Origin of the sequence: Burkholderia sp. RF7-non_BP4 (assembly GCF_001521935.1) — a bacterium.
Lineage (GTDB): Bacteria > Pseudomonadota > Gammaproteobacteria > Burkholderiales > Burkholderiaceae > Burkholderia > Burkholderia diffusa.
The window spans coordinates 115095-230437 of the sequence record NZ_LOTA01000089.1 but is presented as its reverse complement, the minus strand read 5'-3'; the positions used below and the strand labels follow the sequence as shown (position 1 = coordinate 230437).

The following is a 115343-nucleotide window of genomic DNA, read 5'->3' as shown; positions in this document are numbered from 1 at the left end:
AGCTTTTCCGCGCTGCTCGATCGCGCCGGCACCGACGTGCTGCTGATCGGCGACTCGCTCGGCAACGTGCTGCAGGGCCACACCACCACGCTCCCCGTGTCGATCGACGACATCGCGTACCACACCGCATGCGTCGCGCGTGCGCAGCCGCGCGCGCTCGTCGTTGCCGATCTGCCGTTCGGCACGTACGGCACGCCGGCAGAGGCGTTCGCAAACGCGGTCACGCTGATGCGCGCCGGCGCGCAGATGGTCAAGCTCGAAGGCGGCGAATGGCTCGCCGACACGATCCGCTTCCTCGTCGAACGCTCGGTGCCGGTGTGCGCGCACCTCGGCCTCACGCCGCAGTCGGTTCACGCGTTCGGCGGCTTCAAGGTGCAGGGCCGCACGGAAGCCGGCGCCGCGCAGCTGCTGCGCGATGCGCGCGCGGTCGAGGACGCGGGCGCGCAGCTCGTGGTGCTCGAAGCGGTGCCGACGCTCGTCGCGTCCGAAGTCACGCACATGCTGAAGATCCCGACGATCGGCATCGGCGCGGGCCTCGAATGCTCGGGCCAGGTGCTGGTGCTGCACGACATGCTCGGTATTTTCCCCGGCAAGCGCCCGCGTTTCGTGAAGGATTTCATGCAGGGCCAGCCGAACATCCAGGCGGCCGTCGAGGCGTACGTGAGCGCGGTGAAGGACGGCACGTTCCCGGGCCCGGAACACTCGTTCTGACGCGCGGCCGGCGCCCGTTCGATACGAAAAAAGCGCGGCACCCTTGGCGGGGCGCCGCGCTTTTTCTTTGGATGCCGTGTTGCCGAAGGTCAGTGGTGCCGGTTCTTCCGGCACGCGGCCCCGTCGTTCATCGCGTCATTTCAATACCGCATCGAGCGCGCCACGCAGTGCATTGGTCAGCAGCAGCGCCTCGGCGCGCGCCAGATCGTCGAGCGTGACGACGCGCTCCTCGGCGCCGAACGTGCGGTCGTCGAGCAGCACGCCGCGCATCACGCCCGGCAGCACGCCGCTCGACAGCGGCGGGGTCACCCACTGGCCGCCGAGCTTCACGAACAGGTTCGAGCGCCCGCCTTCCGTCACCTCGCCGCGCTCGTTGACGAACAGCATGTCGAAGCCGCCAAGCGCCTCCGCCGCCTGCCATGCGCGGTCGTATTCGGCGCGGCGCGTCGTCTTGTGCAGCAGCAGCGCGTCGTCCGTGCGGGTCGGTGCGAAGCCGTGCGCGCACGCGAGCATCACGCCGACCGGCCCGGCGGGCAGCGGTTTCAGCGTCGCGGTCGTGATGTCGACCGTGCCATCCTTCGCGAGCGCGAGCTTCATCCGGTACGGACCGTCGCCGTCGAGCGCCGCGCAGCGCGCGTCGATCTCGCGGCGCAACGCATCGGCGTCGAGGCGGAAGCCGAATGCGTCCGCGCTGCGCCGCAGCCGCGCGAGATGGCGCTCGAGATGCCGGATGCCGTCCGCACGCGTCGCGGCGGTGGTTTCGAACAACTGGAAGCCGGGATCGGCGTCGGTCAGGAATCGCGCTTTCAATTCGCACTCCGCATATTCGTCGGCGGCGACGCTGTCGAGCACGATGCCCGCGCCGACCCCCATCGTGCCGCGCCGCCGGCCGCCGCCGGCCGTTGCCGCGTCACGCGTGTCGATCGTTGCGGCGGCATCGACATCGACCGTCTCGAGCGTCAGCGTCCGGATCGCGACCGACAGGCAGAAATCGCCGCAGCCGGCCGCATCGTCGGGCGACGCATCGCCTGCCGATGCGCGTTCCGTCGGTGCGTCGAGCCAGCCGATCGCGCCCGTATAGAGCCCGCGCGGCGTCGACTCGATCGCGTCGATCAGTTCCATCGTCTTGTGCTTCGGCGCCCCGGTGATCGATCCGCACGGAAACAGCGCGCGCAGCATCTGCGCGAACGTGGTGCCGTCGCGCCAGCCGGCTTCGACCGTCGACGTCATCTGCCATACCGACGCGTACGGCTCGACCGAGAACAGCGCCGGCACCCTGACCGTGCCCGTGCGCGCGATCCGCGACACGTCGTTGCGCAGCAGGTCGACGATCATCACGTTTTCCGCGCGGTTCTTCGGATCGTTCGCGAGGAACGCGGCGGCCGCCGCGTCGTCGCGCGGATCGGCCGAGCGCGGCGCCGTGCCTTTCATCGGCCGCGCGCGCAGCACATCGCCGTGCCTCTCGACGAACAGCTCCGGCGAGCACGACACGACCCACGCACCGTCGGGCAGTGCGATCAGCGCGCCATAACGCACGGGCTGACGCGCGCGCAGCCGCCGGTACAGCGCGAGCGGCGTGCCGAACATGTCGAAATTCAGCCGGTACGTGTAGTTGATCTGGTACGAATCGCCCGCGCGCAGCGCGTCGTGCACCGCGGCGATCGCCGCGTCGAACGCGTCGCGCGACACGCTCTTCGCAACATGCGCGACGCCCGCGATCGACGGCGGGCCGCCGCCGTCCTGCTGCGCGAGCCACGCGTCGACTTCGTCGTGCGACAGGCGCTCGCAGCGCGCATACAGCAAAAAGCGCAGCGGGGCATGGCCCGGCTGCGCTCTTTCGAGGTTGCGTCCAAATTCGTAATCGCTGACGACGACCGCATGCAGCCCGTCGCGCAGATCCTGCGCCACTGCCGCATCGAGCTCGTCGAGCCGTGCCGGATCCGTGCACACGCGTTCGCGCACGAAACCGGAATACAAACGACTCGACCGCGCGGACGCGGTCGAGTCGCAATCGTCCAAGAGCGCGAACGACGCGCTCTCGTTGCCTTCAGTCATGCCGTTACTCGAAGAAGCTCTTCACCCGGTCGAACCAGCTCTTGCTCTGCGGGCTGTGACGCGCACCGCCCTCGGCCAGCGACTTCTCGAACTGCTTGAGCAGGTCGCGCTGCTGGTCGGTCAGCTTCACGGGCGTCTCGACCTGCACGTGTACGTACAGATCGCCCGCGATGCTCGAACGCAAACCCTTGATCCCCTTGCCGCGCAGGCGGAACGTCTTGCCCGACTGCGTGCCTTCCGGCACCGGGAACGTCGCACGGCCGGCCAGCGTCGGCACCTCGATCTCGCCGCCGAGTGCGGCGGTCGTGAACGGAATCGGCATCTGGCAGTGGAGATCGTCGCCGTCGCGCTCGAACACCGAGTGCGGCTTGATGTGGATCTCGACGTACAGGTCGCCCGGCGGCCCGCCGTTGATGCCCGGCTCGCCGTTGCCGGCCGAGCGGATCCGCATCCCGTCGTCGATGCCGGCCGGGATCTTCACTTCGAGCGTCTTGGTTTCCTTCACCTTGCCCGACCCGTGGCAGTGCGCGCACGGTTCGGGAATGTAGGTGCCGGTGCCGTGACACTTCGGGCAGGTCTGCTGGATGCTGAAGAAGCCCTGCGACATGCGCACCGTGCCCTGGCCGTGGCAAGTCGGGCAGGTTTCCGGCTTCGTGCCGGGCTTCGCGCCCGACCCGTGACAGACTTCGCACGACACCCAGCTCGGCACGCGGATCTGCGTGTCGTAGCCGTGCGCGGCCTGCTCGAGCGTGATTTCCATGCTGTAGCGCAGGTCGGCACCGCGATACACCTGCGGACCGCCGCGGCCGCCACGCGCGGCACCGCCCGCGGCCTGACCGAAGATGTCGCCGAAGATGTCGCCGAACGCATCCGCGAAGCCGCCGAAACCCTGTCCGCCCGCACCACCCATGTTCGGATCGACGCCCGCGTGGCCGTACTGGTCGTACGCCGCGCGCTTCTGGTCGTCCGACAGCATTTCATAGGCTTCCTTCGCTTCCTTGAAATGCTCTTCCGCATCCTTGCTGTCCGGATTGCGGTCAGGGTGATACTTCATCGCAAGCTTGCGATACGCCTTCTTGATTTCGTCGTCGCTCGCATTCTTCGCGACGCCCAGAACCTCGTAGTAATCCCGTTTCGCCATATCGATTCGCTGTGCCGTCGCGCGTCACGCACGCGGCGGCTCCTTTCGCCCGCAGTAAAGTCTCTCGACTCGTCTGGCGCTGCGCCGTCCGCGGACGGCTCGCGCAGCACCCGCCAAAAAACAAATGTGCCCGGAGGGCCGCGAAGCCCGCCAGGCGTGGAGTCGATCCGGCCATCCGGAAGGAAAGACAGACCGCTGTTCAGCCGCGCCGCGCGCGTGTCGCGCGCGGCGTGCGGTGCCATGGCAACCCGGCTTAGTCCTTCTTCACTTCCTTGAACTCGGCGTCGACGACGTCGTCCGCAGCCTGCTGCGCACCCCCCGCGTGGGCCGCGCCTTCCGCTGCACCCGCCGCGCCGGCCGCACCGGCCTGCTGCGCCTGCATGTCGGCGTACATCTTTTCGCCGAGCTTCTGCGAAGCCTGACCGAGTTCCTCGACCTTCGCGTCGATCGCCGCCTTGTCGGCCGACGTATCCTTCAGCACGTCCTCGAGCGACTTCAGCGCCGCTTCGATCTTTTCCTTCTCGCCCGCGTCCAGCTTGTCGCCGTACTCGGTGAGCGCCTTCTTCGTGCTGTGGACCAGCGCGTCGCCCTGGTTGCGCGAATCGGCCAGCTCGCGCAGCTTGTGGTCTTCCGCTGCGTTCGCTTCCGCGTCCTTGATCATCTGGTCGATTTCAGCGTCGGACAGGCCCGAGTTCGCCTTGATCGTGATCTTGTTTTCCTTGCCGGTCGCCTTGTCCTTCGCGCCGACGTGCAGGATGCCGTTCGCGTCGATGTCGAAGGTCACTTCGATCTGCGGCACGCCGCGCGGCGACGGCGGGATGCCTTCGAGGTTGAACTCGCCGAGCAGCTTGTTGCCTGCCGCCATCTCGCGTTCGCCCTGGAACACCTTGATCGTCACGGCCGACTGGTTGTCGTCCGCCGTCGAATACACCTGTGCGTGCTTCGTCGGGATCGTCGTGTTCTTGTTGATCATCTTCGTCATCACGCCGCCGAGCGTCTCGATGCCGAGCGACAGCGGGGTCACGTCGAGCAGCAGGACGTCCTTGCGGTCGCCCGACAGGACCTGGCCCTGGATCGCCGCGCCGACTGCGACGGCTTCGTCCGGGTTCACGTCGCGGCGCGGATCCTTGCCGAAGAACTCCTTCACCTTCTCCTGCACCTTCGGCATGCGGGTCTGGCCGCCGACCAGGATCACGTCGTCGATGTCCGACACCTTGACACCGGCGTCCTTGATCGCGATACGGCACGGTTCGATCGTGCGCTCGACCAGATCCTCGACCAGCGCTTCCAGCTTCGCGCGGGTGATCTTCAGGTTCAAGTGCTTCGGACCCGATGCGTCTGCCGTGATGTACGGCAGGTTGATTTCGGTCTGCTGGCTCGACGACAGCTCGATCTTCGCCTTTTCAGCGGCTTCCTTCAGGCGCTGCAGCGCGAGCACGTCCTTCGACAGGTCGACGCCCTGCTCCTTCTTGAACTCGCCGATGATGTAATCGATGATGCGCTGGTCGAAGTCCTCGCCGCCGAGGAACGTGTCGCCGTTGGTCGACAGCACTTCGAACTGCATTTCGCCGTCGACGTCCGCGATCTCGATGATCGACACGTCGAACGTGCCGCCGCCGAGGTCATACACGGCGATCTTGCGGTCGCCCTTCTCGGCCTTGTCGAGGCCGAACGCGAGCGCGGCCGCGGTCGGCTCGTTGATGATCCGCTTGACTTCGAGGCCTGCGATACGGCCGGCGTCCTTGGTTGCCTGACGCTGGCTGTCGTTGAAGTACGCCGGCACCGTGATCACGGCTTCGGTGACCGGCTCGCCGAGGTAGTCTTCGGCCGTCTTCTTCATCTTGCGCAGCACTTCCGCCGAAACCTGCGGCGGCGCCAGCTTCTCGCCGTGCGCTTCGACCCATGCGTCACCGTTGTCGGCCTTGATGATCGCGTACGGCATCAGGCCGATGTCCTTCTGGACTTCCTTCTCTTCGAAACGGCGGCCGATCAGGCGCTTCACCGCGAACAGCGTGTTCTTCGGGTTGGTCACGGACTGACGCTTAGCCGGTGCGCCGACGAGCACTTCGTTATCGTCCATGTAGGCGATGATCGACGGCGTCGTGCGCGTGCCTTCCGAGTTCTCGATGACCTTGACCTGGTTGCCTTCCATGATGGCGACGCACGAGTTCGTGGTGCCGAGGTCAATACCGATGATCTTTCCCATTTTTCCTAATCTCCAGAAATGCCTGTTTGCTGCGCGAAACCCCGCGTTTTTGGGCAGTTTCGCGCGCCAGAATTCAACTCTGTTCCCGAAATGCGTCCGGCCGATCCGTTTTCAAGACCCGCCGAGCGATGCGGATATTAAATTTTTTCAATCGACGCCGGTAGCTGGATCGTGCGGACCATCGTCGCGGTCCGACGGCGCGCCGGCCGCCGCGGCGATCTTCGCGCGCGCCGCCGACACCGCCGCCTGGAACTGCGCGAGGCCATGCCAGCCGGTCGCGCGGCCGAGCCGCTTGCCGCGGTGGAAAAAGACCCACGTCGGCACGCCGTGCAGGCCGAAGCGGCGCCCCAGCTCATGATGTTCGTACACGTTGCAATGGAACCACTTCAGGTCCAGCGCGCGGATCGCGTCCGGCTGGGCGAGCATCGCCTTCTTCGCGATCTCGCAGTTGAAGCAGTCGACGCCCCAGAAGAACATCACCGCGAGCGCATCGCCGGCGCCGGCGATCCCGGCGTCGAACGTGTCGGCCGCCAGCGCCTGCATGTCGAACGCTTCGAACGCGGCCGGATCGACGCCGGCGGGAACCATCGCGGCAGCCTTACTTCGGCTGGGCGACCGTGACGAGCGCCGGGCGCAGCACGCGGTCCGCGATCGTGTAGCCCTTTTGGAGGACGGTCACGACGGTATTCGGCTCCTGATCGGCCGGCACCATCGAAATCGCCTGGTGCTGGTGCGGATCGAACTTCTCGCCGACCGGGTTGATCGCGACGACGCGGCCCTTCTCGAGCGCGCTCGTCAACTGGCGCAGCGTCAGCTCGACGCCTTCGCGCACCTTCGTGATGTCGCCGGACGTGTCGCTGACGGCGGCCTCGAGGCTGTCCAGCACGGGCAGCAGATGCTCCGCGAAGCCTTCGATCGCAAACTTGTGCGCCTTCGAGACATCTTCCTGCGCACGGCGGCGGACGTTCTCGGTCTCGGCCTTCGCCCGGAGGAAGCTCTCCTGCAGCTCGGCGACCTTGGCTTGAGCCTCCGCGAGCGCCGCGTCGGCTGCTTCGGCGGCGGGAGCAGCGCCTTGCGCCGCCTGCTTCTCGCTGCCGATGTCTTCGGCCGATTGGGTAGCCGGGTTCTCTTGCGTGTTTTCCATGTCGCTGAAAGTCGATTAGAGGTTGAAGCCAAATCGGCAACCGCCGGACCGTATGCCGGCGGCACCGCACATTGTTGGTGCAAATAAGGGCGAAAACTGCGATTTCAAGAGGGTTATTCGCCGGCATTCGCCAATACCGCGAAACAACCGCGCTGCGCGTCGCCCGATTGCGCGCATTTGTCGCCAGATTGGACGAAACGGCCTGTAACAACGCTTACCAGGCAAGTACTAGCCCGGCACAGGGGGCTGCACTACACTCCACTCAAGCGTCGAGAAAGCGCGTTTACCCTAGCTTACCGCCGCCTGACATCCACCTGGCGCTGCATTCACCGTCCCATCGAGGCGAGTACCGTGAAACTGACCTTTGCCATATCGGTGGTCGCGCTGGTACTGATTGCCGGCACCACCACCATCTGCCTGTCCGGAGCCGTGACCGACCGCACGACCGAATACGGAAGCGCGCGGGCGACGTTCGACCAGATGTTCAGCTCCCACCAGAAAATCTGTCGATGATGCGCCGGTCGCGCTTGGTCGGCCGGCCGTGCAGTTCCGCCGCCGGCTCGCGATACGTGCGGCGCCGCTCCAGTTCGGCGAGCCGCGCGACGCGCCCCGCTTCCGTTTCCTCGTAAAGCGTCTGCGCGATGCTCGCGGGCCCGCGCACGTCGCAAATGCCCAGCACGGCAATGTGCCAGACGACACCGTCGATCGCAATCTCGACCTCGTCGCCGACGCGCACGTCCTTCGCCGGCTTGACCGCCGCGCCGCCGATCTTCACGTGGCCCTTGTCGACCGCGTCGGACGCGAGCGAGCGCGTCTTGAAGAAGCGCGCTGCCCATAGCCATTTGTCGATGCGCAGCTTCGCGCCGGGTTCCGTCGAAATCTTGTAGTTCATCGCGCTCAACTCACCGTTTCGGGCTGTGCGGCCTTCACCGGCCAGCCCTGCAGATTCTCGGCTACGATTTCGCCCACCGCGCCGATCCACGCGGGCGCGCCGTTCAGGCACGGAATCCGGTGGAAGGCCTGGCCGCCGCCTGCGATGAATTCGTCGCGCACCTCCATCCCGATCTCCTCGATCGTCTCCAGACAATCGGCCGTAAAACCGGGACAGAACACGTCCGCTCGCCGCACGCCGGCCTCACCGAGTTCGCGCAGCGTCGGCGCCGTGTACGGCTGCAGCCACTCGGCCTTGCCGAAGCGCGACTGGAACGTCACGCGGCACTCGAGCGTCGACAGCCCGAGCGCGGCCATCAGCAGCGCGCCCGTCTGCTGGCACTGTTCATGATAGGGGTCGCCCAGGTCGAGCGTGCGTTTCGGCACCCCGTGAAAGCTCAGCACGAGCTTGTCGCCGGCCGCGAAGTCGGGCCGGCCGTGCTGCGCCCAGTACTGGCGCACCTGCTCGGCGAGCGCATGGATGTAGGCGGGATGGTCGGCATATTGCCGCACCGTGCGCACTTCCGGCTGGTTGCGCATCCGCGCGAGCGCGGCGAATGCGGCATCGAACGCGGTCGCGGTGGTGGACGCCGAATATTGCGGATACATCGGCATCAGCAGCACGCGCTCGACGCCCGCGCGCTTGAACTGCGCGAGTGCCTGCGCAATGCCCGGGCTGCCGTAGCGCATCGCGTAGTCGACCGTCACCTGGTAGTCGTTCGATGCGAGCAGGTGGCGCACGCCTTCGGTCTGGCGCTCGGTGTACACGCGCAGCGGCGAGCCCTCGGGCATCCAGACGGCCGCATATTTCTTCGCGGACGCGCGGCCGCGCAGCGGCAGGATCAGCGTGCGCAGCAGCACCTGCCAGACGACCTGCGGGATTTCGACGACGCGGGGATCCGACAGGAATTCGGCCAGATAGCGCCGCACCGCGCGCGGCGTCGGAGCGTCGGGCGTGCCGAGATTGATCAGCAGCACGCCGATGCGATGGGCGGCCGCAACGCTCGAAGGCGGTTCAAGATCGAAACGCATGGGCAGGAACGTGCTCGGGGCACGCAGTCGGACGGCCCTCAATTATAGCGGGCCGCCTCGCTGGGGTCGGCTGGCCGTTCGGCCGACTGGCGGCGCACGCGGCGTCGCGGCACGATGGCGGAACGGTATCGGTTCGGGTTATTGCTGGCTCAGCGTGAGCGACAGCAGCCGCGCCGTGATGTCGACGATCGGGATCACGCGGTTGTACGCCATGCGGGTCGGGCCGATCACGCCGAGCGTGCCGACGATCTGGCCGTTCACCTCGTAGGGCGCGGTCACGACGCTCATTTCCTCGATCGGCACCAGCGTCGATTCGCCGCCGATGAAGATCTGCACGCCCTGGGCGTGGCTCGACACGTCGAGCAATTGCAGGAGGCCCGTCTTTTGGTCAAACACGTCGAACAGCTTGCGCAGCCGCGCCATGTCGGACGACAGATCCGCCACTTCGAGCAGGTTGCGCTCGCCGGAAATGAGCACGGTGTCCTCGGTGTCGGGCACCTCGGTGCTGGCCGTCACGGCCGCATGCATCAGCGTGGTCATGTCGCCGCGCAGCTGGTCGATCTCGTCACGCAGGCGGCGGCGCACCTCGTCGAACGACAGCCCGGCGAAATGCGCATTGATGTAGTTGGACGCCTCGGTGAGCTGCGACGGCGAATAGTCGCGCGGCGTCGCGAGCATCCGGTTCTGCACGTCGCCCTCGGGCGTGACGATGATCAGCAGGATGCGCTTGTCCGACAGCCGCATGAACTCGATCTGCTTGAACACGTGGCTGCGGCGCGGCGTCAGCACGACACCCGCGAACTGCGACAGGTTAGACAGCACGCTCGCCGCGGCTGCCACCACCCGCTGCTGCGGTTCGCCGGCCTGCAGCGTGTTCTGCACCTGGCGCGCGACGGCCTCGGCATCGATCGGCGCCTCGACCGTCAGCATCGTGTCGACGAACAGGCGATAGCCGCGCGGCGTCGGCACGCGGCCGGCCGACGTGTGTGGGCTCGACACGAGGCCGAGCTCCTCCAGGTCGGACATCACGTTGCGGATCGTTGCCGGGCTCAGCTCGAGCCCCGAGTAACGGGACAACGTGCGCGAGCCGACCGGCTGACCGTCGGCGATATACCGTTCGATCAGGGTTTTCAGGAGGGTTCGTGCGCGAGGATCTAGCATGGTGGAAAATTTTAGCGCAACCGCGCGAGCACGGCGAGTGGCCGCGGCCACTGTCGCGCGGGCTGACCGATCCGGCCCCGTCTTCACACAGCCGGTTCTTTTCGTCAACGAGCTATGGTGTAATGCCGGCATGAAAACCGGTAATCAGTTCAATACTGTCGCGCTCGTGGGCCGGAGCAACACGCCCGGCATCGCCGAGCCGCTCGCCACGCTGGCTGGCTGCATCGCGAAGCTCGGCTTCGAGGTCGTGTTCGAAGCCGAAACCGCGCGCGAGATCGGCATCTCCGGCTATCCGGCGCTCACTCCGGCGGAAATCGGCGCGCGCGCGGACGTGGCGGTCGTGCTCGGCGGCGACGGCACGATGCTCGGCATCGGCCGCCAGCTCGCGCCGTACAAGACACCGCTGATCGGGATCAACCACGGGCGGCTCGGCTTCATTACGGACATCGCGGCGGCCGACATGCAGGCGCGCGTCCCGGTGATCCTGTCGGGCAAGTTCGAGCGCGAGGAGCGCTCGCTGCTCGAGGCCCGGATCGTGCGCGACGGCGAACCGATCTACCACGCACTCGCGTTCAACGACGTCGTCGTGAACCGCAGCGGCTTTTCCGGGATGGTCGAATTGCGTGCGTCGGTCGACGGCCGGTACATGTACAACCAGCGTTCGGACGGCCTGATCGTCGCCACGCCGACCGGCTCGACCGCGTACGCGCTGTCGTCCGCCGGGCCGATCCTGCACCCGCAACTCCAGGGCATCGTGCTCGTGCCGATCGCGCCGCATGCGCTGTCGAACCGGCCGATCGTGCTGCCCGACGATTCGAAGATCGCAATCCAGATCGTCGGCGGCCGCGACGTCAACGTGAACTTCGACATGCAGTCGTTTACCGCACTGGAGCTGAACGACACGATCGAGGTGCGCCGCTCGAAGCACACGGTGCCGTTCCTGCATCCGGTGGGCTACAGCTATTACGCGACGCTGCGCAAGAAGCTGCACTGGAACGAACACGCATCGAACGAAGACGACAAGGCGTCCTGACGCACCCGAGCCCGACACCATGCTTCGCCACCTCTCGATTCGCGACTTCGTCATCGTCGCCGCGCTCGATCTCGAATTCGACAGCGGCTTCACCGTCTTTTCCGGCGAAACCGGCGCCGGCAAATCGATCCTGATCGACGCCCTCGCCCTCGCGCTCGGCGAACGCGCCGACGCGAGCGTCGTGCGCGCCGGCTGCGGCCGCGCCGACATCACCGCCGAATTCACGCCGCACGACCGCGTCGCGCGCTGGCTGGACGAACACGCGTTCGACGCCGAGGACACCGTGATGCTGCGCCGCGTGATCGACGCGAACGGCCGCTCGCGCGCATTCATCAACGGCACCAGCGCGACGCTCGCGCAGCTGCGCGAGCTCGGCGAGATGCTGGTCGACATCCACGGCCAGCACGCGCACCAGCTGCTGATGCGCCCCGATGCGCAGCGCGAGCTGTTCGACACGCACGCGGGGCTCGTCGCCGATGCCGCGAACGTCGCACGCGCGTGGCGCGTCTGGCGCGACGCGACGCAGGCGATCGACGCCGCGAAGGCGCACGAGCGCGAACTGCAGCTCGAACGCGAGAAGCTCGCCTGGCAGCTCGCCGAGCTCGACAAGCTCGCACCGCAACCGGGCGAATGGGACGAAGTCGGCAGCGAGCACAAGCGCCTGTCGCATTCGGCGAACCTGATCGCCGGCGTGCAGGGTGCGCTCAACGCGCTGTCCGAGGCCGACGACGCGATGCTCCCGCAGCTCGGCGCGATCGTGTCGAAACTACGCAGCCTGGCCGACTACGACTCGGGGCTCGGCGACGCGCTCGCATCGCTCGAACCGGCCGAGATCCAGCTGCAGGAAGCCGTCTATTCACTGTCGCACTACGCGCAGCGCCTCGATCTCGACCCGGCCCGGCTCGCGCAGGTCGAGACGCGCCTCGACGCGCTGCACTCGACCGCCCGCAAATTCCGGCTGCCGCCCGACACGCTGCACGAGGAACATGCGGCACGCCGCGCGCAGCTCGCCGCGCTCGACGCAGCCGCCGATCTCGGCGCGCTCGAAGCCGCGCAGGCCAAGGCATGGGAAGCCTATCTCACCGACGCGAAACACCTGTCGAAGGCGCGCGCGCAGGCCGCGAAGGCGCTCGGCACGGCCGTCACGGCGGGCATGCAGGAACTGTCGATGGCGGGCGGCAGCTTCGAAGTCGCGCTCGTGCCGCTCGCCGACGGCGGCCCGCACGGGCTCGAGCAGGTCGAATTCCGGGTCGCCGGACACCCCGGCGTGCCGCTGCGGCCGCTCGCGAAAGTCGCGTCGGGCGGCGAACTCGCACGGATCAGCCTTGCGCTCGCTGTGATCGCGAGCGCCGCCAGCCCGACGCCGACGCTGATTTTCGACGAAGTCGACACGGGCATCGGCGGCGGCGTCGCCGAGGTGGTCGGCCGCCTGCTGCATCAGCTCGGGCGTGACCGCCAGGTACTGTGCGTGACGCACCTGCCGCAGGTCGCCGCGCGCGGCGACCATCACTTCCAGGTCGCGAAGGGTGCCGACGACCGCGGCGGCACCGTCTCGTCGGTCGTCCCGCTCGACAAGGCGAGCCGGGTCGAGGAAGTCGCCCGCATGCTCGGTGGGCTCGAGATCACCGCGACGACGCGCAAGCACGCGAAGGAAATGCTGGCGGCCTGACGCGAGCACCCGGTTCGCGAATGAAACAAGACCGGCGCATGCGCCGGTCTTGTTTCATCGGCAGCAGCGGCCGCCCGATCGCGCCCGCCCTGCCCCAATAATCCGAACGCTCGATTCGAACGCCCGACTCAAACACCCGTTTCGACCGCGCCGAACACCCGCTCCCACAACGCCGTCACGGCCGCCCGCTCGTCGGCCACCAGCGCCGGATCGACCCGCGCCTTTTCCATCCCGTCGAGCCGCAGCTTGTGCTGCAGCTTCCGGTACTTGCGGTAGGCGGCGCCGACACGTTCGGCTTCGTCCTCGCCCATCAGCCCGAACCGGGCGACCTCGCGCAGCAGCGCGATGTTGCCGGTGTTGCGGATCAGCTCGGCATCGCTCGACGCATGCAGCAGCACCCAGTACTGGACGATGAATTCGATGTCGACCATCCCGCCGCGATCGTGCTTCAGGTCGAACAGGTCCGTCTGGTTCGGGTGGCCGGCGAACACCTTGCCGCGCATGTCGACGATCTCCTTCGCGAGCACCGCCCCGTCGCGCGGCGTCGTCAGCACCTGCTGGCGGATCGCCTCGAAGTCCGCGCCGATCTGCGTGTCGCCCGCGCTGTAGCGGGCACGCGTCAGCGCCTGGTGCTCCCACACCCACGCGGTGTTCGCGGCGTCGCCCTCGCGCAGCTGGTAGCGGCGGAACGCGTCGAGATCGGTCACGAGCAGTCCGGCCTCGCCGTTCGGCCGGAGCCGCAGGTCGATGTCGAACAGCGCGCCTGCGCCGGTCGCGGTCGTGAGCCACGTGATCAGCCGTCGCGTGAACGTCGTGTAGACGTCCGCCGAGCGCTCGTCGGGGTCGTCGTACAGGAAGATCAGGTCGAGATCCGACGCGTAGCCGAGCTCCTTGCCGCCGAGCTTGCCGTACGCGATCACCGCGAACTTCGGCACGTCGCGGTGGCGCTTCGCGAGCTGCGACCAGACCACCTCGATCGTCACGTCGAGCACCGCGTCGGCGAGCTCCGACAGACGATCGCTCACGTGCTCGACCGACAGCTGGCCCGCCAGATCGATCAGCAGGATGCGGAACACCTCCGCGTGCTGCGCATGCCGCAGCAGGTCCATCTGCTGCTCGGGGCCGTCGGCGGCCGCCAGGCGCGCACGCAATGCGTCCTTGAACGCCGGCCAGTCGAACGGGCTCGCGATCGCTTCGTCGTCGAGCAGTTCGTCGAGCAGTTGTGGATGGCGGATCAGGTAGCCGCCGCCCCAGCGCGTCGCGCCGAGCACCGACAGCACGCGATCGAGCGCGGCCGGATACTCGGTCAGCAGCGCGAGATAGACGCCGCGCCGGCTGACCGTCTCGAGCAGGTCGAACAGCCGCACGATGGTGTCGTCGCGGCGCGCGGCGTCGATCCGCGGCGCGGCCTCGAGCGCGCGCTGCGCGACGCTGTCGAAGCGTTGCCGGCTCTTTTCCGGCAGGCCCGCGTAGCGCGACGACTGCCAGATCGCGCGCAGCCGCGCGAGCACGGTCGCCGGATCGCTGAAGCCGAGGCCGTCGAGGCGCGCGCGCAGCGCGTCGTCTTCGCCGTCGTCGGCGAGCGCCCCGCTCCAGATCCACGATGCGGTGGTGTCCTCGCCCGCCGCGCAGGGGCCGCCGTTCGCCTTGTCGGCAAAGATCTGGTCGAACTGCGCCTCGACGAAGGTGCGGTAGCCGTCGAGCACCGTCATCAGCGCCGCGTAGTCGGCAAAGCCGAGCGACGCGGCCAACGCCGCGCGCTCGTTCGGATCGACCGGCATCGCGTGCGTCTGCGCGTCGTCGCGGTACTGCAGCCGATGCTCGAGCGTGCGCAGGAAGTTGTAGGCGTCGGTCAGGCGCTCGCGCACGTCCTCGCCGATCAGCCCGCGCGCCTGCGCATGGCGCAGCACCGCGAGCGTCGGCCGCACGCGGAATTCCGCATCCTGGCCGCCGCGGATCAGCTGGAACACCTGCGCGCTGAATTCGATCTCGCGGATCCCGCCGCGCCCGAGCTTGATGTCGTCGGCCTTGTCGGGCCGCATCGACGCGCGGCGCGCGGCTTCCTGGCGAATCTGCTGGTGCAGCGAACGGATCGCGCCGATCACGCCGAAGTCGAGATAGCGGCGGTACACGAACGGCTTGACGATCGATTCGAGCTGCGACTCGAGCCGCCGCGCCGCGTCGCTGTCGCCTTCCGACACGAGCCGCCCCTTGATCCACGCGTAGCGCTCCCATTCGCGCCCCTGCACGTAGAAATATTCCTCGAGCATCCCGAGGCTGCACACGAGCGGCCCCGAATCGCCGTTCGGGCGCAGCCGCATGTCGACGCGAAACACGTAGCCGTCGGCCGTGACTTCGGACAGCACGCCGATCAGGCGCCGGCCGAGCCGCGTGAAGTATTCCTGGGTGGACAGCGGCGAGCGCGTGCCGCCGGCCGTCTCGCCGTCGTCCTCGTAGACGAAGATCAGGTCGATGTCGGACGACACGTTCAGCTCGCGGCCGCCGAGCTTGCCCATCCCGACCACGCCCAGCACGACGCGCTGGCCGTCGGCGCCGCGCGGCTCGCCGTACATCGCCTCGAGTTCGGCCGACAGCAGCGCGAGCGAGCGCTGCACGGCCACCTCGGCGAGATCGGTCATCGCGGACGTCACCTCGGCGACATTCGCGACGCCGCGCAGGTCGCGCTCCGCGACCGCGCCGAACACCTCGACACGCAACTGCCGCAGCGCGCGCTTCAGTTGCTCGTCGCCCGGCGCGGCCGCGCCGGCCGGCGAAGCGAGCAGTTCGGTCAGGCGCGCGTCGAGTTGCGCGCGGGCGAGCGGCGCGGCGGCCCACGCGGCGATCTGGTCGGACAGCGCGGGACGCGCGGCCACCGCGCGGGCGATATAGCGGGAGTAGGACGGGCTGATCAGGGCGGAAGCGTCGGTCATCGAAAAGCGGGCCTGGCGGTAAGGCCCGCCGCCGCGGGAGAACGCTTGCGCGCCCCGCCGCCGACAGGCCCCGTGGACTCGGCGCGGTGTCGCGACGCGGATGCGCCGCCGCGAAAACCGCGCGCCGGAAAGCCCGTGCCGCGCCGCCGCAACGGCCGCCGGCACGAACCCCTGTGATACATTTCAACGTCAGTCTGCAAAACTACCATATCGCCGCCCTTCCGCCGCATGTCCGACCGTCAGGAATCCGCCTTAGCTGAGCCCGAAGCGGGACCTCCGAAGCACGATCATCCAGTCCTGCGTCGCGTGTTCAGGGTGACGCTGGCGGTCGGGATCGGCACGTACTTCGTCGCGGCCGGCGCGTTCCTCGGGCTGCGCTACGTGGTGCTGCCGCGCATCGACGAATTTCGCCCGCGCATCGAGCGCGCGGTGTCCGACAAGCTCCACGCGCAGCTTTCGATCGGCAAACTGTCTCCCCACTGGTCCGGCATGCAGCCGGGCGTCGAAGTCGCCAACCTCACCATTCGCGGCCGTGACGGCCAGATCGCGTTGTCGGTCCCGCACGCGACGGCCGCGTTGTCGTGGATGTCGCTGCTGCGGCTGTCGCCCGCGCTGTCGAGCCTGATCGTCGACCATCCGGACCTCGTCGTCGCGCGCGCGGCCGACGGCTCGCTGAGCATCGCGGGCGTCGGCGTCGCGACCACCCATGGCGGCAACGACACGTTCAGCACCTGGCTGCTGAAGCAGGAAGCGATCGTGCTGCGCAACGGCACGCTGCGCTGGCGCGACGCGCAGCACGACGCACCGGAGCTCGCGCTGTCCGGCATCCGCCTCGCGGTGCTCAACCACGGCCGCGAGCACAAGGCCGCGCTGCAGGCGCCCGCGAACGGCACCCTGCTGCTCGGTCCGCTCGATTTCCGCGCGCGTTTCCGGCACAAGCCGCTCGCGCCGATCGGCAAGCCGACGAACTGGACCGGCGACGCGTATCTGTCGACCGGCCCCGTCGACCTGCAGACGCTCGGCCGCTATCTCGACATCCCGCTCACGATGCACGCGGGCCGGATCGACAATGCAATCTGGGCGACTTTCGAGAACGGCCACCTGCGCTCCGCCGGCGGCGATCTGCAGGGCGCCGACGTCGTGCTGCGCGTTCGGCCGACCCAGCCGCGCCTCGACGTGCCGACGGTCGGCTTCGGCTGGGACATGGCGCTCGACACCGGCCGCGACTACACGCTGCACCTGACGCGCTTCAACGCCGAGCTCGGCCAGCCGCCGCTGCCGGACGGCACGCCGCTCGCCCGCTCGCTCGCGCTGTCGACGCTGACCGCCCGCTACCGCGTGCCGGCCGCCGACCAGGGGCAGTTGCTGAGCGTCGTCGGCGACCGCGTCGATCTCGGCATCCTCAGCGAGTTCATCCGCGGGCTGCCGCTGCCCGCGCGGCTGCGCAACGAACTGATCAAGCTCGACCCGCGCGGAATGGTGTCGAATTATCACATCGAGGTCGAACGCGCGAAGCCGGCGCGGGCCGAGCTCGCCGACGAAGAGCGTCGCACCGGCGCCGCGCCGATCGTCCGCTACCGCTTCCTCGGCGACCTGCAGGGCATCAGCTTCGCCGCGCAGGAGCCGCCCCCCGGCCTCTCGCCGCGCGGCCATCCGCGCGCCGGCTGGCCGGGCGTCGAAAACCTGTGGGGCCGCGTCGACGCGAACGAGACGGGCGGCGCCGCGCACTTCGATACCGTCAACGCGGCGGTCACGGTGCCGGGCGAATTCGACGAGCCGCGCCTCACCTTCGACCGGCTGCGCGGCAACGCGAAATGGGTGATCACGCCGGCGCCGGGCGAAAAGCACGCGCGCGTCGACGTGACGCTGCCCGACCTGTTCGTCGCGAACCCGGATGCGGAAATCGCTGTGTCGGGCTCGTACACGAACCCCGGCCACGGCCGCGGCTCGCTCGACCTGCGCGCGGATTTCGCGCGCGCGTCGGTGGCGCGCATTCCGCGCTACCTGCCGACCGGGATGTCCGAGCACCTGCGCGACTATCTCGGCCATGCGCTGCAGGACGGCCAGGTGACCAAGGGCGCGTCGATCGTCGCCCGCGGCCCGCTCGAAAAATTCCCGTTCGAACACGAGCCGGACGCCGGCGTGTTCCATATCGTCGCGCCGTTCACCGGCGGGCGCTTCGAGCCGACGCCGTACCCGCCGCGCAAGCTCGCGAACGGCACGCCGAGCGTCTGGCCCGCACTCGACGGGATCGACGGCGTGTTCGAGCTCGCGCAGAACAAGCTGCGTTTCGACATCGCGCGCGCGCACTACAAACGCGTCGCGCTGACGAAGGTTGCCGGCCGGATCGACGATCTCGGCAACCCGTCGAAGTCGCCGCTCATCATCGACGGCCATGCGCAAGGCCCGCTCGCGGACCTGATCGATTACGCGGACAACAGCTCGCTCGGCGCGATGAGCGGGCACATCGGCCGGCGGATCGATGCGCAGGGGCCCGCGGCGCTCGCGCTGAAGATCACGATTCCGCAACACGTTCCGCATCCGCATACCCATGTCGAAGGCGCACTCGCGTTCGGCGGCAACACGCTGTCGACCGACGGCGTGCCGCCGCTGTCCGCGCTGCGCGGCAGCGTGCGTTTTTCCGAGACCGGCGCGTCGCTGCAGGGCCTGTCGGGGCGCTTCCTCGGCGGCCCGGTGCGCGCGAACGGCAACTTCCAGTCGCACGGCCCGTACGCGGTGGACGTCGACGGCAAGCTCGCGCTCGACGCCGCGCGCGGCCTGAACCTGCGCGGCACGGCCGCGGCGCTGCTCGAGCACGTGGTCGGCGACGCACCGTACCAGCTCGCCGTGCGCGGCGCGCCGGGCCGTCTGCCGGAGGTCACCGCGCGTTCCGACCTGACGGGCGTCGCGCTCAACTTCCCGGCGCCGTTCGCGAAACCGGCCGGCACGCCGATGCCGTTCCGCTTCACGCTGCAGCCGGCCGCCCAGGCGGGCGGCAAGCGCCTCGAGCATGCCGACCTGACGCTCGGCCCCGTGGCCGCGACCTACCTGCTCGACGCGACGCCCGGCCAGCCGCTGCGCGCGGTGCGCGGCGCGATGGGCATCCACCGGATGCCCGATCTGCCGCAGGACGGGGTGAGCGCCGCCGTCGACGTCGACGAACTCGATGCCGACGCCTGGCTCGCGCTGGCCCGCACGCTGCAGCACGACGCGCCGCGCGCGCCGGAACCGCAAACCGCACCGCGCCTCGACGTCGCGAGCTTCACGCCGAAGCGCTTCGCGCTCCACTTCGGCACGCTGAAGCTGCTCAAGCGCAACTGGGAAAACGTGATCATCGGCGCGTCGCACATCGACGAGCTGTGGCAGGCGAACATCGCGTCGAACCAGGTCTCCGGCTACCTGTCGTGGGCGCCGGGCGGCGGCCACAACGGCGCGGGCGTGCTGAATGCGCGGCTCGCGAAGCTCGTGATTCCGCAGAGCGCGCAGCACGACCTCGTCGGCCGCGCGATGAACCTGCCGACGCCGACCGACCGGCCGATGCCGTCGGTCGACCTGATCGTCGACCAGGTCGTCGCACGCGATCACGACATCGGCCGGCTCGTCGTCAATGCGCGCAACATCGAGGAAGACGGCGCGCCGGTGTGGCAGCTCGACAAGCTCGAGCTGGCGAACCCGGCCGCGAAGCTGACGGCGACCGGCAACTGGCGCACGTCGCGCCGCGCGCTGGCCCGCGGCGTCGACGAGAACGATGCACCGCGCCGCAGCGTGTTCGACTTCAAGCTCGACGTCGGCAACGCGGGCGCGCTGCTCGACCTCGTCGGCCTGCCGCGCACGCTGGCGGACGGCCACGGCACGGTGACCGGCAAGGTCGGCTGGCGCGGCGGCCCGACCGCGGTCGATCTGCCGTCGCTCGGCGGCCAAATCGCGCTCGACCTGGAGCACGGCCAGATCCTGAAGGTCGATCCGGGCGCCGCGAAACTGCTCGGCGTGCTGAGCCTGCAGAGTCTCGCGCGCTTCCTGACGCTGAATTTCCGCGACGTGATCGGCAAGGGACTGCCGTTCGACAAGATCACGGGCACCAGCCGGATCTCGAACGGGATCGCACGCACCGACGACTTCTCGATGACGACTGCGCCGGCCAACGTGACCGTGCGCGGCGCGGTCGACCTCGGCACCGAGACGCAGGACCTGCACGCGCACGTCGCGCCGAAGATCGGCGCCGGCACGGCCGCGATCGCCGCCGCGATCATCAATCCGCTGCTCGGCGTCGGCGTGCTGGCGGCGAACTACGCGCTGTCGGAGACGCTGTCGCACGCGTTCGCGCTCGACTATGCGATCACCGGCTCGTGGGCGCATCCGCACATCGAGCGGGTGCGGGGCGATCAGGGTAAGATGAATCACGGTCCGGCCGATGCGGCGAGCCACTGACGCGCGCAAGGTGCCGGGCCGCACCCCATTTATGATGCAACCGATCCAGCGATGACCGATCACACCCGTTCCGCCACGCCCTTTCGGGTCGCCGCGCTGCAGATGGTGAGCACGCCGGACGTCGCACGCAATCTCGCCGAAGCCGGCCGCCTGATCGCGGAAGCGGCCGGCGACGGCGCGCAGCTCGTGCTGCTGCCCGAGTATTTCTGCTTCATGGGCCATCGCGACACCGACAAGCTCGCGCTCGCCGAACCCTACCGCGACGGTCCGATTCAGCGCTTCCTTTCGGAGGCGGCGCACCGTCACGGCGTCTGGGTGATCGGCGGCACGCTGCCGCTGAAGGCGCCCGAACCCGATCGCGTGCTGAACACGACGCTCGTGTTCGACCCGAGCGGTCACGAAGCGGCCCGCTACGACAAGATCCACCTGTTCAACTTCGAGAAAGGCGACGAATCGTTCGACGAGGCGCGCACGATCCGCGCGGGCGACACGGTCGTCGCGTTCGACGCGCCGTTCGGGCGGGTCGGCCTGTCGGTCTGTTACGATCTGCGCTTTCCGGAGCTGTATCGCAGGATGGGCGACTGCGCGCTGATCGTCGTGCCGTCGGCGTTTACGTATACGACGGGCCGCGCGCACTGGGAAATGCTGCTGCGCGCGCGGGCCGTCGAGAACCAGTGTTACGTGCTCGCGGCCGCGCAAGGCGGCAAGCACGAGAACGGCCGGCGCACCTGGGGCCACAGCATGCTGATCGACCCGTGGGGCGAAATCGTCGCGGTCCGCGACGAAGGCGCGAGCGTCGTGACCGGCGCGCTCGATCCGCAGCGCATCGCCGACGTGCGCCAGAGCCTGCCCGCGTGGCGGCATCGCGTGCTGGCCTGAACATCCGATCCGCCCTGGCGCTTGAAACGCCGCCCGGCCAACCCATTTGCCCAGCACGCACCCGACAACTTTTTGAGAACCCTCGATACCCGCATGAACATCATCGAACCCGGCATCCGCAATCTTGCGCTGGCGAAGGACATCCTCCTCACGCCGTACGGCCTCGACGAGAGCCTGCTCACGCGCACGATCGCCGACATCTTCACGCATCGCGTCGACTACGCGGACCTGTACTTCCAGGCCACCCGCAGCGAAGCGTGGAGCCTCGAGGAAGGCATCGTGAAGTCGGGCAGCTTCAGCATCGACCAGGGCGTCGGCGTGCGCGCGGTCGCGGGCGACCGCACCGCGTTCGCCTACTCGGACGACCTGTCGCCGGAAGCCATCGCCCAGGCGGCCGCGGCCACCAAGGCGATCGCGGCGGCCGGCGGCGGCCGCCAGAAGATCAAGGCGGCGACGTCGCTGAAGGGCATCTCGGGCCGCGACCTGTACCTGCCGTCCGATCCGCTCGCGTCGCTCGACGCGACGGCCAAGGTCAAGCTGCTCGAGCGCATCGAGCAGATGGCGCGCGGTCGCGACCCGCGCGTCACGCAGGTGATGGCGGGGCTCGCCGGCGAATACGACGTCGTGCTGGTCGCGCGCAGCGACGGCGCGCTCGCCGCCGACATCCGCCCGCTCGTGCGCGTGTCGGTCACGGTGATCGCCGAACAGAACGGCCGCCGCGAAATCGGCTCCGGCGGCGGCGGTGGCCGCTTCGACTACGGCTACTTCACCGACGAAGTGCTGTCCCGCTACGTCGACGACGCCGTGCACGCGGCGCTCGTGAACCTCGACGCGCGCCCCGCCCCGGCCGGCGCGATGACGGTCGTGCTCGGGCCGGGCTGGCCGGGCGTGCTGCTGCACGAGGCGATCGGCCACGGCCTCGAGGGCGACTTCAACCGCAAGGGTTCGTCGGCATTCGCCGGCCGGATCGGCGAGCAGGTCGCCGCGAAGGGCGTGACGGTGGTCGACGACGGCACGCTGCCGAATCGCCGCGGCTCGCTGAACATCGACGACGAAGGCAACCCGACACAGTGCACGACGCTGATCGAGGACGGCATCCTGAAGGGCTACATCCAGGACACGCTGAACGCGCGCCTGATGAAGATGCCCGTCACCGGCAACGCGCGGCGCGAGTCGTATGCGGCGCTGCCGATGCCGCGCATGACCAACACGTACATGCTGAACGGCGACAAGGATCCGCAGGAAATCATCGCGTCGGTCAAGAACGGCCTGTACGCGGTGAACTTCGGCGGCGGCCAGGTCGACATCACGAACGGCAAGTTCGTGTTTTCGGCGTCCGAGGCGTACATGATCGAGAACGGCAAGATCACCTACCCGGTGAAGGGCGCGACGCTGATCGGCAGCGGCCCGGAATCGCTGAAGTACGTGAGCATGATCGGCAACGACATGTCGCTCGACTCGGGCGTCGGCGTGTGCGGCAAGGAAGGCCAGAGCGTGCCGGTCGGCGTCGGCCAGCCGACCCTGCGGATCGACAAGATGACGGTCGGCGGTACGGCATAACCGCATCGCGGCGCAGACAATCCGCGCATTTTGACGAAAGCGCGCGGATTGTCCGCATTTTCGAGCGTCCCCGGTTGCCAGCGGCCCGGCGACCGGGTATAAATTCCGAATCAACTTTTTTGACGAACCGAATCTCCGTCATGTCCGCCAAGTTTTATTTTTACTTTTTTTGGCATCTCAGACCGCTGGCGGATCGAGAGGGTTGATGGCGCGTAAAGCGCAACCGAAATTCCCGAAAAAACCGCCGGCGAACCCGGCGGTTTTTTTTCGCCCTTCGCCACCCGGTCGCCGCCGCAGCGCATCCCCCGGCCCCGACCGAAATCACTGAATCGCTTGAATTGATGAATCTGCCGCACGCGCACTGACCGAACGGCGCCCGCAAAATTAGGAGAAACAGCATGCCCCCGCACAACACCGACGACGTCCGCATTCGCGAACTCAAGGAACTGACGCCGCCCGCCCACCTGATCCGCGAATTCGCGTGCTCCGAGGCCGCGTCCGAGCTGATCTACAACTCGCGCCAGTCGATGCACCGCATCCTGCACGGGATGGACGACCGGCTGATCGTCGTGATCGGGCCGTGTTCGATCCACGATACGAAGGCGGCGATCGAGTACGCGGGGCGGCTCGTGAAGGAGCGCGAGCGCTTCAAGGGCGAGCTGGAAATCGTGATGCGGGTGTACTTCGAGAAGCCGCGCACGACGGTCGGCTGGAAGGGGCTCATCAACGATCCGCACCTCGACAACAGCTTCAAGATCAACGAAGGGCTGCGCACCGCGCGCGAACTGCTGCTGCAGATCAACGAGATGGGGCTGCCGGCCGCGACCGAATACCTCGACATGATCAGCCCGCAGTACATCGCCGACCTGATCTCGTGGGGCGCGATCGGCGCGCGCACGACCGAGTCGCAGGTGCACCGCGAGCTCGCGTCGGGGCTGTCGTGCCCGGTCGGTTTCAAGAACGGCACCGACGGCAACGTGAAGATCGCGGTCGACGCGATCAAGGCCGCATCGCAGCCGCACCATTTCCTGTCGGTGACCAAGGGCGGCCACTCGGCGATCGTGTCGACGGCCGGCAACGAGGACTGCCACGTGATCCTGCGCGGCGGCAAGGCGCCGAACTACGACGCGGACAGCGTGAACGCCGCGTGCGCGGACATCGGCAAGGCCGGCCTCGCCGCACGCCTGATGATCGACGCGAGCCACGCGAACAGCTCGAAGAAGCACGAGAACCAGATTCCCGTGTGCGCGGACATCGGCCGCCAGGTGGCGGCCGGCGACGAGCGCATCGTCGGCGTGATGATCGAGTCGCACCTCGTCGAGGGGCGCCAGGACCTGAAGGAAGGCTGCCCGCTGACCTACGGCCAGAGCATCACCGACGCGTGCATCGCGTGGGACGACAGCGTGAAGGTGCTCGAAGGTCTCGCGGAATCGGTGAAGGCACGGCGCGTCGCGCGCGGCAGCGGCAACTGATCGCCGACAGGCCCGAGGCGGCGCGTGCCGCCCGCGCCGCAAGAAAAAGCCCGGCTCGCGCCGGGCTTTTTCGTTGGCGGGCAGCCGCCGTCAGGATCTCACTCGAGCGCGCCCGAGCCGAAGATCTCGGTATTGATGCGCGCCGGCGCGACGCCGAGCGCGACCAGCGCGTCGCGCTGCGCCTTCATGAACGCGATCGGGCCGCAGACGTAGTAGTCGGCATCCGGCACCAGTGCGTATTGCTTCACGCGTTCCGGCGTCAGGCGCCCTTCGAGGTCGTGATCGACGCCGCCCCGGTCGTTCGGGCCGACCAGCTCGTACAGCACGGTGCGCTTCACGTTCGCGTGTTCGCGCACCGTATCGTTCAGCCAGTCGCGGAACGCATGCACCGCGCCCGACCGGCATGCGTGGACGAACCGCACCTCGCGCGCACTGCCTTCGCCGACCAGCGTCGATGCCATCGACACCATCGGCGTCAGGCCGACGCCGCCGGAGATCAGCACGACCGGCGTATCGACGCCGCGCTTCAGCGAGAATTCGCCCATCGGCGCGGTCACTTCGACGATCGCGCCCTCCTCCACGCCGTCATGCAGCAGCGTCGACACCTTGCCGGCCGGGATCGCTTCCGGCTGGCCGGCCTCGCGCTTCACCGAGATGCGCAGCCACTTGCCGTGCGGCGCGTCGGACAGGCTGTACTGGCGCGGCTGGTCGACGCCGAGGTCGCCGACGAAACGCTTCACCGTGACGTACTGGCCCGGCGCGAAGGTCGGCGCCTCGCCGCCGTCGGCGGGCGTCAGGTAGAACGACGTGATCTCGTCGCTTTCACGCACCTTGCGGGCGACCTTGAACGGACGGAAGCCGCTCCACGCGGCGCCCGCGTACAGATCGGCCTCGGCGCCGATCAGGATCTGCGCGAGCTGGCCGTACGCGACACGCCATGCCTCGAGCGTCTGAGCATCGACCGCGTCGCCCAGCACTTCGACGATCGACGCAAGCAGGTTCTCGCCGACGATCGGGTAATGCTCCGGACGGATGTTCAGGCTCGCGTGCTTGTGCGCGATATGCGACACCGCGCCGCCGAGCGCGCCGAGGTTGTCGATGTTCGCCGCATATGCATAGACCGCCTTCGCGAGCGTTTCCGGCTGGCTGCCGGTCTTCTGGTGCGTCTGGTTGAACAGGTTCTTCAGTTCCGGATGGCGCGCGAACATGCGCTGGTAGAAGTGCTTCGTGATCGTCGCGCCGTGCACGGCGAGGACAGGGGCAGTGGCCTTCACACGAGCCATCTGGTCAGCAGTGATGTGGGTCATGTTCGTATTCTCCGTTAAACATGCTCATACGATACATCTTTAAAAATCGACGGCCCCCCGGGCAAATTGTCGCAGTGCGCAAGAACGCTGCCGCGCGTCAGCGAACGCGCCCGCGCTCCCACAGCACGTCCGAACCGCCACCCGCGCGATTCAGCACGCGCGCCAGCACGAACAGCAGGTCCGACAGCCGGTTCACGTAACGCCGCGGCGCATCATTGAGCGCATCGTTCCGCCCGAGCGCGACGATCGAACGCTCCGCGCGGCGGCACACCGTCCGGCATACGTGCGCGAGCGACGCCGCGCGCGAGCCGGCCGGCAGGATGAATTCCTTCAGCGGCGGCAGCGTCGCGTTGTAGTCGGCGAGCCACCGGTCGAGGCGCGCGAGGTGCGTGTCGTCGAGCACCGCATGGCCGGGAATGCACAGCTCGCCGCCGAGATCGAACAGATCGTGCTGGATCGTGACGAGCGCGGTGCGCACGTCGTCCGGCAGCGGCTCGGCGAGCAGCACGCCGAGGTTCGAGTTCAGTTCGTCGACGTCGCCGATCGCGGCGATCCGCGCGTCGTCCTTGCCGATGCGCCGTCCGTCGCCGAGGCCCGTGGTGCCGTCGTCGCCCGTGCGCGTCGCGATCTTGCTCAAGCGGTTACCCATGCGAATGTCCTCTCGTGCGCGGCCGCGATGCGGCCCGGTTGCCCAGGAACGCGATTATCGCAGCCCGCGGCGGCGGGCGCAGCGGGCGTTACAGCGTAGAATGGGCCGAAAGTTTGACAAGCAGTCGTCAGGAGACATTCGTGAATCACCCTGCCCCGCCGGCCACCGCGCGCCGCCCGCTGCCCTCCGCCATGCTCGATGCGCTGCGCGCCGCCTTCGGCGAGCGCGTGTCGACTGCCGACGCCGTCCGCGCCCATCACGGCCGCGACGAATCGCCGTTCGATCCGCAACTGCCCGACGCCGTCGTATTCGCCCACAACGCCGATGAAGTTCGCGAAGTCGTGTCGCTGTGCGCGCTCTACGGCGTGCCGCTGATCCCGTACGGCGCCGGCTCGTCGCTCGAAGGCCACCTGCTCGCCGTGCGCGGCGGCGTCTCGCTCGACTTGTCGGAAATGAACCGCGTGCTGTCGATCAACGCGGAAGACCTGACCGTCACGGTCGAGCCGGGCATCACGCGCAAGGCGCTCAACGAAGCGCTGCGCGACACCGGCCTGTTCTTCCCGATCGATCCGGGCGCCGACGCCAGCATCGGCGGCATGACCGCGACCCGCGCATCGGGCACCAACGCCGTGCGCTACGGAACCATGCGCGAGAACGTGCTCGGCCTCACCGCCGTGCTCGCCGACGGCCGTGTCGTGAAGACGGGCTCGCGCGCGCGCAAGTCGTCGGCCGGCTACGACCTCACGCGGCTGTTCGTCGGCTCCGAAGGCACGCTCGGCGTGATCACCGAGATCACGCTGCGCCTGCATCCGCTGCCCGAAGCCGTGTCGGCCGCGATCTGCACGTTCCCGTCGATGGGCGACGCGGTGCGCACCGTGATCGAGACGATCCAGATCGGCGTGCCGATCGCGCGCGTCGAGTTCGTCGACTCGCTCGCGGTGCGCTCGATCAACCGCCACTCGAACCTGACGCTCGCCGAAGCGCCGACGCTGTTCTTCGAATTCCACGGCACCGAAGCCGGCGTGAAGGAACAGGCCGAGCTCGTGCAGACGCTCGCGGGCCAGAACAACGGCCAGGGCTTCGAATGGGCGACCCGCCCCGAGGATCGCACGCGGCTCTGGGCCGCGCGCCACAACGCGTACTTCGCGATGCTGCAGCTGAAACCCGGCTGCCGCGCGGTGACGACCGACGTGTGCGTGCCGATCTCGCAACTCGCCGCGTGCGTCGAGGAAACCGAAGTCGACCTGCGCGCGTCGTCGCTGCCCTGCCCGATCGTCGGCCACGTCGGCGACGGCAATTTCCACGTCGCGATCCTGATCGATCCCGACAAGCCCGAGGAAATCGACGAAGCCGAACGCATCAACGACCGGATCGTCGAACGCGCGCTGCGCCTCGGCGGCACCTGCACCGGCGAGCATGGCGTCGGCCTGCACAAGATGCGCTTCCTGCCGAAAGAGCACGGCGACAATGCGATCGACGCGATGCGCGCGATCAAGCTCGCGCTCGATCCGCGCAATCTGATGAATCCCGGCAAGATCTTCACGTGCTGACATGGCGGCGCGCCGCCGCGCCGCCCGCAGGAGACCCGATGAACGCTTCCGTCGAACTGTCGAGCGCGACCCGCGCGCAGCGCCAGCGCGAAGTCGTGCAGGCGCTGATGGCCGTGCTGCCGACGCATTGCCTGCTGTTCCGCGACGAAGACACCGCGCCGTACGAATGCGACGGCCTGTCGGCGTACCGCCGGCTGCCGCTCGCGGTCGCGCTGCCCGAAACCGAATCGCAGGTGCAGCGGATCGTGCAGATCTGCCGCCGCATGGAGGTGCCGATCGTGCCGCGCGGCGCGGGCACGAGCCTGTCCGGCGGCGCGCTGCCGATCGCGAACGGCGTCGTGCTGTCGCTCGCGCGCTTCACGCGCATCGTCGAGGTCGATCCGTACGCGCGCACGGCCACCGTGCAGCCCGGCGTGCGCAACCTCGCGATTTCCGAAGCCGCCGCGCCGTACGGGCTGTACTACGCGCCCGATCCTTCGTCGCAGATCGCCTGCACGATCGGCGGCAACGTGGCGGAGAATTCCGGCGGCGTCCACTGCCTGAAATACGGGCTGACGGTGCACAACGTGATGCGCGTGCGCGCGGTCACGATCGACGGCGAGATCGTCGAATTCGGCTCGCTCGGCCTCGACACGCCGGGCCTCGACCTGCTCGCGGTGATGATCGGCAGCGAAGGGATGTTCGCGATCGTCACCGAGATCACGGTGAAGCTGATCCCGAAACCGCAGACCGCGCAGCTCGTGATGGCGAGCTTCGACGATGTCGTGAAGGGCGGCGAGGCGGTCGCCGCGATCATCGCGTCGGGCATCATCCCGGCCGGGCTGGAGATGATGGACAAGCCGGCCACCCAGGCCGTCGAGGCGTTCACGCATGCGGGCTACGACCTCGACGCGAAGGCGATCCTGCTGTGCGAATCGGACGGCACGCCCGAGGAAGTCGCGGAGGAAATCGTCCGCATGACGGCCGTGCTGCGCGAACATGGCGCAACGCGGATCCAGGTATCGCGCAACGAAAGCGAGCGGCTGCGCTTCTGGTCCGGCCGCAAGAACGCGTTTCCGGCCGCCGGGCGCATTTCCGCCGACTATTACTGCATGGACGGCACCGTGCCGCGCCGCGCGATCGGCCCCTTGCTCGCGCGCATCGAGCAACTCGAGACGCGCTACGGGCTGCGCTGCATCAACGTGTTCCACGCCGGCGACGGCAACATGCATCCGCTGATCCTCTACAACGCGAACGATCCGGACGAGCTGCACCGCGCCGAACAGTTCGGCGCGGAAATCCTCGAATGCTGCGTGGAATTCGGCGGCAGCGTGACGGGCGAGCACGGCGTCGGCATCGAAAAGCTCAATTCGATGTGCGTACAGTTCTCGCCGCAGGAGCGCGATGCGTTCTTCGCGGTCAAGCGCGCGTTCGATCCGGCCGGGCTGCTCAATCCCGACAAGGGCATCCCGACCCGCGCGCGTTGCGCCGAGTACGGCCGCCAGCACGTGCGCGGGGGGCTGCTGCCGCACCCCGACCTGCCGCGCTTCTGAGCGCCGCGCAGTCGCGCGGCCCGTGCCGGCCGCGCGCGTGGCGGCGGCATGCCTTCGTCAGACGGGGCTTAGGGATAGTCGCGATGTGGATTCGCGCCACCCCGGTACAATCGACCGGACAACAACGAGGCAGCAACAGAACATGGAAGAGGACGACATCGTCGCCGGATGGGCCGAGCGCATCCGTGCCGCCAGCGCCGACGGCCGGCCGCTGCGGATTCGCGGCGGCGGCACCAAGGACTGGTACGGCCAGGCGCTGGACGGCGAAATACTCGACACGCGCTCGTTTCAGGGCATCGTGTCGTACGACCCGGCCGAGCTCGTCGTCACGGTTCGCGCGGGCACGCCGCTCGCGCAGCTTGAAACCGTCCTCGCCGAGCGCGGCCAGATGCTGGCGTTCGAGCCGCCGCATTTCGGCCGCGCGGCCACCGTCGGCGGCTGCATCGCGGCGGGCCTCGCCGGCCCGCGCCGCGCGACCTGCGGCGCGCCGCGCGATTTCGTGCTCGGCGTCACGCTGATGAACGGGCGCGGCGAAGTGCTGCGCTTCGGCGGGCAGGTCGTGAAGAACGTCGCCGGCTACGACGTGTCGCGGCTGATGGCCGGCTCGCTCGGCACGCTCGGGCTGATGCTCGACCTGTCGATCAAGGTGCTGCCGGTGCCGGTCGCCGAAGTCACGCTGAAGTTCGAGATGACCGCGACCGACGCGGTGCGCAAGCTCAACGAATGGGGCGGCCATCCGCTGCCCGTCAGCGCGAGCGCGTGGCGCAACGGCACGCTGGTGCTGCGGCTGTCGGGCGCCGAGGCCGCCGTGAAATCGGCGAAGACGCTGCTCGGCGGCGAAGTCGTCGACGCGGTCGAGGCCGAGCGCTTCTGGGCCGGCCTGCGCGAGCACACCGATCCGTTCTTCAACGGCATTCCGCCCGGCTATGCGCTGTGGCGCCTCGCGCTGCCGTCGATCACCGAACCGATGCACCTGCCCGGCACCCAGCTGATGGAATGGGGCGGTGCGCAGCGCTGGTGGATCACCGACGCCGACGCGCAGACGGTGCGCATGAGCGCGAAGCAGGCCGGCGGCCATGCGACGCTGTTCCGCGCGGGCGAATCCTACGACCGCAGCGCGGGCGTGTTCACGCCACTGCCCGCGCCGCTGATGAAGATTCACCGCGGGCTGAAGACGGCGTTCGATCCCGCGCGCATCTTCAACCGCGACCGGCTCTACCCCGATCTCTGAGGGCTCGATGCAAACGAACCTCGCCGATTTCATCCGCAATACGCCCGACGGCGACGAGGCCGACGCAATCCTGCGCAAATGCGTGCATTGCGGCTTCTGCACCGCGACGTGCCCGACCTACCAGCTGCTCGGCGACGAACTCGACGGACCGCGCGGCCGCATCTACCTGATCAAGCAGATGGTCGAAGGCGCGCCCGTCACGCGCAGCACGCAGCAGCACCTCGACCGCTGCCTCACCTGCCGCAGCTGCGAAACGACCTGCCCGTCGGGTGTCCAGTACGGCCGGCTCGTCGAGATCGGCCGCAAACACGTCGAGGCGCAAGTGCAGCGCCCCGTGCAGCAGCGGCTCGTGCGCCGCGTGCTCGCCAGCCTCGTGCCGAACGAGGCGCTGTTCTCGCCGATCATGCGGCTCGGCCAGCACGTGCGGCCGCTCTTGCCGAAACGGCTGCGCGACAAGGTGCCGCCGCGCACGCGGCTGCTCGAATGGCCGCAGCGCACGCATCCGCGCAAGATGCTGATGCTCGCCGGCTGCGTGCAGCCGTCGATGCTGCCGAACATCAACATCGCGACCGCGCGCGTGCTCGATGCGCTCGGCGTCGAGACGATCGTCGCGCCCGACGCGGGGTGCTGCGGCGCGATCCGCCTGCACCTGAACTATCACGACGAAGCGCTCGACGACGCGCGCCGCAACATCGACGCGTGGTGGCCGTACGTCGAGCAAGGCGCCGAGGCGATCGTGATGAACGCATCGGGCTGCGGCGCGACGGTGCTCGAATACGCGCACCTGCTGCGCGACGATCCGGCGTATGCGGAGAAGGCGCAGCGCATCGTCGCGCTGACGCGCGACATCTCCGACGTGCTGCTCGCGTTCGAGGCCGAGCTCTCGACGCTCGCGCGGCGCCGCGCGATCCATACCGTCGCGTATCACCCGCCGTGCACGCTGCAGCACGGCCAGCAGTCGCGCGGCAAGGTCGAGCGCCTGCTCGAGACGCTCGGCATCGACGTGCGGCTGCCGGCCGACAGTCATCTGTGCTGCGGGTCGGCCGGCACCTATTCGCTGACGCAGCCGTCGCTGTCGTACCGGCTGCGCAAGCAGAAGCTGCTGAAGCTGCAGGCGCTCGAGCCGCAGATGATCGTGTCCGGCAACGTCGGCTGCATCGCGCACCTGCAAAGCGGCACGCAGATTCCGGTCACGCACTGGATTCAGCTCGTCGAGCATCTGCTGTACGGCTAGCGCGGCACCCGCGGCGGCGTCCGTATAATGGGCGAATCGAAGCGGCGCGTGCCGTGCCGCATTCGTCACCGTACTCGCCGCCGTAATCGCTTCCCCGTGCCTGCTTCCGTGCCCGTCATGTCCGACTTCGCCGCCCGTCTCGATTCCGTTCACCGCCGCATCGCCGACGCCGCCCGCGCGGCCGGCCGCGATCCCGCCACCGTCTCGCTGCTCGCCGTGTCGAAGACGTTTCCCGCCGACGACGTGCGCGCCGCGCATGCGGCCGGACAACGCGCGTTCGGCGAGAACTACGTGCAGGAATCGATCGACAAGATCGACGCGCTCGCCGATCTGCGCGCGGACCTCGAATGGCATTTCATCGGGCCGCTGCAATCGAACAAGACGCGCCCGGTCGCCGAACGGTTCGACTGGGTCCATTCGGTCGACCGGCTGAAGATCGCGCAGCGCCTCGCCGAACAGCGCCCCGCGCACCTGCCGCCGCTCAACGTGTGCGTGCAGGTGAACATCAGCGGCGAGGCGTCGAAGAGCGGCGTCGCACCGGCCGACGTGGCCGATGTCGCGCGCGCGGTCGCCGCGCTGCCGGCGCTGCGGCTGCGCGGCCTGATGGCGATTCCCGAACCGGCCGGCGATACCGACGCGCAACGCGTGCCGCATCGCGCGCTGCGCGCGCTGTTCGATGCATTGCGCGCCGAGGGCCTGCCGCTCGACACGTTGTCGATGGGCATGTCCGCCGATCTCGAAGCCGCGGTGCTCGAAGGCGCGACGATCGTGCGCGTCGGCACCGCGATCTTCGGCGCGCGCGACTATTCGCACTGAGCGCTGCCCTTTTCCGCCTTTCCGTTCACTCATCTGCTCAATCGGACATCATGAAAATCGCATTCATCGGCGGCGGCAACATGGCCGCGGCCCTCATCGGCGGCCTGATCAAGCGCGGCGTCGCCGCTGACGGCCTGTATGCCATCGACGTCAACGAGGACGCCCGCGCGCGCACGGCGCAGCAGTTCGGCATCCGCACCGGCGCGGCCATCGACGCGACGCTCGCGGCCTACGACGCGATCGTGCTCGCGGTGAAACCGCAGGTGCTGAAGGACGTCGCGCAGGCACTCGCGCCGCATTTGAAATCGCAGCTCGTGATCAGCATCGCGGCGGGCATCCGCGGCACCGACCTCGCCCGCTGGCTCGGCGACTACGCGCGCGTCGTACGCACGATGCCGAACACGCCCGCGCTGGTCGGCATGGGCGTGACGGGTCTCGCCGCGCTGCCGGGCGTCGACGCGGCCGGTCGCGAGCTCGCGTCGAACGTGCTCGGCGCGGTCGGCGAGATCGTGTGGTTCGACGACGAAGCGCAGCTCGATGCGGTCACGGCGATCTCGGGCAGCGGCCCGGCCTACGTGTTCTATTTCATCGAAGCGCTGCAGGAAGCCGCGCGCCGCCTCGGCATGAACGACGAACAGGGCCGCGCGCTTGCGGTCGCGACGTTCGCGGGCGCCGCGCAACTCGCCGCGCAATCGGGCGAGCCGGCAAGCGTGCTGCGCGAGCGCGTGACGTCGAAGGGCGGCACGACGGCCGCCGCGCTCGCGTCGTTCGACGCGCAGGGCGTGAAGGAAGCGATCGTGCGCGGCGCGCTCGCAGCCGAGGCACGCGCGAAGGAAATGGGCGGCGAGCTCGGCCGCGCATAAGCGCCGCGACCGCCGCCGGGTTTCCGGCACCGGCAACAAAAAAGCGGCCTCGGCCGCTTTTTTGCTGGCATCGCGCATCGGCGCGCGGTCGCGTCAGTTGCCGGCCGCACCCGCCAGCAGGTAATGCGCGGCGATTCCCGCGAACAGCACGCCGCCGAGCCAGTTGTTGTGCCGGAACGCCGCGAAGCACGGCATCCGCTCGCGCCCCTTGATCAGCGTGTAGTGATACAGCGCGCAGCCGACCGCCGCCGCCCAGCCGGCCCAGTACGCGAGACCGAAGCCGAGCGTCACGCCGATCCATACGTAGATGCCGAGCGTCACCGCATAGCATGCCATCACGGCCGCGACGTCGAAGCGGCCGAACGTCAGCGCGGACGTGCGAATGCCGATCTTGATGTCGTCGTCGCGGTCGACCATCGCGTATTCGGTGTCGTACGCGACCGACCAGAAAATGTTCGCGATGAGCATCACCCACGCGAGCATCGGCACCGTGTCCTGCACGGCCGCGAACGCCATCGGGATGCCGAAGCCGAACGCGATGCCGAGATATGCCTGCGGAATCGCGAAGAATCGCTTCATGAACGGATACGAACCGGCGACGAACAAGGCGACGACCGACAACTCCTTCGTCAACGTGTTGAGCGGCAGGATCAGCAGGAACGCGATGAACGACAGCACCACCGCGATCGCGACGGCTTCCCATGCGCGGATCTTGCCCGACGTCAGCGGCCGGTCGGCCGTGCGCTTCACGTGACGGTCGAAATCGCGGTCGGCATAGTCGTTCATCGCGCAGCCGGCCGAGCGCATCAGCAGCGTGCCGAGCGCGAAGATCACGAGCAGCGGCCAGCGCGGATGGCCGTCCGATGCGATCCACAGTGCGTTGAGCGTCGGCCAGAGCAGCAGCAGGCTGCCGATCGGCTTGTCCATCCGGACGAGCCGCAGATACAGGGGAAAGCGGGCAAGCATGGCGAAGCACCGGGAAGATAATCCCGGCATTTTAGAGCCGAGGCACGGTTCGCGTCATGTCGGGATGGCCCGCGGCCACGTGCCGCGGCACGCGCGTCGGCCACGCCGGCCCGCTGCAAGCGGCCGAAGCAGTCCTGGCCGCCAATCAAGGGACAGATGTGCGGCAAACATGCACGGGCGGCCAAGGCAGGATTCGATCCGCTGCAGGCGACCCGGCCCCAATTTGAGCTCGGGCTGCCCGCCGATGCCGGTCGCGTCAAACTTACGCGAGCAGCGACCGCAGCATCCACGCGGTCTTTTCATGCGTCTGCAGGCGTTGCGTCAGCAGGTCGGCGGTCGGCTCGTCGCTCGCCGCATCGGCGATCGGGAAGATTTCGCGCGCCGTGCGCACAACCGTCTCGTGCCCTTCCACGAGCTGACGGATCATCTCTTCGGCCGCCGGCACGCCGTTCGCTTCCGGCACCGACGACAGCTTCGCGAAATCCGCGAAGGTACCCGGCGCGACGACGCCGAGCGTGCGAATGCGCTCGGCGACCGAGTCGACCGCGAGCCACAGTTCGTTGTACTGCTCTTCGAACATCAGGTGCAGCGTGTTGAACATCGGACCCGTGACGTTCCAGTGGAAATTGTGGGTCTTCAGGTAAAGCGAGAACGTATCGGCAAGCAGACGCGACAGGCCGTCCGCGATTTTCCTGCGGTCCTTGTCGCTGATGCCGATGTTGATCTGCGTGGCGTTGCCTTTCCTGGCCATCTTCGGAACTCCTCATTCGAAATGTTGAACCGGAGAAAATGCGTCGAGCAATCCGCATGCCGCGTCGCACGGCATCCGTTCACGACTCGCCCGTCTGGTGCGGCGAGCGATTCGCGCGCTCAGCCGCCGGCGCCCGACACGAGCGGCGCGAGCGCGTGCAGCGCCTGCGCGACCAGCTCGGCCGCGCCGCCGACGACGATCGCGAAACCGACGATACGCCGCGCCCACTCGGCCGGCGTGAACGCGGTGCGCATGTTCAGCATCATTTGCGTCATGATCGTCACTCCTTCGACACGATCCTGGAAGAAAAAACGGCCGGTCGTGCGACCGGCCGTTTCACGTTACAGCGAAACTGCGTTACCGCATCGCGACATTCACTTGAGGTCGAATCGGTCGAGGTTCATCACCTTGTTCCAGGCCGCGACGAAATCGCGCACGAACTTCTCGTTCGCGTCCGCGCTGCCGTACACCTCGGCCAGCGCACGCAACTGCGAGTGCGAACCGAAGATCAGGTCGACGCGCGTACCCGTCCACTTGACCTGGCCCGACGCACGATCGCGCCCTTCGAACACGTCGTTCGCGGCCGACACCGGCTTCCACTCCGTGCCCATGTCGAGCAGGTTCACGAAGAAGTCGTTGGTCAGCGAGCCCGGACGATCGGTGAACACGCCGTGCGTTGAGTCACCGACGTTCGCGCCGAGCACACGCAGGCCGCCGACGAGCACCGTCAGCTCCGGCCCGCTCAGCGTCAGCAGCTGGGCCTTGTCGACCAGCAGCGCCTCGGCCGGCGTCTTGTACGCGCTCTTCAGGTAATTGCGGAACCCGTCCGCAACCGGCTCGAGCACGGCCATCGCTTCGATATCGGTCTGCTCCTGCGACGCGTCCATCCGGCCCGGTGCGAACGGCACCGTCACCGCGATACCCGCGTTCTTCGCGGCCTGTTCGACGCCGGCCGCACCGGCCAGCACGATCAGGTCGGCGAGCGACACCTTCTTGCCGCCCGTCTGCGCATCGTTGAACGCCTTCTGCACACCTTCCAGCGTCTCGAGCACCGTCGCAAGCGCGGCCGGCTGGTTCACTTCCCAGTCCTTCTGCGGCGCCAGGCGGATGCGCGCACCGTTCGCGCCGCCGCGCTTGTCCGAACCGCGGAACGTCGAGGCCGACGCCCATGCGGTCGACACGAGCTGCGCGACCGACAGGCCCGATGCAAGCACCTTCGCCTTCAGCGCCGCGACGTCGGCGTCATCGATCAGCTTGTGATCGACAGCCGGGATCGGGTCCTGCCACAGCAGTTGCTCGGCCGGCACTTCCGGGCCGAGATAGCGGGCGCGCGGGCCCATGTCGCGGTGCGTGAGCTTGAACCAGGCGCGCGCGAACGCGTCGGCGAACTCGGCCGGGTTCTCGTAGAAGCGGCGCGAGATCTTCTCGTAGGCCGGGTCGAAACGCAGCGACAGGTCGGTCGTCAGCATCGTCGGGCGATGCTTCTTCGCCGGATCGAACGCATCCGGAATCACCGCGTCGGCGCCCTTCGCGACCCACTGATGCGCGCCGGCCGGGCTCTTCGTCAATTCCCATTCGTAGCTGAACAGGTGCTTGAAGAAGTCGTTGCTCCACTTCGTCGGGGTCGACGTCCACGTGACTTCGAGGCCGCTCGTAATCGCGTCGCGGCCCTTGCCCGATGCGTACGTGCTCTTCCAGCCGAGACCCTGCTCCTCGATGCCGGCCGCTTCCGGTTCCGGACCGACGTTCGATGCGGGGCCCGCGCCGTGCGTCTTGCCGAACGTGTGGCCGCCGGCGATCAGCGCCACCGTCTCTTCGTCGTTCATCGCCATCCGCGCGAACGTCTCGCGGATGTCGCGTGCCGCCGCGACCGGGTCGGGGTTGCCGTCCGGGCCTTCCGGGTTCACGTAGATGAGACCCATCTGCACGGCCGCGAGCGGATTCTCGAGGTCACGGTCGCCCGAGTAACGGCTGTTCGGGCCGCCGCTCAGTTCCAGCCAGATCTTTTCCGAACCCCAGTAGACGTCGTCCGGTTCCCACGTGTCGACGCGGCCGCCGGCGAAGCCGAAAGTCTTGAAGCCCATCGACTCGAGCGCGACGTTGCCGGTCAGGATCATCAGGTCGGCCCACGAGATGTTGCGGCCGTATTTCTGCTTGATCGGCCACAGCAGCCGGCGCGCCTTGTCGAGGTTGCCGTTGTCCGGCCAGCTGTTCAGCGGAGCGAAGCGCTGTTGCCCGCCGCCCGCGCCACCACGGCCGTCGGCGGTCCGGTACGTGCCGGCGCTGTGCCAGGCCATCCGGATGAACAGGCCGCCGTAGTGGCCGAAGTCGGCCGGCCACCAGTCCTGCGACGTCGTCATCAGCGCCTGCAGGTCGCGCTTCACCGCCGCGAGGTCGAGCTTCTTGAACGCTTCCGCGTAGTCGAAATCCTTGTCCATCGGATCGGACAGCGCCGAGTGCCGATGCAGGATGTTGAGATTGAGCTGGTTCGGCCACCAGTCCTTGTTCGACGTGCCGCCGGCCGCCGTATGGTTGAACGGACATTTCGATTCGGTCGACATGCTTTTTTCTCCTTTACTTGCTCGTAAGCCCCCACTTGCCTGGCGCGGTTCGTGGAGCATTGCGGGGGGATGAAACGGAACAGGTTGGTCCTGTCGTGCTACGGGGTGGCAGGCGGCGTGGCCTTCGATGCGGGCTGCGGGACTTCGGACATGCAATGCTCCCTCATGGCTGAACGGCGGTGAGTCGGGGAACACGGAACCGGCATGCCGCGGCACTCATCCGCCATACACACGGTCCGCCAGATACGCGAACGCAATCGGGCGGAGGCTCCGGGCCGCGGCCCTCGCGCGATTTACGACCTCGTCGCGCGACGGGATGTTCCGCTGCGCGTGCTGCAATACCGACCGCATCATGACATCCTCCTTTGACACCTGCACTCAACGTGCAAATCGGACCGCCGATCCGGTGCAATCCATGGAAAGGATTCTATGTATTTCTATCGTTTATTTGAATTTGATAAATTTCATCTATCCGATAGGCAAAAATAAACGGGGTCGCCAGACCCCGTTGACTGCCTGCCTCACATGCACCGCACCCTGCTCAATTCATCGTCGCGGGCATGTCGAGCTTCGCGACGCCCGGCAGTTCGCACGCGGCGATCGCCTCGCTGATCGCGTCGATCGCCGGCATCCGCGTGAAGCTCTTGCGCCACACCAGCACGACGCGGCGATCCGGCACCGGCTCGTTGAACGGCACGTACGACAGCAACTCGGCGTCGGGGCCGTTCGCGCGCGGGCCGATCTCGGCGACCGACATCCGCGGCAGCACCGTGATGCCGACACCGCTCGCGACCATATGGCGAATCGTTTCGAGCGACGAGCCTTCGAAGGTCTTCTGGATGCCGTCGGCCGTCTGCGAGAAGCGCATCAGTTCCGGGCACACGCCGAGCACGTGGTCGCGGAAGCAGTGACCGTTGCCGAGCAGCAGCATGGTTTCCTGCTTCAGATCCTCGGCGTCGATCTCGTTGCGCTTCTCCCACGGATGGCCGGCCGGCAGCGCGACGACGAACGGCTCGTCGTACAGCGGCCGCACCATCAGGCCGGTTTCGGGGAACGGCAGCGCCATGATCGCGGCGTCGATTTCGCCCTGCTTCAGCAGCTCGAGCAGCTTCAGCGTGTAATTCTCCTGCAGCATCAGCGGCATCTGCGGCACGCGCTGGATCATCTGCTTGACGAGCGTCGGCAGCAGGTACGGCCCGATCGTGTAGATCACGCCGAGCCGGAACGGGCCGACGAGCGGGTCCTTGCCCTGCTTCGCGATCTCCTTGATCGCGAAGGTCTGCTCGAGCACGCGCTGCGCCTGCGTGACGATCTGGTCGCCGATCGGGGTCACGCTCACTTCGCTCGCGCCGCGCTCGAAAATCTGCACGTTGAGCTCGTCTTCCAGCTTCTTGATCGCCACCGATAGCGTCGGCTGGCTCACGAAGCATGCTTCGGCCGCGCGACCGAAATGCCGCTCGCGCGCGACCGCGACGATGTACTTCAATTCAGTCAGGGTCATTGTGGGTCAATCAGGGTTATACAGGCGATAGGTTTAATTTATACACCCGTTGGCACCGATTCGCCAAGTTTCTCTGCATCGCGATGCGCCGAATCGCCGCCGAATGGCGGTTTTAAATCCGTCCCCGAATGCGCGGATCAGGCCTTCAGGTACTGCTCCCGCGCGCCGAGCCAGCGTGCGAGATGCTGCGTGACCACGTCGGGATACGCGGCGATCAGTCGCGCTGCCGCGTCGCGGGCCGGGTCGATCAGCCAGCCGTCGGTCTCGAGGTTCGCGAAGCGCAGCATCGCGGCACCGGACTGGCGCGCGCCGAGGAATTCGCCGGGGCCGCGGATTTCGAGGTCGCGCCGCGCGATCTCGAAGCCGTCGGTCGTCTCGCGCATCGTCTTCAGCCGCTCGCGGCCGGTCAGCGACAGCGGGCCCGTGTAAAGCAGCACGCAGACCGACGCCGCGGTGCCGCGCCCGACGCGGCCGCGCAACTGATGCAGCTGCGCGAGGCCGAAGCGCTCCGCGTGCTCGATCACCATCAGCGACGCGTTCGGCACGTCGACGCCGACCTCGATCACGGTCGTCGCGACGAGCAACTGCACCTCGTTGCGCGTGAAGGCTTCCATCACGGCCGCCTTGTCGGCCGGCGACAGCCGCCCGTGCACGAGCCCGACCTTCAGCTCGGGCAACGCCTCGGCCAGCGTCTCGTAAGTCTCGACGGCCGTCTGCAGCTGCAGCGTCTCGCTCTCCTCGATCAGCGGACACACCCAGTACACCTGGCGGCCGGTCAGCGCGGCCTCGCGCACGCGGGCGATCACCTCTTCGCGCCGCGCATCGCCGACGAGGCGCGTCAACACCGGCGTGCGGCCCGGCGGCAGCTCGTCGATCGTCGACACCTCGAGATCCGCGTAATACGTCATCGCGAGCGTGCGCGGAATCGGCGTGGCCGACATCATCAGCTGGTGCGGCTGGAAATCGCGCGCGCCGTTGGCCGCGTTCGCGGCCTTCGCGCGCAGCGCGAGACGCTGCTCGACGCCGAAACGGTGCTGCTCGTCGACGATCACGAGGCCGAGCCGCGCGAATTCGACCGTGTCCTGGATGATCGCGTGCGTGCCGATCACGAGCTGCGCGGTGCCGAGCGCCGCGGCTTCGATCGCCGCGCGCTTCTCCTTCGCCTTCAGGCTGCCCGCGAGCCATGCGACCGAGACGCCGAGCGGTTCGAGCCACGCGCGCAGCTTGCGTGCGTGCTGCTCCGCGAGGATTTCGGTCGGCGCCATCAGGGCGGCCTGGTAGCCGGCGTCGATCGCCTGCGTGGCCGCCAGCGCCGCGACGACCGTCTTGCCGCTGCCGACGTCGCCCTGCAGCAGCCGCTGCATCGGATGCGCGAGCGTGAGGTCGTGCGCGATCTCGTCGACGACGCGCGACTGCGCGCCCGTCAGCGTGAACGGCAGCGCCGCGTAGAGACGCGTCGTCAGCGCGTCGGCATCGGCCGCGGTGCGGCGCGGCATCGCGGGCGCCGCGCGCGTGCGGCGCTCCTCGTGCGCACGCTTGAGCGACAGCTGCTGCGCGAGCAGCTCCTCGAACTTGATGCGCGTCCACGCCGGATGCGAGCCGTCCATCAGCGCGGCTTCATCGGAATCGACAGCCGGGTGGTGCAGGATCCGCACGGCCTGCGCGAGCGTCGGCACGCCGAGCGGCTTCAGGTAGTCGCGTTCGATCTCGGGCGGCAGCAGCTCGGGCAGCGGCGTGCGCTCGACCGCGTTCTCGATCGCCTTGCGCAGATACGCCTGCGACACGCCGGCCGTGCTCGGATAGACGGGCGTGAGCACCTGCGGCAGCGGCGCGTCGGCTTCGACGACGCGCACGGCCGGATGCACCATCTCCATTCCGAAGAAGCCGCCGCGCACGTCGCCGCGCACGCGCAGCCGTTGGCCGACGGCCATCTGCTTGACCTGCGAGCCGTAGAAATTGAGGAAGCGCAGCACGAGCTGCTCGCCGTCGTCATCCTGGATCTTCACGACGAGCTGGCGCCGCGGCCGGTATGCGACTTCGTTGTCGAACACCACGCCCTCGGTCTGCGCGATGCCGCCCGGCAGCAGTTCGCCGATCGGCGTGAGCGTGGTTTCGTCCTCGTAGCGCATCGGCAGATGCAGCACGAGATCGATCGAGCGCGTGAGGCCGAGCTTCGCGAGCTTGTCGGCGGTCTTCACGGCGGCGGTCTTCACGGGTTTGTCGGCGGCCGGCTTCTTCTTGCGCTTCGCGCCGGACGTGCCGGCTGCCCCCGCTTCGTCGCCGTCCGCGCCCGGATCGACGTCGGGCGCGGCGGCAGCCGGCTGCGCGAGCCGCCCGTCGGCGCCGCGCTTCGGGCCCGCGCGGCGCGACGCGCCACCGCGCGGCTCCGCGCTTTGCGCGGGTAACGCGGCATCGTCCGCGTCGAACGGATCGGCGGAATCGGCAACGGCGGCGGAGGAACGGCGTGGTGACACTGGCATCGGATCGTCTGGGTGCTTCGCAAGGCAAGTACAATAGCGGCTTTCACGTCGTCCGAACGAACGACGCCGGCCAGGCCGCGCATCCCGCCATCATAGCGGCTCGCGCGCCCCATTCATGCGTTTCCGCCCTGTCGGCGGCGCCCGCCGGCCGTTTCGAACCAGCCCGCATGTTCACGCTTTCCGATTTCGATTTCAATCTGCCCCCCGAGCTGATTGCGCAGACCGCACTGCCCGACCGCACCGCGAGCCGCCTGCTCGAGGTCGACGGCACCGTCGAGCCCGCGCGCCTCGTCGACCGCCGCTTCGCCGAGCTGCCGTCGTGCATCGCGCCCGGCGACCTGCTCGTGTTCAACGATACCAAGGTGCTGAAGGCGCGTTTCTTCGGCCAGAAGGCCAGCGGCGGCAAGATCGAGGTGCTGATCGAGCGCGTGACCGGCACGCACACCGCGCTCGCGCAGATCCGCGCGAGCAAGTCGCCGGGCGCCGGCACGACGCTGCGTCTCGCCGACGCGTTCGACGTGACGGTCGGCGAGCGCGTCGAGCCGTTCTTCACGCTGCATTTCCCGGAGCCGTGCCTCGCGCTGATCGAGCAGCACGGCCGCCTGCCGCTGCCGCCGTACATCGAGCACGACGCCGACGCGAACGACGAGACGCGCTACCAGACCGTCTATGCGAGCAACCCGGGCGCGGTCGCGGCGCCCACGGCCGGGCTCCATTTCGACCAGCCGCTGCTCGAGAAGCTCGACGCGATGGGCGTCGAGCGCGCGACGCTGACGCTGCACGTGGGCGCCGGCACGTTCCAGCCGGTGCGCGTCGAGAACCTCGCCGAGCACCGGATGCACAGCGAGTGGTACGACCTGCCGCAATCGCTCGTCGACAAGATCGCCGCGACCCGCGCGCGCGGCGGCAACGTGATCGCGGTCGGCACGACGTCGATGCGCGCGCTCGAAGCCGCGGCGCGCAGCGCCGACGAAGCGGGCCGCCCGCTCGCCGCGACGCAGGCCGAGACCGACATCTTCATCACGCCGGGCTACCGTTTCCGCGTCGTCGACCGGCTCGTGACGAACTTCCACCTGCCGAAGTCGACGCTGCTGATGCTGGTGTCGGCGTTCGCGGGTGTCGAGACGATCCGCGCCGCGTACCGGCACGCGATCGACGAACGCTACCGCTTCTTCAGCTACGGCGATGCGATGCTGCTCACGCGGCGCGACACGCCGGAGACGCCGCGCGCGTGAGCGCGGCAGGTGCGAAGACGCACCGGCCCGCGACCGCGCAGCCGCCGTTGCACCGTTGTCCCGTTGCGCGCGCTCCGATGGCGCGCGCCCCGCTTTTCCCAGCCGCCGGCTTGCCGGCGGCGTTTCCAACATGCGCCGGACTTGCGATCCGGAGTCAGCGCTTCAGCGCATACTCCGGTCCCATGCAAGGCTTCTTCGGTGGCAAGGAGAATGACGCGATGACCGAAGGTTCATCCCACGATACGCACGCTCCCGTGCAGGACCGCCCGGCCAACGGGCTCGAATTCGAACTGCTGACGACCGACGGCCATGCGCGCCGCGGCCGCGTGAAGCTCAACCACGGCGTGGTCGAGACGCCGATCTTCATGCCGGTCGGCACGTACGGCACCGTGAAGGCGATCCAGCCGCGCGAGCTGCACGAGATCAACGCGCAGATCATCCTCGGCAACACGTTCCACCTGTGGCTGCGCCCCGGCCTCGAGACGATCGACGCGCACGGCGGCCTGCACGGCTTCATGGGCTGGAACAAGCCGATCCTGACCGATTCGGGCGGCTTCCAGGTGTTCTCGCTCGGCGACCTGCGCAAGATCACCGAGGACGGCGTGACGTTCGCATCGCCGATCAACGGCGACAAGCTGTTCCTGTCGCCGGAAGTGTCGATGCAGATCCAGAAGGTGCTGAACTCCGACATCGTGATGCAGTTCGACGAATGCACGCCGTACGCGACCAACGGCGTGCCGACCACGCACAAGGAAGCGGCCGACTCGATGCGCATGTCGCTGCGCTGGGCGAAACGCTCGCTCGACGAGTTCGACCGGCTCGGCAACCCGAACGCGCTGTTCGGGATCGTCCAGGGCGGGATGTTCGAGGACCTGCGCGACGAGTCGCTCGCGGGCCTGTCGGAGCTCGGCTTCCACGGCCTCGCGATCGGCGGGCTGTCGGTCGGCGAGCCGAAGGAAGACATGATGCGCGTGCTGCGGCACGTCGGCCCGAAGCTGCCGGCCAACAAGCCGCACTACCTGATGGGCGTCGGCACGCCGGAGGATCTGGTCGAGGGCGTCGCGAACGGCGTCGACATGTTCGACTGCGTGATGCCGACCCGCAACGCACGCAACGGCTGGCTCTTCACGCGCTTCGGCGACGTGAAGATCCGCAACGCGACGCACAAGAATTCGCTGAAGCCGCTCGACGCGAGCTGCACGTGCTACACGTGCCGGAACTTCTCGCGCGGCTACCTGCACCACCTGCACCGCGTCGGCGAAATCCTCGGCGCGCAGCTCAACACGATCCACAACCTGCACTACTACCTGCAGCTGATGAGCGAGATTCGCGACGCAATCGAGACCCATACGTTCGACGCGTTCCGCCAGCGCTTCGCGGAGGATCGCGCGAGAGGGGTCGACTGACCGGGCGGCGGCCCGCAAGCTGCCCGCACCGCGCCACGTCACATAAGACATGTACTAAATATCGCGTCCCGACCGCCGGTCGTGGCCGCCGAATATTACAATTGCCTTTCCAAACGAGCCGCAACGGTGCCGTTTCATGCTTTAACAGCTTGATCCGAAAGCGCATTTGCTGCGCCGTTTGCACATGGGGCCGGTGGTAGAATAACCGGCTTAATTTTCGATCTTCCCCTACGGAGAGACCAACGTGCCGTTCATTTCCAATGCCTTCGCGCAAGGTGCCGGTGGCGCCGAATCGAGCCTGATGAGCTTCCTGCCGCTCATCCTGATGTTCGCGGTGCTGTACTTCATCATGATCCGTCCGCAGATGAAGCGCCAGAAGGAACACCGCAACATGCTCGCGGCCATGGCGAAGGGCGACGAAGTCGTCACGAGCGGCGGCCTCGTCGGCAAGGTGACGAAGGTCACCGAAGGCTACATCGGCGTCGAAATCGCCGAAGGCACCGAAATCACCGTGCAGAAGGCTGCCGTCACGACCATTCTGCCGAAGGGCACGATCAAGTCGCTGTAAGGCTTTTACCGAGCGTCCGGCTCCCCGCGTCGTGCCCGCCTGAGAGAGCGGGCCGCCGCGGCGCCGGACGCGACGCTTTCACGCCAACCACCCGTTCGGCCCCCTCATGAATCGTTATCCACTCTGGAAATATGTCGTGATGGTCGTGGCGCTCGCCATCGGCCTTCTGTACACATTGCCCAACTTCTTCGGCGAAGCGCCGGCGGTGCAGGTGTCGAGCGGCAAGGCCACGGTCAAGCTCGACTCGACCACGCTGACCCAGGTCGAATCCGCGCTCGCCTCCGCGCAGATCACGCCGGACGACGTCACCTTCGAGAACACGGCGTCCAACGCGAACATCCGCGTGCGCCTGAAGGACACCGATACGCAGCTGCGCGTCAAGGACCTGCTGCAGAAGTCGCTGAACGCCGACCCGAACGATCCGCAGTACGTCGTCGCACTGAACCTGCAAAGCGCGTCGCCGCGCTGGCTGACCGCGCTGCACGCACTGCCGATGTATCTCGGCCTCGACCTGCGCGGCGGTGTCCACTTCCTGCTCCAGGTCGACATGACGGGCGCGCTCACGAAGAAGCTCGACTCCGACGCGTCCGACGCGCGCACGCTGCTGCGCGACAAGAACATCCGCGACGGCGGCGTGAGCCGCGTCGACCAGTCCGTCGTCGTCAACTTCAGCGACGCGCAGACGGCGGAAGACGCCCGCAAGGTGCTCGCCGCGTCGGTCACCGAACTGCAATGGGCGACCCAGCCCGGCGGCGGCGGCACGCAAGTCGTCGGCACGTTCACGCCGGCCGTGCAGAAAGCCGTCGAGGACGCCGCGCTCAAGCAGAACCTGACGACGCTCCACAACCGCGTGAACGAACTCGGCGTGTCCGAGCCGATCCTGCAGCAGCAAGGCAGCGACCGCATCGTCGTCGAACTGCCGGGCGTGCAGGACACCGCGAAGGCGAAGGACATCATCGGCCGCACCGCGACGCTCGAGGCGCGCCTCGCCGATCCGATCAACACGCACCCGAACCCGAACGACCCCGTGCCGCCGGGCGAGGAGCTGTTCACGCAGGGCAACCAGGCGCCCGTGCTGCTGAAGAAGGACGTGATCTTCACCGGCGACCGCATCATCGATGCGTCGGCCGGCTTCGACGAACACCAGCGTCCGTCGGTCAACATCCGCCTCGACTCGGCGGGCGGCCGCTCGGTGCGCGCGGTGTCGCGCGAGAACATCGGCAAGCCGATGGCGATGGTGCTGTTCGAGAAGGGCAAGGGCGAGGTGCTGACGGTCGCGACGATCCAGTCCGAACTCGGCGACCGCTTCCAGATCACGGGCCAGCCGACGCCGCAGGCCGCGGCCGACCTCGCGCTGCTGCTGCGCGCCGGTTCGCTCGCCGCACCGATGGACATCATCGAGGAACGCACGATCGGCCCGAGCCTCGGCGCGGACAACATCAAGATGGGCGTCCACTCGGTGATCTGGGGCTTCTGCGCGATCGCCGTGTTCATGATCGCGTACTACATGCTGTTCGGCGTGATCTCGGTGATCGGCCTGTCGGTGAACCTGCTGCTGCTCGTCGCGGTGCTGTCGCTGATGCAGGCGACGCTGACGCTGCCGGGTATCGCGGCAATCGCGCTCGCGCTCGGCATGGCGATCGACTCGAACGTGCTGATCAACGAGCGCGTGCGTGAAGAACTCCGCGCCGGCCAGCCGCCGCAGACCGCGATCCAGGCCGGCTACGCGCACGCATGGGCGACGATTCTCGACTCGAACGTCACGACGCTGATCGCCGGCCTCGCGCTGCTCGCCTTCGGCTCGGGCCCGGTTCGCGCGTTCGCGATCGTGCACTGCCTCGGCATCCTGACGTCGATGTTCTCCGCGGTGTTCTTCTCGCGCGGGATCGTCAACCTCTGGTACGGCGGCCGCAAGAAGCTGAAGTCGCTCGCGATCGGCCAGGTGTGGAAGCCGGAAGGCGCCACGGCCGGCGCCTCGTTCGCCGCGGCCGACGAATCGACCGACACCGCGCGCGCCGCGAAGCTCGCCGCACCCGCGAAGGGCAACGCACCGCGTGCCGGCAAGCCGCAGTTGCGCAACCGCGCGCAGCAAGGCGTGTCGCCGAAGAAACCGGGCTCGACCCAATAAGGCCCCGGAGACGAAGCCATGGAATTTTTCCGCATCCGTAAAGACATTCCGTTCATGCGGCACGCGCTGGTGTTCAACGTGATCTCGCTGGTCACGTTCCTCGCCGCCGTGTTCTTCCTGTTCCACCGCGGGCTGCACCTGTCCGTCGAATTCACCGGCGGCACGGTGATCGAGGTGCAGTACCAGCAGGCCGCGCAGCTCGAACCCGTGCGCGACACGCTCGGCAAGCTCGGCTACGCCGACGCGCAGGTGCAGAACTTCGGCACGTCGCGCAACGTGCTGATCCGCCTGCAGCTGAAGGAAGGCCTCACGTCCGCGCAGCAGAGCGACCAGGTGATGACCGCGCTGAAGGCGCAGAGCCCCGACGTGACGCTGCAGCGCGTCGAGTTCGTCGGCCCGCAGGTCGGCCGCGAGCTCGCGACCGACGGTCTCCTCGCGCTCGCGTGCGTGGTGATCGGCATCGTGATCTACCTGTCGATCCGCTTCGAATGGAAGTACGCGGTCGCCGGCATCATCGCGAACCTGCACGACGTCGTGATCATTCTCGGCTTCTTCGCGTTCTTCCAGTGGGAGTTCTCGCTGGCGGTGCTCGCGGCGATCCTCGCGGTGCTCGGCTACTCGGTCAACGAGTCGGTCGTCATCTTCGACCGGATCCGCGAAACGTTCCGCCGCGAACGCAAGATGAGCGTGTCGGAGGTGATCAACCACGCGATCACGACCACGATGTCGCGGACGATCATCACGCACACGTCGACGGAAATGATGGTGTTGTCGATGTTCTTCTTCGGTGGCCCGACGCTGCATTACTTCGCGCTCGCGCTGACGGTCGGCATCATGTTCGGCATCTACTCGTCGGTGTTCGTCGCGGGCTCGCTCGCGATGTGGCTCGGCATCAAGCGCGAAGACCTGATCAAGGAAAAGAAGACCGCGCACGATCCGGACGATCCGAACGCGGGCGCGCAGGTTTAAGCGCCGCGTCGTTTCGGCGGATACCCGAAGGCCGGTCCTGTTGGACCGGCCTTTTTTCATGCGCGAGCCGCGTCCGCTTCCTCCGGCGCGGCCGCACGGACCGTCGGCTACAATCGCTTCACCATCCCGCCCCGCCACCCGTCGAAGCCGCGGTCCCTCATGATGCCTGCCTCGCGTGTCCTTCATCGCATCGTCGCCTGGAGCACCGGTGCCGCCGCCGCGGCTGCGTTCGTTGCATGCACATCGGCCGCCCGCGCGCAATCCGCGTCCGCCCAGCACGCTGCTGCTGCTGCGGCGGCGTCACAACCGTCACCCTGCCCGCCCGACTGGGAACCGCAGCTCTGCGAACTGAAGGCCGCGGTCGAAGTGCTGAAGAAGCAGCACCTGACCGACGTCGACATCGGCGCGTTGCTCGACGCCACCGTGCACGACGGCATCAAGACGCTGCCGTACGCGCGCTTCTTCAACGCAAAGGAAGAGCAGGAACGGCGCGACGACGAGCGCCGCGCACGCGACGGCACGCCGGGCATCGGCATCGTGTTCGAGACGCGGCCCGATGGGCTGCACATCATCGACGTGATCCCGGACGCGCCCGCCGAACAGGCCGGCGTGCGGCCCGACGATCTCGTCGTCGCGATGAACGACCGGAGCGTCGTCGGCATCGACAGCAGCGAGGTCGTGAAACTCGCGAAGGGCGACGCGGGCGTGCCGCTGAAGCTCACGGTCCGGCGTGGTCCGAACCCTGCGACGCTGACCTTCGCGCCGGTCCGCGCGATCGTCCGGCCGCACCCGGCGACCGCAAGGCGGCTCGCCGGCGACATCCTGTACACGCGGCTGTCGAGCTTCCCGGAGCCGGCGGTCGGCAACTATATCGACGCGGTGCAGGCCGCGCGCCGCGCGGGGCCGCCGGTGAAAGGCGTGATCCTCGACCTGCGCATCAACGGCGGCGGCGCATTGAATGCGGCGATCGGCATCACCGCGCTGTTCGCCGGGCGCGACCGCACCGCGATGACGACGCTCGAGCGCGACGGAACGAAGCGCCGCCGCTTCACGACCAACTGGCCCGACTACGAACTGCCGGTCATGCACGGCCAGGATCCGCTCGCGCCGCTGCAGACGGACGACTGGTGGCGCACCGTGCCGCTCGTCGTGCTGGTCGACGGACAGAGCGCGTCGGCCGCCGAAGCGACCGCGGCGGCACTGAAGGATCTCAGCCGCGCGCGGCTGCTCGGGATGCCGACCTACGGAAAGGGGCTCGCGCAGACCGGCGTCGACCTGATCGACGGCACGCGCGTCAATTTCACGTTCGCGCGCAACCTGCGGCCGAACGGCTGCCCGATGGACGGCTACGGCGTCGTGCCGGACTGGCTCGTGCCGCCGCGCCGCGACTCGGACGTCGACGGCGTGCTGCTCTGGTACCGCGAAGTCGATCTCGCCCGCGCGCCGTATGCGGACCGGCTGGCGCCCGATCCGTTCGCGCAGGTACGCAAGGCACGGCAAACGCTGCGCGAAGCGCGCGTGCGCGAGAAAATCGATACGTCGAAGAGCGCGGCGCTGCCGCAGCGGGAATTCGGCACGGATGCCGACTGGCAGCTCCGGCAGGCGCTTGACGCGCTCGCCGGCCGGCCGGTGCGGACCGTCGCCGCGCCCGCGCAACTGATGCCGGCGCAGCCGGTATGCGAGCGCGTCAGCGACTGACGCGCCGCCGCGCGCCCCGCGTCACCGGAAGCCGAACCGCCGGCGCAGCACGACCAGCGCCGCGAGGCTCAGCACGGCCGCGAACATCAGGTAGAAGCTCGGCGCGGTCTTCATCCCGGTCGCGCGGATCAGCCACGCGATGATGAACGGCCCGAAGCCGCCGAAGATCGTCACCGCGACGTTATACGCAAGCGACATCCCGGTCGTGCGCGTCTGCACCGGAAACACTTCGGACAGCAGCCCCGGCAGCGCCGCGAAATAACCGGTCATCAGGAACGCGAGCAGCACCTGCAGCGCGATCAGCGTGCCGAAGCCCGGATGCGCGACCAGGTACGCGAACGCCGGATAGATCAGCACGAGGATGCCGACGGCCGGCGCGAGCATCACGCGCACGCGTCCGTACCGATCCGACCAGTGGCCGACGAGCGGCGCGAACGCCATCTGGATCACGCCGACGACGAGAATCGCGGCGAACGCGGCCGACGGCGCAAGGCCGAGCTGCTTCACGCCGTAGGTCGGCATGAACAGCACGAGATAGGTCGCGACGGTGCCGAGCACCACCACGCCCATCGCGGCGACGAGCCGTGCCTTGTGCGACGCGAACGTGTCGCGCAGCGGGCTCGCGGTGCTTTCGGCGGCGAGGAATTCGGGCGTCTCGTCGACCTTCGAGCGGATGTAGTACGCGACGGGCCCGAGCAGCAGCCCGAAGAAGAACGGGATGCGCCAGCCCCACGCGGCCATCTGGTCGGCCGTGAGCTGTGCGTTCAGCACGGTGCCGAAGCCGGCGGCGAGCAGCGTCGTGAGCCCCTGGCTCGCGACCTGCCAGCTTGCGAAGAAGCCGCGCCGGCCCGGCACGTGCTCGGCCAGGAACGCGGTCGCGCTGCCGAATTCGCCGCCGGCCGAGAAACCCTGCATCAGCCGCGCGGCGACGAGGACCAGCGGCGCGGCAACGCCGATCGTCTGGTAGGTCGGCAGCACCGCGATCACCAGCGTGCCGGCCATCATCAACAGGATCGACAGCGTGAGCGCGGCCTTGCGGCCCGCGCGGTCGGCGTACGCGCCGAGCACGATCGCGCCGAGCGGGCGCATGAAGAACGACACGCCGAACGTGCCGAGCGTGAGCAGCAGCGACACGGTGTCGTTGCCGGCCGGGAAGAACAGCTTCGAGATCGTCACCGCGAAGAAGCCGTAGACGACGAGGTCGAACCACTCGAGCGCGTTGCCGATCGACGCGGCGACCACCGCGCGCCACACGCGCGGCGACGAGGCAATGGAGCTGGACTGCGTGACGGCGTGCATCGGCGATCTCCTTGTCGTTGTTCGTTGTATCCGGCGCGCCGGTTCTCGCGCCGCGAGCTGCGCCGACGATTATAGGCGCGCAAAAAAAACCGCCGCGCCCCCTGAAAACGGGAGCGCGGCGGCTGGCTCGCGACGGGCCGGCGGCGTGACGCGGCGGCCGGCCCGGTCGGGCGCGTTACTGCTGCTTGACGGCTTCGGCCGTGATCAGCAGCTTCGTCTTCATCTTGAAGCCGTACTGCTTGCCGTAGTCGAGGCCGAAATCGTCGCGGCTGAATTCGCCGACCGCGTCGACGCCGCACACTTCGCGCTTGAGCATCGGATGCGGCATGCACTTGAACGAATCGATCTTCAGCGTGACCGGCTTCGTGACGCCGTGCAGCGTCAGGTTACCGACCACCGACACCGGCTTGTCGCCGTCGAACTTGATGGCGCCCTTGTAGTTCGCCTGCGGGAACTTGGAGACGTCGAAGAACTCGGCCGTCTGCAGGTGCTCGTCGAGCTTCGCGCTGCCCGTGTGGATCGACGCGATGTCGGTCGTCACGTCGACCGTACCGGTCTTCGCCGCGCGGTCGAGCGTCACGGTGCCGCTCGACTTGTCGAATTTACCGCGCCAGACCGACAGGCCGCCGAAGTGGTCGGCCTCGAAGCTCGGGTACGTATGGCTCGGGTCGAACTGGTACGTCGCGCTGTCGGCGAATGCCGAGAACGACAGCGAAGCGGCCAGCGCGCCCGCGGCGATGATCAGATGCTTTTTCAAACGATTTCTCCTTGGAACAGCGCCGCGCCCTCGCGCGGCATTCGGGGTGATGCGACAGCCCGCCGCTTACTTCGTGGCGACGAGATGGAACTTGATCTGCACTTCATCTGCGACGATCGACGTGTCCTTCCACTCGCCGGTGCCGACGTTGAACGCCGAACGCTTGATCGGCAGCACGCCGTCGAAGGTCTGCGTCGCGCCGCTCTGCGTGACCGTGACGGGCACCGTGACGGTCTCGGACTTGCCCTTGATCGTCAGCTTGCCGGTCACGTTGTACTTGTTGCCGCCCGCCGGCGCGATCGCCGACGACGCGAAGGTCGCCTGCGGATACGCCTTCGCGTCGAACCAGTCCTTGCCCGCGACCTGGTCGTTGTACATCTTGTCGCCGAGGTCGAAGCTCGCGATGTCGATCGTCATTTGCGCGCTGCCCTGCGCGGCCTTGGCCGGGTCGAACTTCACCTGCGCGGAGAACTTCTTGAATGCGCCTTCGGTCGGCACGTTCATCTGCTTCGACACGGCGGACACCTTGCTCTTCGCGAGATCGACGTCGGCGTGCGCCGCGGCCGACGCGACAAGTGACACCGCGGCGAACGCGGTCAGCATGGAGCGGGAGAAAGACACTTTCATGGGATCCTTCATTTGGCGGAGGGAAGCATCCGCGACAGCAGGCCGTCGCGGTCCAACAACTGGTGCTTGAACGCCGCGAGCACGTGCATGGCGACGAGCGCAAGCAGAATGTAATTCAAAGACACGTGCAGCGTCTTGAAGGTTTCCTTCAGCGCAGGATCGGGATCGATCAGGCGCGGCAGCGGCACGATGCCGAGATAGACGACCGGGATGTTCGACGCGGAGCTGTACAGGTAGCCCGTCACCGGAATCACGATCATCAGCGCGTACAGCAGCATGTGCACGCCGTGCGACACCGCACGCTGCCACGCCGGCGTGCCGCCCGGCAGCGGCGGCGGCACGTGGGTCGCGCGCCACAGCACGCGCACGACGGCCAGCGCGAACACCGTCACGCCGATCCACTTGTGCCACGAGAAGTACTTGAGCTTCGTCGGCGTGAAGCCGGGGATGTCGGTCATCACCCAGCCGAGTGCGAAGCCGCAGACGATCAGCAGCGCGATCAGCCAGTGCAGCGCGATCGCGGTGTGCGCGTAGCGTGCCGGCGCGGCCGGCGGCGATTTCGATGCCATCGTGGATTCCTCAGTTGAGCGAACGGCTGCGCCGGTAAATTCGTCCGACGCTTGTCAAGGCCGCCATGCTACCGCAACCTTTTGTCACGCGCGGACTCTGAGGACAGGCGCGCCAGCCCGCTGTCAGGTTTGCGCCATGTTACCGCCCGGTCACCCGGCAACCGGGCGTTGACACGCCGAAAAAGCCGTTTTGGTAAGATTGGCGCGGGTTCCGGCCCCGTCGACGTGTTCCCCCGCCCGTCGCACCACCGCCTTTTCCATGCAACGACACGACCTGATTGCCTGCCACGAATGCGACGCACTGTTGCATAAACCGCGCCTGAGCGGTCGCGAAATCGCGCGCTGCCCGCGCTGCGACGCGCTGCTCTATCGCAACAGCACCACGCAGATCGAGCGCATCAGCGCGCTTGCGGTCGCGGCGCTCGTCACGTTCGTCATCGCGCAGGCGTTCCCGATCCTCGAAATGGACCTCAACGGCACCCGCGTGCAGACGACGCTGATCGGCGCGATCGACGCGCTGTGGCATCAGGGCATGGAGGCCGTCGGCGTGATGGTGTTCTGCTCGACCGTGCTGTTCCCGCTCGTCGAGATGGCCGCGCTGCTTTACGTGCTGCTGCCGATCCGGCGTGGCGTCGTGCCGCCGGGCCTCAACTTCGTGCTGCGCACGATCCAGCTCGTGCGGCCGTGGGGGATGATCGAGGTGTTCATGCTCGGGATCGTCGTGACGATCGTCAAGATGGTGAGCCTCGCGCGCGTCGTGCCCGACGCCGCGCTGTTCGCGTTCGGCGCGCTCACGCTGATGACCGCCGTCGTGCTGATGTTCGATCCACGCACGCTGTGGGACATCGCCGACGACCTGCGCGCCGGGCGCTCGCCCGCCTCGCCCGACGGCACCACTCCGCCGCCGCAAGCGCCCCGCCAATGACGATGCCGACCGCCGCCCGCGAGGGCTACGCCAGCTGCCACGCATGCGGGCTCGTGCAGACGATCGACCGTCCGCACGCGCATTGCGCGCGCTGCGGCAGCACGCTTCACTTCCGCACGCCGAACAGCATCATGCGCACGTGGGCGCTGCTGATCGCGGCCGCGATCCTCTATATTCCGGCGAACCTGCTGCCGATCATGCGCACGTCGTCGATCGTCGGCTCGCAGGAGGACACGATCATGAGCGGCGTCATCTATTTCTGGACGTCCGGCGACTGGCCGCTCGCGGTCGTCGTGTTCGTCGCCAGCATCCTCGTGCCGATGCTCAAGCTCGGCGTACTGACGCTCCTCGTCGGCACCGCGCAGCGGCGCACCGTATGGCGGCCGCTGCAGCGCACGCGCCTGTACCGGATCGTCGAGCGGATCGGCCGCTGGTCGATGCTCGACATCTTCGTCGTGACGCTCACCGTCGCGCTCGTCCATTTCCGTTCGCTCGCCGTCATCACGGCCGGCCCCGGCGCGCTCGCGTTCGGCTCGGTCGTGATCCTGACGATGCTCGCGTCGATGCAGTTCGATCCCCGCCTGATCTGGGATCCAGTCGAAACCTCAGGGAAACACCATGAATAGTCCGCAAGGCCCGCAGCAAGACGCGTCCCGGCCGCCCGATCCGGCGATCTCGACGAAAAGCGGCTGGCTGCCGTCGCTCGTCTGGCTCGTGCCGCTGATCGCCGCGTTGATCGGTATCGGCCTCGTGATCAAGTCCGTGCGCGAGCGCGGCCCGGAAGTCTCGATCAGCTTCCACAGCGCGGAAGGGCTCGAGCCGGGCAAGACGCAGGTCAAGTACAAGGACGTCGAGATCGGCATGGTCAAGACGATCAAGCTGTCGAAGGACCTGTCGCGCGTGCTCGTCCAGGTGCAGTTGAAGAAGGAGGCCGAGGACTTCGCGGTCAAGGGCTCGCGCTTCTGGATCGTGCGTCCGCGCGTCGGCGCGACCGGCGTGTCGGGCCTCGGCACGCTGCTGTCGGGCGCGTACATCGGCGTCGATGCCGGCCACGGGCAGGACACGCAGACCGACTTCACCGGCCTCGAGACACCGCCGGCCGTGACCGGCGACCAGAAGGGCACGCAGTACGTGCTGCGCGGCGATTCGCTCGGCTCGGTCGACATCGGCTCGCCCGTCTACTACCGCCGCGTGCCGGTCGGCCAGGTGGTCGGCTTCTCGCTCGACAAGGACGGCACGGGCGTCACGTTCAACGTGTTCGTCAATGCGCCGTACGACCAGTACGTCGGCGTGAACTCGCGCTGGTGGCAGGCGAGCGGCGTCGACCTGCGGCTCGATTCGAGCGGCCTGAAGCTGAACACGCAGTCGCTCGCGACGGTGATCCTCGGCGGCATCGCGTTCCAGACGCCGCCGAACCAGGACAGCGGCGCGACGGCGCCGAACAACACGACCTTCCGCCTCGGCTCCGACGAGACGGACGCGATGCGCGATCCGGACGGCCAGCCGCTGCAGGTCGTGATGAACTTCAACCAGTCGCTGCGCGGGCTCGCGGTAGGCGCGCCGGTCGACTTCCGCGGCATCGTGCTCGGCGAAGTGACGAACATCGGCATCGACTTCGATCCGAAGACCAAGAACTTCCTGATGCCGGTGACGATGAACGTGTATCCGGAGCGGCTCGGCCCGCGCTTCCGCGAAACGATCGAGAGCAAGGGCGAAGCGGGCCGCCGCGAGATCGTCGAGCGCCTCGTCAGGCACGGGCTGCGCGGCCAGCTGCGCACCGGCAACCTGCTGACGAGCCAGCTGTACGTCGCGCTCGACTTCTTCCCGAAGGCGCCGGTCGTGAAGATCGACGCGGCACGCCAGCCGCTCGAGCTGCCGACCGTGCCGAACACGCTCGACGAACTGCAGCTGCAGGTCGCCGACATCGCGAAGAAGCTCGACAAGGTGCCGTTCGACCAGATCGGCGCGAACCTGAACAGCGCGCTGTCGAACGCCGACAAGCTGTTCAAGCAGCTCGACACGCAGGTCGCGCCGGAAGCGCGCGACACGCTGTCGGCCGCGAAGCAGACCTTCTCGACCGCCGAGGCGACGCTGCAGCAGGATTCGCCGCTGCAGTCCGACGTGCGCGGCGCGCTGAAGGAACTCACGCGCACGCTGCAATCGCTGAACGCGCTCGCCGACTATCTGGAGCGCCATCCCGAATCGCTGCTCAAGGGCAAGCCAGGAGATCAATAATGACGACGACACGCGTGAACATCCTCGCGAGCGGCGCGGCGGCAGTCTTCGCCGCGCTCGCGCTCGCCGCGTGCAGCTCGCCGCCCGCGCGGTTCTATACGCTGAGCCCGGCCGACGCCGCCGCGCCCGTACGCACCGCGCCCGCCAACCCGTCGTTCCTGATCGAGGTGCCGTCCGTCGGCGTGCCCGAGCAGGTCGCGAAGAACCAGCTCGTCGTGCAGAAGAACGCCGCGCAGGTCGACGTGCTCGAGCAGGAGCGCTGGGCCGCGCCGCCCGCCGACGAAATCCGCCGCGCGTTGTCCGACGACCTCGCCGCGCAGCTCGGCACGATCGACGTCGCGAATTCCGCGTATCCGGCCGGCGTGCCCGTCTATCGGATCAGCGTGAACGTGCAGCGCTTCGAGTCGTGGCCCGGCAAACGCGCGGCGATCGATGCGGTGTGGAGCGTGCGCGCGCTCGGCACGCAGGCCGTGATGACGTGTCGCACGAGCGTCGCGGAGCCGGTCGCCGACGGCTACGACGCGCTCGTCGCGGGCCACCGGCGCGCGCTCGACGTGATCGCATCGCAGGCCGCGTCCGGCGTGCGCGCGATGGCCGCGCGGCGCGGCGCCGCGGCTGCGTCGACCACCTCGACGACCGCATCCGGCAAGGCAACGGCCGCCGCGCCCGCGGTGCCCGCCGTGCCCTGCCCGGCCGGTCCGACACCCGGCGACGACGCGGGCGCGACCGGCAAGTCCGGCGCGTAAGCGCGACGCGCGGGCCGGCGTCCGACGCATGCGCGCGGTGCGGCCGCACTCGGCACGCGCCGCCCGATAGACGTCGCCGGCATCGATCCGAGTGCGCGCACAACCGCGCACGCGAACCTGCCGCCCTCGCCGCCCTTGCCGCCCTCGCCGCTTCGGCCGACGCTGCCCGGCATCCATCGGCCGGACGGCGGGTTTGCACTGTTTGTCAAAATCCGCCGGAACCGGCACCACGCAATACGGTCGGCTTGCGTTTTCGCGCCCGATTGACGATCCTACGCACTTTCCGGCTCGCGCCGCTCGTCGTGCGCGCCCGCCGGCGGCGATCCGCCCGTCGTGTCCGGTCCGATCGCCGCGTCTCCCGGGGCGCGCATGCGTGTCCGCGTGCACCGCACCGGGGCAGCCGCATCGCGGGTCGCCGCGCGTCGTCCGGCCACCCGGCCAGCCTCACCGTTCTCCCCGGCGCCGCGCCGTGTTCCGGCCGGCATCCCGAACCCGCCCGTCCAGGGCTTTCGCTATTCCGTTTATGTTTCGTTCCCTGACGACCCTGATCAAGAAGTGGCGCGCGTCGCGCAATGCGGGCCACCAGCTCGATGCGCTGCTCGCGCATGCCGACGCGGACGCGCCGTACGCCGAGCGCAGCGAATGGCTGATCGAGCTCGCGCACTGGCTGCGCCGCAACGGCGCGATGCAGGTCGCGCACGACGCGCCGGCCGAACGCGACGCCGACGCGCGCGCGTATCCGGCGCACGCGCGGCTGCGCTACCTGTTCCACGTGCTGGACCGCAATCCGGCATGGAAATCGCACGCCGCACGCATCCTGCGCGGGATCCTGCGCGAATGCGACGGCATCTCGCTGCTCTGCGACGCGGGCATGCCCGTGCATTCCGGCTTCTTCGGCGCGCTGTTCGAGCGCATCGACACGTCGCTGATCCCGCCCGCGCCGAACCGCCGCGAACTGACGGCGCTGTTCACGCTGATGTTCCCGACGCCCGAAGACGTGCAATGGATCGAGGCGCTGCCCGACGACCTGCTCGCGCGCCTCGCCGAGCTGATCTCGTTCGACGTCACCGACGAAGAGCGCCACGAGCCCGGCTCGTTCTCGCGCGATCTGCTCGCCGCGCTGCACAACCTGACCTGCCAGATCAGCTCGACCGGCCTGTCGCAGACGGTGCGCAACCGCCTGTCCGACGACGACGCACGCAAGCCGCTCGAAACGCAGCCGTTCTATCGGCTCACGCGCGCGATGCTCGCGGTCGAGACCGCGCACGCGGCCGTCGAGGACGGCGGCGACCCGAGCAAGCTGCTGCACGAGGTGAACTACCTGCGCGTGCTGCTCGACGAATGCCGGATCGCCGTCGACGACGTGTTCGCGCACCTGTACCGCAACGGCGTGTCGGTCGACATCGTGTTCCAGGTCGAACGCATGCGCATGCGCATCCTGCGCGCGGAAATGCTGCTCAACGCGTGGATGGCACGCGACGACCTGCGCGGGATGGCGCGCCTGACGGCCGAGCTCGTCGACGCGAACCAGAACAGCCAGAGCGTGTCGCACCTCGTGCGCAGCAACTTCTCGCTGTTCGCGCGCAAGCTCGTCGAGACCAACGCGGACACCGGCGAGCACTACATCTCGCGCGGCCGCGCCGAGTACCTGAAGATGCTGCGGATGGCCGCGGGCGGCGGGCTCGTCACCGTCGTGACCGTGTGCGTGAAGTTCGCGATCACCGGCGCGCACCTGCAGTCGATGCTCGAAGGGCTGCTCGCGGGCGTCAACTACGCGGCGAGCTTCATGCTGATGCACTTCCTGCACTTCACGCTCGCGACCAAGCAACCCGCGATGACCGCGCCGACGCTCGCGCGCGAGCTCGACGACACCGGTCACGAGGCAGGCGTGAAGGCGTTCGTGGCATCGGTGATCGCGCTGATCCGCACGCAGGCCGCGGCGATTTCCGGCAACGTGCTCGTCGTGCTGCCCGTGTGCCTGCTGGTGCAGCTGTTCTCGAGCAACCTGATGCACGCGAACCTGATCTCGCCGGAGAAGGCGCACGCGACGCTGCACTCGTTCTCGCTGCTCGGCCCGACGCCGCTCTATGCGGCGCTGACCGGCGTGCTGCTGTGGGCGTCGAGCCTGCTCGCGGGCTGGGCCGACAACTGGTTCGTGCTGCATCGGGTCGGCGACGCGCTGACGTACAACCGGCGGCTGCGGCTCACGCTCGGTGCGTCGGGTGCCGCGAAACTCGCGCATTTCTGTCGCTCGAACGTCGCGGGCGTGGTCGCCAACGTGGGTCTCGGCCTGATGCTCGGCTTGGTTCCGGCGATCGTCACCGTGTTCCTGTTCCCGTTCGAGGTGCGCCACGTGACGCTGTCGGCCGGGTCGATCGGGATCGCGCTCGGCGTGCTCGGCAAGGGCGCGCTCGGCACGCCCGAGCTGTGGTGGGCCTGCGCCGGCGTCCTGAGCATGGCGATCCTCAACGTGCTCGTGAGCTTCGCGCTCGCGTTCACGATGGCCGTGCGCTCGCGCAGCCTGCGCCGCACCAAGGTGCGCGCGCTGGTCGGCGCGATCGTCCGCACGGTGCTGTCGAAGCCGTCCGCGCTGTTCTGGCCGGCCGGCACCCCGGCCGCGCGTGCCAGCCAGCCGGGCTCGCACTGATCCTTCGACGGCGGCGGGCCATCCGGGCGCGCGCCGCCGCACGGGCCCGCCGGCTCGCCGTCGCGGCCGGCGCGCCGGCGCCGGCGTCCCGAATCGGATGCAACGCCGGCTCCGGCCGCTCGCGCCGCGTACAATAGTGGACTTTTGCACGTCCTCACCCGCCTTATGTCCTCGCCCACCCTGTACGAATTCTTCGCTCCCTGCCCGCGCGGCCTCGAAGCGGCGCTTGCCGCCGAGCTGGCCGAAATCGCCGGCCGACATCTGGACGGCGCGCCGTTCACCGCGGGCGCGCAGGTGCCGGGCGGCGTTCATTTCCGCGGCGGCTGGGCCGCCGGCATGGCCGCGAACCTCCATTCGCGGATCGCGAGCCGGATCCTGCTGAAGATCGCGCACCGCCCGTACCGCACCGAGCAAGACGTCTACGCGCTCGCGCTCGAGCAGCCATGGGAACGCTGGTTCGCATCGACGCAGACGCTGCGCGTCGACATCACCGCGATCAAGTCGCCGCTGAAGAGCCTCGAATTCGCGACGCTGCGCGTGAAGGACGCGATCTGCGACCGGATGCGCGACAAGACCGGCGCACGCCCGAGCATCGACACCGGCGCGCCGGACGTGCGCGTATTCGCGTTCCTGACGGCCACCGAGTGCACGCTGTACCTCGATACGTCAGGCGAGCCGCTGTTCAAGCGCGGCTGGCGCCTCGACAAGGGCGCGGCCCCGCTGCGCGAGAACCTCGCGGCCGGCATCCTGCGCCTGACGGGCTGGACGCCCGGCACGCCGCTGTACGACCCGATGTGCGGCAGCGGCACCTTCCTCGCGGAAGCCGCGCAGATCGCGCTCGGCGTCGCACCGGGCGTCGAGCGCCGGTTCGGCTTCGAAAAGCTCAAGCAGTACGACATCACCGCATGGCAGGGCCTGAAGGTCGCGGCGCTCGACGCGAAGCGCGCGGCGCGCGGCAAGCGCGATTCGCTCGGCGTGTACGGCAGCGACATCTCGGGCGACATGCTCGAGAAGGCGCGCGCGAACCTCGAGCGTGCGGGCGTGCCGTCGGTGTGGCTCAAGCAGGTCGACGCGCGCGGGATGACGCCGCCGTGCGACGGCCCGGGCATCATCCTCGCGAACCCGCCGTACGGCGAGCGGATCGAGGTACGCGGCCGCAGCGCGCGCGGCGAGGTGCGCGAGACCGGCCGCAACCGCGGCAACGACGACGCCTTCCGCCGCACGCACACCGACGCGCCGGACAGCGAATTCTTCAACGCGCTGGGCGATGCGCTCAAGCAGCGCTTCACGGGCTGGCAGGCGTTCCTGCTGACGTCGGACCGGTCGCTGCCGGGCCAGTTGCGCCTGCGCGAATCGGCGAAGACGCCGCTGTTCAACGGCGCGCTCGAATGCCGGCTGTTCCGCTTCGACCTGATCGCCGGTAGCGTGAAGGCACGCCCGGCCGCGCCGGAAGGCGACGCCTGACACGCGAGACGGCCGCCGCGGCCGCCTGCTGACACCCCACGACGCCCGGCCTGTGCCGGGCGTTTTTCTTTCCGCCGCACCCACGCAGGCGGACGCCCCGCGTGCCGCCCCGCCACCCGCGCGCCGATGCGCTTCCCGCTCCGCCCTTACCCGCCCAGGCCGTCAGGTTCGCCCTTTTGTCAGCACCGCCACGACTACTGACAGCACGCTGTCAGCAGCCCCCGATCACACTGCAATCCCGGCGCAATGCAAGGCTGGTTTCCATCAAGAACCCGAACAACAAGGAGCTCGTCATGACGTCCGCAACTGCAACTGCAACCGAAACCGCAACCCTGGAACGCGCGATCGCGTGGTTCGACATCCCGTCCCTCGATTTCGACCGGGCGATCCGTTTCTACGAAACCGTGCTGCAGACGACGCTGCAGCGCGAAGTCATCGGCGGCGTGCCGATGGCCGTGTTCGATCACGAAGCGTCGAGCACGGGCGGCAGCATCGTGTTCGATCCGCAGCAGATGAAGCCGAGCGCGAACGGCGTGCTCGTGTACCTGAACGCCGGGGAATCGGTCGTGGCGGCGCTCGAACGCGCGAAGCGCGCAGGCGGCGTCGTGCAGGGCTCGGTCGTCGAGCTGCCGAACAACTACGGCTACATCGGCTACCTGATCGATACCGAAGGCAACCGCGTCGGCCTGCACGCACCGAAATGCCACTGAGCGCATCCACGATCCGGCCGGCACGGCGCTATCATCGCGAAGTCCCCGTAGCCGTTGGAGTCGAGGTTCAGCCATGACGCGCCGTGCCGACCGCCTGTTCCAGATCGCCGAGCTGCTGCGCGGGCGTCGTCTCACGACCGCGCAGCAGCTCGCCGACTGGCTGTCGGTATCGCCGCGCACGGTCTATCGCGACGTGCGCGACCTGCAACTGTCAGGGGTGCCGATCGAAGGCGAAGCCGGCATCGGCTACCGGCTGAACCGCAACGCGAGCCTGCCGCCGCTCACGTTCACGGCCGAGGAGCTCGCGGCGCTCGCGGCCGGCGCGCGGATGCTCGAGACCTGGGGCGGCGCGCGCTTCGCGGGTGGCGCGCGTTCGGCGCTCGCGAAGATCGCGTCGGCGATGCCGGCCGACAAGCGCACCGCGCTCGATCGGCTGCCGGTGTTCGCGCCGTCATTCCACATCGACGAGACGTTCTGCGCGAAGGTCGACGCGATCCACCAGGCGGTCGACACGCATCACATCGTCAGCTTCGACTACCGCGACCGGCTCGGCGCGCACACGAAGCGCCGTGTATGGCCGCTCGGGCTCGTCTACTGGGGCGGACGCTGGACGATCGGCGCGTGGTGCGAGCTGCGCGACGACTTCCGCACCTTCGACATCGCGCGGATGGGCGACATCACCGTGCACGAGCAGTTTCCGGACATGGAAGGCCGGCGCATCGCCGACTACATGCGGATCGCGGAAGCGCCGATGCGCTGACGCGCGCCGCCGCCATTCGCATGCCGGGGCGTCCGCGCCCCGGCAACGCCCGTCATTCCCCGAACACGACCGGCCGCTTCGGCCGCTCGTCGACATGCAGCGAAAACACGTCGGGGCGCGCATAGTGCCCGACCACGTCGAAGTCGTAACGCGCACGCACGAGCTCGTCCGTATCGATGCGCGCGGTCACGAGCCCGGCCTCGCCGATCAGCGGCTCCGTCAGCAGGTCGCCGAGCGGCCCGACGATCACGCTGCCGCCGCGGATCAGCGGCCGCTCGGGATCCCAGCCCGGCACGTCGATGCCGAGCGCGCGCGGCGACGGCTGCACCTGGCACGCGCTCACGACGAAGCAGCGCCCTTCGTGCGCGATGTGCCGCATCGAGCTTTGCCACAGGTCGCGCTCGTCGACGGTCGGCGCGCACCAGATCTGCACGCCTTTCGCATACATCGCGCAGCGCAGCAGCGGCATGTGGTTCTCCCAGCAGATCGCGGCGCCCGCACGGCCCGCGGCCGTGTCGATCACCGGCAGTGTCGAGCCGTCGCCCTGCCCCCAGATCAGCCGCTCGGTGCCGGTCGGCATCAGCTTGCGGTGCTTCGCGACGAGCCCGTCGCGCGGATCGAAGAACAGCGCCGTGCAGTACAGCGTGCTGCCGCCACGCTCGATCACGCCGACCACGAGGCTCGCGCCCGTGCGCTGCGACAGCGCGGCCAGTTCGTCGGTTTCGGGCCCCGGCACGTCGATCGCCTGCGCGGCGTAGCGCGCATACGCGTCGCGGCCCTCGGGCAGCCGGTAGCCGAGCCGCGTGCCGAAGATCTCGCCCTTCGGATAGCCGCCGAGCACGGCCTCGGGCAGCACGACGAGCGACGCGCCGCTATCGCGGATCGCGGCTTCGTAGCCGAGGATCGTGTCGAGCGTGGCGCGCGTGCCGGCGGGCGATGCGCCGATCTGCAGCGCGGCGATGACTGAGGTGGACATGAAGGCGTCTCCGGTGAGTGGGTGACGCCATCTTTATCGATATCATTTCATCGATCAAATCGATAAAACGATAACTGACATGAATACGGATGATATCGCCGCACTCGACCTGAATCTGCTGAAGGTGTTCGAGGCGCTGTACGAGGAAGGCGGCGCGAGCCGCGCGGCGCTGCGGCTCGGCCTCACGCAATCGGCGGCGAGCGCGGCGCTCGCGCGGCTGCGCGTGATCTACGCCGATCCGCTGTTCGTGCGCACCGGCCGCGGGCTCGCGCCGACGCCGCGCGCGGACGAACTGAAGCCGATCCTCTCCGACGCGCTCGACCGCTGCCGCGCAAGCCTCGCGATCGCGGCCGACGGCGGCGAGCGGGTCGGCCGTACGATTTCGATCGGGCTGTCGGACGACTTCGAGATCGCGCTCGGCCGCGCGCTGATCGACGCGGTCGCCCGCGAAGCCGCGGGCATCCGGCTGATCTTCCGGCAGACGCACAGCGGCATCGCGGGCGACGCGCTGCTGCGGCACGGCGTCGATCTCGCGATCGCGTCGGGCGGGTTCTCGGCGAACGGGCTGAGCCGGCGCGCGGTCGCGACGGGCGGCTACGCGTGCCTGATCGATCCGGCCGGCCGCGCACACGCGCCGCGCACGCTCGCGCTCGCCGATTTCGTGCAGCGCGACCATCTGCTCGTGTCGTCGGGCGGCGTGATCGGGATCGTCGACGAAGCGCTGGCCGCGCTCGGACACAAACGGCGCGTCGCGGCATCGACCACGCATTTCGCGGCGCTGCCGTACCTGCTCGCCGGCTCCGACGCGGTGGCGACGATTCCGGCGCACGCGGCTCGCGCGATCGCGCAGGCGACGTCGCTGCGCGCGCTCGCGTGCCCGGTCGAGCTGCCGCGCTACCCGGTGGAAATCGGCTGGCGCACGAGCACGCAGCGCGACCCGGCGATCGTGCGCGTGCGGGATACGATCGCCGCCTGCGTCGCGACGATCGTCGCACCGTGAAAAACGGGGCGCGATTCGGCGCGTGACGGTCGGACCGCCCTGGCTGGCCGCCAGCCTGGGCAGGCGGCGCTGCCGGAACGCGTCGCGGCGATCGGGCAGACCCGTTGCCGCCACAAGAACGACCGGGGTCGGATTCGTCTAACCTGATGCCGGCAGCGTCGGGGCGCAACCGGTAAAATGCCGAACCATGAAACCCGAAATCTGGACCCCGCATGTGACCGTCGCGGCGCTCGTCGAGCGTGCCGGTCGCTTTCTCGTGATCGAGGAAGAAACCTCGACGGGCCTGCGCATCAACCAGCCGGCCGGCCATCTCGAAGCCGGCGAGACGCTCGCCGACGCCGTGATCCGCGAGACGCTCGAGGAAACCGCGCATCCGTTCGTGCCCGACGCGCTCGTCGGCGTCTATCTCGCGCACTACGACCGCCCCGATAGCGCCGGTGCGACCTACCTGCGCTTCACGTTCTGCGGCACGGCCGGCGAGCCGCTGCCGGGCCACATGCTCGACGACGGCATCGTCCGCACGCTGTGGATGAGCGCCGACGAATTGCGCGCGTGCAGCGAGCGCCACCGCTCGCCGGCGGTGATGCGCTGCGTCGACGACTATCTCGCCGGGCGGCGCATTCCGCTCGATTTCGTGCACACGCATTCGGTCGCGCCGCGCCCGGAAGCATTCGACCGTCAGGCGGTAAACAAATGAGCAAGCGCCGTGTAGTAGTGGGCATGTCGGGCGGCGTCGATTCGTCGGTGACCGCGTGGCTGCTGAAGGAACAGGGGTACGACGTGGTCGGCCTGTTCATGAAGAATTGGGAAGACGACGACGACGGCGAATACTGCTCGACGCGCCAGGACTGGATCGACGTGGTGTCGGTGGCCGACCTGATCGGCATCGACGTGGAAGCCGTGAACTTCGCGGCCGAATACAAGGACCGCGTGTTCGCCGAATTCCTGCGCGAATATTCGGCCGGCCGCACGCCGAACCCGGACGTGCTGTGCAACGCCGAGATCAAGTTCAAGGCGTTCCTCGACCACGCGATGTCGCTCGATGCGGAAATGATCGCAACCGGCCACTACGCGCGCGTGCGCGAGCGCGACGGTCGCTTCGAACTGCTGAAGGCATTCGATCATACGAAGGACCAATCGTACTTCCTGCACCGGCTGAACCAGGCGCAGCTGTCGAAGACGATGTTTCCGCTCGGCGAGATCCCGAAGACGAAGGTGCGCGAGATCGCCGCGCAGATCGGCCTGCCGAACGCGAAGAAGAAGGACTCGACAGGCATCTGCTTCATCGGCGAACGGCCGTTCCGCGACTTCCTGAACCGCTATCTTCCGACGAAACCCGGCCCGATGAAGACGCCCGACGGCAAGGTGGTCGGCGAGCACATCGGCCTCGCGTTCTACACGTTCGGCCAGCGCAAGGGCATCGGCCTCGGCGGCAGCAAGGACGGCAGCGGCGAACCGTGGTTCGTCGCGGCGAAGGACATCGCGTCGAACACGCTGTACGTCGTGCAGGGCCACGACCACCCGTGGCTGCTGTCGCGCGAGCTCGTCGCCGGCAACGTGAGCTGGGTCGCGGGCGAGCCGCCGGCCGACGGCTTCTCGTGCGGGGCGAAGACGCGCTACCGGCAGGCCGATGCGGCCTGCACGTTCGGCCGGGCCGCGTTCGGCCGGGCCGCGCTCGATCAGGCCGACGGCGAGCGCTTCTCGCTCGCGTTCGACGACGCGCAATGGGCGGTCACGCCGGGCCAGTCGGCCGTGCTGTACGACGGCGAGATCTGCCTCGGCGGCGGCATCATCGAGTTCGCGGCCACCGGCCAGCCCGGCCAGACGGCGCCGGCGGCAACGCACGCGGGCGCGCTCGCGGAAGCACGCTGACATCCATTCGGTTTAGACTTGCGGCACGCCGCGCCCGGCGGAACACGATTCCGCCGCGGCCGGTGCGCCGCCGCGCAGCGTACGCATGGCGGCATTTCAAGATGCTTACGGAGCCCCCATGCTTTCACGACGCTACCTCGCGATGTGGTGTGCCGTCCTGCTGCTCGTTGCCGCGGCCGCACTCGCGTCGATCCACGTGCTTTCCTGGCTGTGGATCATCCTCCCCGTCGCCCTCGTCGCCCTCGGCCTGTACGACCTGAACCAGGACCGCCACGCGATCCTGCGCAATTACCCGCTCTGGGGCCATTTCCGCTTCCTGTTCGAGTTCATCCGCCCCGAGATCCGCCAGTATTTCGTCGAGGACGACACCGACGAGAAGCCGTTCTCGCGCGCGCAGCGCAGCCTCGTCTACCAGCGCGCGAAGAACGTCGCCGACAATCGCCCGTACGGTACCGAGCTGAACGTGAAGGCCGTCGCGCACGAATGGATCAGCCACTCGCTCGCGCCGACGAAGCTGCCGAACCATGACTTCCGCATCCGGGTCGGCGCGAGTCGCGCGCAGCCGTACGACATCTCGATCTTCAACATCTCGGCGATGAGCTTCGGCTCGCTGTCCGCGAACGCGATCCGCTCGCTGAACCTCGGCGCGAAGAAAGGCGGATTCGCGCACGACACCGGCGAAGGCTCGCTGTCGAAGTACCACCGCGAGAACGGCGGCGACATCATCTGGGAAATCGCATCCGGCTACTTCGGCTGCCGCAACGACGACGGCACGTTCAATCCGGACAAGTTCGCGAAGCAGGCCGCCGATCCGCAGGTCAAGATGATCGAGATCAAGCTGTCGCAAGGCGCGAAGCCGGGCCACGGCGGCGTGCTGCCGGCCGCGAAGATCACGCCCGAGATCGCCGAAACACGCGGCGTGCCGATGGGCAAGGACTGCATCTCGCCCGCGACGCACTCGGAATTCTCGACGCCGCGCGGGCTGCTCGAATTCGTCGAGCGGCTGCGCACGCTGTCCGGCGGCAAGCCGACCGGCTTCAAGCTGTGCATCGGCCATCCGTGGGAATTCTTCGGGATCGCGAAGGCGATGGTCGAGACGGGCATCGTGCCGGACTTCATCGTCGTCGACGGCGCGGAAGGCGGCACCGGCGCGGCGCCGCTCGAATTCACCGACCACGTCGGCGTGCCGCTGCAGGAAGGGCTGCTGCTGGTGCACAACACGCTCGTCGGCATCGGCGTGCGCGACCGCGTGAAGATCGGCGCGAGCGGCAAGATCATCACCGCGTTCGACATCGCGCGCACGCTCGCGATCGGCGCGGACTGGGTGAATTCGGCGCGCGGCTTCATGTTCGCGGTCGGCTGCATCCAGGCGCAGCACTGCCACACCGACCGCTGCCCGACCGGCGTCGCCACGCAGGACCCGGTGCGCCAGCGCGCCATCGTCGTGCCCGACAAGGCCGAGCGCGTGTACAACTTCCACCGCAATACGCTGCATGCACTGCAGGAACTCGTGCAGGCGGCCGGCCTCGGCCATCCGTCCGAGCTGCGCGCGCATCACATCGTGCAGCGGGTCGCGCCGCACGAGGTGCGGCTGATGTCGCAGCTGCTGAAGTACCTGAAGCCCGGCGCGCTGCTCGACGGCCAGACCTGCGGCTATACGCTGTACGACAAGTGGTGGCCGATCGCGCGCAGCGATTCGTTCGTGCTCGGCGAAACCGTTTACGCGTCGATCGAGTGACGCGATCGCCAGCCGCCGGGCGGCTCGCCATGAGAAAAGCGCCCCGCGGGGCGCTTTTCTTTTGTCTGCGCGATCCGCCGCCGGCGGTCGGTCAGCCCTGCGGCAGCGTGTCGACGAACGTCTGCCGCTGCGACAGCTTCACGAAATGCTTGTCGAGGTTCGGATGGCGATCGCGCCAGTCGAGTTCGGGCATCCGGAAGTCGAGGTAGCCGAGCGCGCAGCCGAGTGCGATGTCGGCGAGCGTGTAATGATTGCCGACGCACCACGTCTTGCCGCCGATGCCCTGCGACATCGCGACGAGCGCGTCGTCGATCTTGCGCTGCTGACGCGCGATCCAGCTCGCGCTGCGCTGCGCTTCGTCGCGCAGCGTGTGTTCGAGACGAATCGCCACGGCCGCGTCGAGCACGCCGTCACCCAGCGCTTCCCAGCACCGCACTTCGACACGTTCGCGCCCCGACGGCGGAATCAGCTTGCCGACCGGCGACAGCGTATCGACGTATTCGCAGATCACGCGGGAATCGAACACCGCGGCACCATCCTCCATCACGAGACACGGGACCTTGCCGAGCGGATTCGATGCATGAATGTTCGTATCCGGCGCCCACACGTTCTCGAGCTCCAGCTTGTAGTCGATCTTCTTTTCAGCAAGCACGATCCGCGCCTTTCGGACGTACGGGCTGCTGAGCGAACCGATTAATTTCATCATCTGCCTTTTTAAGGGAACCGCCGAGAGTATACGTTGTCGCCGATCATAACCGGCCGGCGTGGCCGGGCAGAAAATCTGCCCGTCCGGCCTGTGGATGGTTTGCAACAGCCGTCGCCGAGCCCCGCCCGGCGCGGCTTGCAGCCGCGCCTCTCACACAGCGCGTCCGGCGGCGCTACAATCGCACGATGAATGCGCCCCTCGATACCGCCATCGCCGTCGACGTCTACCGCCAGCGCCGCGAACGCGTGCTTGCCGCACTGCGCGCCGCGGGCGGCGGCGTCGCCATCGTTCCCACCGCGCCGGAAATGCTGCGCAACCGCGATACGGCCTTCCCGTACCGGCATGACAGCTACTTCCACTACCTGACGGGCTTCACCGAGCCGGATGCCGTGCTCGTGCTGAACGCCGCCGGGTCGCAAGGCACGCCGGAATCGATCCTGTTCTGCCGCGCGAAGAATGCCGATCGCGAGATCTGGGAAGGTTTCCATTACGGGCCCGAGGCCGCGCGCGATGCGTTCGGCTTCGACGCGGCCTACGCAGTCGACGTGATCGACACCGAAATGCCGCGCCTGCTCGCCGATGCGGGCACCGTGCACTATCGGTTCGGCGCCTCGGCCGAGTTCGACCGCCAGCTCGCCGGCTGGATCGATGCGGTGCGCGCGCAGGCGCGCACGGGTGTCGCCGCGCCGGACGCGCTGCTCGACCTCACGCCACTCGTCGACGACATGCGGCTCGTGAAGGACGAACACGAACTCGCGATCATGATGCGCGCCGCGCACATCTCCGCGCTCGCGCACCGTCGTGCGATGCAGGTGTGCCGCCCGGGGATCCGCGAATACGAACTCGAGGCCGAGCTGCTGTACACGTTCCGCAAGCATGGCGCGCAGGCGCCCGCGTATGGCTCGATCGTCGCGGCCGGCGCGAACGCGTGCGTGCTGCACTACCCCGCCGGCAACGCGGCCGCGCGCGACGGCGACCTGATCCTGATCGATGCCGCGTGCGAACTCGACGGCTACGCGTCGGACATCACGCGCACGTTCCCGGCCAACGGGCGCTTCTCGCCCGCGCAGCGCACGCTGTACGACATCGTGCTCGCCGCGCAGCAGGCCGCAATCGACGCGACGCGCGCGGGCGTGTCGTTCGAGGCGCCGCACGACGCGGCCGTGCGCGTGCTGGCGCAAGGGCTGCTCGATACGGGCATCATCCCGAAGACGCGCTTCTCGAACGTCGACGACGTGATCGCCGAGCGCGCATACGCACGCTTCTACATGCACCGCACCGGCCACTGGATCGGCATGGACGTGCACGATTGCGGCGACTATCGCGAACGGCTCGCCGCGCGCGACGCCGACGGCGCGTTGCCGTGGCGCACGCTGAAACCCGGCATGACGCTTACCGTCGAGCCGGGCCTGTACGTGCGGGCCGCCGACGACGTGCCGTCCGAATACTGGAACATCGGCATCCGCATCGAGGACGACGCGATCGTGCGCGAGCACGGTTGCGAGCTGATCACGCGCGACGTGCCGGTGGCGGCCGCCGAGATCGAGGCGCTGATGCGCGCGGGCGCGGCGCACGGCGCGTGAGCGTGCCGCAGGTTGCCCTCGCCCCGCTGTCGAGCCACCGTCGACTCGCTGTTGACCGCCGTTAACCGCTGTTGACCGTTACCCCGTTTCACGAACACTGATGACGACCGCTTCCTCCCCGGCCACGCCGGACTACGATCTCGCCATCGTCGGCGCCGGCCCCGTCGGGCTCGCGCTCGCCGGCTGGCTCGCCCGCCGCAGCGCGACGCAGCACGCGTCGATCGCGCTGATCGACGCGCGCGAGCCGGCCGCGAGCGCGAACGACCCGCGCGCGATCGCCGTATCGCACGGCAGCCGCGTGCTGCTCGACACGCTCGGATGGCCGGGCGACGCGACGCCGATCGAACACATCCACGTGTCGCAGCGCGGCCATTTCGGCCGCACGCTGATCGACCGCGACGAGCACGACCTCGCCGCGCTCGGCTACGTCGTGCGCTACGGTTCGATCGTGCAGGCGCTCGCGCAGGCCGTGCGCGGCACGCGCGTCGACTGGCTCACGTCGACCACCGCGCGCACGCCGCAACAGGACGCCGACGGCGTCACGCTGACGCTCGACGGTCCGCAAGGCGAGCGCACGCTGCGCGCGCGCATCGTCATCAACGCCGAAGGCGGGCTGTTCCACGAACAGCAGGCCGACACCGGCAAGCATCGCCGCGACTACGGTCAGACCGCGATCGTCGGCACGGTCACGGTCTCGGCGCCGCGCCCGAACGTCGCATGGGAACGCTTCACGCACGAAGGCCCGCTCGCGCTGCTGCCGCTTGGCGGTCCGCGCCAGGCCGAGTATTCGCTCGTATGGTGCTGCACGCCCGACGAAGCGGCCCGCCGCGCCGCCCTTCCCGACGACGCGTTCCTGCGCGAACTCGGCGCTGCCTTTGGCGAGCGGATGGGGCAGTTCGTCGCGATCGCGGGGCGCGCCTCGTTCCCGCTCGGACTGAACGCGGCACAAACGCTCGTCAACGGGCGCATTGCGATCGTCGGCAACGCCGCGCAAACGCTGCATCCGGTCGCCGGCCAGGGGCTCAATCTCGGGCTGCGCGATGCGCATACGCTCGTCGACGCGCTGTCCACCCAAGGCTTCGAACCGACCGCGCTCGCAACCTTCAACGCGCGGCGTGCACTCGACCGGCGCTTCACGATCGGCGCGACCGACACGCTCGCGCGGTTGTTCACGGTCGACACCGGTCCCCTTCCGCTGTTGCGCGGCGCGGCGCTCACCGCGCTCGAATTCGTACCGCCGCTGAAGAAGGCGATCGCGCGCCAGATGATGTTCGGCCAGCGCAACTGACGCGCGGCGCGGCGCGCGTTGCGTCTCATCGGCGCCGTGCAAACCGGGTCAAATCGGCGGGGCATGGGAATACGGTAAAATGCGCGTTTTCCCTCCGCCCTTTTTTGCCCGCGACGCCCGGCGCTCGCGGGCGGTGCCATTGCGATGCCCGTTATCGGCCCTCACGTATTGCGTAACAACCTGTTCGTCGCCCCGATGGCCGGGGTGACGGATCGCCCGTTCCGCCAGCTGTGCAAGCGGCTGGGGGCCGGATACGCCGTGTCCGAGATGGTCGCGTCCAATGCGCAGCTGTGGAAGAGCGCGAAGACGATGCGGCGAGCGAACCACGAAGGCGAAGTCGAGCCGATCGCGGTGCAGATCGCCGGCGCCGATCCGGCGATGATGGCCGAAGCCGCCCGATACAACGTCGACAACGGCGCGCAGATCATCGACATCAACATGGGCTGCCCGGCGAAGAAGGTCTGCAACGTCGCGGCCGGCTCCGCGCTGCTGCAGAACGAGCCGCTCGTGCAGCGGATCGTCGAGGCCGTCGTCGCGGCGGTCGGCACGGGGCCGGATGCGGTCCCCGTCACGTTGAAGATCCGCACCGGCTGGGATCGCGAGCACAAGAACGCGATCACGGTCGCGCGCCTCGCCGAGGCGGCCGGCATCTCGATGCTGACCGTGCACGGCCGCACGCGCGCCGACCTCTACCGCGGCGACGCGGAATACGACACCATCGCGGCCGTGAAGGCGGCCGTGCGCATCCCGGTCGTCGCGAACGGCGACATCACGTCGCCGGCGAAAGCGAAGGCCGTGCTCGACGCAACCGGCGCCGACGCACTGATGATCGGTCGTGCCGCGCAAGGCCGGCCATGGCTGTTCCGTGAAATCGATCATTTCCTGCAAACCGGCGAGCTGCTGCCCCCGCCGCGGATCGACGAGATCCAGCACGTGATGAACGAACACCTGGAAGACCACTACGCGTTCTATGGTGAATTCACCGGCGTCCGTACTGCGCGCAAGCACATCGGCTGGTACACTCGCGGCCTTTCCGGTGCCAACGGGTTCCGGCACAGGATGAACACGCTCGATTCCACCCGCGAGCAGCTCGCCGCCGTCAATGCATTCTTCGACGCGCAAAAGGCGCTGTCGGACCACCTCGTCTACGTCGATGACGAAGAGGAAAACGGCCAGGGCGAGTCGGACGACCATAACCAGTTAGCAGCATGAGCAAGCACAACATCGAACAATGTGTCCGCGAGAGCCTGGACGTGTATTTCCGGGATCTAGACGGCTCCAATCCGCACGACGTCTATGAAATGGTGATGTCCTGCGTCGAAAAGCCGATGCTCGAGGTCGTGCTCGTACAGGCCGGCGGCAACCAGTCGCTCGCCGCCGAGTACCTCGGCATCAATCGCAATACGCTGCGCAAGAAGCTGCAGCAGCACGGCCTGCTGTAGGCAGCCGTCCCGTCCCCGTTTCCCTGGCTATTGGTGGTTCCATCATGATCAAGCAAGCGCTCATTTCCGTTTCCGACAAGACCGGCATCGTCGACTTCGCGAAGTCGCTGTCCGACCTCGGCGTCAAGCTGCTGTCGACCGGCGGCACCGCGAAACTCCTCGCCGACGCGGGCCTGCCCGTTACCGAAGTGGCCGACTACACGGGCTTTCCGGAAATGCTCGATGGGCGCGTGAAGACGCTCCACCCGAAGGTGCACGGCGGCATCCTCGCCCGCCGCGACCTTCCCGAGCACATGCAGGCGCTGGAACAGCACGGCATCCCGACGATCGACCTGCTGGTCGTGAACCTGTATCCGTTCGTCGCGACGATCGCGAAGGACGACTGCACGCTCGCCGACGCGATCGAGAACATCGACATCGGCGGCCCGACGATGCTGCGCTCGGCCGCGAAGAACCACCGCGACGTGACGGTCGTCGTCGATCCGGCCGACTATGCGGTCGTGCTCGACGAAATGAAGGCGAACGGCAACGCGATCGGCTACGCGACCAACTTCCGCCTCGCGACCAAGGTGTTCGCGCACACGGCGCAATACGACGGCGCGATCACGAACTACCTGACGAGCCTGACCGACGAGCTGCAGCACGCATCGCGCAGCGCGTACCCGGCCACGCTGAACATGGCGTTCGACAAGGTGCAGGACCTGCGCTACGGCGAGAACCCGCACCAGAGCGCAGCGTTCTACCGCGACCTCGCGGCACCGGCCGGCGCGCTGGCGAACTACCGCCAGCTGCAGGGCAAGGAACTGTCGTACAACAACATCGCAGATTCGGACGCGGCGTGGGAATGCGTGAAGACGTTCGACGCGCCGGCCTGCGTGATCATCAAGCATGCGAACCCGTGCGGCGTCGCGGTCGGCAACGACTCGGCCGATGCGTACGCGAAGGCATTCCAGACCGACCCGACGTCGGCGTTCGGCGGCATCATCGCGTTCAACCGCGAAGTCGACGAGACGGCCGCGCAGGCGGTGGCGAAGCAGTTCGTCGAAGTGCTGATCGCGCCGTCGTTCTCGGACGCCGCGAAGCAGGTGTTCGCCGCGAAGCAGAACGTGCGCCTGCTCGAAATCGCGCTGGGCGACGGTCATAACGCGTTCGACCTGAAGCGCGTGGGCGGCGGCCTGCTCGTGCAGTCGCTCGATTCGAAGAACGTGCAGCCGAGCGAACTGCGCGTCGTCACGAAGCGTCAACCGACCGCGAAGGAAATGGACGACCTGCTGTTCGCATGGCGCGTCGCGAAGTACGTGAAGTCGAACGCGATCGTGTTCTGCGGCAACGGCATGACGCTCGGCGTCGGCGCCGGCCAGATGAGCCGCGTCGATTCCGCGCGCATTGCGAGCATCAAGGCACAGAACGCGGGTCTTACGCTGGCCGGCTCGGCCGTTGCGTCGGATGCGTTCTTCCCGTTCCGCGACGGTCTCGACGTCGTCGTGTCGGCTGGCGCGACCTGCGTGATCCAGCCGGGCGGCTCGATGCGCGACGACGAAGTGATCGCGGCGGCCGACGAACACGGCATCGCGATGGTCCTGACGGGCGTGCGTCACTTCCGTCACTGATCGCACGCGGCCCGCGCGGCCGGTGCATGCAAACCCGGCGGCATCGCACCCGCCGGGTTTTTTATTGCGCAGCGCCGGCGCATACGACCATGCGACCAGCACCGCACACCATTCGTTGTAGTATCGCTGCATCAGGTTTTTCTCCTCACTCATGCGAATTCTCGGCATCGACCCCGGCCTGCGCGTCACCGGCTTCGGCATCATCGACGTCAGCGGCCATCGGCTCGCCTATGTCGCGAGCGGCGTGATCCGCACGCCAACGGCCGACCTGGCCACCCGACTCGGCACGATCTTCCAGGGCGTATCGACGCTCGTGCGCGAACACGCGCCCGACCAGGCCGCGATCGAGCAGGTGTTCGTCAACGTGAACCCGCAGTCGACACTGCTGCTCGGTCAGGCGCGCGGCGCCGCGATCTGCGGGCTCGTCGCCGGCGGCTTGCCGGTGGCCGAATACACCGCACTGCAACTGAAGCAGGCCGTCGTCGGTTACGGCCGCGCGACCAAGTCGCAGATGCAGGAGATGGTGACGCGGCTGCTCAATCTCACGGGCCAGCCCGGCAGCGACGCGGCCGATGCGCTCGGGATGGCGATCTGCCATGCGCACAGCGGTAATACGCTCGGCACGATCAGCGGCCTCGCGCCGGCGCTCGCGAAAAAGGGGCTGCGGGTGCGGCGCGGACGGCTCGTCGGCTGACGCAAACGGCACGCATGTCTACGGCGGGTCGTGCATTGCGCCTGCGACCGCCCTGCCCGCCCGATCGCCTCATCGCCCTGCATCACGCACGCGTGTCGCATCACCCCGACCTGAAGGCCAACCCATCGGCATCGCGCCGCACCTGCGCTACACTCGCGCTTTCCTCCTCGCTTCCCGCCATCCATGATCGGTCGCATCGCCGGCATCCTGCTCGAAAAGAACCCGCCCCACCTGCTCGTCGACTGCAACGGCGTCGGCTACGAGATCGACGTGCCGATGAGCACCTTCTACAACCTGCCGCAGACCGGCGAGCGCGTCGTGCTGCTCACGCAGCAGATCGTGCGCGAGGACGCGCACCTGCTGTACGGCTTCCTGACACCACAGGAGCGCACGACCTTCCGCGAACTGCTGAAGATCACCGGTATCGGCGCGCGCATGGCGCTGGCCGTGCTCTCCGGCATGAGCGTGCAGGAGCTCGCGCAGGCGGTGACGATGCAGGACGCCGCACGTCTCACGCGCCTGCCCGGCATCGGCAAGAAGACCGCCGAGCGCCTGCTGCTCGAGCTGAAGGGCAAGCTCGGCGCGGACCTCGGTGCGCTCGCCGGCGCCGCATCCCAGTCCGATCACGCGACCGACATCCTCAACGCACTGCTCGCGCTCGGCTACTCGGAAAAGGAAGGCCTCGCCGCGATCAAGAACGTGCCGGCCGGCACCGGCGTGTCCGAGGGCATCAAGCTCGCGCTCAAGGCATTGTCGAAGGCGTAACACCCGCCCGAACCGGCTTTCGGAGCCAGTGTCGCGCCGCCGTGCGGCGCGCACCAGTCGGCCGTTCGGCCAGTTCGACCGCGTGACCGCGCGCGGTACAATGGCCGCATGATTGAAACCGACAAACTCGCCGCCGAGCGGATCATCGCCGCCACGCCCACCTCGTCGCACGAGGAGGTGTTCGAACGCGCGCTGCGGCCGCGCCAGCTCGACGACTACGTCGGCCAGGAAAAGGTGCGCGGCCAGCTCGAGATCTTCATCGAGGCCGCGAAGCGCCGCTCCGAGCCGCTCGACCACGTGCTGCTGTTCGGGCCGCCAGGCCTCGGCAAGACCACTCTCGCGCACATCATCGCGCGCGAAATGGGCGTGAATCTGCGCCAGACCTCGGGCCCCGTGCTCGAGCGCGCGGGCGATCTCGCCGCGCTTCTGACCAACCTCGAAGCGAACGACGTGCTGTTCATCGACGAAATCCACCGGCTGTCGCCGGTCGTCGAGGAAATCCTGTATCCGGCGCTCGAGGATTACCAGATCGACATCATGATCGGCGAAGGGCCGGCCGCGCGCAGCGTGAAGCTCGACCTGCAGCCGTTCACGCTGGTCGGCGCGACCACGCGTGCGGGGATGCTGACCAACCCGCTGCGCGATCGCTTCGGGATCGTCGCGCGCCTCGAGTTCTACGATGCCGACCAGCTGTCGCGCATCGTGCGGCGCTCGGCGTCGCTGCTGAACGCACCGATCGATCCGAACGGCGCGCTGGAAATCGCGAAGCGCTCGCGCGGCACGCCGCGGATCGCGAACCGGTTGCTGCGCCGCGTGCGCGACTATGCGGAAGTGAAGGCCGACGGCCAGATCACCGCGGCCGTGGCCGATGCCGCGCTCGCGATGCTCGACGTCGATCCGGTCGGCTTCGACCTGATGGACCGCAAGCTGCTCGAGGCGATCCTGCACAAGTTCGACGGCGGCCCGGTCGGTATCGACAACCTCGCGGCGGCGATCGGCGAGGAGCGCGACACGATCGAGGACGTGCTCGAACCATACCTGATCCAGCAGGGTTTCCTGCAGCGCACGCCGCGCGGGCGCGTCGCGACACTGCTCACATACCGCCACTTCGGGCTCTCCGCGCCCGATGCCGGCAATACCGAACGCGGAATGTGGGATACCGCCGACGGGAAGTAACCCGCCGCCCACGTCACACCTGCCATGACCACGCCGCCCAGCCCGCACCCCGCCACGCCCACGCCGGGTCCGCGCTGGGTCGAACCGATCCGCAAGCGGCTCGTGGCCGGCATCACGCACCTGACGACGGGCGGCGGCGGCCCGTCGATCGACCTGTCGTCGCCACCCGGAGATCCGGGGCTGTTCGGCCCCGACGCCGTCTGCTGGCGCGTGCATGCCGATTTCACGTCGATGATGACGGGCGGCATTGCTGCACTGCTGCTGCAGGCGCTCCATCCGCTCGCGCTGGCGGGCGTCTGGGATCACTCGTCGTTTCGCACCGACATCCTCGGCCGCTTGCGGCGCACCGCAACGTTCATCACGGGCACGACGTTCGGCAGCCGCGCGGACGCACTCGCGCTGATCGAGCGCGTAAAAGCGATCCACTCGCGCGTATCGGGTACCGCGCCCGACGGCAGGCCGTACCGAGCCGACGATCCGGCGTTGCTGACCTGGGTGCATGTCGCGGAAGTATCAAGCTTCCTCGCCGCACATTTGCGCTATGTGAATCCGTCGCTATCGGGCGAGCAGCAGGACGTCTACTACGCCGAGACGGCATTGATCGCCGAGCTGCTCGGCGCCCGGGATGTTCCCCGTTCGCGTGCGGAAGTCGCGGCCTATTTCACGCGCATGCAGCCCGAACTCGAAGCAGGGCCACGCACCTTCGACGTCATGGACATCCTGCTGAATGTGCCGATCTCTACGCCCGCGCTGCGTCCGGCCGCGTCACTGATCATGCATGCGGGCATAGACCTGCTGCCGAACTGGGCGCAGCGCATGCTCGGCGTGTCGACGTTCGCGCCGTTGCGACGCGCGGTGGTCCGGCCCGGTGTCAGGGCGGTCGCGCCCGTGCTGCGCTGGGCGCTCGTCAACGGCGCCTCGAAACGCGCACGCCGACGCGCGACGGCGACGCCGCCCGACGGTACCCCGCCCGCCTGACGATCCGTTTCTCCGGATCATTTCAATTTGCCGTGACCGTGATATTCCCGTGACCGCCGCGTCGATGCGATCGATGGCGGCAAGAAGTACTCGAAAGGAGAATTCGACAAGCTGCGCCAGTCGATCGTGGCCGACAAGCCCGGCAGGATCGCGTACGCGCTCGGCTACAGGACACGCCAGGCACCGCCGCACCCAAACCTGAAATGGAAGGCCGCCCCCGGCCGATCACGCCGGCAGCACCGGCATGATCGCATCAAAGTACCTTGCGATACCCGTCGTCGTCGCTCGCGGTATCCAGATGCGACACGTCGGCCCATTGCACGACTTGCGCACGGCCATCGACGTAATCGACGACGTTGATGCTGGTGTTGAGCAACTGATAGCTGCGCGGCGCCGAGAGGTCGAGACCGTTGGCAAAGCGATACACGCAATCGAGCACGCCGCCGTGCGCGACGCATGCGATGCGCCCGCCCGGATGCGCGGCGACGATCGGCTCGAGCGCATGCAGCACGCGATGATAGAACTCGCGCTGCGACTCGCCGCCGTCGGGCGCGAAACCCGGGTCGCGCGTCTGCCACGCGGCGTAGGCGTCCGGAAACAGCGTCTCGATCTCGGTGCTGTCATGCCCCTGGAACACGCCGTACGCACGTTCGCGCAGCCCTTCGCGCAACCGCAGCGGCAGCCCGAGCGCATCGGCAAAGGGTTGCGCGGTCTGCTGCGCGCGCATCAGGTCGCTCGAATAGATCGCGTCGATGCGCTGACCTTCATGCGCATCCCGCGCGAGCCGGACGGCCAGCCGCTGCGCCTGCGCGAGCCCCGTGTCGGCCAGCGGAATGTCGATATGGCCCTGGATGCGCTTGATGCGGTTCCAGGCCGTCTCGCCATGACGAATGAAGAGAATCTGCGTGGTGGCCATCGCGGCGCGTCTCCGGGAAAGAATCAGGGCCGCACTTGCAGCCAGAACGTCACGGGGCCGTCGTTGACGAGCGACACCTGCATGTCGGCGCCGAATTCGCCCGTCTCGACGACCGGATGACGCGCGCGCGCGGCCGCGACGAAATAGTCGAACAGGCGCGCGCCTTCGTCGGGCGGCGCGGCCGGCGTGAAGCTCGGCCGCAGCCCGCTGTTGGTATCGGCCGCGAGCGTGAACTGCGACACGAGCAGCAGGCCGCCGGCGCCGCCCGCGCCGTCGATGTTCGACACCGGCAGGTTCATCTTGCCGGCCGCGTCGCTGAACACGCGATAGCCGAGCAGCTTCGCGAGCAGCTTGTCGGCCGCAGCCTCGGTGTCGCCGCGCTCCGCGCAGACGAGCGCGAGCAGTCCTGCGCCGATCTCGCCCGTCGTGCGGTCGCCGACGCGCACGTCGGCGCGCTTCACGCGCTGGATCAGCGCGATCATGCGGTCAGCGTGACGCGCGCGAAGCGGCGCTTGCCGACCTGAACGACGAACTCGCCGGCCTCGACCTTCAGGCCCTTGTCGGACACCGTCGCACCGTCGATCTTCACGCCGCCCTGCTCGATGTTGCGCAGCGCTTCGCTCGTCGACGGCACGAGGCCCGCCTGCTTCAGCAGCTGGCCGATCGCGAGCGGCGCGCCCGCGAGCGTGACCGACGGGATGTCGTCCGGCACGCCGCCCTTCGCGCGATGATTGAAATCTTCGAGCGCACGCTCGGCGTCGGCCTGCGAATGGAAGCGCGCGACGATTTCCTGCGCGAGCAGCACCTTGAAATCGCGCGGATTGCGGCCGCCTTCGGCGTCGCGCTTGAAGCCGGCGATTTCGTCGAGGCCGCGGAACGACAGCAGCTCGAAGTAACGCCACATCAGCGTGTCCGAGATGCTCATCAGCTTGCCGAACATGTCGGTCGGCTTCTCGCTGATGCCGACATAGTTGCCCTTCGACTTCGACATCTTCTCGACGCCGTCGAGGCCTTCGAGCAGCGGCATCGTCAGAATGCACTGCTGTTCCTGGCCGTATTGCTTCTGCAGTTCGCGGCCGACGAGCAGATTGAACTTCTGGTCGGTGCCGCCGAGTTCGAGGTCGGCGTTCAGCGCGACCGAGTCGTAACCCTGCATCAGCGGGTACAGGAATTCGTGGATCGAGATCGGCACGCCGCTCTGGAAGCGCTTCGTGAAATCCTCGCGCTCGAGGATCCGCGCGACCGTGTAGCGCGACGCGAGCTTGATCATCCCGTCCGCGCCGAGCGGCATCGACCATTCGCTGTTGTAGCGAATTTCGGTCTTCGCGCGGTCGAGCACGAGCGCGGCCTGTTCGAAGTAGGTCTTCGCGTTCGATTCGATCTGTTCGCGCGTGAGCGGCGGACGCGTCGCATTGCGGCCCGACGGGTCGCCGATCAGCGACGTGAAATCGCCGATCAGGAAGATCACGGTGTGGCCGAGATCCTGCAGCTGACGCATCTTGTTCAACACGACCGTATGGCCGATGTGGATGTCGGGCGCGGTCGGATCGAGGCCGAGCTTGATGCGCAGCGGCGTGCCGGTGGCCGCGCTGCGCGCGAGCTTCTGCGCGAACTCTTCCTCGATCAGCAGTTCGTCGACGCCGCGCTTCGTGACGGCGAGCGCATGGCGGACTTCGTCGGTGATCGGGAAAACAGGCTTGGAACTGGGTTCGGTGCTCATCGGTGCCAGGAAGAATGTCGCAAAGACAGGGATTTTCCCATAACTTGCGCGTGCATCGCTTAACGATGCGTCAGGTTGCGCGGATAATCGGGCGCAAGGCGCGCGGCACCAGCCCGCGCCGCTCGATCCAGGAGAACCCAACGTGCCGCAACGACATCCGCAACCCGCCCATCCGGCCGACGGCATCTACTTCGGGCTGATGTCGGGAACCAGCATGGACGGCGTCGACGGCGTCGCCGTGCGTTTCGAGACCGGCCGCGCGCCGGTCGTGCTCGCGGAAGCCTTCGTCGGCTTCGCGCAATCGCTGCGCGACGCGCTGTTCGCGCTGCAGCAGCCCGGCGACAACGAGATCGACCGCGAATCGCTCGCGGCGAACGCGCTCGTCGCGCGCTACGCGGTGTGCTGTCACGAGTTGCAGCGCACCGCCGGCCTGTCGCGCGACGAGATCCGCGCGATCGGCGTGCACGGCCAGACGGTCCGCCACCGTCCCGAGCGCGGCTACACGCGCCAGCTCAACAATCCGGCATTGCTCGCGGAGCTGGCCCATATCGACGTGATCGCCGATTTCCGCAGCCGCGACGTCGCGGCCGGCGGCCACGGCGCGCCGCTCGCGCCTGCGTTCCACGCGACGATGTTCGGCGCGCCGGGCGAGACGCGGGTCGTCTGCAACCTCGGCGGCATCAGCAACATCACGATCCTGCCCGGTGATGGCGGCGACGTGCGCGGCTTCGACTGCGGGCCCGCGAACGCGCTGCTCGACGCATGGGCGACGCGCCACCTCGGCAAGCCGTACGACGACGGCGGCAAGTTCGCCGCGCGCGGCACGGTGCACGCGCCGCTGCTCGACGCGCTGCTCGACGAGCCCTACTTCGCCGCGCTGCCGCCGAAAAGCACCGGCCGCGACCTGTTCAATCCCGCGTGGCTCGACGCGAAGCTCGCCGCGTTCGCGCAGGTCGCGCCGGAACACGTGCAGGCCACGCTGACGGCGCTCACCGCCGTCTCGGTCGCCCGCGAAGTCGCGCAGCACGCGACGGATTGCAAAGCCGTATTCGTCTGCGGCGGCGGCGCCCGCAATCCGGTGCTGCTCGCCGCGCTCGCGGAAGCGCTGCGCGAGGCCGGCGTGCCGGCGACGGTGGAGACGACGGCCGCGCTCGGCGTGCCGCCGCAACAGGTCGAAGCGCTCGCGTTCGCGTGGCTCGCGTATCGCTTCACCGCGCGCCAGCCCGGCAACCTCGCGAGCGTGACGGGTGCCGCGGATGCGCGCGTGCTAGGCGCGCTTTATCCGCGCTGACGGAAGGCCGAAGGAAGCGGTTCGCGCCGCGCATGGGCACAAAAAAACGGGGCATGAAGCCCCGTTTTTCATTCCGGCGAACCGGACAGATTCCGTCGTGCGCTCAGACCGAGAACGACGAGCCGCACCCGCACGTGGTCGTTGCGTTCGGGTTCTTGATCACGAACTGGGCGCCGTTGAGGTCGTCCTTGTAGTCGATCTCGGCGCCGACCAGGTACTGGTAGCTCATCGAGTCGATCAGGAGCTGGACGCCGTTCTTGTTCATCACGGTGTCGTCCTCGTTGACTTCCTCGTCGAACGTGAAGCCATACTGGAAGCCCGAGCAGCCGCCGCCTTGCACGAATACGCGCAGCTTCAGGTCGGGATTGCCCTCTTCGTCGATCAGTTGCTTGACCTTGTCGGCCGCGGCGTCGGTGAAGACGAACGGTACCGGCATTTCGGTGGTCGTTGCTGCGGATTCGGTAACAGCGTTCATGCGAACTCTCCAAAAAGCTTTAGCCGCTATTGTAGGGCCGATCAGAAGATCGTGCTGATGTCCATGAAATCAATAGGTTCTTGTTGATTTCCGTAAAGGAAACGGCCCGCGGAGCCCCGCCGCGCGGGCATAAAAAAACCGCCAGCGTGAAAGCTGGCGGTTTTTCCGGCGGACGCCGCCCGGAAGCGGCGCGGCCATGAAGCGGAATTAACGCTTCGAGAACTGCTTTGCGCGACGTGCCTTGCGTAGACCAACCTTCTTACGCTCGACTTCACGTGCATCGCGCGTGACGAAGCCTGCGTTCGACAGCGACGGCTTCAGCGTCGCATCGTAGTCGATCAGCGCGCGGGTGATGCCGTGGCGCACTGCGCCTGCCTGACCCGTTTCGCCGCCGCCGTTCACGTTCACCTTGATGTCGAACGTCTGGCCGTGGTTCGTGAGTTCCAGCGGTTGACGCACGATCATCAGCGACGTTTCGCGCGAGAAGTAGTCAGCGATGGGCTTGCCGTTGACGATGATGTCGCCCTTGCCAGCCTTGATGAAGACACGTGCGACTGCGCTCTTGCGGCGGCCCGTACCGTAGTTCCAGTTACCGATCATGTGGGCTCCCCTTAGATCTCGAGCGCTTTCGGCTGTTGAGCCGAGTGCGGATGCGTCGCTTCAGCGTAGACCTTCAGCTTCTTGATCATCGCGTAGCCGAGCGGGCCCTTCGGCAGCATGCCCTTGACCGCCTTCTCGAGCGCACGGCCCGGGAAGCGTTCTTGCATCTTGCCGAACGTCGTTTCATAGATACCGCCCGGGTAGCCCGAGTGACGGTAGTACTTCTTGTCCAGAGTCTTGTTGCCCGTGACCTTCAACTTGCTTGCGTTGATGATGATGATGAAATCACCAGTGTCGACGTGCGGGGTGAACTCAGGCTTGTGCTTGCCGCGCAGACGGCGTGCCACTTCGCTGGCAACACGGCCGAGAACCTTATCCGTCGCGTCAATCACGTACCATTCGCGCGTCACCTCATGGGCTTTTGCGGAAAACGTCTTCATGATCGATCCAAAAAAAATGCTTTGCCCGATGTGTTCTTCCTGCTTGTCTGTGTGCGCTTCGAGGCGCGGTGCAGGCTCTCCCTGTTCTTTTTCCGTGGGCATGAATGCGGAAAAGCCCTGAATTATAAAGGAAATACGGCAGCGCGGTCAAAAAGAATCCACGTCCCGTGCCGGCGGCGCCCGAAATGGGCCAAAATCCGGTCGTGCCCCGATATGCCAGGCGAACCGAGCGCCCGGGGAGGCACCCATCGACGCGCGGCACCTGACCTTGCCGCGCCAGACCGGCCGACAACGGAAAAACAACAAACAAGCATGATGAAACAAGGACTTACGCCCCTTCTCGCGGCCGCATTGCTGGCCGCCGCGGCGCCCGCCGTCGCCGCCCGGGCCGGCTGCGAGGCCAAGCTCGACGCACTCGACGCTCGTATCGCCGACGCCCGCGGCGCCCATGCCGAAGATCGCATCGCCCGCCTGCGCGCGGTACGCGAACGCGTACGCCATTTCTGCGCGCGCGGTCATGGCCACGCATCGGCCGCGCAGGTTTCGCCCCCTGCCGCCGGCTCGACCGACACGCCAACCGGCGCGGCATCGCACGCGGCCGCACGACAGCCCGCGTAAACGGAGTCAAAGACAGGGAGTCAACGACCGACATCGAAGCGCGCAAACTGCGCGTCGATGCTTGCATGGGACGAAAAAAAGCCCGAACCGCTGGTTCGGGCTTAATCCACCTTAGGAGGAGGGTGGAGGAGACATGCGGAGGTTGCCGCAGCGCGACAACCAATGAGGCTCATTATACGAATGCGCCGGCGACTTCACAAGAAAATTTGCATTACGAAATCCGCAACCATAATGCGGAATGTGATGGATTTCGCCGCCATATCGCGTTTTCTCTTTTGAAATCAATCGATTGGGAAACAAGGACGCAACCGGAAGTCCACCACATCTAGAACAAAACCCCTAAAGCGGGCAGGGAAATCGACGTTCGGCGCGCCGCCAGGCGCCGCGTGCGGCGGCGCGACGTTGCGCGTCGTGCAGCGCGTCAGCCGACCGTTGCACTGCGGGCTACAATGCATGATCGAATTCGAATCAGGCAACGCTGGAGTGCAAGCATGGAATGCAAAGTAAGCTGGATGGGTCAGGACGGCATGGCGTTTTCCGCTCAGACCGGAAGCGGGCACCTCGTCGCGATGGACGGCGCACCGGAAGGCGGTGGCCATAATCTCGCGCCGCGCCCGATGGAAATGGTGTTGGTCGGCACCGGCGGCTGCACCGCGTACGACGTCGTGCTGATCCTGAAGAAGAGCCGCCAGGAAGTCACCGGCTGCTCGGTCACGCTGAAGGCCGAACGCGCGAGCGAAGATCCGAAGGTGTTCACGAAGGTCCACTTCCACTTCACCGTCACGGGCCGCAACCTGAACCCGGCCACGGTCGAGCGCGCGATCAACCTGTCGCACGACAAGTACTGCTCCGCGTCGATCATGATCGCGAAGACGGCCGAGCTCACGCATTCGTTCGACATCGTCGCGGCCTGAACGCCTAGCAGCCACGCATGAAAAAAAGGGCCGGCGCTCCTGACGGAGCGCCGGCCCTTTCGCATTCGAGCGGCAAAGCAGGCCGATAAGCCGGATTCTGTGCACGCTGCACGCCGAAGCGCACGGCGCGTGGCAGCCATTCCTCTAGGCGCGCCATTGCTGACGCGCTCAAGCTTCCTACCCGCAGACGAGACGGGGGCACCGTCCTGCATCCGAAAATGCGCGCCTGCCTACTTGGAATTGCTCCGGGTGGAGGTTACCGTGCCGGCGGACGTCGCCGTCGCCGCGGTGCGCTCTTACCGCACCGTTTCACCCTTACCTGATCCCGGCTTGCGCCGGGCCATCGGCGGTTTGCTTTCTGTTGCCCTGTTCCGCGTGTCGCCACGGATGGCCGTTAGCCATCACCCTGCCCTGTGGAGTCCGGACTTTCCTCGCCCTCGCCTGCCCGAAGGCGGCGAGGCCGCGACTGCCTGGCCTGCTTTGCGACGCGCATTCTAGCACTGCGCGCCGCCGCCGGCAGCGCGCGACCGGCGGCCGCTGCGGAAAACCGCCGGATCGTCGTAAAACGCGGGCACGGCATTCGCGTCACACCAGCCCGGCACGCCGAGCACCGGGAGCGGCGCGAAATCGCGGCTCGTCAGGTCACGGGTCGCGAGTTCGCCGGCGATCCGCTCATCGACGTGCGCGGCACGCTGCGCGTCGGGCCACGAGAAATAGTCGTCACTCACTTCGACGATCCACGTGTGCGCGGTGCAGGACTTGTACGGCACGACGAGCTTCTCGAGCAGCGCATGGCCGACGAGCCGCGCCTCGCAGCGCGTGCCCCACGCGTCGCGCGCCGCCACCAGCAGTTGCTGCCAGTTGAAGCCGCGCAGCGCGTCGGCGAGCGCGCGGTCGGCCGTCACGAACAGCGCGGCGTTCTCGTCGAACAGCGTGAGCGCATCGCGCAGCGTGCCGCGCACGGGACCGACGCCGCCCGCGGCGTCGATCGCCGCGGCCTGGCGTGCGTTCAGCGCGGCCTTGGTGCGCGGATACGCGAACCAGACGAGCGCATTGAAGAAGTCGTGAAGATTGTGGCGGGTCGGGACGCCGCCCGTGTCGGCGATATGCGTTTCGTATGCGATGCCTGGCGGCAGCTCCGCCTGGGGCACGAAGCGCAGCGGCCGGCCTCGGCCGCTCGCCCGCGTACCGCCGCGCAGCGCGCCGTTCAACGCATCGAGCAGCGCGGTCTCGCCCGTGAGCGCCGCCGCCTGCAGCACACGACCGGGGGCCGCGTAAGGCGCGAGCCACGGCGCCGACCAGTCGATCTGCGCGAATACCGCCGCCCCGCCGCCGGCCGTCAGGCCGGCCCCGCGCGGCGGCGTGCCGGTCACGCGAATTTCCAGCCGATCGTTTCGCCGGCGCGCAGCGGGACGACCGGCGTATCGCCCGCGAAGACCTCGCGCGGCAGTTCCCAGGTCTCGCGGCGCAGCGTGATCGTCTCGGTGCTGCGCGGCAGCCCGTAGAAGTCGGCGCCGAAGCGGCTCGCGAAATTCTCCAGCTTGTCGAGTGCGCCGGCCTGGTCGAACGCTTCCGCATACAGCTCGAGCGCGTGCAGCGCCGTGTAGCAGCCCGCGCACCCGCACGCGGTTTCCTTCGCGCCGCGCGCGTGCGGCGCGCTGTCGGTACCGAGGAAGAAGCGCGGGTTGCCCGACGTCGCAGCTTCGACGAGCGCGACGCGGTGCGTTTCGCGCTTCAGCACCGGCAGGCAGTAGTAATGCGGGCGAATCCCGCCGACGAACAGCGCGTTGCGGCTGTACAGCATGTGCTGCGGCGTGATCGTCGCGCCGAGCAGGCCCGGCGCCGCGTCGGCGTCGCGCACGTAGTCGGCCGCGTCCTTCGTCGTGATGTGCTCGAACACGACCTTCAGGCCGGGGAAATCGCGGCGCAGCGGCGTCATCACGCGGTCGATGAACACCTTCTCGCGATCGAACATGTCGATCGCCGGATCGGTCACCTCGCCGTGCACGAGCAGCGGCATGCCGGTTTCCTGCATGACCTCGAGCGTCTTCGCACACTTCGCGAGATCGCTGACGCCGTGATCGGAGTTCGTCGTCGCGCCGGCCGGATACAGCTTCACGCCGTGCACGAAGCCGCTGTCGCGCGCGCGGCGGATTTCGTCGGGCGCCGTGTTGTCGGTCAGGTACAGCGTCATCAGCGGCTCGAACGCCATGCCCGTCGGCAGCGCGGCCAGGATTCGCTCGCGATAGGCCTGCGCCTGCGCGGTGGTCGTGACGGGCGGCTTCAGGTTCGGCATGACGATCGCGCGGGCGAACTGGCGCGCCGTGTGCGGCAGCACCGCGGCCAGCATGTCGCCGTCGCGCAGGTGCAGGTGCAGGTCGTCGGGACGGGCGAGCGTGAGCGTCGCCGGAGAGGAAGCGTTCGAGGCAGTCATAGGAGGCGTCGTGAGGAACGGGCTGGCCATCTGCGGGGCCGGAACGCGCGTGCGCGGGCCGACTGACGGCAAACCGCAACACGAGGCCTTCGGCCGGCGGAATCCGCTTTTTACCGCTCAAGGCTCGGTGATATGCTAGAAGCCACATTGTACCGGGGTTCACCCGGTTGGTTACCCCGCTTCCGCCCCCGCCCCAAGTAAAATGTGCCAACTCCTAGGAATGAACTGCGCCGCGCCGACGGACGTCACATTCTCCTTCACAGGTTTCGCGGCCCGGGGCGGCCTCACCGATCACCATGCCGACGGCTGGGGGATCGCGTTCTTCGAGGACAAGGCGTGTCGCCTGTTCATCGACCAGCAGGCGTCGGCCACGTCGCCGATCGCCGAAATGGTGAAGCGTTACCCGATCAAATCCAAGAACACGATCGCGCACATCCGCAAGGCCACGCAGGGCCACATCCTGCTCGAGAACAGCCATCCGTTCATGCGCGAGCTGTGGGGGCGGCACTGGATCTTCGCGCATAACGGCGATCTGCAGGACTACGAACCCGATCTCGACGGCAGCGTCTACCATCCGGTCGGCACGACCGACAGCGAGAAGGCGTTCTGCGTGCTGATGCAGGGGCTGCGCGAAGCGTTCCCCGGCGCGCAGCCGCCGTTGCCGGAGCTGTTCGAGCGCGTCGGCGAGCTGACGCGCGGCATCACCGATCACGGCGTGTTCAACTTCCTGATGTCGAACGGCCAGGCGCTCTTCGCGCACTGCTCGACGCGGCTGCACTACCTCGTGCGGCGCTGGCCGTTCTCGACCGCGCATCTGGTCGACGAAGACCTGTCGATCGACTTCGCGAAATACACGACGCCCGAGGATCGCGTCGCGGTGATCGCCACGCAGCCGTTGACCGACAACGAAATCTGGACCTCGTTCGAACCGGGCGAGTTGATCATGTTCCAGTGCGGCGACGTCGCCGCGCGGATGCAGATCCCGGTACCCGAACGCGTGCTCGAGAAGCTGCGCAACCCGGCGCTCGACGCATCGGCGTCCGCGCCGTGCGGCGGTGTGCGGCGCGAGGCGCTGGCAGCCGGCACCGCGGACGACGCCGACGACCCGATCGACTTCTGAGTGCGCCGCGCCGTCCGGCGCCCGCCTTTCCCGCCTTCCGCGTGTGTGCGAACGTCACGGCCCGGCGATCGCCGGCAGTGAAAGTCCGCGCCCGATGACGTTACACGTTTCCTTCAGATCGCCATTAGATACACGCGATCGACGACATACAACATTCGCTTTTATTTTATTAATTTTCGAGTAAAAATAATTCATCGACGAAAAAACAAAACAAGAGCGAATCGAAAACGGATAATCCGGAAACCATAGAATAAAACATAAACAAAATACCGACCGTGCGTTATCCCACCGACCGGACGATTCCGACCAGCCTGTAGAAAAACCCGCCAAACCCTTCCCCACCAAGGCTTTCAGTTCGATTAACCACACAATTCAGAAATACCACCCCATACCGTTACCATCCCTACATATCTTGATTTTCCGACAATCGACCGCCCCGTCGATTAGTAGACTCGCTCCATCTTCGGCGTAACGCATCCTGATTGGCACTCGACGCAGCCCCGGCTGCCGCACGCCCATTCGAAATACACGTCACCGTGGAATGCGCATTCGCCGCATACGGCGAATACCAGTTCAAATAAAGAGAGAGGGGCTTGTCGTGAATCACTCATTTCGATCGATATGGAGCGAGGCCGCCGGCTGCTGGGTCGCGGTTGCGGAAACGGCCCGGGCGCGCGGCAAGCGTTCGGGCAGCCAATCGGCCGCAAGCCGCCGTGCCGGCCGCACGGCCATCCGCCGCTCGCCGTTGCGCGTCGCCGCGCTCGGTGCCGCGCTGGCCGCGCTGTCGGCCGGCTCCGCGTACGCATCGACCTGCGGTAACGGTTCGGCGGTCGCAAGCGGCAGCAGTTGCGCGCTCGGCAGCGTCAGCCCGACCGTCAACGACAACGGGGCCGGCGCCACGACCGTGTCGGGCGGCGACACGGTCGGCGTGACGGGTGCATGGACGGGCGCCGCCGGCGACCCCGGCTATACGCTCACGCCGATCGGCAATACGTCCATCGTGTCGGGCAACCCGAACCAGCCGCTGCTGTCGCTCGGCGGCAAGACGCAGAGCGTCAGCACGCCCGACACGATCACGGGCACCCATACGTCGATCGCCACGTACAACTCGTCCGCGTTCGCCGCGTCGACGGCCGGCTCGACCAACGTGCCCGTCTACCATGACGTGAACGGCAACCAGTACGTGAACCTGCGGATCGGCACCGTCGACAACACCGGCGGCACGCTGAACGTGTCGATCGGCAACCCCGCGAACGCGCCCGACGCGGCCGGCAACGCGATCTCGATCGCGCCGAAGCAGACCGACCTGACCTTCGCAGACGGCACCGGCTCTGCAAAAAGCGTCGTAAACTGGAATTCGCGCAACCAGATCTGGCTCGGCACCGGCGACTATCTCGCGAGCGGCGGTGCCGTCGGCAATCTCCAGCTCGACGTCCCGGCCTACGCGGGCACCTTCACCGCATTCGACGGCAGCACATGGACCGTCACCGACGCGGCGTCGCTCGCCGCGTACAACGACTTCCTGGCGCGCTCGGTCCGGAGCGGCGCGCTCGGCTCGCAGGCTGCCTACGACACGGCGTTCGGCCAGGCCGTCACGTTCTCGAAGGAAACCTTCCAGTATGCGAACAACGTGTCCGCCGGCGACAAGAACACGCTGCCGATCGATCACCTGTCGGCCATGCACGGCACCGGCGCGAACGCGACGCTGCAGATCGGCAAGGACGGCCAGATCGACTTCCGCGGCACCAATACGATTGTGTCGAGTTCGGCCGTCCTCGCGGAAAACGGCGCGCACTTCGTCAACGACGGCCGCCTGTCGGGCGACTTCACGCTGGTGCGCCTGCTGAGCGGCGCGAGCGGCGTCAACAACGGCACGATCTCGTCCGGCTACGCGTCCGGCGACAATTTCGACACGAGCGGCAGCGCGCCGCCCGACAACTTCGGCTTCCACGCGTACACCGAGGGCAACGGCGTGTACGCAAGCGGCACGGGCACCTCGTTCGTCAACAACGGCGTGATGAACGTCGGCGCATGGACGCTCGACGGCAACCGCCCCGACCTGAAGAACTACGCGGTGGCCGTGACGAGCGGTGCGAACGCGTCGAACGCCGGCACGATCAACGTCGGCGTCAACGCGACGACGCTCGACAGCCAGGTGATCGGCGGCCTCGCGGCCGGCGGCACCTTCACGAACGCGGCCGGCGGCACGATCTATCTCGGCCGCGCGGCCCAGTACGGGCCCGGGGCAGCGGCGAACGACGTCGCGCTGTCCGCGCATTCCTACGGGATCCTGCTCGGCGCATCGGGCACCGCCAGCAACCTCGGCTCGATCATGATCGGCTCGCAGACGCAAAACGGCGCCGGGATGGCGAGCATCGACTCGACGTCCGGCACACTGCGCAACGCGGGCACGATCGTCGTGAACGGCGCGGCACCCGGCACGCCGTTCGCCAACGTCGGCATGCTCGCGGCCAATACGGCCGCGACCGTGACCAACACGGGCACGATCACGCTGAATGGCGTGAACGGCATCGGCATCATGGTGGTCGGCACCGGTGCGACCGCGACGGCCGCGACGTCGACCGGCACGATCAACGTGGCCGGCGGGCTCGATCCGGCGTCGGACACGCGCAACTACGGCGTGTGGGCCGAAGGGCCGCGCGCGAAGGCCACGGTCGACGGCGCGCTCAACCTGACCGGCAACGGCGCGATCGGCGTCCATGCACGCTCGGGCGCGACGATCAACGTCGACGCCAACGCCGTGCCGGCCTTCATGTCGGGCACGAACCAGACCGGCTTCTACGCATACGGCGCCGGCTCGAAGATCAATGTCGCCGCGCAGCATCTGAGCGTCGATACCGACGATTCGACGCTGTTCCGCATCGCGGGCGGCGCGGCCTACACGGGCGCGTCGGCGGCCGGCACGCTGACGACCGACGTGAACGGCCAGCGCGCGCGCGGCGTGCTCGCGACGGGCGCCGGCACGACGCTGTCCACCGGCCACGCCACCTACAACGTCAACGGCGCGAACGGCATCGCGGTCGCGGTCGAAGGCGGTGCGAAGGGCACGATCGACTCGGGCGCGACCATCGACCTGAATGCGGCCGGCGCGATCGCGGGCACCGTCGACGGCCAGGCACACGCGCTCAGCGGCGCGAACGCCGGTACGCCGGTGGCGACGACGCTGACCAACAACGCGGCGGTCGCGTCGTCGACGGGCGGCGTGACCGGCTTCGTCGCGCAAAACCTCGGCACGCTCGAGAACCGCAATACGGTGCTGCTGACCGGCGCCGGCTCGACAGGGGTCGTGGCCGGCACGCTCGGCACGGTGAACAACGCATCGGCGATCCGCGTATCGAACGGCACCGGCGCGCTCGTGCAGGGCGCGTCGGCCACGCTCGCCAACGCGGGCACGATCGAGGCGGACGACGGCATCGCCGGCGTGCACCTGACGGGGTCCGGCGCGTCGGTCGCGCTGTCGGGCGCGGGCACCGTCGTCGCGAACGGCAGCGCCGACGGCGTGCTGATCGACTCGACCGTGTCGGGCGGCGGGATCGCGGCCGGCGCGACGTCGATCGCGGTGGGCGGCGCCGGCAAGGGCATCGACAACCTCGGCGCGAACACGACGATCGTGCTGTCGGGCACGCAGATCGGCACGACCGGCAACGGCGCCGACGGACTGTCGTCGACCGGCGCCGGCGCGCGCATCGCGACCGATGCGGCGACCGTCGTGCGCACCGCCGGCGACGACGCGCGCGGCCTCTTCGTGACGGGCGCGGATTCGACGCTCGCCGCCGACGGTACGACCGTCGCGACGACGGGTGCCGGCGCGCACGCGATCGTCGCGGGCAGCGGCGCGACCGCCCTGCTGTCGGGCGCGAAGGTGTCCACGGCGGGCACGGCGGCCGACGGCCTCGTCGCACGGAACGGCGGCCGCATCGGCGACACGGGTTCGTCGATCGCGAGCGCGGCCGGCAACGGCGCGACGGTCGACGGCGGCGGCGTGCTCGCGCTGACCGGCACGACGCTCAAGGGCGCGACGGCCGGCGTGCTGAGCACCGACACGCTCGCGACCGGCGCGACCAGCGCCGTGCTCGTCGACGGCGGCAGCGTCGCGTCCGTCGCCGGGCCGGCGTTCGCCGCGCGCGGCGGCACGGTCGACATCGCGGTGCGCAACGGCACCGTCGTGACGGCCGGCAACGGCACGCTGCTGGACCTCGCGAACGGCAGCACCGCGACCTTCAACGCATCGGCCGTGAATCTCGCCGGCGACATCGTGTCGGACGCGTCGAGCACCGGCAACGTGTTCCTGACGAACGGCACGACCCTCACCGGCAAGATCGACCCGGTCGCGCTGACCGTCGACGGCACGAGCACGTGGCACATGACCGGCAGCTCCGTGCTGAGCAGCCTGAACAACGCGGGCCTGGTCGCATTCGCCGCGCCGTCCGGCGCGCCGACGGCGGCAGGCAGCTACCGGACCCTGACGACAGGCAGTTATGTCGGCAACGGCGGCACGATCGCGCTGAACACCTATCTCGGCGCCGATGCGTCGCCGACCGACCGGCTGATCGTGAACGGCGGCACCGCGACGGGCACGACGGGGCTGAAGGTCGCGAACACGGCCGGCACCGGCGCGCAGACGACGGGCGACGGTATTCCGGTGGTCGTCACGACCAACGGCGGCACGACCTCCGCATCGGCGTTCCATCTCGCGGGCCCGGTGCAGGCAGGCGCATACGAATATCGGCTCTACCGCGGCGGCCAGGGCGATGCGAACGGCTGGTATCTGCGCTCGCAACTCGACCCGACGGACCCGGGCGATCCGGTCGGTCCGAACGTCATCGACGGCGGCGGCAATCTCGCGTACCGTCCGGGCGTTGCAGGCTATGCGATGACGCCGCTGCTGAACGCGGATTACGGCTTCTCGACGCTCGGCAAGCTGCACGAGCGCGTCGGCGACATCTACAACCTCGAGAAGCAGGCGCCGGGCAACCGCGACGGCGTCTGGGGCCGCGTGGGCGGACAGAGCCTCGATGCGAACGCGGGCCGCTTCGCGGCCGACGAGCGTACGTTCTTCGCGCAGTTCGGCAAGGACTGGACGCTCGACCAGGCGCCGGCCGGCGGCAGCACGCATGCGGGCGTGACGGCGAGCATCGGCGTCGCGAACGCGAGCTTCAGCGACATGGCGCGCGCCGGCACGGCGGGCCTGTCGACGTCGACGGGCTCGGTCGAGATGCATGCGCAGAGCATCGGCGGCTACTGGACGCGCTACCTGTCCGACGGCACCTACTTCGACAGCGTCGGCCAGGTCACGCACTACGGCAACCGCTATCGCGACAGCTACGGCAACGAGGCATCGCAGAACGGCTTCGGCATCGCACTGTCGCAGGAGGTCGGCAAGCCGTTCGGGATCGGCGGCACGCCGATCGCGGTCGAGCCGCAGGCGCAGCTGATGTACCAGTACCTGAAGCTGAACGGGTTCAACGACAACGTGTCGGCCGTGTCGGGCACGACGACCAGTGCGTTGCGCGGACGCGTCGGCGTGCGCATCTTCCGGCCGAACCTCGATGCGAACGCGGGCGGCGGCGCCGCGACGCCGTATTTCACGGCCGACGTGCTGCACGACTTCCTGTCGCCGGGCCAGACCGTCGTCGGCGGCACGCCGTTCGCGACGCACCTGGGCCGCACGTGGTACGAGCTCGGCCTTGGCGTGACCGCGGGCTTCGGCAAGTCGGGCGAGTTGTACGCGAACGTGAAATATGCGCGCAACATCGGCGGCGATTACCGGCGCGGCGTCACCGGGCAGGTCGGTTACCGCTACAGCTGGTGACGCCCGCTGCCGGAATCCGTCCGTCGCCGGCGGCGACCGACGGGCAACCGGCGAAAAAAAACCGCCCGGCGTTCGGCCGGGCGGTTTGCGCATGCCGCGCGCACGAAGCGCGCGACGTACGAGTGCTCAGTGCAGGATCTTCGCGAGGAAGTCCTTCGCGCGATCCGACTTCGGATTCGAGAAGAAATCGTCCTTGCGGTCGTCCTCGACGATCGCGCCCTTGTCCATGAAGATCACGCGATGGGCGACCTTCTTCGCGAAGCCCATTTCGTGCGTGACGACCATCATCGTCATGCCTTCCTGCGCGAGCTCGACCATCACGTCGAGCACTTCGTTGATCATTTCCGGATCGAGCGCGGACGTCGGTTCGTCGAACAGCATCGCGATCGGGTCCATCGACAGCGCGCGCGCGATCGCGACCCGCTGCTGCTGGCCGCCCGACAGCTGGCCCGGAAACTTGTGCGCATGCGCCTTCAGGCCGACGCGATCGAGCAGCTTCATGCCCTTCTCGGTCGCTTCGTCCTTGCCGCGGCCGAGCACCTTGATCTGCGCGAGCGTCAGGTTCTCGGTGATCGACAGATGCGGAAACAGCTCGAAATGCTGGAACACCATCCCGACCTTCGAGCGCAGCTTCGACAGGTTCGTCTTCTTGTCGCCGACCGACTGGCCGTTCACGAGGATCTCGCCCTGCTGGAACGGCTCGAGGCCGTTCACGGTCTTGATCAGCGTCGACTTGCCCGAGCCCGACGGGCCGCACACCACGACCACTTCGCCTTTCTTCACCTCGGTCGTGCAATCGGCGAGGACCTGAAACTGGCCGTACCACTTCGAAACGTTCTTGATGGAAATCATCTTGTGACCTTTTTCTGGAGACCTTTGACGAGGGCAGACGCCACCGAGCAAATCACGAAATAGCATGCACCCGCGAACAGGACCATCTCGACGGTCGTGCCGTCGCGATCGCCGATGTTGGCGGCCGTGCGGAAGAAGTCCGCGAGGCTGATCACGTACACGAGCGACGTGTCCTGGAACAGGACGATCGCCTGCGTGAGCAGCAGCGGCACCATCGCGCGGAACGCCTGCGGCAGGATCACGAGGCGCATGGCCTGCGCGTAGTTCATGCCGAGCGCGAACGCGGCGTTCACCTGCCCGCGCGGCACCGCCTGGATACCGGCGCGGATGATCTCGGAATAATACGCGGCTTCGAACAGCGAGAACGCGACCATCGCCGACGCAAGCCGGATGTCGATCGTCGGCGACAGCCCGAGCACGCCCTGCAGCACCTGCGGCACGATCAGGAAGAACCACAGCAGCACCATCACGAGCGGGATGGAGCGGAACACCGTCACGTATGCCTTCGCGAACCACTCGAGCGGCTTCACGCCGGACAGCCGCAGCAGCGCCAGCAGCGTGCCCCAGACGATGCCGATGACGATCGCGATCAGCGTGATCTTGAACGTGACGATCGCCCCCGTCCACAGCGTCGGGATCGCGCCGGGAATACTACTCCAGTCGAACTGATGCATCACTTGCCTCCGATGTAGCCGGGCAGCCGCGTGCGGCCTTCGATCCAGCGCATGAACGCCATCACGACGAGGTTGATGAGCACGTATGCGAGCGTCACCGCGATGAACGACTCGTAGGTCTGCGCGGTGTAGTCGACGAGCTGTCGGGCCTGCGCGGACAGGTCGAGCAGGCCGATCGTCGACGCGACCGCCGAGTTCTTGAAGATGTTCAGGAACTCGGACGTAAGCGGCGGCACGATGATCCGGTAGGCAACCGGCAGCAGCACGTAGCGGTACGTCTGCCATTGCGTGAAGCCCATCGCGAGGCCGGCCGCGCGCTGGCCCTTCGGCAGCGCGTTGATCCCCGAGCGAACCTGTTCGCACACGCGCGCGCCCGTGAACAGGCCGAGACAGATGATCGACGCGGTGAAGAACTGCGTGCCGGGCGGCAACTGCTTGATCCAGGTGCCGATCGACGCGGGCAGCAGTTCGGGCACGACGAGGTACCAGACGAAGAACTGCACGATCAGCGGGATGTTCCGGAAGATCGACACGTAGACGGTGCCGATCGCGGACAGCCATTTGTTCGGCACCGTGCGCAGCACGCCGAACAGCGAACCGACGATCAGCGCGACGACCCAGGCGACGAGCGACACCTCGATCGTCACCCAGAATCCGGACATCAGCCATCCGAAGTAAGTCGTCGGCTCGCCGGTCGAGACGGGGCTCAGGAAGATGCCCCAGTTCCAGTGGTAAGACATAGGCAAGACTCCAGCAAAAAGAAACGGAAGAAGCGAGGCCTCTTCCGTTTCAGTAGCGTCATTTCTGCGTCAACGGCTGCGTGGTCAGTCGAGCGCCTTGTCGTTCGGGTTCGCGTACAGCTTCTTCATCGAATCGGACAGCGGGAAGTTCAGGTTCAGCCCCTTCGGCGGGATCGGGTTCTCGAACCACTTCGCGTAGATCTTCGCGGCTTCGCCCGATTTCTCGACTTGCGAGATCGCGTCGTCGACGACCTTCTTGAAGTCAGCATCGCCCTTGCGCATCATGCAGCCGTACGCCTCTTCCGACTGCGGCGTGCCGACGATCACCCACTCGCCCGGCTGCTTCGCCTTCGCGCGTTCGCCCGCGAGCAGCGCGTCGTCCATCATGAACGCGACCGCGCGGCCCGACTCGAGCGTGTTGAACGAGTCGCCGTGGTCCTTCGCGCTGATGATGTTCATGCCCAGCTGCTTGTCGTTGTTCATCTTGCGCAGCAGGCGCTCGGACGTCGTGCCGGCGGTGGTCACGACCGTCTTGCCCTTCAGGTCCGCGAAGTCCTTCACGCCCGAATCCTTCTTCGTCATCAGGCGCGTGCCGATCACGAAGATCGTGTCGGAGAACGCGGCCTGCTGCTGACGCTCCGTGTTGTTGGTCGTCGAGCCGCACTCGATGTCCACCGTGCCGTTCTGCACGAGCGGGATGCGGTTCTGCGACGTCACCGGGATGTTCTTGACCTGCAGGTTCGGCAGGTTCAGCTTCTTCTTCACCGCGTCCACGACCTTCATCTGGAAGTCGCGCGAATAACCGACGACCTGCTGGTTCTGGTCATAGTAGGAGAACGGAATCGACGATTCGCGGTGGCCCAGCGCGATCACGCCCGTGTCCTTGATCTTCTTCAGCGTGCCGGTCTCCTGTGCATGCGCGCCGCTCGCGAACGCCCACAGCGCCGCGACCATCAGGACTGCCTTCTGGTATTTCATTTTGGTCATCTCCTTGGCTAAAACCCGCGCCAGTGTATCAAAGTAATATTTTTGAAAGTACTGGTTGTTTACCGTACTACGAATCGTCCTGTACGAAGCCGTCCTCCCGGCTTCGCGCGCCTCCTGCAGCGCCTGAATGCACACGCGGGCGGTGCCGGATTCGGCACCGCCCGCGAGGGTTCACGCACACAATCGGGTGGATTGCGTCATGCTTTTGTCATAGTCATCCGATCGACTCGGAAATGACCGATCAGGGATACAGGCCGCGCATTTCGCGCGCCATCAGGATGCGCTTGCACGCAACGATGAACGCCGCCGTACGCACCGACACCTTGTGCTCTTCCGCGACCGCCCACACGCCGGCGAACGCTTCGCGCATCACGCGCTCGAGACGGTGGTTGATCTCGTCTTCCGTCCAGAAGAAGCTCGAGAAGTCCTGCACCCACTCGAAGTACGACACGGTCACGCCGCCCGCGTTCGCGATCACGTCGGGGATCACGAGCACGCCGTTCGCGCTCAGGATGTCGTCGGCCGCCGTCGTCGTCGGGCCGTTCGCGCCTTCGACGATGATCTTCGTGCGGATCTTCGATGCGTTCTTCTCGGTGATCTGGTTTTCCAGTGCCGCCGGGATCAGGATGTCGGTCTCGACCGTCCAGAACTCGTCGTTCGGCATCGGTTCGGCGCCTTCGAAGCCCGCGACGCCGCCCGTGCGTGCGACGTGGTCGAGCAGCTTGTTCGAATCGAGGCCGGCCGGCTGGTAGATCGTGCCCGTGTGATCCTGCACCGCGATCACCTTCGAACCCGCTTCCTGGAACAGCTTCGCCGCGATGCCGCCGACGTTGCCGAAGCCCTGCACCGCGATGCGCGCGCCTTCGATCTCGAGGCCCTTCTTCTTCGCCGCCTCGCAACCGACGACGAACACGCCGCGGCCCGTCGCTTCCTTGCGGCCGAGCGAACCGCCGAGCGAGATCGGCTTGCCGGTCACGACGCCGGTCGACGTCTGGCCCTGGTTCATCGAGAACGTGTCCATCATCCACGCCATCACCTGTTCGTTGGTGTTGACGTCCGGTGCCGGAATGTCGGTGTTCGGGCCGATGATGATGCCGATTTCGCTGGTGTAGCGACGCGTCACGCGTTCGAGCTCACCGCGCGACAGCTTGCGCGGGTCGACGCGGATGCCGCCCTTCGCACCGCCGTACGGCACGTTCACGGCCGCGTTCTTCACCGACATCCATGCCGACAGTGCCATCACTTCCGACAGCGTCACGTCCTGGTGGTAGCGCACGCCGCCCTTGCCCGGACCGCGCGACACGTTGTGCTGCACGCGATAGCCCTCGAAGTGCGCGACGGTACCGTTGTCGAGCTCGATGGGCACGTCGACGATCAGGATGCGCTTCGGACGCTTCAGCGTTTCCAGCCAGCGCGACAGCGAACCGAGGTACGGTGCGACGCGATCGACCTGCTGAAGGTAGTTGCCCCACGGGCCGAGATCGTCGGCATGAAGGTAGGACGGGATGGACTGCAGTTGCGAAGACATGGACGCTCCAACGTTCAACGGATTGCGCACATTGTCGAAAAACCCGTTTTTTTTATCCAATGCCGTTTGCTTATTCGATTATGCGTTTCTTGCATGATCGCGATTTTTCGCAAATCCGCGGTCGATTTGCGCAAGAACGCCCGCGATCGGTCGTGCATCGCGTCGGCGAAAAATCGGCGGGAAAATACGCGGAACGCCCGCCGGACAAGCGTTGGACGGGCGCGGCAAGCGCGTCGGCGGCGGCGCGCGCTCGGTTGGCGCGGTTAACCGCCCACGGTTAACCGGCGGTTTCGCGCAGCTCGTCGCGCACGACTTCCCACAGCGCGCGCACGAGCTTCTGATGCGGGTCGTCGCCCTGCAGCGCGAGCTTGTCGCAGTACAGGCGGATCTCCATCGTCAGCGTGAACGGGTGCGTGCCGCCGCGCGCAGACCGGTCGAGCCGGATCAGGCGGCCGCTGGCCACCGCATCCTCGACGGCGCTGTGCGGCAGGAACGCGACGCCGTGGCCCGCGAGCGCCATCGCCTTCAGTCCTTCGGCCATGTCGGTTTCGTACACGCGATCGAGAAACAGCGACGTCGGTGCGTTCGCAACGATGACTTCGGTCATCCGGCCGAGATACGCGTTCGGCGTATACGACAAGTACGGCACGCGCGCCTCGGCCGTGCCCGGCAGCGTGTAGCGCGGCCGGCCCGCGCGGCCCGGCGCCGAAAATGCGCTGATCGGCTCGCTGCCGAGGACCAGCATGTCGTAGCGGGCCGGATCGAGCGCGACGGGGTGGCTCGGGTGGTGGTAACCCATCACGAGATCGCAGCCGCCCTCGACCAGCGACAGCACGGCGTCGTGCACGTTCAGCGCGCGCAGCCGCGTGTGGACCTGCCCCATCTTCGCTTCGATCCGCTGCAGCCAGCGCGGAAAATACGTGAGCGACAGCGTATGCGGCACCGCGAACTCGATGGTCGGCACCGGCGCGCCGACGTGGCCGCGCAGCAGCGTGCGCGCCTCGTGCGCCTGCGACAGCATCGTCAGCGCCTGCTCGTAGAAGATCTGGCCGGCCTGCGTGAGCCGCGTCGGATAAACCGAACGATCGATCAGTTCGGTCGCGAGCCACGCCTCGAGCGCCTGGATGCGCCGCGAGAACGCGGGCTGCGACACGTGCCGCAGTTCGGCGGACCGGCTAAAGCTGCGCGTTTCCGCGAGCGAGACGAAGTCTTCGAGCCATTTCAGTTCCATGCAGGCGGGCGCGACGGGCGGCGGTCGGGAGGAAGCCTGCATTCTACCGGCGGGCGGGCAGGCCCGGCGATGCGGCGGCCAGCCCGGCGAGCCGGCCCGGGCGCCGGCCTGCGGATGGCTTGCGCGCCGCCCGGGCGCCCGCATGCGTGCCGATCGCCCACGGCGGCGGCGGCCGGACCGGTTCGGCCGGAATCGCCCCGCGCCAATGGTAAAATGCCGGATTCTCCTCCCCTCGTTCGCACCGGCCCCAAAGGCCACGCCCGATCATGTCCGACACTCGTCCCGATACGCTTTTCGCCCTCACCGCGCTCTCGCCCATCGACGGCCGCTACGCCAGCAAGACCGAAGCGCTGCGCGACTGGCTCTCCGAAGCCGCCTTCATGCGCCACCGCGTCACCGTCGAGGTGCACTGGCTGATCGCGCTGTCGCGCGCCGGCTTCGCGGAAGTCCCGCGCTTCTCGGACGCCTCCGAACAATTCCTGCTGCAGCTCGCCGAGCGCTTCACCGCGCACGACGCCGCGCGCATCAAGGAAATCGAGCGCGTGACGAACCACGACGTGAAGGCCGTCGAATACTGGCTGAAGGAATCGGTCAAGGGCCAGGCCGAACTCGAGAAGGCCAGCGAATTCATCCACTTCGCGTGCACGTCCGAAGACATCAACAACACGTCGCACGGGATGATGCTCGCCGGCGCGCGCGAGCACGTGATCGTGCCGGCGCTGCGCACGGTCCACCAGCGCCTCGTCGCGCTGTCGCACGCGCTTGCCGAGCAGCCGATGCTGTCGCGCACGCACGGCCAGCCGGCCAGTCCGACGACGCTCGGCAAGGAACTCGCGAACGTCGCCGCCCGCCTCGCGCGCGCGATCACGCGCATCGAGAAGGTCGAGATCCTCGGCAAGATGAACGGCGCGGTCGGCAACTTCAACGCGCATCTTTCCGCGTATCCGGAATTCGACTGGGAAGCGTTCTCGCGCGACGTGATCGAGAACCGCCTGAAGCTCACCTTCAACCCGTACACGATCCAGATCGAGCCGCACGACTACATGGCCGAGCTGTTCGATGCGGTCGCGCGCGCGAACACGATCCTGCTCGACCTCGACCGCGACGTGTGGGGCTACATCTCGGTCGGCTACTTCAAGCAGAAGACGAAGGCGGGTGAAATCGGCTCGTCGACGATGCCGCACAAGGTCAACCCGATCGACTTCGAGAACTCGGAAGGCAACCTCGGCCTCGCGAACGCGACGCTGCGCCACCTCGCCGACAAGCTGCCGGTGTCGCGCTGGCAGCGCGACCTGACCGACTCGACGGTGCTGCGCAACATGGGCGTGGCACTCGGTTATTCGCTGCTCGCGTACGACTCGCTGATCCGCGGCCTCGACAAGCTCGAAGTGAACCCGCAGCGCCTGAACGAAGACCTCGACAACTGCTGGGAAGTGCTCGCGGAGCCGGTGCAGACGGTGATGCGCCGCTACGGCATCGAGAACCCGTACGAGCAGCTGAAGGAACTGACGCGCGGCAAGGGCATCACGCGCGAGGCGCTGCAGGAATTCGTCGGCACGCTGGCGATCCCGCAGGACGCGAAGGACCGCCTGCTCGCGATGACGCCTGCGTCGTACATCGGCAAGGCCGTCGAACTCGCGAAGCGGATCGCGTAAGCGCCGCCGTCGCCGGACGGAAAAAAGCCCGATGCGAGCAATCGCATCGGGCTTTTTCATTGGCGGCTCGCGCGCGGTCGGAACGCGGGAGCGCCGGCGATCAGAACGAAATCATCCGCCCCGGATTGAGCGCGCTCATCACGCTCATCGCCGCCTTCGCGGCCGGAATCGCGATCGGCGACAGTTGCCGGCCGAGTGGAATCTCGCGGTGGTCGATGCCGGTCAGCATCGAGAAATCGTCGTTGCGTCCGACGAAGTCGTCGCAGATCGCCTTGCCGATCCGCACCGTCTGCGCGACGCCATGCCCACTCCAGCCCTGCACCATGTACATCGGCACACGGCCGTCGGTCTTGCGGCTGTCGGTCGCGCCGTTCAGCGTGAAATCGCTGACGCCGCTCCAGCAGTAGTCGAGCGCGAAGCGGCCGTCGTGCTGCGGAAATACCGTGTTCAGCCGCGTCAGCAGATACGCGTTGACGTCGGGCTGCGCCCAGCACGTACCGGTGCCCTGCCCGCCGAACAGCAGGCGGTTGCCGCGCACGGGCCGGTAATAGTCGATCTGGAACTGCGTGTCGTACACCGGCATGCCGGCCGGCATCAGCGTCGCGACGTCGACGTCGAGCGGCGCCGTCACGCTCACGTACGTGAAGAACGGCACGGTGGTGGCGGCGCCGTCGTCCAGCAGCCGGAACGTCGTGTTGTGCAGCGCGAGCACGACGCCACGGCGCGCCGTAATCGTGCCGCCCGGCGTCGTCGCGACGACGCCCGCCGGCGTCTCGTCGAGCTCCAGCACCTCGGTGCCTTCGTACAGCGCGCCGCCGTTCAGCCGGAAGCCGTGCACGAGGCCGCGCACCAGCGCGAGCGGATGAAGCTGGCCGCCGGTCGCGTCGATCGCCGCGCCGTGATACAGCCCCGAACGCACGTATTCGTCGTGCAGCTGATGGCGGCCGACGAGCGTCACGCCGGCGTCGCCGAGATGGCGGCGTGCGTCCGCGCCGTCGAGCAGCGCGCTCATGTGGCCCGGGTGCATCGCCGCCGTGATGTGGCCGCGCTTGCGGTCGAGGTCGAGCGCGTAACGCGCGCCGATCGCGTCGATCAGGTCCATCGATTCGGCCGACGCGAAGCGCCACAGCCGCTTCGCGTCGTCGTGCGACAGATGGTCGATCATGTCGGCCGCTTCCCAGCGCGCGAGGCCCGGCGTGAGCTGGCCGCCGTTGCGGCCCGACGCCGCGGAGCCGACGTGATGCTTGTCGACGAGAATCGTGTCGACACCCGCTTCCGCGAGATGCAGCGCGGCCGATGCGCCGAGCAGCCCCGCGCCGATCACCAGCACGTCGCACACCGTGTCGTGCGCGAGCGGCGCGCCGTTTTCATGGCGCGACAACGACGCCTCGTACCAGTTGGCCGGACGCTCGCCGTCGTAGCGCGACGGATCGCACCAGTTCCAGTTATCCTTTTCGATGTTCAGTTGCGTCTGGTCGAAACGCGATTCGCCCTGGATCAGGGGTTTGTGATTGGAAGTCATGATTGCACTTGCATGGTCTTGGGCCGCCTGTCGAAGAGCCGTTCTGGCTTCGCGGGTGGGGCAGCCGGTTCCACTTGGGTGTCAACGAGATAAAGGGCGCGATGGCCCGTGTTGACGGCAGACACGCTCGTGCCTGCCAGGATCCCGGACCGTGCGAAAGCACGCATTGAAAGGTGCCGGGACACCCAATTTCTACACCGCAGAAATAATTCTACAGCGTAGAATACGCTTTCGTCAAGATTACAGTCGCTGTCATCCTGCTTCCATGAAAGACAAACCCGCCCAAGGCCCGCGCGGCCTCGACAAGGATGAGATCGTCGCGGCCGCGCTCGCGCTGCTCGAAGAGGTCGGCGAAGCCGCGTTCAGCGTGCGCAAGCTCGCGCAGTCGGTCGGCTGCGACCCGATGAGCGTGCTCTATCACTTCAAGTCGAAAGAGGGCCTGAGCCGTGCGATCGCGAACGCGCTGTCGCGCTCGCTCGTGCCGGTCGATCCTTCGCTGCCGTGGCGCGAGCGGCTGCGCGATCTCGCACGCCAGTATCGCGCGCTCGCGCTGCGCCACCCCGCCGCGTTCGCGCTGCTGCAGCGTCATATGAGCACCGGGCCGGCCGATCTCGCGCACATCGAGACCGTGCATCGTGCGCTGGCCGATGCCGGCATCCCGCGCACCGCGCTGCCGTCCGTGTGCGTCGGCTGGTATGCGAGCGTGATCGGACTCGCCGCCGCCGAGGCCGGCGGCCTCACGCGGCCCGCGAACGAGGTCGAGCTCGCGGAAATGCATGCGTTGTCCGATACCGCGCACCCGCTCGTCAAATCGGCCGCCCCGCTCTATGCGCAGCTCGATCCGGCCGCCGTGCACGACACGATGCTGGACGTGCTGCTCGACGGCATCGCGCAGCACGCCCGCGCGACCTGAGCGGCGCGACGCACCGCCAACGAAAAAAGGCGCCCCGAGGGGCGCCTTTTTCACTGCTGCATGACGATTGCCGCGAACCGCGCTCAGTGCTGCTGCGCGATACCGATCTTCAGCATGACCTGATCGACGATCTGTTCGGGCGTCAGCTCGATGCTGACCACGATCGCTTCATCCGGGCCCGGTTCCTCGAGCGTGTCGAGCTGGCTCTTCAGCAGCGACGGATCGAAGAAATGGCCGGTGCGGGTCTTCAGGCGCTCGTGCAACACCTCGAACGAACCCTTCAGATACACGAACCGCACGTCGGTGTCGGAGCCGCGCAGCACGTCGCGGTACGACCGCTTCAGCGACGAGCAGGTGAACACGGCGGTCTCGCCGGCACGCTGCTTCTCTTCGATGGCCGCGCGGATCGTGCGCAGCCACGGCCAGCGGTCGTCGTCGGTCAGCGGAATGCCGTTGTGCATCTTTTCCTTGTTCGCCGCGCTGTGAAACGCGTCGCCGTCGGTATAGCTGCACGACAGGCGTTCTGCCAGCATTTCGCCGATTCGCGATTTGCCCGCGCCCGACACGCCCATTGCGATCAGAATCATTGACTACCCCTTGTTACAAAACCACGCTCAGCAACAGCGTAAAGCTCAGACCGAGCACCGAGATGATGGTTTCAAGCAGCGACCAGGTCTTGAACGTCTGGCCGACCGTCATCCCGAAATATTCCTTGATCAGCCAGAAGCCGCCGTCGTTCACGTGCGAGAAGATCAGCGAGCCCGAGCCGGTCGCGAGCACGAGCAGCTCCGGACGAACCGCCGCGCCCGACGCCGCGGCGATCGGCGCGACGATGCCGCAGGCCGTCGTCATCGCGACCGTCGCCGAACCCGTCGCCAGACGCATCAGCGCCGCGACGAACCAGCCGAGCAGCAACGGCGACAGGTGCGCGTGCTTCGCGGTCTCGACGATCTGCTGCGAGATCCCGCTGTCGCGCAGGACGCCGCCGAAGCCGCCGCCCGCACCGACGATCAGCGTGATGCCGGCGATCGGCGCCAGGCACTCGCCGCAGAACTTCTGGATCTGGTCGCGGTTGAAGCCCTGCAGCTTGCCGAACGTGAAGAAGCTCACGAGCACGGCGATCAGCAGCGCGACGTCTGAGTTGCCGGCAAAGCGCAGCAGGTTGTTCGGCAGCGACTTCGGTGCGAACACCAGGTCGGCCCAGCTGCCGACGAGCATCAGCACGACAGGCAGCAGGATCGTGAACAGCGTGATGCCGAAACTCGGCAGTTCGCGCTTGCGACCGTCCGTGTGCGTATCGACGAACTGCGCCGCGAGCGGGTTGTTTTCCGGCAGCTTCACGAACTTCGAGATCATCAGCGCGAACAGCGGGCCGGCGATGATCGCGGTCGGCACACCGACGATCAGGCCGAACGCGATCGTCTTGCCGATATCGGCGCCGTATTGCTGAACGGCCAGCAGCGCGGCCGGGTGCGGCGGGATCAGCCCGTGCACGACGGACAGGCCGGCCACCATCGGCAGACCGACGACGAGCAGCGACTTGCCGGTGCGCTTCGCGACGTTGAACGCGATCGGGATCAGCAGCACGAAGCCGACTTCGAAGAACACCGGCAAACCGACGATGATCGCGACGAACATCATCGCCCAGTGGATGTTCTTTTCACCGAACCAGTCGATCAGCGTGGTCGCGATCCGTTCGGCGCCGCCCGATTCGGCCATCATCTTGCCGAGCATCGTGCCGAGACCGACGACGATCGCGATGTGGCCGAGCGTGCCGCCCGTGCCCGTTTCGAACGACTTGACGATCTTGTCCATCGGCATGCCGACGACGAGACCCAGGCCCAGCGAAACGATGATCAGCACCAGGAACGGGTAGATCTTGTAGCGCGCGATCATCAGGATCAGCGCGGCAATCGCGATCAGCGTGAATACGAGCAGCATGCTGCCTTGGACAGCCCCCATGTGGCACTCCTCCTTGAATTGTTCGAAACCGGGCGAGCTGTTGCGAGTATGCCCGGCTATGCAGGTCTCCGAAACACGGGGGGTACCCACCCCGTGAGGACGCTGAATTTTACTTATCTTTAGGGTCCACGGATAGAACCGGTTCCATCAGCAAAAACCCTCGGTAAAACAAGCACTAAGCGCTTGCTTGCCGAGGGTCAAACCTTCATTTCGTACAAGTATTAACGGTGAAGCTGGCTTGCGGCTTGCGCGAGACGCGTGACCTCGGCCCAGTCCTGCGCGGCGAGCGCGGCCTTCGGCGTGAGCCACGAACCGCCGACGCACACGACGTTCGGCAGCTTCAGGAAATTCGGCGCGGTGTCGACCGTGATGCCGCCCGTCGGACAGAACTTCAGCGCCGGGAACGGGCCATGGAACGCCTGCAGCATCGGCACGCCGCCGGCCTGCTGCGCGGGGAAGAACTTGACGATTTCGTAGCCGAATTCGAGCGCCTGAATGATGTCGCTCGGCGTCATCACGCCCGGCAGCAGCGGCAGGCCGGCGTCGAGCGACGCGAGGTGCAGATCCTTCGTCAGGCCCGGCGACACGCCGAACTTCGCCCCCGCGCGCTTCGCCTGCTCGCAGTGCTCGGGCTTCGTGATCGTGCCGACGCCGACGACGATGTCGTCCGCGAGCTGGCTCGCGCGCTGGATCGCCTCGAGGCCCGCCGGCGTACGCAGCGTGATCTCGAGCACCTTGACGCCGCCCGCGTGCAACGCGCGCGACACGTGTTCGCCCTGCTCGACCGAGTCGAATGCGAGCACCGGAATCACCGGGCCCAGCTTCACGATTTCAGCAATCGTCTTCATCAAATTCGCTCCTTGAAATTCATGCAGAGACGCGGACGGCCGCTTCGCCGACCAGCGCCCCGAAAACCGATGCGCCCTGCTCGGCCGGCGCGGCCGCCGCGCGGAACACGCCGAACAGTTCGCGACCGAAACCGACTTCGTTCTCCGCCTGATGCAGCGGCTGCGCGACCGGGCGCGCCTGCCACTCGGCGTCGTCGACCTTGATGTCGAGGATGCCGGCCTCCGCGTCGATCACGAGCGTGTCGCCCGTCTTCACCTTGCCGAGCGGGCCCGCCAGCAGCGCTTCCGGCGACACGTGGATCACGGCCGGCACCTTGCCCGACGCACCGGACATGCGGCCGTCGGTCACGAGCGCGACGTGGAAGCCCTGATCCTGCAGCACGCCGAGCAGCGGCGTCAAACGGTGCAGCTCGGGCATCCCGTTGGCGCGCGCGCCCTGGAAGCGCACGACCGCGACGAAATCGCGCTTCAGCTCGCCGCGATCGAAGGCTTCCTGCACGGCTTCCTGCGAATCGAACACGATCGCGGGCGCGGTCACCTTGCGGTGCTCGGGCGCGACCGCCGAAATCTTGATCACGCCGCGGCCGAGCCGGCCCTGCATCAGGCGCAGGCCGCCGTCCGGCTGGAACGGGTCGCGAATGCCGCGCAGCACCTTCGTGTCGTGGCTCTCGGCCGCGCCGTCGACCCACGTCAGCTTGCCGTCGATCAGCTTCGGCTCCTTCGTGTAGTGCGACAGCCCCTTGCCCGCGACGGTCGTCACGTCTTCGTGCAGCAGCCCGCCTTCGAGCAGGTTGCGCACCAGGAACGCGACGCCGCCGGCCGCGTGGAAATGGTTCACGTCGGCCTTGCCGTTCGGGTAGATCTTCGCGAGCAGCGGCACGACCGCCGACAGTTCGTCGAAATCGTTCCAGTCGATCAGGATGCCGGCCGCGCGTGCGATCGCGACGAGGTGCAGCGTGTGGTTGGTCGAGCCGCCCGTCGCGAGCAGCGCGACGATCCCGTTGACGATCGCCTTCTCGTCGATCACATGGCCGATCGGCGTGTACTGGCCGCGCTCGGCCGTCAGGTCGAGCACGCGGCGCGCGGCTTCGGCCGTCAGTGCGGTACGCAGCGGCGTGTGCGGATGAACGAACGCCGAACCCGGCAGGTGCAGGCCCATCAGTTCCATCAGCATCTGGTTGCTGTTCGCGGTGCCGTAGAACGTGCAGGTGCCATGGCCGTGATACGCGGCCGATTCGGCTTCGAGCAGTGCGTCGCGGCCGACCTGGCCGGTCGCGAACTGCTGGCGGATCTTCGCCTTGTCGTCGTTCGACAGACCGCTCGTCATCGGGCCGGCCGGCACGAAGATGGTCGGCAGGTGGCCGAACTGGAGCGCGCCGATCAACAGGCCCGGCACGATCTTGTCGCAGATGCCGAGGCAGAGCGCCGCGTCGAACATGTTGTGCGTGAGCGCGATCGCCGTGCCCATCGCGATCGCCTCGCGCGAGAACAGCGACAGCTCCATCCCCGGGTTGCCCTGCGTGACGCCGTCGCACATCGCGGGTACGCCGCCCGCGAACTGCGCGACGCCGCCGTTCTCGCGTGCGGCGGCCTTGATGATGTCGGGGAAATCCTTGTACGGCGCGTGCGCGGACAGCATCTCGTTGTACGAGGACACGATGCCGATGTTCGGCTCGCGGATCGCCTTGATCTGGAATTTGTCGCTGCCTTCGAGACCCGCGAAGCCGTGCGCGAGGTTCGCGCACGACAGCGCGCCACGCGCCGGGAACTTGCCCTGCGCGCCGTCGATGCGCTGCAGATAGGCGGAACGGGTCGATTGGCTGCGGGCGATCACGCGTTCGGTGACTTTCGCCAGGGTGGGGTGCAGCGACGTCATGCTGGGCGCTCCTGTATGCCGGACGACACCGGCGGTTGGAATCGTGGGGACGGTCGAGTGCGTCGAACGAACGAAGCCAGTCTAGTAGAAAAACTACAAGCATGCAATGCGGATTCACATGCGCGCAACCCTTATTCCCGCCACCAGCAAGGCCTCACTTAGTGAAAACCCTAATCCTCAGCATTCATTGCCCCGGAAATCTTTGGCGAATGAGCTAGCATTTTCATGTAGATTTTCTACAATTCGATTGCGATACACTCGCTCATCCGAACCCGATTTTCATTCGCCGTCCCATGCTGCCTCGCATTGAAGCGATCCGCGCCGACCTGCGCCCGTCCGAGCGCAAGCTCGCCGACTACATTCTCGCCGCGCCGCGCGAGGTGCTCGACCTCGCGATGACCGAGCTGTCGACCCGCGCGGGCGTCAGCCAGCCGACCATCGCGCGCTTCTGCCAGGCGCTCGGTTGCAGCGGCTTTCGCGAATTCAAGATCCGGCTCGCGCAGAGCGTCGCGCCGGGCGTGTCGTCGGTCTATCGCGACGTCGAGCCCGACGAGCCCGCGCCCGGCATCATCGGCAAGGTGTTCGACCGCACGATCGGCGCGCTGATCGAAGTGCGCAACAGCCTGTCGGCCGGCAGCGTCGCCGAGGCGATCGCGCTGCTGTCGAACGCGTCGCGCATCGAGTTCTACGGCGCCGGCGGCTCGGGCATCGCCGCGCAGGACATCCAGCACAAGTTCTTCCGGCTCGGCGTGCCGAGCGTCGCGTATTCGGACCCGCACACGTTCTCGATGTCGTCGGCGCTGCTCGGGCCGCACGACGTCGTCGTCGCGATCTCGAACACGGGCCGCACGCGCGATATCGTCGATGCCGCGCGCTCGGCGCTCGCGTGCGGCGCGAAAGTCGTCGCGATCACGCAGAGCCACTCGCCGCTCGCGAAGCTCGCGACGGTGAGCCTCGCGTCGAACGTGGCCGAGGAAACCGACGTGTTCTCGCCGATGACGTCGCGCATGTCCCATCTCGCGATCGGCGACATCCTCGCGGTCGGCGTTGCGCTGTCGCGCGGACCCGCGCTGATGGAGCGCGTCGGCCGCGCGAAGGAAGCGATCACGCGGCGCCGGATCGACGACCCGACGAAGGAATGACGCGTACGACGCGCACATGAAAACGGCGCCCCGAGGGGCGCCGTTGCGCATCGATCGACTGCCGGCATGCCGCCGGAAAGTTCAGAACGGCTTGATCACGACCAGCGCGACCGCCGCGAGCATGCCGAGCACTGGCAGTTCGTTGAACACGCGATACCACTTGTCGGTGCGCTTGTTCTCTCCGCGCTCGAACACCTTCAGCAGGTGCCCGCAGTACGCGTGATAGATCACGAGCAGCAGCACGACCGTCACCTTCGCGTGGATCCATCCCTGCCCCTGGCCGATGCCGATCACGAGCCAGAGCCACAGCCCGCATGCGAGCGCCGGCACGGCGATCATCGTCATGAAGCGAAACAGCTTGCGCGCCATCAGCAACAGGCGCCGCACCGCGGCCGGATCGGTCTCCATGGCCAGGTTCACGTAGATGCGCGGCAGGTAGAACAACCCCGCGAACCACGCGGCGATCAGAACGATATGGAACGTCTTGACCCAGAGCATTGCCATCGATTGTGCGCCTCGCTTTACTGACGGCCTTCGCCGTGCCCGAGCACGACGTACTTCAGCGACGTGAGCCCTTCCAGGCCGACGGGGCCGCGTGCGTGCAGCTTGTCGTTCGAGATGCCGATTTCCGCGCCGAGGCCGAATTCGAAGCCATCCGCGAAGCGCGTCGACGCATTGACCATCACGCTCGCCGAGTCGACTTCGCGCAGGAAGCGCATCGCGCGGTCGTGATCCTCGGTGACGATCGCATCGGTGTGGTGCGAGCCGTAGTGGTTGATGTGCTCGATCGCGGCGTCGAGGCCGTCGACGACCTTGATCGCGAGCACCGGCGCGAGATATTCGGTGTGCCAGTCTGCGTCGGTGGCGTCGACCAGCGGCCCGATACCCGCCTCGGCGAGCACCGCGCGCGCGGCCGCATCGACGCGCAGCTCGACCTGCTTGTCGCGATACAGCTTGCCGAGCGGCGGCAACAGCGTCGCCGCGATGCCGCTCGCAACGAGCAGCGTTTCCATCGTGTTGCAGGTGCCGTAGCGGTGCGTCTTCGCGTTGTCGCACACCGTCAGCGCCTTGGCGAGATCGGCACGATCGTCGACGTACACGTGGCAGATGCCGTCGAGGTGCTTGATCATCGGCACGCGCGCCTCGTTGATCAGGCGCTCGATCAGGCTCTTGCCGCCGCGCGGCACGATCACGTCGACGTATTCGGTCATCGTGATCAGCTTGCCGACCGCCGCGCGATCGGCTGTCGCGACGACCTGCACGGCATCCTGCGGCAGGCCGGCCGCCTCGAGCCCTTCGCCGATCAGCTTCGCGAGCGCCGCGTTCGATTCGAGCGCCTCGGAGCCGCCGCGCAGGATCGTCGCGTTGCCCGACTTCAGGCACAGCGCGGCCGCGTCGATCGTCACGTTCGGGCGCGACTCGTAGATGATGCCGATCACGCCGAGCGGCACGCGCATCTGGCCGACCTGGATCCCGCTCGGGCGGTACTTGAGATTGCTGATCTCGCCGATCGGATCGGCCAGCGACGCAACCTGACGCAGGCCTTCGACCATCGTCTTCAGCGCCTTGTCCGACAGCGTCAGGCGGTCGATGAACGCCGCATCGAGCCCCTTTTCACGGGCACGGGCGACGTCGCGTGCATTCGCATCCTTCAGCGCCTGCGCGTCGCGCTCGATCGCGCGTGCCACGGCATCGAGCGCCGCGTTCTTCGCGGCCGTGCTGGCGCGCGCCATCGCGCGGGAAGCGTGCCGGGCACGGCGGCCCAGGTCCGTCATGTACTGGTCGATATCCATCGTGTGACTCGAAAAGCGAGCCGCTTTGCGCGGCGTGAATTCGTGGGAAGCGTGGAGCGCGGCGGCAAGCGGGCCGCGCCAGCTATCGAAACATTGTAAGCGGGTTGCGATGCGTGCGCTGAAGGCCCGGACAGGGCTTAACGACGCACGCGACCCGCGGTCGGCGGTCGCTCGCCGCGGGCGCCGGCCACCGTCATCGCGAGCTGGAACAGGCCGTCCCACGGATCGGGCGGCGGATCGTACTGCGTGCGGCGGCCCGGCGTGACGGCCGACAGCCCCTTCACCTGCCGGTCGAGCTTCGCGGCGAACGCGAGCGCATTCTCGAGAACCGCTTCCGACACGCGGTTCAGCGCGGGGCCGACCAACCGCTCGCGCGGGCCCCACACGCGGTTCTCGCGAAGCAGCGTGGCGAGCGGCTTGCCGGCCGTCGCGCCGCGCTTGATCCGCAACAGCGTGCGCAATTCCTCGACGACGGCCCACATCACGAGCACGATCGCCTCGCCCTCGCCCTTCAACCCGTCGATCATCCGCGCGAGCCGCGCTGCGTCGCCCGCGAGCATCGCCTCGTTCAGCTTGAAGACGTCGTAGCGCGCGACGTTCAACACCGCGTCGTGCACCTGCTCGAACGACAGCACGCCCTGCGGATAGAGCAGCCCAAGCTTCTGGATTTCCTGGTGCGCGGCGAGCAGGTTGCCCTCGACGCGCTCCGCGATGAACTGCAGCGCGCGCCGGCCATCGTCGCCCGGCGCGGCGCGCTGGCCCTGCATCGACAGACGCTGGCCGATCCAGTTCGGCAGCTGCGCGCGGTCGACCGGATCGATCTTCAGCGCGACGCCGCCGTTCTGCAGCGCGGTAAACCACGCGGATTTCTGCGTTGCCGCGTCGAGGCGCGGCAACGTGACGAGCAGCAGCGCGTCGGGATTGGGCGTCGCCGCGAGCGTCTTGAGCGCGTCGGCGCCTTCCTTGCCGGGCTTGCCCGACGGAATGCGCAGCTCGATCAGTTGACGCTCGCCGAACAGCGACATCGCCTGGGTCGCGCCGAGCAGCACGCTCCAGTCGAAGCCGCGCTCGACCGTATGCACCGAACGTTCGGTGAAGCCGGCCGCGCGCGCGGCCGCACGAATGCGGTCGCACGCTTCCTGCGCGAGCAGCGGCTCGTCGCCGTAGACGGTGTAGAGCCCGGCCATCCCCTTCGCGAGGTGCGGCTCCAGCGCATCAAGTCGCAATTGCATCGGTGCGTGCGCGGGCGATCAGAGCGGCGGCGGCGGCAACGGCGCGCGCGGCGCAACGCCCGGCACCACGTCCTCCGGCGCCGGCGTCAGCGAGTGGACGATCGCGAGACGCCGCATCAGCTGGTCGACCGCGTCGTTCTGCATGTCGCCGTACAGGATGTCGGCTTCCTGCGCCTTCGCGTTCGTGTACTGGTCGCTGTACGTCATCGCGCGGTTCAGCGCGATCGCGCTCGGCGGGATCAGCACGGTGCCGTCCTTGCTCGTCAGCGTGTAGTTCAGCGTATAGAACAACGCGTATTCCTGCGCCGACCCGAACTTGTTGAGCGTCAGCGTGTTCTGGCCACGCGACTCCCACATGTGCAGCACGGCGTCGGCGTCGTCCACCGACTTGACGATCTTCGTGTCGCTGCCGGCCTCGACGAGGCGCGTGAGACGCGCCTCGACGGGCGCCGGCGCACCGGCCACCAGCAGGTGCTTGAACGCGTAGTCCTGCTGGCCGCGCAGCTGGAAGCCGCATGCCGACAACGCGACCGCGCTGCCGACGGCGAGCATCAAAAACGATCTGCGGATCACCTTCGCTCCTTCTGTGTACGCCCGACGGCCGGCGGCCGTCAGACGACGATGTTCACGAGGCGGCCCGGCACGACGACGATCTTCTTCGCCGGCTTGCCGTCGCTGAACTTCGCGAATGCTTCGTCGGCCACCGCCGCCGCTTCGATCGCCTCGCGGCTCGCGTCCTTCGCCACCTTCAGCGCGCCGCGCACCTTGCCGTTCACCTGCAGCACGAGTTCGATCTCGGCCTGCTCGAGCGCGGCCTCGTCGACTTTCGGCCACGGGGCGTCGAGCAGCGGGCCGAATTCGTCCGCGTAGCCGAGCGCCTTCCACAGCTCGAACGTGACGTGCGGCACGACAGGGTACAGCACGCGCAGCAGCACGCCGTACGTCTCGCGCAGCACGCCGGGCGTCGCGCCCTTCGCGCCGTCGATCGCGTTCAGCATCTTCATCGCGGCCGATACGACCGTGTTGTACTGCAAACGCTGGTAGTCGAAATCAGCCTGCTTCAGCACGCTGTAGATCTCGCGGCGCAGTGCCTTGTCGGCGTCGCCGAGCGCGGCCGCGTCGAAGCCCGCGCGCGCGGCGAGCGCTTCGCGGTTCGTCGCGCCGAAGCTCCACACGCGACGCAGGAAGCGGCTCGCGCCTTCGACGCCCGCGCCCGACCACTCGAGCTGCTGCTCGGGCGGTGCGGCGAACATCGTGAACAGGCGCGCGGTATCGGCGCCGTACTGGTCGATCAGCACCTGCGGATCGACGCCGTTGTTCTTCGACTTCGACATCTTCTCGATGCCGCCGAGCACCACCGGCTGGCCGTCGGTGTTCAGCGTCGCGCCGACCGGGCGGCCCTTGTCGTCGTGCGTGACGGTCACGTCGGCCGGGTTGTACCAGGTCTTCTTGCCCGCCGCGTCTTCGCGGTAGAACGTCTCGTTCAGCACCATGCCCTGCGTCAGCAGGTTCTTCGCCGGCTCGCCGAACTTCACGAGACCGAGGTCACGCATCACCTTGGTCCAGAAGCGCGAATACAGCAGGTGCAGGATCGCGTGCTCGATGCCGCCGATGTACTGATCCATCGGCATCCAGTAATCGGTGCGCGCGTCGACCATCGTCTC

The 115343-nt window shown here is 67.7% G+C and carries 97 protein-coding genes, 1 other RNA gene and 1 pseudogene (2 of these 99 cut by a window edge); 50 read left to right on the top strand and 49 right to left on the bottom strand.

Features of this window, described 5'->3' with window-relative positions; translation table 11 throughout:
• Positions 1-711, top strand: partial view of a 3-methyl-2-oxobutanoate hydroxymethyltransferase gene (gene panB / locus WS49_RS28290; RefSeq protein WP_059535421.1) — the 3' portion only. It extends 105 nt beyond the left edge of the window; 711 of the gene's 816 nt are visible here — the last part of the coding sequence; the start codon falls outside the window, past its left edge; it ends in the stop codon at positions 709-711.
• 135 nt (positions 712-846) lie between these two features.
• Here panB and WS49_RS28285 read toward each other — a convergent pair whose 3' ends face one another.
• From WS49_RS28285 to grpE, 5 genes are all read right to left on the bottom strand, one after another.
• The gene (locus tag WS49_RS28285) at positions 847-2766 is read right to left on the bottom strand and encodes a chorismate-binding protein (RefSeq protein WP_059535419.1); all 1920 of its coding nucleotides are present in this window, start codon (positions 2764-2766) and stop codon (positions 847-849) included.
• 4 nt (positions 2767-2770) lie between these two features.
• A complete protein-coding gene (gene dnaJ, locus WS49_RS28280; RefSeq protein ID WP_059535417.1) occupies positions 2771-3907 on the bottom strand; it encodes a molecular chaperone DnaJ in 1137 nt (378 codons plus the stop codon).
• A gap of 253 nt (positions 3908-4160) precedes the next feature.
• Positions 4161-6113, bottom strand: a complete 1953-nt coding sequence (gene dnaK, locus WS49_RS28275; RefSeq protein ID WP_059535415.1) for a molecular chaperone DnaK — start codon at positions 6111-6113, stop codon at positions 4161-4163.
• A gap of 147 nt (positions 6114-6260) precedes the next feature.
• A complete protein-coding gene (locus WS49_RS28270) occupies positions 6261-6701 on the bottom strand; it encodes a thioredoxin family protein (protein ID WP_059535414.1) in 441 nt (146 codons plus the stop codon).
• Between the two features lie 10 nt (positions 6702-6711).
• Positions 6712-7257, bottom strand: a complete 546-nt coding sequence (grpE, locus tag WS49_RS28265) for a nucleotide exchange factor GrpE (RefSeq protein ID WP_059465453.1) — start codon at positions 7255-7257, stop codon at positions 6712-6714.
• Positions 7258-7608: 351 nt separating this feature from the next.
• Between grpE and WS49_RS35775 the strand changes: the two genes are divergently transcribed.
• Positions 7609-7770 (top strand): hypothetical protein, encoded by a 162-nt coding sequence (locus WS49_RS35775; RefSeq protein ID WP_006476841.1) that lies wholly within the window; start codon positions 7609-7611, stop codon positions 7768-7770.
• On the opposite strand, the gene WS49_RS28260 is transcribed toward WS49_RS35775, so the two are convergent.
• The 3 genes from WS49_RS28260 to hrcA all read right to left on the bottom strand — a co-directional run bounded on the left by WS49_RS28260 (position 7742) and on the right by hrcA (position 10380).
• Positions 7742-8149 (bottom strand): RNA-binding S4 domain-containing protein, encoded by a 408-nt coding sequence (locus WS49_RS28260; protein ID WP_059535412.1) that lies wholly within the window; start codon positions 8147-8149, stop codon positions 7742-7744. The genes WS49_RS35775 and WS49_RS28260 overlap by 29 nt on opposite strands.
• A gap of 5 nt (positions 8150-8154) precedes the next feature.
• Positions 8155-9219 carry a ferrochelatase gene (gene hemH, locus WS49_RS28255; RefSeq protein ID WP_059535410.1) on the bottom strand — a complete coding sequence of 355 codons (1065 nt, stop codon included), beginning with the start codon at positions 9217-9219 and terminating at the stop codon, positions 8155-8157.
• A gap of 138 nt (positions 9220-9357) precedes the next feature.
• Entirely contained in the window at positions 9358-10380 is a 1023-nt protein-coding gene (gene hrcA / locus WS49_RS28250) for a heat-inducible transcriptional repressor HrcA (RefSeq protein WP_011544637.1), read from the bottom strand.
• 130 nt (positions 10381-10510) lie between these two features.
• Here hrcA and WS49_RS28245 point away from each other — a divergent pair, with 130 nt between their 5' ends.
• Both WS49_RS28245 and recN read left to right on the top strand, forming a co-directional pair.
• Positions 10511-11413: an NAD kinase gene (locus tag WS49_RS28245; protein WP_059535408.1), complete on the top strand. Its 903-nt coding sequence runs from the start codon at positions 10511-10513 to the stop codon at positions 11411-11413.
• A gap of 19 nt (positions 11414-11432) precedes the next feature.
• A complete protein-coding gene (gene recN, locus WS49_RS28240) occupies positions 11433-13082 on the top strand; it encodes a DNA repair protein RecN (RefSeq protein ID WP_059535406.1) in 1650 nt (549 codons plus the stop codon).
• A 128-nt stretch (positions 13083-13210) separates the two neighbouring features.
• On the opposite strand, the gene glnE is transcribed toward recN, so the two are convergent.
• Complete coding sequence (glnE, locus tag WS49_RS28235) at positions 13211-16012, bottom strand: bifunctional [glutamate--ammonia ligase]-adenylyl-L-tyrosine phosphorylase/[glutamate--ammonia-ligase] adenylyltransferase (protein WP_059535403.1); 2802 nt, start codon at positions 16010-16012, stop codon at positions 13211-13213.
• A gap of 228 nt (positions 16013-16240) precedes the next feature.
• Between glnE and WS49_RS28230 the strand changes: the two genes are divergently transcribed.
• The 3 genes from WS49_RS28230 to tldD all read left to right on the top strand — a co-directional run bounded on the left by WS49_RS28230 (position 16241) and on the right by tldD (position 22879).
• Positions 16241-20440, top strand: a complete 4200-nt coding sequence (locus WS49_RS28230; RefSeq protein ID WP_059535401.1) for a YhdP family protein — start codon at positions 16241-16243, stop codon at positions 20438-20440.
• A gap of 51 nt (positions 20441-20491) precedes the next feature.
• Entirely contained in the window at positions 20492-21319 is an 828-nt protein-coding gene (locus WS49_RS28225) for a carbon-nitrogen hydrolase family protein (protein ID WP_059535399.1), read from the top strand.
• Positions 21320-21412: 93 nt separating this feature from the next.
• The gene (tldD, locus tag WS49_RS28220) at positions 21413-22879 is read left to right on the top strand and encodes a metalloprotease TldD (protein WP_059451318.1); all 1467 of its coding nucleotides are present in this window, start codon (positions 21413-21415) and stop codon (positions 22877-22879) included.
• 110 nt (positions 22880-22989) lie between these two features.
• Here the strand turns inward: tldD and WS49_RS35385 are convergent, their stop codons facing one another.
• The gene (locus WS49_RS35385) at positions 22990-23235 is read right to left on the bottom strand and encodes a hypothetical protein (protein ID WP_175909131.1); all 246 of its coding nucleotides are present in this window, start codon (positions 23233-23235) and stop codon (positions 22990-22992) included.
• Positions 23236-23277: 42 nt separating this feature from the next.
• On the opposite strand from WS49_RS35385, the gene aroG reads away from it, so the two are divergent.
• Complete coding sequence (gene aroG / locus WS49_RS28215) at positions 23278-24351, top strand: 3-deoxy-7-phosphoheptulonate synthase AroG (RefSeq protein ID WP_059535397.1); 1074 nt, start codon at positions 23278-23280, stop codon at positions 24349-24351.
• A 98-nt stretch (positions 24352-24449) separates the two neighbouring features.
• Here aroG and hmpA read toward each other — a convergent pair whose 3' ends face one another.
• The gene (gene hmpA, locus WS49_RS28210; protein WP_059535396.1) at positions 24450-25658 is read right to left on the bottom strand and encodes an NO-inducible flavohemoprotein; all 1209 of its coding nucleotides are present in this window, start codon (positions 25656-25658) and stop codon (positions 24450-24452) included.
• 97 nt (positions 25659-25755) lie between these two features.
• Positions 25756-26307 (bottom strand): cob(I)yrinic acid a,c-diamide adenosyltransferase, encoded by a 552-nt coding sequence (locus tag WS49_RS28205; RefSeq protein WP_059535394.1) that lies wholly within the window; start codon positions 26305-26307, stop codon positions 25756-25758.
• A 140-nt stretch (positions 26308-26447) separates the two neighbouring features.
• Between WS49_RS28205 and WS49_RS28200 the strand changes: the two genes are divergently transcribed.
• The 6 genes from WS49_RS28200 to proC all read left to right on the top strand — a co-directional run bounded on the left by WS49_RS28200 (position 26448) and on the right by proC (position 33533).
• The gene (locus WS49_RS28200; protein WP_059535391.1) at positions 26448-27857 is read left to right on the top strand and encodes an FAD-binding oxidoreductase; all 1410 of its coding nucleotides are present in this window, start codon (positions 26448-26450) and stop codon (positions 27855-27857) included.
• 38 nt (positions 27858-27895) lie between these two features.
• Positions 27896-29389 (top strand): FAD-linked oxidase C-terminal domain-containing protein, encoded by a 1494-nt coding sequence (locus WS49_RS28195; RefSeq protein WP_059535522.1) that lies wholly within the window; start codon positions 27896-27898, stop codon positions 29387-29389.
• Positions 29390-29531: 142 nt separating this feature from the next.
• Positions 29532-30620, top strand: a complete 1089-nt coding sequence (gene glcE, locus WS49_RS28190; protein ID WP_059535390.1) for a glycolate oxidase subunit GlcE — start codon at positions 29532-29534, stop codon at positions 30618-30620.
• Positions 30621-30627: 7 nt separating this feature from the next.
• Positions 30628-31854 carry a glycolate oxidase subunit GlcF gene (glcF, locus tag WS49_RS28185; protein WP_059535389.1) on the top strand — a complete coding sequence of 409 codons (1227 nt, stop codon included), beginning with the start codon at positions 30628-30630 and terminating at the stop codon, positions 31852-31854.
• A gap of 117 nt (positions 31855-31971) precedes the next feature.
• On the top strand, positions 31972-32670 hold the full coding sequence (locus WS49_RS28180) for a YggS family pyridoxal phosphate-dependent enzyme (RefSeq protein WP_059535387.1): 699 nt from the start codon (positions 31972-31974) through the stop codon (positions 32668-32670).
• Positions 32671-32720: 50 nt separating this feature from the next.
• Positions 32721-33533 carry a pyrroline-5-carboxylate reductase gene (gene proC, locus WS49_RS28175; RefSeq protein WP_059535385.1) on the top strand — a complete coding sequence of 271 codons (813 nt, stop codon included), beginning with the start codon at positions 32721-32723 and terminating at the stop codon, positions 33531-33533.
• 93 nt (positions 33534-33626) lie between these two features.
• Here proC and ubiA read toward each other — a convergent pair whose 3' ends face one another.
• The 6 genes from ubiA to recG all read right to left on the bottom strand — a co-directional run bounded on the left by ubiA (position 33627) and on the right by recG (position 41792).
• Positions 33627-34499, bottom strand: coding sequence for a 4-hydroxybenzoate octaprenyltransferase (gene ubiA / locus WS49_RS28170; protein ID WP_059535384.1), 873 nt, complete (start codon positions 34497-34499; stop codon positions 33627-33629).
• A 262-nt stretch (positions 34500-34761) separates the two neighbouring features.
• Positions 34762-35250 (bottom strand): non-specific DNA-binding protein DpsA, encoded by a 489-nt coding sequence (dpsA, locus tag WS49_RS28165; protein ID WP_059465436.1) that lies wholly within the window; start codon positions 35248-35250, stop codon positions 34762-34764.
• A 119-nt stretch (positions 35251-35369) separates the two neighbouring features.
• The gene (locus WS49_RS35770) at positions 35370-35525 is read right to left on the bottom strand and encodes a hypothetical protein (protein ID WP_175909117.1); all 156 of its coding nucleotides are present in this window, start codon (positions 35523-35525) and stop codon (positions 35370-35372) included.
• A 99-nt stretch (positions 35526-35624) separates the two neighbouring features.
• The gene (gene katG, locus WS49_RS28160) at positions 35625-37811 is read right to left on the bottom strand and encodes a catalase/peroxidase HPI (protein WP_059535382.1); all 2187 of its coding nucleotides are present in this window, start codon (positions 37809-37811) and stop codon (positions 35625-35627) included.
• 541 nt (positions 37812-38352) lie between these two features.
• Positions 38353-39312, bottom strand: coding sequence for a hydrogen peroxide-inducible genes activator (locus WS49_RS28155; protein WP_059535381.1), 960 nt, complete (start codon positions 39310-39312; stop codon positions 38353-38355).
• Between the two features lie 137 nt (positions 39313-39449).
• Positions 39450-41792, bottom strand: coding sequence for an ATP-dependent DNA helicase RecG (gene recG, locus WS49_RS28150; protein ID WP_059535380.1), 2343 nt, complete (start codon positions 41790-41792; stop codon positions 39450-39452).
• 167 nt (positions 41793-41959) lie between these two features.
• On the opposite strand from recG, the gene queA reads away from it, so the two are divergent.
• The 6 genes from queA (at position 41960) to WS49_RS28120 (ending at position 49796) form a co-directional block, all read left to right on the top strand.
• On the top strand, positions 41960-43027 hold the full coding sequence (gene queA, locus WS49_RS28145; protein WP_059535378.1) for a tRNA preQ1(34) S-adenosylmethionine ribosyltransferase-isomerase QueA: 1068 nt from the start codon (positions 41960-41962) through the stop codon (positions 43025-43027).
• 218 nt (positions 43028-43245) lie between these two features.
• Positions 43246-44433, top strand: a complete 1188-nt coding sequence (gene tgt, locus WS49_RS28140; protein WP_059535520.1) for a tRNA guanosine(34) transglycosylase Tgt — start codon at positions 43246-43248, stop codon at positions 44431-44433.
• 244 nt (positions 44434-44677) lie between these two features.
• Positions 44678-45001 (top strand): preprotein translocase subunit YajC, encoded by a 324-nt coding sequence (gene yajC, locus WS49_RS28135; RefSeq protein WP_006476868.1) that lies wholly within the window; start codon positions 44678-44680, stop codon positions 44999-45001.
• A gap of 106 nt (positions 45002-45107) precedes the next feature.
• A complete protein-coding gene (gene secD, locus WS49_RS28130) occupies positions 45108-47129 on the top strand; it encodes a protein translocase subunit SecD (RefSeq protein WP_059535377.1) in 2022 nt (673 codons plus the stop codon).
• A gap of 18 nt (positions 47130-47147) precedes the next feature.
• Positions 47148-48098, top strand: coding sequence for a protein translocase subunit SecF (gene secF, locus WS49_RS28125; RefSeq protein WP_059465429.1), 951 nt, complete (start codon positions 47148-47150; stop codon positions 48096-48098).
• A gap of 159 nt (positions 48099-48257) precedes the next feature.
• A complete protein-coding gene (locus WS49_RS28120; RefSeq protein WP_179949264.1) occupies positions 48258-49796 on the top strand; it encodes a S41 family peptidase in 1539 nt (512 codons plus the stop codon).
• Between the two features lie 21 nt (positions 49797-49817).
• On the opposite strand, the gene WS49_RS28115 is transcribed toward WS49_RS28120, so the two are convergent.
• From WS49_RS28115 to WS49_RS28100, 4 genes are all read right to left on the bottom strand, one after another.
• Entirely contained in the window at positions 49818-51095 is a 1278-nt protein-coding gene (locus tag WS49_RS28115; RefSeq protein ID WP_059535375.1) for an MFS transporter, read from the bottom strand.
• 175 nt (positions 51096-51270) lie between these two features.
• Positions 51271-51852 carry a YceI family protein gene (locus WS49_RS28110; RefSeq protein ID WP_059535372.1) on the bottom strand — a complete coding sequence of 194 codons (582 nt, stop codon included), beginning with the start codon at positions 51850-51852 and terminating at the stop codon, positions 51271-51273.
• A 66-nt stretch (positions 51853-51918) separates the two neighbouring features.
• Positions 51919-52479, bottom strand: coding sequence for a YceI family protein (locus WS49_RS28105; RefSeq protein WP_059535517.1), 561 nt, complete (start codon positions 52477-52479; stop codon positions 51919-51921).
• A gap of 8 nt (positions 52480-52487) precedes the next feature.
• Positions 52488-53048: a cytochrome b gene (locus WS49_RS28100; protein ID WP_059535370.1), complete on the bottom strand. Its 561-nt coding sequence runs from the start codon at positions 53046-53048 to the stop codon at positions 52488-52490.
• A 259-nt stretch (positions 53049-53307) separates the two neighbouring features.
• Here WS49_RS28100 and WS49_RS28095 point away from each other — a divergent pair, with 259 nt between their 5' ends.
• From WS49_RS28095 to WS49_RS28060, 8 genes are all read left to right on the top strand, one after another.
• Entirely contained in the window at positions 53308-53973 is a 666-nt protein-coding gene (locus WS49_RS28095) for a paraquat-inducible protein A (RefSeq protein ID WP_059535369.1), read from the top strand.
• The gene (locus WS49_RS28090) at positions 53970-54599 is read left to right on the top strand and encodes a paraquat-inducible protein A (RefSeq protein ID WP_059535367.1); all 630 of its coding nucleotides are present in this window, start codon (positions 53970-53972) and stop codon (positions 54597-54599) included. Before WS49_RS28095 ends, WS49_RS28090 begins: the two co-directional genes overlap by 4 nt.
• Positions 54592-56208, top strand: coding sequence for a PqiB family protein (locus WS49_RS28085; RefSeq protein WP_059535365.1), 1617 nt, complete (start codon positions 54592-54594; stop codon positions 56206-56208). Before WS49_RS28090 ends, WS49_RS28085 begins: the two co-directional genes overlap by 8 nt.
• Positions 56208-56954: a PqiC family protein gene (locus WS49_RS28080; protein WP_059535364.1), complete on the top strand. Its 747-nt coding sequence runs from the start codon at positions 56208-56210 to the stop codon at positions 56952-56954. The genes WS49_RS28085 and WS49_RS28080 overlap by 1 nt, the downstream gene beginning before the upstream one ends.
• A 523-nt stretch (positions 56955-57477) precedes the next feature.
• A complete protein-coding gene (locus tag WS49_RS28075; RefSeq protein ID WP_059535362.1) occupies positions 57478-59601 on the top strand; it encodes a site-specific recombinase in 2124 nt (707 codons plus the stop codon).
• Between the two features lie 165 nt (positions 59602-59766).
• Positions 59767-61065 carry a THUMP domain-containing class I SAM-dependent RNA methyltransferase gene (locus WS49_RS28070; protein WP_059535360.1) on the top strand — a complete coding sequence of 433 codons (1299 nt, stop codon included), beginning with the start codon at positions 59767-59769 and terminating at the stop codon, positions 61063-61065.
• A gap of 293 nt (positions 61066-61358) precedes the next feature.
• A complete protein-coding gene (locus tag WS49_RS28065) occupies positions 61359-61775 on the top strand; it encodes a VOC family protein (RefSeq protein WP_059535358.1) in 417 nt (138 codons plus the stop codon).
• 73 nt (positions 61776-61848) lie between these two features.
• The gene (locus WS49_RS28060) at positions 61849-62535 is read left to right on the top strand and encodes a helix-turn-helix transcriptional regulator (protein WP_059535356.1); all 687 of its coding nucleotides are present in this window, start codon (positions 61849-61851) and stop codon (positions 62533-62535) included.
• 52 nt (positions 62536-62587) lie between these two features.
• Here the strand turns inward: WS49_RS28060 and WS49_RS28055 are convergent, their stop codons facing one another.
• Positions 62588-63511, bottom strand: coding sequence for a carbon-nitrogen hydrolase family protein (locus tag WS49_RS28055; protein WP_059535354.1), 924 nt, complete (start codon positions 63509-63511; stop codon positions 62588-62590).
• Positions 63512-63590: 79 nt separating this feature from the next.
• Between WS49_RS28055 and WS49_RS28050 the strand changes: the two genes are divergently transcribed.
• The 4 genes from WS49_RS28050 (at position 63591) to WS49_RS28035 (ending at position 68121) form a co-directional block, all read left to right on the top strand.
• On the top strand, positions 63591-64511 hold the full coding sequence (locus tag WS49_RS28050) for a LysR family transcriptional regulator (RefSeq protein ID WP_059535352.1): 921 nt from the start codon (positions 63591-63593) through the stop codon (positions 64509-64511).
• A gap of 187 nt (positions 64512-64698) precedes the next feature.
• The gene (locus tag WS49_RS28045; protein WP_059535350.1) at positions 64699-65208 is read left to right on the top strand and encodes an NUDIX hydrolase; all 510 of its coding nucleotides are present in this window, start codon (positions 64699-64701) and stop codon (positions 65206-65208) included.
• The gene (mnmA, locus tag WS49_RS28040) at positions 65205-66383 is read left to right on the top strand and encodes a tRNA 2-thiouridine(34) synthase MnmA (protein ID WP_059535349.1); all 1179 of its coding nucleotides are present in this window, start codon (positions 65205-65207) and stop codon (positions 66381-66383) included. The genes WS49_RS28045 and mnmA overlap by 4 nt, the downstream gene beginning before the upstream one ends.
• Positions 66384-66501: 118 nt before the next feature.
• Positions 66502-68121, top strand: coding sequence for an FMN-binding glutamate synthase family protein (locus WS49_RS28035; protein ID WP_059535347.1), 1620 nt, complete (start codon positions 66502-66504; stop codon positions 68119-68121).
• A 91-nt stretch (positions 68122-68212) separates the two neighbouring features.
• Here the strand turns inward: WS49_RS28035 and WS49_RS28030 are convergent, their stop codons facing one another.
• The gene (locus WS49_RS28030) at positions 68213-68824 is read right to left on the bottom strand and encodes a glutathione S-transferase family protein (protein ID WP_059535515.1); all 612 of its coding nucleotides are present in this window, start codon (positions 68822-68824) and stop codon (positions 68213-68215) included.
• Positions 68825-69012: 188 nt separating this feature from the next.
• Here WS49_RS28030 and WS49_RS28025 point away from each other — a divergent pair, with 188 nt between their 5' ends.
• The 10 genes and pseudogenes from WS49_RS28025 to WS49_RS35765 all read left to right on the top strand — a co-directional run.
• Positions 69013-70410 (top strand): aminopeptidase P N-terminal domain-containing protein, encoded by a 1398-nt coding sequence (locus tag WS49_RS28025; protein ID WP_059535345.1) that lies wholly within the window; start codon positions 69013-69015, stop codon positions 70408-70410.
• Positions 70411-70510: 100 nt separating this feature from the next.
• Positions 70511-71698, top strand: a complete 1188-nt coding sequence (locus tag WS49_RS28020) for a UbiH/UbiF/VisC/COQ6 family ubiquinone biosynthesis hydroxylase (RefSeq protein ID WP_059535343.1) — start codon at positions 70511-70513, stop codon at positions 71696-71698.
• A gap of 144 nt (positions 71699-71842) precedes the next feature.
• Positions 71843-72910 carry a tRNA dihydrouridine synthase DusB gene (gene dusB, locus WS49_RS28015; RefSeq protein ID WP_059535341.1) on the top strand — a complete coding sequence of 356 codons (1068 nt, stop codon included), beginning with the start codon at positions 71843-71845 and terminating at the stop codon, positions 72908-72910.
• Positions 72907-73140 carry a Fis family transcriptional regulator gene (locus tag WS49_RS28010; protein ID WP_006476892.1) on the top strand — a complete coding sequence of 78 codons (234 nt, stop codon included), beginning with the start codon at positions 72907-72909 and terminating at the stop codon, positions 73138-73140. Before dusB ends, WS49_RS28010 begins: the two co-directional genes overlap by 4 nt.
• Before the next feature lie 44 nt (positions 73141-73184).
• Complete coding sequence (gene purH / locus WS49_RS28005; RefSeq protein WP_059535339.1) at positions 73185-74750, top strand: bifunctional phosphoribosylaminoimidazolecarboxamide formyltransferase/IMP cyclohydrolase; 1566 nt, start codon at positions 73185-73187, stop codon at positions 74748-74750.
• Positions 74751-74901: 151 nt separating this feature from the next.
• Positions 74902-75444, top strand: a complete 543-nt coding sequence (gene ruvC, locus WS49_RS28000) for a crossover junction endodeoxyribonuclease RuvC (RefSeq protein WP_059465409.1) — start codon at positions 74902-74904, stop codon at positions 75442-75444.
• 183 nt (positions 75445-75627) lie between these two features.
• Positions 75628-76209 carry a Holliday junction branch migration protein RuvA gene (ruvA, locus tag WS49_RS27995; RefSeq protein WP_059451998.1) on the top strand — a complete coding sequence of 194 codons (582 nt, stop codon included), beginning with the start codon at positions 75628-75630 and terminating at the stop codon, positions 76207-76209.
• A 108-nt stretch (positions 76210-76317) separates the two neighbouring features.
• Positions 76318-77385 (top strand): Holliday junction branch migration DNA helicase RuvB, encoded by a 1068-nt coding sequence (gene ruvB / locus WS49_RS27990; RefSeq protein WP_059535337.1) that lies wholly within the window; start codon positions 76318-76320, stop codon positions 77383-77385.
• Positions 77386-77409: 24 nt separating this feature from the next.
• On the top strand, positions 77410-78363 hold the full coding sequence (locus WS49_RS27985) for an oxygenase MpaB family protein (RefSeq protein ID WP_059535335.1): 954 nt from the start codon (positions 77410-77412) through the stop codon (positions 78361-78363).
• A gap of 57 nt (positions 78364-78420) precedes the next feature.
• Positions 78421-78543 (top strand): annotated as a pseudogene (locus WS49_RS35765) (ParB/Srx family N-terminal domain-containing protein); the annotation flags it as partial.
• A 73-nt stretch (positions 78544-78616) separates the two neighbouring features.
• On the opposite strand, the gene WS49_RS27980 reads toward WS49_RS35765, so the two are convergent.
• From WS49_RS27980 to tyrS, 3 genes are read right to left on the bottom strand one after another with little or no spacing between them, the layout of a single operon-like run.
• A complete protein-coding gene (locus WS49_RS27980) occupies positions 78617-79279 on the bottom strand; it encodes a histidine phosphatase family protein (RefSeq protein WP_059535333.1) in 663 nt (220 codons plus the stop codon).
• A gap of 23 nt (positions 79280-79302) precedes the next feature.
• Positions 79303-79761 (bottom strand): D-aminoacyl-tRNA deacylase, encoded by a 459-nt coding sequence (dtd, locus tag WS49_RS27975; protein WP_006759921.1) that lies wholly within the window; start codon positions 79759-79761, stop codon positions 79303-79305.
• Entirely contained in the window at positions 79758-80999 is a 1242-nt protein-coding gene (gene tyrS, locus WS49_RS27970; protein ID WP_059535332.1) for a tyrosine--tRNA ligase, read from the bottom strand. Before tyrS ends, dtd begins: the two co-directional genes overlap by 4 nt.
• A gap of 142 nt (positions 81000-81141) precedes the next feature.
• Here tyrS and WS49_RS27965 point away from each other — a divergent pair, with 142 nt between their 5' ends.
• Positions 81142-82290: an anhydro-N-acetylmuramic acid kinase gene (locus tag WS49_RS27965; RefSeq protein ID WP_059535330.1), complete on the top strand. Its 1149-nt coding sequence runs from the start codon at positions 81142-81144 to the stop codon at positions 82288-82290.
• Between the two features lie 103 nt (positions 82291-82393).
• Here WS49_RS27965 and erpA read toward each other — a convergent pair whose 3' ends face one another.
• The 3 genes from erpA to rplM all read right to left on the bottom strand — a co-directional run bounded on the left by erpA (position 82394) and on the right by rplM (position 83805).
• A complete protein-coding gene (gene erpA / locus WS49_RS27960) occupies positions 82394-82765 on the bottom strand; it encodes an iron-sulfur cluster insertion protein ErpA (protein ID WP_059451991.1) in 372 nt (123 codons plus the stop codon).
• Positions 82766-82972: 207 nt separating this feature from the next.
• Positions 82973-83365, bottom strand: coding sequence for a 30S ribosomal protein S9 (gene rpsI, locus WS49_RS27955; RefSeq protein ID WP_011883283.1), 393 nt, complete (start codon positions 83363-83365; stop codon positions 82973-82975).
• Between the two features lie 11 nt (positions 83366-83376).
• Positions 83377-83805: a 50S ribosomal protein L13 gene (gene rplM / locus WS49_RS27950; protein WP_009687896.1), complete on the bottom strand. Its 429-nt coding sequence runs from the start codon at positions 83803-83805 to the stop codon at positions 83377-83379.
• A 312-nt stretch (positions 83806-84117) separates the two neighbouring features.
• On the opposite strand from rplM, the gene WS49_RS27945 reads away from it, so the two are divergent.
• Both WS49_RS27945 and WS49_RS27940 read left to right on the top strand, forming a co-directional pair.
• Positions 84118-84423, top strand: a complete 306-nt coding sequence (locus WS49_RS27945) for a DUF1090 family protein (RefSeq protein WP_059535328.1) — start codon at positions 84118-84120, stop codon at positions 84421-84423.
• Positions 84424-84872: 449 nt separating this feature from the next.
• Positions 84873-85337, top strand: a complete 465-nt coding sequence (locus tag WS49_RS27940; protein ID WP_082721941.1) for an OsmC family protein — start codon at positions 84873-84875, stop codon at positions 85335-85337.
• Positions 85338-85407: 70 nt separating this feature from the next.
• Here WS49_RS27940 and rnpB read toward each other — a convergent pair.
• The 3 genes from rnpB to pyrC form a co-directional block, all read right to left on the bottom strand.
• An RNA gene (gene rnpB / locus WS49_RS27935) (RNase P RNA component class A) lies at positions 85408-85819 on the bottom strand.
• 12 nt (positions 85820-85831) lie between these two features.
• Positions 85832-86710: a DUF3025 domain-containing protein gene (locus WS49_RS27930; protein ID WP_059535326.1), complete on the bottom strand. Its 879-nt coding sequence runs from the start codon at positions 86708-86710 to the stop codon at positions 85832-85834.
• The gene (gene pyrC, locus WS49_RS27925; RefSeq protein WP_059535324.1) at positions 86707-87771 is read right to left on the bottom strand and encodes a dihydroorotase; all 1065 of its coding nucleotides are present in this window, start codon (positions 87769-87771) and stop codon (positions 86707-86709) included. Before pyrC ends, WS49_RS27930 begins: the two co-directional genes overlap by 4 nt.
• 202 nt (positions 87772-87973) lie before the next feature.
• On the opposite strand from pyrC, the gene WS49_RS27920 reads away from it, so the two are divergent.
• Both WS49_RS27920 and WS49_RS27915 read left to right on the top strand, forming a co-directional pair.
• The gene (locus WS49_RS27920; RefSeq protein WP_059535322.1) at positions 87974-88891 is read left to right on the top strand and encodes a class II glutamine amidotransferase; all 918 of its coding nucleotides are present in this window, start codon (positions 87974-87976) and stop codon (positions 88889-88891) included.
• Between the two features lie 598 nt (positions 88892-89489).
• On the top strand, positions 89490-94724 hold the full coding sequence (locus WS49_RS27915; RefSeq protein WP_059535320.1) for an autotransporter outer membrane beta-barrel domain-containing protein: 5235 nt from the start codon (positions 89490-89492) through the stop codon (positions 94722-94724).
• Between the two features lie 126 nt (positions 94725-94850).
• Here WS49_RS27915 and WS49_RS27910 read toward each other — a convergent pair whose 3' ends face one another.
• From WS49_RS27910 to WS49_RS27885, 6 genes are all read right to left on the bottom strand, one after another.
• The gene (locus WS49_RS27910; protein ID WP_059465398.1) at positions 94851-95576 is read right to left on the bottom strand and encodes an amino acid ABC transporter ATP-binding protein; all 726 of its coding nucleotides are present in this window, start codon (positions 95574-95576) and stop codon (positions 94851-94853) included.
• Positions 95573-96250, bottom strand: coding sequence for a glutamate/aspartate ABC transporter permease GltK (gene gltK, locus WS49_RS27905; RefSeq protein WP_059535318.1), 678 nt, complete (start codon positions 96248-96250; stop codon positions 95573-95575). The genes WS49_RS27910 and gltK overlap by 4 nt, the downstream gene beginning before the upstream one ends.
• Positions 96250-96990, bottom strand: a complete 741-nt coding sequence (locus tag WS49_RS27900) for an amino acid ABC transporter permease (protein ID WP_059535316.1) — start codon at positions 96988-96990, stop codon at positions 96250-96252. The genes gltK and WS49_RS27900 overlap by 1 nt, the downstream gene beginning before the upstream one ends.
• Before the next feature lie 84 nt (positions 96991-97074).
• Positions 97075-97968, bottom strand: coding sequence for a glutamate/aspartate ABC transporter substrate-binding protein (locus WS49_RS27895; protein ID WP_059535513.1), 894 nt, complete (start codon positions 97966-97968; stop codon positions 97075-97077).
• A 250-nt stretch (positions 97969-98218) separates the two neighbouring features.
• Positions 98219-99505, bottom strand: a complete 1287-nt coding sequence (locus WS49_RS27890) for a Glu/Leu/Phe/Val family dehydrogenase (RefSeq protein ID WP_059465395.1) — start codon at positions 99503-99505, stop codon at positions 98219-98221.
• A gap of 277 nt (positions 99506-99782) precedes the next feature.
• Positions 99783-100736: a LysR substrate-binding domain-containing protein gene (locus WS49_RS27885; RefSeq protein WP_059535314.1), complete on the bottom strand. Its 954-nt coding sequence runs from the start codon at positions 100734-100736 to the stop codon at positions 99783-99785.
• 266 nt (positions 100737-101002) lie between these two features.
• Between WS49_RS27885 and purB the strand changes: the two genes are divergently transcribed.
• Positions 101003-102391 carry an adenylosuccinate lyase gene (gene purB / locus WS49_RS27880; protein ID WP_059535312.1) on the top strand — a complete coding sequence of 463 codons (1389 nt, stop codon included), beginning with the start codon at positions 101003-101005 and terminating at the stop codon, positions 102389-102391.
• 100 nt (positions 102392-102491) lie between these two features.
• Here purB and WS49_RS27875 read toward each other — a convergent pair whose 3' ends face one another.
• Positions 102492-103913 (bottom strand): NAD(P)/FAD-dependent oxidoreductase, encoded by a 1422-nt coding sequence (locus WS49_RS27875; protein WP_059535310.1) that lies wholly within the window; start codon positions 103911-103913, stop codon positions 102492-102494.
• A 265-nt stretch (positions 103914-104178) separates the two neighbouring features.
• On the opposite strand from WS49_RS27875, the gene WS49_RS27870 reads away from it, so the two are divergent.
• On the top strand, positions 104179-104826 hold the full coding sequence (locus WS49_RS27870; RefSeq protein WP_059535308.1) for a TetR/AcrR family transcriptional regulator: 648 nt from the start codon (positions 104179-104181) through the stop codon (positions 104824-104826).
• A gap of 83 nt (positions 104827-104909) precedes the next feature.
• On the opposite strand, the gene WS49_RS27865 is transcribed toward WS49_RS27870, so the two are convergent.
• The 4 genes from WS49_RS27865 to edd all read right to left on the bottom strand — a co-directional run bounded on the left by WS49_RS27865 (position 104910) and on the right by edd (position 109512).
• Positions 104910-105413, bottom strand: a complete 504-nt coding sequence (locus WS49_RS27865; RefSeq protein WP_059535306.1) for a gluconokinase — start codon at positions 105411-105413, stop codon at positions 104910-104912.
• A 13-nt stretch (positions 105414-105426) separates the two neighbouring features.
• The gene (locus WS49_RS27860) at positions 105427-106788 is read right to left on the bottom strand and encodes a GntP family permease (protein WP_059535304.1); all 1362 of its coding nucleotides are present in this window, start codon (positions 106786-106788) and stop codon (positions 105427-105429) included.
• A 221-nt stretch (positions 106789-107009) separates the two neighbouring features.
• Positions 107010-107636 carry a bifunctional 4-hydroxy-2-oxoglutarate aldolase/2-dehydro-3-deoxy-phosphogluconate aldolase gene (gene eda, locus WS49_RS27855; RefSeq protein WP_059465387.1) on the bottom strand — a complete coding sequence of 209 codons (627 nt, stop codon included), beginning with the start codon at positions 107634-107636 and terminating at the stop codon, positions 107010-107012.
• Between the two features lie 19 nt (positions 107637-107655).
• Complete coding sequence (gene edd / locus WS49_RS27850) at positions 107656-109512, bottom strand: phosphogluconate dehydratase (protein WP_059535302.1); 1857 nt, start codon at positions 109510-109512, stop codon at positions 107656-107658.
• A 293-nt stretch (positions 109513-109805) separates the two neighbouring features.
• Between edd and WS49_RS27845 the strand changes: the two genes are divergently transcribed.
• Positions 109806-110654 (top strand): MurR/RpiR family transcriptional regulator, encoded by an 849-nt coding sequence (locus WS49_RS27845; RefSeq protein WP_059535300.1) that lies wholly within the window; start codon positions 109806-109808, stop codon positions 110652-110654.
• A gap of 81 nt (positions 110655-110735) precedes the next feature.
• Here the strand turns inward: WS49_RS27845 and WS49_RS27840 are convergent, their stop codons facing one another.
• The 5 genes from WS49_RS27840 to leuS all read right to left on the bottom strand — a co-directional run.
• Positions 110736-111158: a CopD family protein gene (locus WS49_RS27840; RefSeq protein WP_107938103.1), complete on the bottom strand. Its 423-nt coding sequence runs from the start codon at positions 111156-111158 to the stop codon at positions 110736-110738.
• A 17-nt stretch (positions 111159-111175) separates the two neighbouring features.
• On the bottom strand, positions 111176-112447 hold the full coding sequence (locus tag WS49_RS27835; RefSeq protein WP_059535296.1) for a glutamate-5-semialdehyde dehydrogenase: 1272 nt from the start codon (positions 112445-112447) through the stop codon (positions 111176-111178).
• A gap of 137 nt (positions 112448-112584) precedes the next feature.
• Entirely contained in the window at positions 112585-113679 is a 1095-nt protein-coding gene (holA, locus tag WS49_RS27830) for a DNA polymerase III subunit delta (protein ID WP_059535294.1), read from the bottom strand.
• Positions 113680-113697: 18 nt separating this feature from the next.
• A complete protein-coding gene (locus WS49_RS27825; RefSeq protein WP_059535292.1) occupies positions 113698-114252 on the bottom strand; it encodes an LPS-assembly lipoprotein LptE in 555 nt (184 codons plus the stop codon).
• A 38-nt stretch (positions 114253-114290) separates the two neighbouring features.
• Positions 114291-115343 carry the end of a leucine--tRNA ligase gene (leuS, locus tag WS49_RS27820; RefSeq protein ID WP_059535290.1) on the bottom strand. Its footprint extends 1542 nt past the window's final position, so only the last 1053 of its 2595 coding nucleotides appear in the window; its start codon lies beyond the right edge, outside the window — the gene reads right to left on this strand; the stop codon is at positions 114291-114293.

Bases quoted from the DNA above. Each gene is read 5' to 3' on its own strand.
- dpsA (WP_059465436.1), bottom strand. From the start codon at position 35,250: ATGGCCAGGAAAGGCAACGCCACGCAGATCAACATCGGCATCAGCGAC.
- tyrS (WP_059535332.1), bottom strand. From the start codon at position 80,999: ATGAGCACCGAACCCAGTTCCAAGCCTGTTTTCCCGATCACCGACGAA.
- grpE (WP_059465453.1), bottom strand. From the start codon at position 7,257: ATGGAAAACACGCAAGAGAACCCGGCTACCCAATCGGCCGAAGACATC.
- mnmA (WP_059535349.1), top strand. From the start codon at position 65,205: ATGAGCAAGCGCCGTGTAGTAGTGGGCATGTCGGGCGGCGTCGATTCG.
- WS49_RS28225 (WP_059535399.1), top strand. From the start codon at position 20,492: ATGACCGATCACACCCGTTCCGCCACGCCCTTTCGGGTCGCCGCGCTG.
- WS49_RS28025 (WP_059535345.1), top strand. From the start codon at position 69,013: ATGAATGCGCCCCTCGATACCGCCATCGCCGTCGACGTCTACCGCCAG.
- ruvC (WP_059465409.1), top strand. From the start codon at position 74,902: ATGCGAATTCTCGGCATCGACCCCGGCCTGCGCGTCACCGGCTTCGGC.
- WS49_RS27910 (WP_059465398.1), bottom strand. From the start codon at position 95,576: ATGATTTCCATCAAGAACGTTTCGAAGTGGTACGGCCAGTTTCAGGTC.
- WS49_RS28245 (WP_059535408.1), top strand. From the start codon at position 10,511: ATGAAAACCGGTAATCAGTTCAATACTGTCGCGCTCGTGGGCCGGAGC.
- gltK (WP_059535318.1), bottom strand. From the start codon at position 96,250: ATGCATCAGTTCGACTGGAGTAGTATTCCCGGCGCGATCCCGACGCTG.
- WS49_RS28285 (WP_059535419.1), bottom strand. From the start codon at position 2,766: ATGACTGAAGGCAACGAGAGCGCGTCGTTCGCGCTCTTGGACGATTGC.
- erpA (WP_059451991.1), bottom strand. From the start codon at position 82,765: ATGAACGCTGTTACCGAATCCGCAGCAACGACCACCGAAATGCCGGTA.
- glnE (WP_059535403.1), bottom strand. From the start codon at position 16,012: ATGACCGACGCTTCCGCCCTGATCAGCCCGTCCTACTCCCGCTATATC.
- WS49_RS28045 (WP_059535350.1), top strand. From the start codon at position 64,699: ATGAAACCCGAAATCTGGACCCCGCATGTGACCGTCGCGGCGCTCGTC.
- hemH (WP_059535410.1), bottom strand. From the start codon at position 9,219: ATGCGTTTCGATCTTGAACCGCCTTCGAGCGTTGCGGCCGCCCATCGC.
- WS49_RS28230 (WP_059535401.1), top strand. From the start codon at position 16,241: ATGTCCGACCGTCAGGAATCCGCCTTAGCTGAGCCCGAAGCGGGACCT.
- hmpA (WP_059535396.1), bottom strand. From the start codon at position 25,658: ATGACCCACATCACTGCTGACCAGATGGCTCGTGTGAAGGCCACTGCC.
- WS49_RS28060 (WP_059535356.1), top strand. From the start codon at position 61,849: ATGACGCGCCGTGCCGACCGCCTGTTCCAGATCGCCGAGCTGCTGCGC.
- WS49_RS28030 (WP_059535515.1), bottom strand. From the start codon at position 68,824: ATGAAATTAATCGGTTCGCTCAGCAGCCCGTACGTCCGAAAGGCGCGG.
- WS49_RS27845 (WP_059535300.1), top strand. From the start codon at position 109,806: ATGCTGCCTCGCATTGAAGCGATCCGCGCCGACCTGCGCCCGTCCGAG.
- WS49_RS28075 (WP_059535362.1), top strand. From the start codon at position 57,478: ATGTTTCGTTCCCTGACGACCCTGATCAAGAAGTGGCGCGCGTCGCGC.
- rpsI (WP_011883283.1), bottom strand. From the start codon at position 83,365: ATGATCGGTAACTGGAACTACGGTACGGGCCGCCGCAAGAGCGCAGTC.
- secD (WP_059535377.1), top strand. From the start codon at position 45,108: ATGAATCGTTATCCACTCTGGAAATATGTCGTGATGGTCGTGGCGCTC.
- WS49_RS27870 (WP_059535308.1), top strand. From the start codon at position 104,179: ATGAAAGACAAACCCGCCCAAGGCCCGCGCGGCCTCGACAAGGATGAG.
- WS49_RS27860 (WP_059535304.1), bottom strand. From the start codon at position 106,788: ATGGGGGCTGTCCAAGGCAGCATGCTGCTCGTATTCACGCTGATCGCG.
- rplM (WP_009687896.1), bottom strand. From the start codon at position 83,805: ATGAAGACGTTTTCCGCAAAAGCCCATGAGGTGACGCGCGAATGGTAC.
- WS49_RS28270 (WP_059535414.1), bottom strand. From the start codon at position 6,701: ATGGTTCCCGCCGGCGTCGATCCGGCCGCGTTCGAAGCGTTCGACATG.
- dnaJ (WP_059535417.1), bottom strand. From the start codon at position 3,907: ATGGCGAAACGGGATTACTACGAGGTTCTGGGCGTCGCGAAGAATGCG.
- WS49_RS27835 (WP_059535296.1), bottom strand. From the start codon at position 112,447: ATGGATATCGACCAGTACATGACGGACCTGGGCCGCCGTGCCCGGCAC.
- WS49_RS27945 (WP_059535328.1), top strand. From the start codon at position 84,118: ATGATGAAACAAGGACTTACGCCCCTTCTCGCGGCCGCATTGCTGGCC.
- WS49_RS28055 (WP_059535354.1), bottom strand. From the start codon at position 63,511: ATGTCCACCTCAGTCATCGCCGCGCTGCAGATCGGCGCATCGCCCGCC.
- WS49_RS27865 (WP_059535306.1), bottom strand. From the start codon at position 105,413: ATGATTCTGATCGCAATGGGCGTGTCGGGCGCGGGCAAATCGCGAATC.
- WS49_RS28050 (WP_059535352.1), top strand. From the start codon at position 63,591: ATGAATACGGATGATATCGCCGCACTCGACCTGAATCTGCTGAAGGTG.
- WS49_RS28080 (WP_059535364.1), top strand. From the start codon at position 56,208: ATGACGACGACACGCGTGAACATCCTCGCGAGCGGCGCGGCGGCAGTC.
- WS49_RS28100 (WP_059535370.1), bottom strand. From the start codon at position 53,048: ATGGCATCGAAATCGCCGCCGGCCGCGCCGGCACGCTACGCGCACACC.
- WS49_RS28205 (WP_059535394.1), bottom strand. From the start codon at position 26,307: ATGGGTAACCGCTTGAGCAAGATCGCGACGCGCACGGGCGACGACGGC.
- tldD (WP_059451318.1), top strand. From the start codon at position 21,413: ATGAACATCATCGAACCCGGCATCCGCAATCTTGCGCTGGCGAAGGAC.
- WS49_RS27895 (WP_059535513.1), bottom strand. From the start codon at position 97,968: ATGAAATACCAGAAGGCAGTCCTGATGGTCGCGGCGCTGTGGGCGTTC.
- WS49_RS28020 (WP_059535343.1), top strand. From the start codon at position 70,511: ATGACGACCGCTTCCTCCCCGGCCACGCCGGACTACGATCTCGCCATC.
- WS49_RS28155 (WP_059535381.1), bottom strand. From the start codon at position 39,312: ATGACCCTGACTGAATTGAAGTACATCGTCGCGGTCGCGCGCGAGCGG.
- WS49_RS27885 (WP_059535314.1), bottom strand. From the start codon at position 100,736: ATGGAACTGAAATGGCTCGAAGACTTCGTCTCGCTCGCGGAAACGCGC.
- WS49_RS27900 (WP_059535316.1), bottom strand. From the start codon at position 96,990: ATGTCTTACCACTGGAACTGGGGCATCTTCCTGAGCCCCGTCTCGACC.
- ubiA (WP_059535384.1), bottom strand. From the start codon at position 34,499: ATGCTTGCCCGCTTTCCCCTGTATCTGCGGCTCGTCCGGATGGACAAG.
- recN (WP_059535406.1), top strand. From the start codon at position 11,433: ATGCTTCGCCACCTCTCGATTCGCGACTTCGTCATCGTCGCCGCGCTC.
- WS49_RS28115 (WP_059535375.1), bottom strand. From the start codon at position 51,095: ATGCACGCCGTCACGCAGTCCAGCTCCATTGCCTCGTCGCCGCGCGTG.
- purH (WP_059535339.1), top strand. From the start codon at position 73,185: ATGATCAAGCAAGCGCTCATTTCCGTTTCCGACAAGACCGGCATCGTC.
- dusB (WP_059535341.1), top strand. From the start codon at position 71,843: ATGCCCGTTATCGGCCCTCACGTATTGCGTAACAACCTGTTCGTCGCC.
- aroG (WP_059535397.1), top strand. From the start codon at position 23,278: ATGCCCCCGCACAACACCGACGACGTCCGCATTCGCGAACTCAAGGAA.
- WS49_RS28010 (WP_006476892.1), top strand. From the start codon at position 72,907: ATGAGCAAGCACAACATCGAACAATGTGTCCGCGAGAGCCTGGACGTG.
- WS49_RS27940 (WP_082721941.1), top strand. From the start codon at position 84,873: ATGCATGATCGAATTCGAATCAGGCAACGCTGGAGTGCAAGCATGGAA.
- dnaK (WP_059535415.1), bottom strand. From the start codon at position 6,113: ATGGGAAAGATCATCGGTATTGACCTCGGCACCACGAACTCGTGCGTC.
- WS49_RS28035 (WP_059535347.1), top strand. From the start codon at position 66,502: ATGCTTTCACGACGCTACCTCGCGATGTGGTGTGCCGTCCTGCTGCTC.
- WS49_RS27985 (WP_059535335.1), top strand. From the start codon at position 77,410: ATGACCACGCCGCCCAGCCCGCACCCCGCCACGCCCACGCCGGGTCCG.
- glcE (WP_059535390.1), top strand. From the start codon at position 29,532: ATGGAAGAGGACGACATCGTCGCCGGATGGGCCGAGCGCATCCGTGCC.
- WS49_RS28260 (WP_059535412.1), bottom strand. From the start codon at position 8,149: ATGAACTACAAGATTTCGACGGAACCCGGCGCGAAGCTGCGCATCGAC.
- WS49_RS28070 (WP_059535360.1), top strand. From the start codon at position 59,767: ATGTCCTCGCCCACCCTGTACGAATTCTTCGCTCCCTGCCCGCGCGGC.
- secF (WP_059465429.1), top strand. From the start codon at position 47,148: ATGGAATTTTTCCGCATCCGTAAAGACATTCCGTTCATGCGGCACGCG.
- recG (WP_059535380.1), bottom strand. From the start codon at position 41,792: ATGCCAGTGTCACCACGCCGTTCCTCCGCCGCCGTTGCCGATTCCGCC.
- dtd (WP_006759921.1), bottom strand. From the start codon at position 79,761: ATGATCGCGCTGATCCAGCGCGTGAAGCGCGCCGACGTGCGCGTCGGC.
- proC (WP_059535385.1), top strand. From the start codon at position 32,721: ATGAAAATCGCATTCATCGGCGGCGGCAACATGGCCGCGGCCCTCATC.
- WS49_RS28180 (WP_059535387.1), top strand. From the start codon at position 31,972: ATGTCCGACTTCGCCGCCCGTCTCGATTCCGTTCACCGCCGCATCGCC.
- WS49_RS28095 (WP_059535369.1), top strand. From the start codon at position 53,308: ATGCAACGACACGACCTGATTGCCTGCCACGAATGCGACGCACTGTTG.
- purB (WP_059535312.1), top strand. From the start codon at position 101,003: ATGTCCGACACTCGTCCCGATACGCTTTTCGCCCTCACCGCGCTCTCG.
- WS49_RS27875 (WP_059535310.1), bottom strand. From the start codon at position 103,913: ATGACTTCCAATCACAAACCCCTGATCCAGGGCGAATCGCGTTTCGAC.
- holA (WP_059535294.1), bottom strand. From the start codon at position 113,679: ATGCAATTGCGACTTGATGCGCTGGAGCCGCACCTCGCGAAGGGGATG.
- ruvA (WP_059451998.1), top strand. From the start codon at position 75,628: ATGATCGGTCGCATCGCCGGCATCCTGCTCGAAAAGAACCCGCCCCAC.
- WS49_RS28085 (WP_059535365.1), top strand. From the start codon at position 54,592: ATGAATAGTCCGCAAGGCCCGCAGCAAGACGCGTCCCGGCCGCCCGAT.
- eda (WP_059465387.1), bottom strand. From the start codon at position 107,636: ATGAAGACGATTGCTGAAATCGTGAAGCTGGGCCCGGTGATTCCGGTG.
- WS49_RS27980 (WP_059535333.1), bottom strand. From the start codon at position 79,279: ATGGCCACCACGCAGATTCTCTTCATTCGTCATGGCGAGACGGCCTGG.
- WS49_RS27920 (WP_059535322.1), top strand. From the start codon at position 87,974: ATGTGCCAACTCCTAGGAATGAACTGCGCCGCGCCGACGGACGTCACA.
- WS49_RS35770 (WP_175909117.1), bottom strand. From the start codon at position 35,525: ATGACGCAAATGATGCTGAACATGCGCACCGCGTTCACGCCGGCCGAG.
- pyrC (WP_059535324.1), bottom strand. From the start codon at position 87,771: ATGACTGCCTCGAACGCTTCCTCTCCGGCGACGCTCACGCTCGCCCGT.
- WS49_RS28195 (WP_059535522.1), top strand. From the start codon at position 27,896: ATGAACGCTTCCGTCGAACTGTCGAGCGCGACCCGCGCGCAGCGCCAG.
- WS49_RS27840 (WP_107938103.1), bottom strand. From the start codon at position 111,158: ATGGCAATGCTCTGGGTCAAGACGTTCCATATCGTTCTGATCGCCGCG.
- edd (WP_059535302.1), bottom strand. From the start codon at position 109,512: ATGACGTCGCTGCACCCCACCCTGGCGAAAGTCACCGAACGCGTGATC.
- queA (WP_059535378.1), top strand. From the start codon at position 41,960: ATGTTCACGCTTTCCGATTTCGATTTCAATCTGCCCCCCGAGCTGATT.
- katG (WP_059535382.1), bottom strand. From the start codon at position 37,811: ATGTCGACCGAATCGAAATGTCCGTTCAACCATACGGCGGCCGGCGGC.
- WS49_RS28105 (WP_059535517.1), bottom strand. From the start codon at position 52,479: ATGAAAGTGTCTTTCTCCCGCTCCATGCTGACCGCGTTCGCCGCGGTG.
- WS49_RS28090 (WP_059535367.1), top strand. From the start codon at position 53,970: ATGACGATGCCGACCGCCGCCCGCGAGGGCTACGCCAGCTGCCACGCA.
- ruvB (WP_059535337.1), top strand. From the start codon at position 76,318: ATGATTGAAACCGACAAACTCGCCGCCGAGCGGATCATCGCCGCCACG.
- WS49_RS28120 (WP_179949264.1), top strand. From the start codon at position 48,258: ATGATGCCTGCCTCGCGTGTCCTTCATCGCATCGTCGCCTGGAGCACC.
- WS49_RS27890 (WP_059465395.1), bottom strand. From the start codon at position 99,505: ATGTCTTCGCAACTGCAGTCCATCCCGTCCTACCTTCATGCCGACGAT.
- glcF (WP_059535389.1), top strand. From the start codon at position 30,628: ATGCAAACGAACCTCGCCGATTTCATCCGCAATACGCCCGACGGCGAC.
- WS49_RS28065 (WP_059535358.1), top strand. From the start codon at position 61,359: ATGACGTCCGCAACTGCAACTGCAACCGAAACCGCAACCCTGGAACGC.
- tgt (WP_059535520.1), top strand. From the start codon at position 43,246: ATGACCGAAGGTTCATCCCACGATACGCACGCTCCCGTGCAGGACCGC.
- hrcA (WP_011544637.1), bottom strand. From the start codon at position 10,380: ATGCTAGATCCTCGCGCACGAACCCTCCTGAAAACCCTGATCGAACGG.